The sequence below is a fragment of the Paenibacillus sp. VCA1 genome (assembly GCF_031583795.1).
GTDB classification, from domain to species: Bacteria; Bacillota; Bacilli; order Paenibacillales; family Paenibacillaceae; genus Paenibacillus_AQ; species Paenibacillus_AQ albilobatus.
The window spans coordinates 60172-175514 of record NZ_JAVLSX010000001.1 but is presented as its reverse complement, the minus strand read 5'-3'; the positions used below and the strand labels follow the sequence as shown (position 1 = coordinate 175514).

General features: G+C 50.6%; 88 protein-coding genes, 1 other RNA gene, 3 pseudogenes and 6 riboswitches (2 of these 98 only partly in view). Of the genes and pseudogenes, 29 read left to right on the top strand and 63 right to left on the bottom strand.

Features of this window, described 5'->3' with window-relative positions; translation table 11 throughout:
* Window positions 1–1132, bottom strand: the beginning of a protein-coding gene (locus RJP21_RS00775) for a helix-turn-helix domain-containing protein (protein ID WP_310857673.1). It extends 1214 nt beyond the left edge of the window; the window shows 1132 of its 2346 coding nt (coding positions 1–1132); its start codon is at window positions 1130–1132; the stop codon falls past the left edge of the window.
* Between the two features lie 263 nt (window positions 1133–1395).
* Between RJP21_RS00775 and RJP21_RS00770 the strand changes: the two genes are divergently transcribed.
* The 4 genes from RJP21_RS00770 (at window position 1396) to RJP21_RS00755 (ending at window position 5041) form a co-directional block, all read left to right on the top strand.
* The gene (locus RJP21_RS00770) at window positions 1396–1527 is read left to right on the top strand and encodes a hypothetical protein (protein WP_310857672.1); all 132 of its coding nucleotides are present in this window, start codon (window positions 1396–1398) and stop codon (window positions 1525–1527) included.
* A gap of 70 nt (window positions 1528–1597) precedes the next feature.
* The gene (locus RJP21_RS00765) at window positions 1598–2551 is read left to right on the top strand and encodes an ABC transporter permease (RefSeq protein ID WP_160039542.1); all 954 of its coding nucleotides are present in this window, start codon (window positions 1598–1600) and stop codon (window positions 2549–2551) included.
* A gap of 33 nt (window positions 2552–2584) precedes the next feature.
* A complete protein-coding gene (locus RJP21_RS00760; protein ID WP_373309249.1) occupies window positions 2585–3475 on the top strand; it encodes a carbohydrate ABC transporter permease in 891 nt (296 codons plus the stop codon).
* A 36-nt stretch (window positions 3476–3511) separates the two neighbouring features.
* Window positions 3512–5041, top strand: a complete 1530-nt coding sequence (locus RJP21_RS00755) for an extracellular solute-binding protein (protein ID WP_310857671.1) — start codon at window positions 3512–3514, stop codon at window positions 5039–5041.
* Window positions 5042–5152: 111 nt separating this feature from the next.
* Here the strand turns inward: RJP21_RS00755 and RJP21_RS00750 are convergent, their stop codons facing one another.
* Both RJP21_RS00750 and RJP21_RS00745 read right to left on the bottom strand, forming a co-directional pair.
* Window positions 5153–6337 carry a DUF4272 domain-containing protein gene (locus RJP21_RS00750; protein ID WP_310857670.1) on the bottom strand — a complete coding sequence of 395 codons (1185 nt, stop codon included), beginning with the start codon at window positions 6335–6337 and terminating at the stop codon, window positions 5153–5155.
* 181 nt (window positions 6338–6518) lie between these two features.
* Window positions 6519–7562: an AraC family transcriptional regulator gene (locus tag RJP21_RS00745; RefSeq protein WP_310858104.1), complete on the bottom strand. Its 1044-nt coding sequence runs from the start codon at window positions 7560–7562 to the stop codon at window positions 6519–6521.
* 144 nt (window positions 7563–7706) lie between these two features.
* Here RJP21_RS00745 and RJP21_RS00740 point away from each other — a divergent pair, with 144 nt between their 5' ends.
* Window positions 7707–8288 (top strand): NAD(P)H-dependent oxidoreductase, encoded by a 582-nt coding sequence (locus RJP21_RS00740; protein WP_310857669.1) that lies wholly within the window; start codon window positions 7707–7709, stop codon window positions 8286–8288.
* 110 nt (window positions 8289–8398) lie between these two features.
* The gene (locus RJP21_RS00735) at window positions 8399–8863 is read left to right on the top strand and encodes a KGG domain-containing protein (protein ID WP_310857668.1); all 465 of its coding nucleotides are present in this window, start codon (window positions 8399–8401) and stop codon (window positions 8861–8863) included.
* A 209-nt stretch (window positions 8864–9072) separates the two neighbouring features.
* On the opposite strand, the gene RJP21_RS00730 is transcribed toward RJP21_RS00735, so the two are convergent.
* Window positions 9073–9924: an SPOR domain-containing protein gene (locus RJP21_RS00730; protein WP_310857667.1), complete on the bottom strand. Its 852-nt coding sequence runs from the start codon at window positions 9922–9924 to the stop codon at window positions 9073–9075.
* Complete coding sequence (locus RJP21_RS00725) at window positions 9921–10445, bottom strand: sigma-70 family RNA polymerase sigma factor (RefSeq protein ID WP_310857666.1); 525 nt, start codon at window positions 10443–10445, stop codon at window positions 9921–9923. The genes RJP21_RS00730 and RJP21_RS00725 overlap by 4 nt, the downstream gene beginning before the upstream one ends.
* Window positions 10446–10704: 259 nt before the next feature.
* Between RJP21_RS00725 and RJP21_RS00720 the strand changes: the two genes are divergently transcribed.
* Both RJP21_RS00720 and RJP21_RS00715 read left to right on the top strand, forming a co-directional pair.
* Complete coding sequence (locus RJP21_RS00720) at window positions 10705–11007, top strand: hypothetical protein (RefSeq protein ID WP_310857665.1); 303 nt, start codon at window positions 10705–10707, stop codon at window positions 11005–11007.
* A gap of 64 nt (window positions 11008–11071) precedes the next feature.
* Window positions 11072–11758 (top strand): M14 family metallopeptidase, encoded by a 687-nt coding sequence (locus RJP21_RS00715; RefSeq protein ID WP_310857664.1) that lies wholly within the window; start codon window positions 11072–11074, stop codon window positions 11756–11758.
* A 64-nt stretch (window positions 11759–11822) separates the two neighbouring features.
* On the opposite strand, the gene RJP21_RS00710 is transcribed toward RJP21_RS00715, so the two are convergent.
* Entirely contained in the window at window positions 11823–18659 is a 6837-nt protein-coding gene (locus tag RJP21_RS00710) for an alpha-amylase family glycosyl hydrolase (RefSeq protein WP_310857663.1), read from the bottom strand.
* A 314-nt stretch (window positions 18660–18973) separates the two neighbouring features.
* On the opposite strand from RJP21_RS00710, the gene RJP21_RS00705 reads away from it, so the two are divergent.
* Complete coding sequence (locus RJP21_RS00705) at window positions 18974–19276, top strand: hypothetical protein (RefSeq protein WP_310857662.1); 303 nt, start codon at window positions 18974–18976, stop codon at window positions 19274–19276.
* A gap of 168 nt (window positions 19277–19444) precedes the next feature.
* On the opposite strand, the gene RJP21_RS00700 is transcribed toward RJP21_RS00705, so the two are convergent.
* Both RJP21_RS00700 and RJP21_RS00695 read right to left on the bottom strand, forming a co-directional pair.
* Entirely contained in the window at window positions 19445–20059 is a 615-nt protein-coding gene (locus RJP21_RS00700) for a DUF2812 domain-containing protein (RefSeq protein WP_310857661.1), read from the bottom strand.
* 16 nt (window positions 20060–20075) lie between these two features.
* Window positions 20076–20390, bottom strand: coding sequence for a PadR family transcriptional regulator (locus tag RJP21_RS00695; RefSeq protein WP_160039568.1), 315 nt, complete (start codon window positions 20388–20390; stop codon window positions 20076–20078).
* A gap of 467 nt (window positions 20391–20857) precedes the next feature.
* Between RJP21_RS00695 and RJP21_RS00690 the strand changes: the two genes are divergently transcribed.
* The gene (locus tag RJP21_RS00690; RefSeq protein WP_310857660.1) at window positions 20858–21928 is read left to right on the top strand and encodes an LCP family protein; all 1071 of its coding nucleotides are present in this window, start codon (window positions 20858–20860) and stop codon (window positions 21926–21928) included.
* 155 nt (window positions 21929–22083) lie between these two features.
* Here the strand turns inward: RJP21_RS00690 and RJP21_RS00685 are convergent, their stop codons facing one another.
* From RJP21_RS00685 to RJP21_RS00670, 4 genes are all read right to left on the bottom strand, one after another.
* Window positions 22084–22437, bottom strand: a complete 354-nt coding sequence (locus tag RJP21_RS00685) for a DUF488 domain-containing protein (protein WP_310857659.1) — start codon at window positions 22435–22437, stop codon at window positions 22084–22086.
* A 212-nt stretch (window positions 22438–22649) separates the two neighbouring features.
* On the bottom strand, window positions 22650–23468 hold the full coding sequence (gene phnX, locus RJP21_RS00680) for a phosphonoacetaldehyde hydrolase (protein ID WP_310857658.1): 819 nt from the start codon (window positions 23466–23468) through the stop codon (window positions 22650–22652).
* A complete protein-coding gene (phnW, locus tag RJP21_RS00675; RefSeq protein WP_310857657.1) occupies window positions 23465–24559 on the bottom strand; it encodes a 2-aminoethylphosphonate--pyruvate transaminase in 1095 nt (364 codons plus the stop codon). Before phnW ends, phnX begins: the two co-directional genes overlap by 4 nt.
* 44 nt (window positions 24560–24603) lie before the next feature.
* Window positions 24604–25596, bottom strand: a complete 993-nt coding sequence (locus tag RJP21_RS00670; RefSeq protein WP_310857656.1) for an extracellular solute-binding protein — start codon at window positions 25594–25596, stop codon at window positions 24604–24606.
* Between the two features lie 175 nt (window positions 25597–25771).
* Here RJP21_RS00670 and RJP21_RS00665 point away from each other — a divergent pair, with 175 nt between their 5' ends.
* Entirely contained in the window at window positions 25772–26011 is a 240-nt protein-coding gene (locus RJP21_RS00665; protein WP_310857655.1) for a hypothetical protein, read from the top strand.
* 79 nt (window positions 26012–26090) lie between these two features.
* Here the strand turns inward: RJP21_RS00665 and RJP21_RS00660 are convergent, their stop codons facing one another.
* Both RJP21_RS00660 and RJP21_RS00655 read right to left on the bottom strand, forming a co-directional pair.
* Window positions 26091–27710 (bottom strand): ABC transporter permease subunit, encoded by a 1620-nt coding sequence (locus RJP21_RS00660; RefSeq protein ID WP_310857654.1) that lies wholly within the window; start codon window positions 27708–27710, stop codon window positions 26091–26093.
* Entirely contained in the window at window positions 27703–28455 is a 753-nt protein-coding gene (locus RJP21_RS00655) for an ABC transporter ATP-binding protein (protein ID WP_310857653.1), read from the bottom strand. The genes RJP21_RS00660 and RJP21_RS00655 overlap by 8 nt, the downstream gene beginning before the upstream one ends.
* 241 nt (window positions 28456–28696) lie before the next feature.
* Here RJP21_RS00655 and RJP21_RS00650 point away from each other — a divergent pair, with 241 nt between their 5' ends.
* Window positions 28697–29455: a DeoR/GlpR family DNA-binding transcription regulator gene (locus RJP21_RS00650; RefSeq protein ID WP_310857652.1), complete on the top strand. Its 759-nt coding sequence runs from the start codon at window positions 28697–28699 to the stop codon at window positions 29453–29455.
* 200 nt (window positions 29456–29655) lie between these two features.
* Here the strand turns inward: RJP21_RS00650 and RJP21_RS00645 are convergent, their stop codons facing one another.
* Window positions 29656–30420 (bottom strand): SDR family oxidoreductase, encoded by a 765-nt coding sequence (locus tag RJP21_RS00645; RefSeq protein WP_310857651.1) that lies wholly within the window; start codon window positions 30418–30420, stop codon window positions 29656–29658.
* A gap of 123 nt (window positions 30421–30543) precedes the next feature.
* A complete protein-coding gene (locus RJP21_RS00640) occupies window positions 30544–31356 on the bottom strand; it encodes a MerR family transcriptional regulator (protein ID WP_310858103.1) in 813 nt (270 codons plus the stop codon).
* Window positions 31357–31652: 296 nt separating this feature from the next.
* On the opposite strand from RJP21_RS00640, the gene RJP21_RS00635 reads away from it, so the two are divergent.
* Both RJP21_RS00635 and RJP21_RS00630 read left to right on the top strand, forming a co-directional pair.
* Window positions 31653–32684 (top strand): ROK family protein, encoded by a 1032-nt coding sequence (locus RJP21_RS00635; protein ID WP_310857650.1) that lies wholly within the window; start codon window positions 31653–31655, stop codon window positions 32682–32684.
* 62 nt (window positions 32685–32746) lie between these two features.
* The gene (locus RJP21_RS00630; protein WP_310857649.1) at window positions 32747–33337 is read left to right on the top strand and encodes a sugar O-acetyltransferase; all 591 of its coding nucleotides are present in this window, start codon (window positions 32747–32749) and stop codon (window positions 33335–33337) included.
* Window positions 33338–33449: 112 nt separating this feature from the next.
* Here RJP21_RS00630 and vanT read toward each other — a convergent pair whose 3' ends face one another.
* The 10 genes from vanT to RJP21_RS00580 all read right to left on the bottom strand — a co-directional run bounded on the left by vanT (window position 33450) and on the right by RJP21_RS00580 (window position 46618).
* Window positions 33450–34646, bottom strand: a complete 1197-nt coding sequence (gene vanT / locus RJP21_RS00625) for a serine racemase VanT catalytic subunit (RefSeq protein WP_310857648.1) — start codon at window positions 34644–34646, stop codon at window positions 33450–33452.
* Window positions 34643–35506, bottom strand: coding sequence for a D-alanyl-D-alanine carboxypeptidase family protein (locus RJP21_RS00620; RefSeq protein ID WP_310857647.1), 864 nt, complete (start codon window positions 35504–35506; stop codon window positions 34643–34645). The genes vanT and RJP21_RS00620 overlap by 4 nt, the downstream gene beginning before the upstream one ends.
* Window positions 35503–36573 (bottom strand): D-alanine--D-serine ligase VanG, encoded by a 1071-nt coding sequence (vanG, locus tag RJP21_RS00615; RefSeq protein ID WP_310858102.1) that lies wholly within the window; start codon window positions 36571–36573, stop codon window positions 35503–35505. Before vanG ends, RJP21_RS00620 begins: the two co-directional genes overlap by 4 nt.
* Before the next feature lie 178 nt (window positions 36574–36751).
* Window positions 36752–37891 (bottom strand): glycoside hydrolase family 88 protein, encoded by a 1140-nt coding sequence (locus RJP21_RS00610; protein WP_310857646.1) that lies wholly within the window; start codon window positions 37889–37891, stop codon window positions 36752–36754.
* A gap of 49 nt (window positions 37892–37940) precedes the next feature.
* Window positions 37941–39728: a heparinase II/III family protein gene (locus RJP21_RS00605; protein WP_310857645.1), complete on the bottom strand. Its 1788-nt coding sequence runs from the start codon at window positions 39726–39728 to the stop codon at window positions 37941–37943.
* Between the two features lie 16 nt (window positions 39729–39744).
* A complete protein-coding gene (locus RJP21_RS00600) occupies window positions 39745–41340 on the bottom strand; it encodes an AraC family transcriptional regulator (protein ID WP_160039596.1) in 1596 nt (531 codons plus the stop codon).
* The gene (locus RJP21_RS00595) at window positions 41315–43135 is read right to left on the bottom strand and encodes a cache domain-containing sensor histidine kinase (RefSeq protein ID WP_310857644.1); all 1821 of its coding nucleotides are present in this window, start codon (window positions 43133–43135) and stop codon (window positions 41315–41317) included. The genes RJP21_RS00600 and RJP21_RS00595 overlap by 26 nt, the downstream gene beginning before the upstream one ends.
* 67 nt (window positions 43136–43202) lie before the next feature.
* Window positions 43203–44600 (bottom strand): ABC transporter substrate-binding protein, encoded by a 1398-nt coding sequence (locus RJP21_RS00590; RefSeq protein WP_310857643.1) that lies wholly within the window; start codon window positions 44598–44600, stop codon window positions 43203–43205.
* A gap of 236 nt (window positions 44601–44836) precedes the next feature.
* The gene (locus RJP21_RS00585; protein WP_310857642.1) at window positions 44837–45676 is read right to left on the bottom strand and encodes a carbohydrate ABC transporter permease; all 840 of its coding nucleotides are present in this window, start codon (window positions 45674–45676) and stop codon (window positions 44837–44839) included.
* 15 nt (window positions 45677–45691) lie between these two features.
* Window positions 45692–46618, bottom strand: coding sequence for a carbohydrate ABC transporter permease (locus RJP21_RS00580; RefSeq protein ID WP_397386163.1), 927 nt, complete (start codon window positions 46616–46618; stop codon window positions 45692–45694).
* A 489-nt stretch (window positions 46619–47107) separates the two neighbouring features.
* Window positions 47108–47194: riboswitch (cyclic di-GMP riboswitch) on the top strand.
* A 103-nt stretch (window positions 47195–47297) separates the two neighbouring features.
* A riboswitch (cyclic di-GMP riboswitch) is annotated at window positions 47298–47387 on the top strand.
* A gap of 49 nt (window positions 47388–47436) precedes the next feature.
* On the opposite strand from RJP21_RS00580, the gene RJP21_RS00575 reads away from it, so the two are divergent.
* Window positions 47437–48090: an anthrax toxin lethal factor-related metalloendopeptidase gene (locus tag RJP21_RS00575; RefSeq protein WP_160039604.1), complete on the top strand. Its 654-nt coding sequence runs from the start codon at window positions 47437–47439 to the stop codon at window positions 48088–48090.
* Window positions 48091–48134: 44 nt separating this feature from the next.
* On the opposite strand, the gene RJP21_RS00570 is transcribed toward RJP21_RS00575, so the two are convergent.
* The 3 genes from RJP21_RS00570 to RJP21_RS00560 form a co-directional block, all read right to left on the bottom strand.
* On the bottom strand, window positions 48135–52931 hold the full coding sequence (locus RJP21_RS00570; RefSeq protein WP_310857640.1) for a MucBP domain-containing protein: 4797 nt from the start codon (window positions 52929–52931) through the stop codon (window positions 48135–48137).
* Between the two features lie 71 nt (window positions 52932–53002).
* Window positions 53003–53091, bottom strand: a riboswitch (cyclic di-GMP riboswitch).
* 322 nt (window positions 53092–53413) lie between these two features.
* Window positions 53414–55504, bottom strand: a complete 2091-nt coding sequence (locus tag RJP21_RS00565; RefSeq protein WP_310857639.1) for a hypothetical protein — start codon at window positions 55502–55504, stop codon at window positions 53414–53416.
* 145 nt (window positions 55505–55649) lie between these two features.
* Window positions 55650–56507: a protein phosphatase 2C domain-containing protein gene (locus RJP21_RS00560; RefSeq protein ID WP_310857638.1), complete on the bottom strand. Its 858-nt coding sequence runs from the start codon at window positions 56505–56507 to the stop codon at window positions 55650–55652.
* Between the two features lie 335 nt (window positions 56508–56842).
* Here RJP21_RS00560 and RJP21_RS00555 point away from each other — a divergent pair, with 335 nt between their 5' ends.
* Entirely contained in the window at window positions 56843–61327 is a 4485-nt protein-coding gene (locus RJP21_RS00555; protein ID WP_310857637.1) for an S-layer homology domain-containing protein, read from the top strand.
* A 144-nt stretch (window positions 61328–61471) separates the two neighbouring features.
* Here the strand turns inward: RJP21_RS00555 and RJP21_RS00550 are convergent, their stop codons facing one another.
* Together RJP21_RS00550 and RJP21_RS00545 are read right to left on the bottom strand one after the other, a co-directional pair.
* On the bottom strand, window positions 61472–62788 hold the full coding sequence (locus RJP21_RS00550) for an FtsW/RodA/SpoVE family cell cycle protein (protein WP_310857636.1): 1317 nt from the start codon (window positions 62786–62788) through the stop codon (window positions 61472–61474).
* The gene (locus RJP21_RS00545) at window positions 62789–63118 is read right to left on the bottom strand and encodes a PadR family transcriptional regulator (RefSeq protein ID WP_310857635.1); all 330 of its coding nucleotides are present in this window, start codon (window positions 63116–63118) and stop codon (window positions 62789–62791) included.
* 273 nt (window positions 63119–63391) lie between these two features.
* Window positions 63392–63491: riboswitch (cyclic di-GMP riboswitch) on the top strand.
* Window positions 63492–63599: 108 nt separating this feature from the next.
* On the opposite strand from RJP21_RS00545, the gene RJP21_RS00540 reads away from it, so the two are divergent.
* From RJP21_RS00540 to RJP21_RS00530, 3 genes are all read left to right on the top strand, one after another.
* Window positions 63600–64739 carry a response regulator gene (locus RJP21_RS00540; protein WP_310857634.1) on the top strand — a complete coding sequence of 380 codons (1140 nt, stop codon included), beginning with the start codon at window positions 63600–63602 and terminating at the stop codon, window positions 64737–64739.
* Window positions 64740–64907: 168 nt separating this feature from the next.
* Window positions 64908–65684 (top strand): GNAT family N-acetyltransferase, encoded by a 777-nt coding sequence (locus RJP21_RS00535; protein WP_310857633.1) that lies wholly within the window; start codon window positions 64908–64910, stop codon window positions 65682–65684.
* Window positions 65685–65833: 149 nt separating this feature from the next.
* A complete protein-coding gene (locus tag RJP21_RS00530) occupies window positions 65834–67504 on the top strand; it encodes a hypothetical protein (protein WP_310857632.1) in 1671 nt (556 codons plus the stop codon).
* 287 nt (window positions 67505–67791) lie between these two features.
* Here the strand turns inward: RJP21_RS00530 and RJP21_RS00525 are convergent, their stop codons facing one another.
* Window positions 67792–68667, bottom strand: a complete 876-nt coding sequence (locus tag RJP21_RS00525) for a hypothetical protein (protein WP_160039619.1) — start codon at window positions 68665–68667, stop codon at window positions 67792–67794.
* 328 nt (window positions 68668–68995) lie between these two features.
* On the opposite strand from RJP21_RS00525, the gene RJP21_RS00520 reads away from it, so the two are divergent.
* The 3 genes from RJP21_RS00520 (at window position 68996) to RJP21_RS00510 (ending at window position 71172) form a co-directional block, all read left to right on the top strand.
* Window positions 68996–69355, top strand: a complete 360-nt coding sequence (locus RJP21_RS00520) for a MerR family transcriptional regulator (RefSeq protein WP_310857631.1) — start codon at window positions 68996–68998, stop codon at window positions 69353–69355.
* Window positions 69356–69484: 129 nt separating this feature from the next.
* Window positions 69485–70366, top strand: a complete 882-nt coding sequence (locus tag RJP21_RS00515) for an NAD(P)-dependent oxidoreductase (RefSeq protein ID WP_310857630.1) — start codon at window positions 69485–69487, stop codon at window positions 70364–70366.
* 164 nt (window positions 70367–70530) lie between these two features.
* Entirely contained in the window at window positions 70531–71172 is a 642-nt protein-coding gene (locus tag RJP21_RS00510; protein WP_310857629.1) for a YfbR-like 5'-deoxynucleotidase, read from the top strand.
* A 122-nt stretch (window positions 71173–71294) separates the two neighbouring features.
* Here the strand turns inward: RJP21_RS00510 and RJP21_RS00505 are convergent, their stop codons facing one another.
* Window positions 71295–71504, bottom strand: coding sequence for a hypothetical protein (locus RJP21_RS00505; RefSeq protein WP_310857628.1), 210 nt, complete (start codon window positions 71502–71504; stop codon window positions 71295–71297).
* Window positions 71505–71727: 223 nt separating this feature from the next.
* Here RJP21_RS00505 and RJP21_RS00500 point away from each other — a divergent pair, with 223 nt between their 5' ends.
* Complete coding sequence (locus RJP21_RS00500; protein WP_310857627.1) at window positions 71728–72855, top strand: DUF4261 domain-containing protein; 1128 nt, start codon at window positions 71728–71730, stop codon at window positions 72853–72855.
* Window positions 72856–72989: 134 nt separating this feature from the next.
* Window positions 72990–73160 (top strand): hypothetical protein, encoded by a 171-nt coding sequence (locus tag RJP21_RS00495; RefSeq protein ID WP_310857626.1) that lies wholly within the window; start codon window positions 72990–72992, stop codon window positions 73158–73160.
* Between the two features lie 82 nt (window positions 73161–73242).
* On the opposite strand, the gene RJP21_RS00490 is transcribed toward RJP21_RS00495, so the two are convergent.
* Both RJP21_RS00490 and RJP21_RS00485 read right to left on the bottom strand, forming a co-directional pair.
* Window positions 73243–73668, bottom strand: a complete 426-nt coding sequence (locus RJP21_RS00490; RefSeq protein WP_310857625.1) for a hypothetical protein — start codon at window positions 73666–73668, stop codon at window positions 73243–73245.
* 39 nt (window positions 73669–73707) lie between these two features.
* Window positions 73708–75051 (bottom strand): aminotransferase-like domain-containing protein, encoded by a 1344-nt coding sequence (locus RJP21_RS00485; protein WP_310857624.1) that lies wholly within the window; start codon window positions 75049–75051, stop codon window positions 73708–73710.
* A 198-nt stretch (window positions 75052–75249) separates the two neighbouring features.
* On the opposite strand from RJP21_RS00485, the gene RJP21_RS00480 reads away from it, so the two are divergent.
* Both RJP21_RS00480 and RJP21_RS00475 read left to right on the top strand, forming a co-directional pair.
* Window positions 75250–76029 carry an arylamine N-acetyltransferase family protein gene (locus RJP21_RS00480; RefSeq protein ID WP_310857623.1) on the top strand — a complete coding sequence of 260 codons (780 nt, stop codon included), beginning with the start codon at window positions 75250–75252 and terminating at the stop codon, window positions 76027–76029.
* A 169-nt stretch (window positions 76030–76198) separates the two neighbouring features.
* The gene (locus RJP21_RS00475; protein WP_310857622.1) at window positions 76199–77686 is read left to right on the top strand and encodes an MFS transporter; all 1488 of its coding nucleotides are present in this window, start codon (window positions 76199–76201) and stop codon (window positions 77684–77686) included.
* Between the two features lie 133 nt (window positions 77687–77819).
* On the opposite strand, the gene RJP21_RS00470 is transcribed toward RJP21_RS00475, so the two are convergent.
* The 13 genes and pseudogenes from RJP21_RS00470 to RJP21_RS00415 all read right to left on the bottom strand — a co-directional run bounded on the left by RJP21_RS00470 (window position 77820) and on the right by RJP21_RS00415 (window position 96460).
* Entirely contained in the window at window positions 77820–78233 is a 414-nt protein-coding gene (locus RJP21_RS00470; RefSeq protein WP_310857621.1) for an ester cyclase, read from the bottom strand.
* A 174-nt stretch (window positions 78234–78407) separates the two neighbouring features.
* The gene (locus RJP21_RS00465) at window positions 78408–79034 is read right to left on the bottom strand and encodes a class D sortase (RefSeq protein ID WP_310857620.1); all 627 of its coding nucleotides are present in this window, start codon (window positions 79032–79034) and stop codon (window positions 78408–78410) included.
* Window positions 79035–79147: 113 nt separating this feature from the next.
* Entirely contained in the window at window positions 79148–81241 is a 2094-nt protein-coding gene (locus tag RJP21_RS00460) for an Ig-like domain-containing protein (protein WP_310857619.1), read from the bottom strand.
* 45 nt (window positions 81242–81286) lie between these two features.
* Window positions 81287–81601 (bottom strand): annotated as a pseudogene (locus tag RJP21_RS31185) (isopeptide-forming domain-containing fimbrial protein); the annotation flags it as partial.
* Between the two features lie 808 nt (window positions 81602–82409).
* Window positions 82410–82509: riboswitch (cyclic di-GMP riboswitch) on the bottom strand.
* Between the two features lie 405 nt (window positions 82510–82914).
* Window positions 82915–86175: pseudogene (locus tag RJP21_RS00455) on the bottom strand (Ig-like domain-containing protein); the annotation flags it as partial.
* Window positions 86176–86409: 234 nt separating this feature from the next.
* Window positions 86410–86509: riboswitch (cyclic di-GMP riboswitch) on the bottom strand.
* Window positions 86510–86760: 251 nt separating this feature from the next.
* Window positions 86761–87666 carry a copper amine oxidase N-terminal domain-containing protein gene (locus RJP21_RS00450; protein ID WP_310857617.1) on the bottom strand — a complete coding sequence of 302 codons (906 nt, stop codon included), beginning with the start codon at window positions 87664–87666 and terminating at the stop codon, window positions 86761–86763.
* 182 nt (window positions 87667–87848) lie between these two features.
* Complete coding sequence (locus RJP21_RS00445; RefSeq protein ID WP_310857616.1) at window positions 87849–89375, bottom strand: ABC transporter substrate-binding protein; 1527 nt, start codon at window positions 89373–89375, stop codon at window positions 87849–87851.
* 27 nt (window positions 89376–89402) lie between these two features.
* Entirely contained in the window at window positions 89403–90164 is a 762-nt protein-coding gene (locus RJP21_RS00440; protein ID WP_310857615.1) for a response regulator transcription factor, read from the bottom strand.
* Window positions 90165–90170: 6 nt separating this feature from the next.
* Window positions 90171–91898: a sensor histidine kinase gene (locus tag RJP21_RS00435; RefSeq protein WP_310857614.1), complete on the bottom strand. Its 1728-nt coding sequence runs from the start codon at window positions 91896–91898 to the stop codon at window positions 90171–90173.
* A 286-nt stretch (window positions 91899–92184) separates the two neighbouring features.
* The gene (locus tag RJP21_RS00430) at window positions 92185–93672 is read right to left on the bottom strand and encodes an ABC transporter substrate-binding protein (protein WP_310857613.1); all 1488 of its coding nucleotides are present in this window, start codon (window positions 93670–93672) and stop codon (window positions 92185–92187) included.
* 174 nt (window positions 93673–93846) lie between these two features.
* Complete coding sequence (locus RJP21_RS00425; protein ID WP_160039646.1) at window positions 93847–94776, bottom strand: carbohydrate ABC transporter permease; 930 nt, start codon at window positions 94774–94776, stop codon at window positions 93847–93849.
* A gap of 11 nt (window positions 94777–94787) precedes the next feature.
* Window positions 94788–95732, bottom strand: a complete 945-nt coding sequence (locus RJP21_RS00420) for an ABC transporter permease (RefSeq protein WP_310857612.1) — start codon at window positions 95730–95732, stop codon at window positions 94788–94790.
* A 332-nt stretch (window positions 95733–96064) separates the two neighbouring features.
* A complete protein-coding gene (locus RJP21_RS00415; protein WP_397386155.1) occupies window positions 96065–96460 on the bottom strand; it encodes a type II toxin-antitoxin system death-on-curing family toxin in 396 nt (131 codons plus the stop codon).
* A 431-nt stretch (window positions 96461–96891) separates the two neighbouring features.
* On the opposite strand from RJP21_RS00415, the gene RJP21_RS00410 reads away from it, so the two are divergent.
* On the top strand, window positions 96892–97839 hold the full coding sequence (locus RJP21_RS00410; protein ID WP_310857611.1) for a DMT family transporter: 948 nt from the start codon (window positions 96892–96894) through the stop codon (window positions 97837–97839).
* Between the two features lie 117 nt (window positions 97840–97956).
* Here the strand turns inward: RJP21_RS00410 and RJP21_RS00405 are convergent, their stop codons facing one another.
* The 10 genes from RJP21_RS00405 to RJP21_RS00360 form a co-directional block, all read right to left on the bottom strand.
* Window positions 97957–98322 (bottom strand): GntR family transcriptional regulator, encoded by a 366-nt coding sequence (locus RJP21_RS00405; protein ID WP_310857610.1) that lies wholly within the window; start codon window positions 98320–98322, stop codon window positions 97957–97959.
* Complete coding sequence (locus RJP21_RS00400; protein ID WP_310857609.1) at window positions 98319–98975, bottom strand: ABC-2 transporter permease; 657 nt, start codon at window positions 98973–98975, stop codon at window positions 98319–98321. The genes RJP21_RS00405 and RJP21_RS00400 overlap by 4 nt, the downstream gene beginning before the upstream one ends.
* On the bottom strand, window positions 98968–99822 hold the full coding sequence (locus RJP21_RS00395; RefSeq protein WP_310857608.1) for an ABC transporter ATP-binding protein: 855 nt from the start codon (window positions 99820–99822) through the stop codon (window positions 98968–98970). Before RJP21_RS00395 ends, RJP21_RS00400 begins: the two co-directional genes overlap by 8 nt.
* Before the next feature lie 520 nt (window positions 99823–100342).
* The gene (locus tag RJP21_RS00390) at window positions 100343–103123 is read right to left on the bottom strand and encodes an AAA domain-containing protein (RefSeq protein ID WP_310857607.1); all 2781 of its coding nucleotides are present in this window, start codon (window positions 103121–103123) and stop codon (window positions 100343–100345) included.
* Between the two features lie 163 nt (window positions 103124–103286).
* Window positions 103287–103751 (bottom strand): hypothetical protein, encoded by a 465-nt coding sequence (locus RJP21_RS00385; RefSeq protein WP_310857606.1) that lies wholly within the window; start codon window positions 103749–103751, stop codon window positions 103287–103289.
* 186 nt (window positions 103752–103937) lie between these two features.
* A complete protein-coding gene (locus RJP21_RS00380) occupies window positions 103938–104729 on the bottom strand; it encodes an SDR family NAD(P)-dependent oxidoreductase (RefSeq protein WP_310857605.1) in 792 nt (263 codons plus the stop codon).
* 205 nt (window positions 104730–104934) lie between these two features.
* Complete coding sequence (locus RJP21_RS00375; RefSeq protein ID WP_310857604.1) at window positions 104935–105951, bottom strand: AraC family transcriptional regulator; 1017 nt, start codon at window positions 105949–105951, stop codon at window positions 104935–104937.
* A gap of 473 nt (window positions 105952–106424) precedes the next feature.
* On the bottom strand, window positions 106425–106616 hold the full coding sequence (locus tag RJP21_RS00370) for a cold-inducible protein YdjO-related protein (RefSeq protein WP_483874782.1): 192 nt from the start codon (window positions 106614–106616) through the stop codon (window positions 106425–106427).
* 103 nt (window positions 106617–106719) lie between these two features.
* Window positions 106720–106920, bottom strand: coding sequence for a cold-shock protein (locus RJP21_RS00365; protein ID WP_160039672.1), 201 nt, complete (start codon window positions 106918–106920; stop codon window positions 106720–106722).
* Window positions 106921–107351: 431 nt separating this feature from the next.
* Window positions 107352–108011: a hypothetical protein gene (locus tag RJP21_RS00360; protein ID WP_310857602.1), complete on the bottom strand. Its 660-nt coding sequence runs from the start codon at window positions 108009–108011 to the stop codon at window positions 107352–107354.
* Between the two features lie 278 nt (window positions 108012–108289).
* Between RJP21_RS00360 and RJP21_RS00355 the strand changes: the two genes are divergently transcribed.
* Together RJP21_RS00355 and RJP21_RS00350 are read left to right on the top strand one after the other, a co-directional pair.
* A complete protein-coding gene (locus RJP21_RS00355) occupies window positions 108290–109219 on the top strand; it encodes a hypothetical protein (RefSeq protein WP_310857601.1) in 930 nt (309 codons plus the stop codon).
* Window positions 109220–109533: 314 nt separating this feature from the next.
* Window positions 109534–110885 (top strand): annotated as a pseudogene (locus RJP21_RS00350) (IS1182 family transposase).
* Between the two features lie 242 nt (window positions 110886–111127).
* Here RJP21_RS00350 and RJP21_RS00345 read toward each other — a convergent pair.
* The 5 genes from RJP21_RS00345 to rnr all read right to left on the bottom strand — a co-directional run.
* Window positions 111128–112177: a PIN domain-containing protein gene (locus tag RJP21_RS00345; RefSeq protein WP_310857600.1), complete on the bottom strand. Its 1050-nt coding sequence runs from the start codon at window positions 112175–112177 to the stop codon at window positions 111128–111130.
* A 48-nt stretch (window positions 112178–112225) separates the two neighbouring features.
* A complete protein-coding gene (locus RJP21_RS00340) occupies window positions 112226–112645 on the bottom strand; it encodes a hypothetical protein (RefSeq protein WP_310857599.1) in 420 nt (139 codons plus the stop codon).
* Between the two features lie 377 nt (window positions 112646–113022).
* Window positions 113023–113388: a transfer-messenger RNA gene (ssrA, locus tag RJP21_RS00335) on the bottom strand.
* 238 nt (window positions 113389–113626) lie between these two features.
* The gene (gene smpB / locus RJP21_RS00330) at window positions 113627–114109 is read right to left on the bottom strand and encodes an SsrA-binding protein SmpB (RefSeq protein WP_160039684.1); all 483 of its coding nucleotides are present in this window, start codon (window positions 114107–114109) and stop codon (window positions 113627–113629) included.
* A 265-nt stretch (window positions 114110–114374) separates the two neighbouring features.
* On the bottom strand, window positions 114375–115343 hold the end of the coding sequence (gene rnr / locus RJP21_RS00325; RefSeq protein ID WP_310857598.1) for a ribonuclease R. 1656 nt of this gene lie beyond the right edge of the window; 969 of the gene's 2625 nt are visible here — the last part of the coding sequence; its start codon lies off the right edge, out of view — the gene reads right to left on this strand; it ends in the stop codon at window positions 114375–114377.

Sequence of the window (115343 nt, the reverse complement as noted above, 5' to 3'; positions counted from 1 at the left end):
CCCGCACCTTCGGGATGGACTGGTTCAAGCTGCTTTGCAGCGTCTCGTTGACGGACCGATACTGCTTCCATTTCTCCTCGATATATTTCAGCTCGTTGTTTTCGGGAGCCGGCTCCGGTTTGCCTTCCTTGAACAAATCGACGATTTTGCGGATCGGCCGGTACATCCGGTTGGAGGCGAACCAGCTGAGGGCCAGCGCCACGCACAGGGAACCGATCCAGTAAACGATCACGACATGCCGGTACGGCCCCGTAGGCGCCGTAATGGCCGACGACGGCGTCCCCGAGACGAAGGTCCAAATGCCGCCCATTTTCTCGAAGGATAACGCGCTGACAAGCAGCTTGTCGTTTTTCATCGGCAGCTGGAAATGAAGCTGTGTATCGTAGGAACGTTTGGTTTCCTTCAGCTTCTCCAAAATGGAGGGCACGACCTCCGGATATTGTTTGCTCGCGTCGGATTGGCCGACCAGCGTGTCTTCCCCGTCCAGCACAAAGGCCACCTGCTCGGAATTGGCGCTCAGGTTCACCTTGGCGGGATTGACGTACAGCACTAGCGCCCCGTAAGATTGCTGGCTGTTGAAAGGCAGCTTCATGACGATGGCATGGGTCGACTTCCCCTTATTGAAAGGACGGGGCAGCCCGTTCGTCCAGAAGATGCTTTGGTCCGATGACATGATCTTGCTCCAGGCGTCGGCATCCGCCGGATCATCCAAGGTCCGCAAGCCGAGCATGGGCTGCATGATTTTGTTCTGTTTGGCCACATACAGGTAGGCCTGATCGACCAGCGGATCCCCGTTTTCGATAAAATAAAGCGTATCGCTTAGCTCCTGCGTTTTCTCGAATTGGTCCACAAAATTGGTGTCCGCCAGGGATGGCTTCAGGATCGGGTTGGACATCATGTGCGAGGCATACTGGACAAGCTGGGAAAACTGCTCATCGACTCGCCTTGCCGTATCCTTCAGCAGCTGCTCGTTATTCTGTTGGTACTGCCGGATCAGGTACTGATTGCCGACATGCCAGTTGATAAAACTCACGATCGAAATGGGGACGCATGTGAGCATGATGACCAGCGCGATGGTTTTCCAGTACATGATTCCTTTTGAAGCCAATTTCCTCGTCCATTCCTTACCCAAATCCCTCACTCCTGACGGTATCTGTTCGAATCGATCTTCACCCGTGCGTTGGTGTTGTACCATTCATCATAACGAAACCAACCCCATATGAAAAGGCTTTCAACGCGAAAAATCATCCCATTTTATTGGGAAACGGCCGCAAATCCCTTTGAGTAAAAAAAGTGCAACGCCATGAAATAAGCATCAGGAAAAGCCCCGCCAAAACAAAAACGGATTTTCCCTTTTCGGCCAATTGGCGGCGCCACGTTTGCAGGCTCAAAGCAATGGCTCAAACGTCAAATTTTCAGGGCAAAAAAGATATGCCGTGTACCGCCGAAAATAAAATCAAATTGCCGGAAATGCCGCGAGCCACTACATTGGGTTATGACAAGCGCGATGCCAAGGTCGCGGGCTAAAGGTTTGAGAGTGAAGGTCCATGTTTGTGAAACGAAATTTTCCATAGACAAAAGAAAGCGAGGTAAACAGATGCGGAAACGATCATCCCAATCCGGTGCCGCAAGGCTGCGGGAATCCAAACGGCCGCTGTGGCCCGATCTGAAACGGGACCGGTATTTGTACGTGCTGGCGCTGCCGGGCATTTTGTTTTTCATTATTTTCAAATATATTCCGATCACCAACCTGGTCATCGGTTTTCAGGACTACTCCCCTTATTTGGGGATTGCCGGAAGCCCATGGGTCGGATTCGAGCATTTTGCCCGGTTTTTCTCGAACCCCGACTTCTGGATGCTGCTGCGCAACACGCTTGGGATTAGCTTGATGAATCTGGTTTTCTTTTTCCCGGCGCCGATCATCCTCGCCTTGATGCTGAACGAAGTCCGCCATCAGCTGATGAAACGCACCGTACAATCGCTGATTTATATCCCCCACTTTTTGTCGTGGGTGCTCATTTACGGCTTGACCTACTTGATGTTCTCCCAATCCGAAGGGTTGTTCAACAAGCTGCTGACGGCGCTGGACAAAAATACGGTCGACATTTTATCGAACCCGAAGCTGTTTTGGGGCATGTTGACGGCGCAATCCATCTGGAAAGAAGTCGGCTGGGGCACGATTATCTTCCTCGCCGCCATCGCCGGCGTCGATCCGCAGCAGTACGAAGCGGCCGTTATCGACGGAGCCGGGCGTTTCCGGCGGATGTGGCATATCACGCTGCCCGCGATGCGGAACGTCATCATGATTCTGCTCATTTTGCGGCTCGGAACGATCATGGACACGGGCTTCGAACAGGTCTACCTGATGATGAACGCCGCCGTGACCGAGGTCGCCGAAGTGTTCGATACGTACGTTTACCGCGTCGGCATCCGGCAGGGGGAATTCAGCTACAGCACCGCCATCGGCCTCTTCAAATCGATCGTGGGCGTCATTTTGGTCGTCGGCGCGAACAGGGCCGCCAAACGTTTCGGCCAGGAAAGCCTGTATTAACGCAAAAGACCCCACCGAAAGGAGAGACACCCGATGATTATGGAAGTCAATACGTCCTGGAAAGACCGGCTGTTTACGTACGCCAACGGCGGCCTCCTGGTTTTGTTCAGCCTGGCCATGGTTTTCCCGATCTATTACACGATCGTGCTATCCTTTACCGATTCGACGGAATATTACACCCGGGATTTGATCCTGTGGCCGCATCAATGGTCGCTGGACGCCTACAAATATTTGCTCGGCAACGGCTTGTTCGTCAATTCCTTGATGGTCAGCGTGTTTCTGGCCACGGTCGGCACCGCTTTAAGCCTGATTGTGACGGGAGGACTCGCTTACGCCATCTCCTGCCGACGGCTGCGGTTCCGCAAAACGATGATGTTTATGATCCTGCTGACCTTTTTATTCACGCCGGGGCTTGTCCCGGTCTACTTGATCGTCCGGAATCTGGGCTTGATCGACAGCGTCTGGTCCTTGATTTTGCCTTCGCTTACCAGCGGATGGTACGTGCTGCTCATGAAGGGCTTTTTCGACGGCATCCCGGACAGTCTGGACGAAGCCGCCCGGATCGACGGCTGCACCGAAATCAGCGTCTTTTGGCGGATCATCATCCCGCTGTCGCTGCCCGCGATCGTCGCTTTCGGCCTGTTTTTCGCCGTCGGCTATTGGAACACGTATTTTAACGGCATCATGTTCATCAACCAGCAGGCGAAATGGCCGCTGCAGGTGCTGCTGCAAAACATGCTCGTCGACCCGACCACCATGGGCGGCGGCGAACAAAACGTCTCCCTGCAGATGAACCGGCAGCTGCCGACGGAAACGCTCAAAATGGCTGCGGTCGTCATTGCCACCATCCCCATCATGCTCGTGTATCCGTTCCTTCAGAAGCATTTTGCGACAGGGGCCATGGTCGGCTCCGTGAAGGAATGAGCCATACAGGTTTGCCAAATCGAAGGAGGTTATGTAATGAGTCCATCCGGAACAAAGGTACAGAAAAAGATGCTGATGAAATCCATGCTGGTCGTCCTGGGAGCGAGCGTGCTGCTGACGGCCTGCAGCGGCTCCAAAGGGGCATCGAAAGAAGGGGACGGCCCGACGCCGATCCAAATGCAGACGCTGAATTACGCCACCGAATTTATCGACAATACCAACCCGATCTGGAAGGAGTTCGAGAAGCGCACCAACACCAAGCTCGACATCACCTGGCTGTCCCCGTCGACGTCGGAGGAAAAAATCAACGTCATGCTCGCTTCCGGCGACCTGCCCGAGGTGACGTTCGTGGAGTCGCTGATCAACCCGCAGCTGCAGAAAATGATCAAGCAAGGGGTCTTCTGGGATTTGACGCCGTACATCAAGGATTATCCGAACCTGAGCGCTTCCAACCTAGCCGAGATGTGGACCGCATCCAAGGTGGACGGCAAAAACTACGTGATTCCGCGCTATTACCCAAGTTACGGCGGCGGCGCCTTCCCGATTCTCCGCAAAGACTGGATGGATAAGCTCGGGCTGCAAACGCCGACAAACATGGACCAGTTGTTCGAAGTGCTGAAAGCATTCAAGGAAAAAGACCCGAACGGCAACGGACAGGCGGACGAAGTGCCGTACGCGGCGAACCCGGACACGATGGGCTTCGTGTACGGCGTGTTCAACGGAACGCAAGGGCAATGGAAGCTGAAAGACGACAAACTCGTTCCCGTCATCACCGAGGACGCCTCCCGCGATGCCGTGCTGTGGCTGAAAAAGGCCTTTGATGCGGGCTTATTCCCGAAAGATTTTGCCATCATGAAATATTCCCAGACGGTGGACCTGATCCGCGGCGGCAATGCAGGAGGCACCTCCCAATCGATGAACCACGCGTGGGTCACGGGTTCCAAAATCCGCGAGGTCGTGCCGACGGCAGACTATATGCCGATCACGTACCTGGAAAACGCGAGCGGGGAAAAATACACGCCGTCCGGCACGCCATATTACGGAGTATACTTGATTCCGAAAAAGGTGCCTGAAGCGAAAGTGAAAAAAATTCTCGGGTTTTTCGACTATGCTTACGGCAAAGAAGGCAACGAGCTGGCGACCTACGGCATCGAAGGCGTGCATTACACGGTGCAGAACGGCCGAAAAATTCCGACGCCGCAAAGCGAAAAAGACCATCTGGGCGACGGCAACATGAACAACCTGATCCACCTGATCAGCGACGATATGTCCATCGGCGCGGTCGGCATGCCGGACGATGTGTACAACCGGAACGTCGAGATCGTTAATGAACGCAAAAAGATCAAAACGCCGAACCCGGGCAGCGAGCTGTACTCCGAGGCTTACAACAAATACTATCCGGAAATTTCGAAAAAAGTGAGCGACATGCGCACCAAGGTCATCATCGGCAAAGATACCATCGAAAACTACGACAAATTCATCGAGCAGCTGCGCAACGACCCGACCTTGAAGCAGGTGGCGGATGAAATGACGGAAGCGTATCATAAAAAGATGAGCAGCCAGTAAGCCGGAAAATCGTTGGGCGGCCCATCGGCCTGCCGGAACCGTACACAAAACAAGGGGATGTTTCCAAGGTCGGCCGACCTTGAAGCATCCCCTTACGTTTTGGGCTTTCCACTATGTATCCATGCTAATATCGTCCCATGCTTCGTCCCGGTAACCGATCATCCAGAACAGCGCCCGGCGACGCTCCATCACGACGCTTTCGTTCAGGCCGGCCGCAGGCTCCCTGCCACGAATCCGGTCATTGACGCAGGCCCAGTGCAAGCGGTAGATTTTGTCCGCTTCGTCCAACATGTCTTCCGCGCGCCGAAGTGCCGTCCGCTCCAAAAACTCTTCAAAACCGCTGCAGCTCGATACCGCCTCAATCGCCGCTTTGGACTCGCATGGATGATCCGGAAAATCAAGCGAATCCACCACCCCAAGCGCCCAGAGCAGCGCCCAATAAGCCTCGTATTGCCAGACCAGATTGACCGCATCCTGATATTCGGGCTCCGCCTGCTCCAGCAAATCTTTTTCGGCTTCGGTCAATGCATCCTTGACCCCGAATCGATCGAGCAGACCGGTCACAAAAGCTTTCGATTCCGCCAAATCCCCCTCCTGCGCGACGTCGCACGCGTATTGGATGACGATCAGCAGCGCCGCGGCCCGGCGGGCGATCTCCCCTCTTGATCTGACCTTCAATTCGCTAAGAGGAGGCAGTTCAGGCAGGTGCTCCACGTACGGAACTTGCTTTTCCTTCAGATAAGCCAAACTTCTTTGCTTTCGCTCCGCGCCCTCCGGCGTCGTACGGTCCTCGCCCCGGATTTTTCTCGTGCATGCCCGCGGACTGAAATCGGCAGCATCGGAGCTTCCGTCGGGATACACGATGACCCGCCCATCCCGGTCCAGCAGCGTGCCGTCGGGAATAAACCCGATGCCGTCCACTTTTGCGGCAAGCTTGATAAAGCGTTCCAAGTCGTCTTTGCCGTATTCTTTTTCCGTTTCGATCGCCAGCATCGTATTGATCACGGAAATCTGAATCATGACGCGGCGTTTTAAATCCTCGTCCGTGAACGGAATACGGTCGTAAAACCCCATCATCCCCGGAATATTGTTCGCGAAATAATCCGGATCGGTATCTTCCGAGGCGACGCGAATCGTTATTTTGTTGTTTTTAAACCAGCCTTTCGGATGAACCGTCATCTCCTTTTCTCCCGGAGCCCCGCCCGTTACTTTAAAGCCGTCGGCAAAAACCTCATGAACCAGCCCGCCGATATCCTTGATATCGTTTCGGGATGCAAATATCGTAAAATAAGCCAAAAACGTTCCCCCTCCTGTCAGCGACGGTTCGTCCATCCCTTAACCGTTTATGCCGTGAAAATTAAACTCCCGACTAGTTGGCGGCACCCTTTTTGCGGTTTTGCGCCTAACCATCCTCGAAGCCCAACCTCTCCTATCTTAACAAAACCTTCTATTTCCTGGAAGAATCCGCGCCGGCTGCTTAATCAGATGCCATCCCAAATGCAGCTTGGAGCGATGCGATGTGTCCGTTCTCCGCCCGATATTCTCCCGGCGCTTTTCCCGTCCATTTTTTGAAAGCCGCGTGAAACGAACTCGGTTCGGAAAAATGCAGCAAATAGGCAATTTCCGTTACCGTGTGTTCCGGCCGCGCCAAATAGCGGATCGCCAATTCCCTTCGCACTTCGTTTGCGAGCCGGTTATACGTCGTCCCTTCTTCCTTCAGCCGGGCTTGGAGCGTTCTTGCGCTCATCCGCATTTCCTTGGCTGCGTCCTGGAGACTCGGGAAAAAGAATGACATAGATGACAAAATCCATTCCCGCAAACGCGATGACAGCACCAAACCTTGGACCAGCGTCTTCCGCACGTCCTCCACCACGCCCTCAAAAACCGCAAACAGCCGGGAATCCGCGCCTAATACGGGGTAGTCCAGCACTTCCTTGCGGAATGCAAGCGCGTTATGTTCCTGCCCAAAAAGAGGGATTACACCGCCAAACGCTGCGGCATAAGCCTCGACAGGCGCCTGGCGGGCATGCGAGAAGCTTGCTTCGGTAAGATTAACCGGTTTGCCGCTCAACTGAAGGATGATTTGGACAAGGGAAGCCGTCATGTCTTCGATGCAGTGCCGGCTGAAACCGCGCCCGGACTGCCGAGGGACCATACGGACAACCGCCTCATCCCCCGCAATTTCAACCTCGGCGTTATATTGGCCGCAGACGACGTCATTGTATTTTTGATAAGCCGCCAATGCATCGCCGATCGTCTTGGAATGCAGCATCGCGTATCCAAGCACCCCGAGATCGGAAAGCTGCATCGCTTGTCCTTGGCGAAGTCCAAACGCCGAATCTTTCGTATAATCCGCCGCCGATTGCATGATCCGTTCGAGCTCTTCCGTTTCGATTCTCGCATCAGGGTATGAAAGCAGCCCGTTATCTACATCGGCATAAGCGCAAAACGCTTCCCAGTCGAGCCCTTTCGCGGCCATCGATTTGCGAATCGGCCACAGCAGCGTGACCGGTACATCCATTGTCTTCAATCCGTTTCCTCCCGACCAGCGCAAATGATCAAGTTTTTCGCGCGTTTCCTCATGTCGTTTGCGACACGTTTCCCGTTATGATGACTTTGGTTTTATTTTATCACGGGTATCGTTTCTATGAAGGAGGACTTTAACATGCAAAAAAACATTGCGGTCATCATCGGCCATCCCGATCCCGAAAGCTACTGCCACGCCCTTGCGCATGCATACATCAAAGGGGCGGAGGCTGGCGGCGCTAACGTCCGCCTTTTGGATCTCGCCGCCATGAAGTTCGGTCCTATTTTGCAGTACGGCTACCGCAAGCGGACAGAGCTCGAACCGGATCTTGTTCAGGCGCGGGAAATCATTTCATGCGCCGACCATCTGGTATGGGTGTACCCGACCTGGTGGGGGACGATGCCTGCTCTCATGAAAGGTTTTATCGACCGCGTATTCCTGCCGGGTTTTGCGTTTTCGTCCGCGCCGGACTCACTGGTGGTCAAAAAACTCCTCAAAGGAAAAACGGCCCGGCTGCTCGTCACGATGGACTCCCCATCCTGGTATTACCGCCTTGCGCTCAGGCAGGCCGGACATGTCCTCATGAAGCGCGGCATTTTGCAGTTCAGCGGCATTCGGCCGGTGCGGATTACCGAAATCAGCAAGGTGAAAATGCTGTCCGCAGAAAAGCGCAAACACTGGCTGGAAAAGGCGGAGTCGCTTGGGGCGAAGCAGGCTTAGCATAATCGGGCCACCCTTCTTCTGCGCAAATCGGATGTTTCAGATCCCGATGCACGGGTAAGTAAAGAGTGCACACGCAATACTCAATACCCTAGAAGGAGTGATTCGAAATGGCAAACAATAAGGATGACCGTAAGATGACACTCGAAGAAGCCGGACGCAAGGGTGGCGAGACAACCGCCAAAACGCATGACCGTGATTTTTATCAGGAAATTGGCCGTAAAGGCGGAGAGGCAACGTCGGAATCCCATGGCCGTGAATTTTATCAGGAAATCGGCCGCAAGGGCGGCGAGGCGACAGCGGATTCCCATGATCGTGACTTTTATAAGGAAATCGGCCGCAAAGGCGGCGAAGCGACGTCGGATTCCCACGACCGTGATTTTTATCAGGAAATCGGCCATAAGGGCGGCGAAGCAACGTCGGATTCCCATGACCGCGATTTCTACCAGGAAATCGGCCGCAAGGGCGGCGAAGCGAGAAGTGGTAACGACGGAGGCGGCGATGGCAAAATGAGCCGCGAGGAAGCGGGCCGCAAAGGCGGGGAAGCCCGGGCCCGACAAAGAGACGACTCCTAATGTAGATGAATAAAAGAAATGCCGGCACAGGAAACTCCGCAAAAAGAGAGCCTTCCTGCCGGCAACCTTTGAAACTTGAAAAGGACAGCACGCCGCTGTCCTTTTCACATTTCTGAAGCGGCTATCGCAGCGTGAAGCAAGCGCGGCTCGGTATTGGTCCGGAACCGAAAAACAGTCCGTAACCGCAGGCCGTCTCCCCGCTTCATGCCTCACTCCGGATTTTCATTGCTCATCCAGCCATCGACTTTAAGCGGCTCGAAGTAATCCTCTCTGGCGGATAATTTGCGGAGCAGCTCCTCGGCTTCGCCGCGGGAAGCAAAACCGCCGATGACAACGGCAAATTTGCCGCTTTTTGTTTTGATGACGCTGCTGCCGTCTCCGGCATACTGCTCCTCAAGGATCGCCAGCGTTTCTCCCTGCTCCATTTCCTGGCTGCGGACAAAATAGACCTCATGCGCTTTTTCCTGTTTCGCTGCGCCAAACAGCTTCAGCTGAATATAGCCCGGCTGCCGGTATTCCGATACGGAATAATCGATGTTGTCGCCCAGCTCGACGACAAACCGGACCGCGGAGTCGTCCAAAATCACGTTGCTGTAAACGTCCTTTACATTGGAGAGCCCGCGAATGTCCCGCTCCAGCTTTTCCATATCCAGGTTCCGGACGCCGTTAAAGGTAAATATCAGGCGGTTTGGCGCTTCCTTGCGTTCGACCGTATAAGCCGGCGCGCTCGCCGTCCGTTCGCCATCGATCGTGAAATGGATGTTCAGCGAATTTTCCTCCGCCGTCGTGGTCACGGACACCCCGTCGGTGCGCTCGCCGCCGCTTCCCACCTGCAGCACTTTGACGATCGACCCGATGACCGGTACATCCGACAATGCCATGGCCACGCCGGGCACGTTCACCGTAATGATGAAAGCGGCGCAGGCCGCCACGAGAGCGGACGAACCGCGGAGCCATGTCATGTTTCGTTTATGGGCGCGTCCCCGCTTCATGGCGTCCTGAATGACCCCGGAAAGGCGGGATGGAATCTCGATGTCGTCATAGCGTTCTTTCCCCGTCATTGTACATCCACCTCTTCCTTGATCAAATGTTTTTTGAGTTTGCCCAAAATCCGGTACAGCTTCGTTTTGACGGTGTTTTCGGGCAGGGAAAGCACTTCCGCTATATCCTTGAACCGTTTGTCCTCAAAATATTTCAATATGATAAAAGCCTTGTCTTCCGGCTTCAGCTGATCCAGCGCGTCATACAGATCCCATTTCTCCTCCAAAGAAACCGGGTCTTCCTTCGCCGCAAATTCCGCCGCGCCGTCTTCCGTGTACGTATATTTTTTCTTTCTTTTGATATGGTCGAGCGCGCAGTGGATGACGATCCGGCTGATCCACGTTTCAAAATATTCAGGGTTTTTCAATTTCCCGAATGATAGATATGCTTTGTACGTTGCTTCGGAGACGATTTCCAAAGCTTCCTGTTCATTTTTCACGTAGCAGTACGCAAAGCGGTAGAGCTTTTCCTTGCAGGCTTCGATCCGCTCGCCAAACTGCCGCTCCGTGAATGCTCCCTTCTTGCTGTTCAGTTGATTCACCCCCCTGACGACTTCAAAGGCGCGTTTCGCCCCGCGGTTCTCATCCCGGGCCCGGGTCTTTGAGTGCCGCTTATGCCCGTTTGACTGGGGAAACACCAAAAAAGTTTCAAATACGTCTTTGCAAATAAAAGGAAACCATCGAAAACGGATCGGAATCAGTCGCAGCTCCGTCGATTTCGGTCGTAACTTTGGAGACCTATTTTATGTTATATACAATAAACGAATCCCTGAGCCAAGAGGGGAAAGGACGGGGTGACTCATGACGGAGGAAATTAAGGAAAACAAGCGGCTGGAGGAGCTGCGGAAAAAACATGCGGAGCTATGGCAGGCATTGTCGGCGCTCCGGGAGGATCAAGCGGAACGTTTGCTGGACAGCTTCTCGAAGCAGATTCGAAAAGCGGAAGCCGACGGCAACCGGCAGGTCCGCAACGAAGCGGATGGCGAACCAAGCATCGGGCATGCGCTGCGCTCCCCGTGGTTTTACGTATCGCTGTTCATCGGACTGAGCCTGCCGGTCGCTGCCTATATTGCATTCATTTATATGTCATTGTCGCTGGAGTAACTTATGATTTGGCAAATGCCTGTACCTTCGGCCTTCTGGACGCATACCTTAATCCAGAAGGGAGATGAAGGCCATGACCGTCCAGAACCATACGTTGGCCGCGGGCACTTCCCATGCCACACCTTATTACATCGTTCCGGGAGGGAGAAACGGTCCCGTCATGATGATTGTTGCGGGAATCCACGGCAATGAAACGGCAAGCATCCATTCCGCGCGCCAGCTGGTGGGACAGCTTCAGAATTGGCGGCTCCGCATTGCCCGAGGCAAGCTGATCATCGTGCCCATCGCCAATCCCCAAGCCTACCGCAAACGAAACCGCGGCGTTCCCGACCTGAACCGGACTTTTCCGAAAGGGCCGAAACGTCCGGCTACCCATCCGATGTCCCAAGCGATCGTTCAGCTAATGAAAACCTACAAACCTTCCTGGTATTTGGATCTCCATGAAGCCAACGGGCTGTCGAAGCACGACGCCAAGGTGCTTGGGCAGACGCTCGTCACCAACGCCGCCAATCCGGTCGTCCCGGCCGCCCGGCGTGTCATCCAACGGGTGAACTCTGCCCTGCAATCCCCTTCCCATCAATTCCACCTGCGCCTGCATCCGTTGTCGGGCTCGTCCCGAACGGCGGCGGCCCGCCTGATTCATGCCAAAACCGTTACCGTCGAAACGTGCTGGAGCCTTCCATTTCATGTCCGCAAATCTTACCAGATTCGGATAATCAAACATTTTCTCAGGGAGGCTGAAATGGTTTGATCCCGAATCGAAACCCAAAAAGACCCCTGATAAGTGACAAGTCAGGGGTCTTTTTTATACATTCTTATTTTCCTGTTATCAAACGGTAAATGACCTGGGCGCTTTCCGCGCGGGTCGCCTGGCCTTGCGGAAGGAACCGGCGGTTTTCGTTCCCTTCCAGCAATCCCAGCTTGGCTGCCGTTTGCACGGCATCGCGCGCCCATGGGCTGATCCGGTCGGCGTCCGCAAATACGGCATCTACGCCGGAATTTGCCGGGTGCTTCGCATGGTACGCTTTGACAAGCATCACGGCCATTTCCTCGCGGGTGATCACCGCGTTTGGTTCAAAGACGGCTTCGGAACGTCCTTGCACGATGCCTGCTTCATGCACGGCGGCAACGGACGCCGCATACCAAGCATCTTCAGGCACGTCGGAAAATGCCGCCGCCTGTTTCGCTTCAAGCCCCAAAGCGCGCGCGATCAGGGCGGCGAATTCAGCACGCGTCACGCTGCGCTGCGGCTCGAACCGGTTTGAGCTCGTTCCCGTTGCGATTTGGCGCAAAGCGAGGTAGGAAACGGCGTCAGACGCCCAGTGGCCTGCAGGCAGATCGGCAAATCCCTTCCGCCATTCCAAAGCCGCATACGTGCCAGGCTTCCGAATGTCTGCCGTCAGGGCTCCCCCGGCGTTCGAAGCGTCGCCGACCCATTCAACGGCGCCGTCGTCCGACACCCGATACATCGCCGTCATGTTCCGTTTTGCCTGGTCTTGAGTTTTGAGGCTCAGGCGCAAGGCCGGATGAAACGACGACAGTTCTTTCACCGTTTTTCCGCTTCCATCGATCAGCAGCAGCTTCAGATCATACCACTCCGATTGCTTCGCAAGCTGCGCCCCGGACTTCGCGCCCGCCTTCGACAGAAGCTGCTGCACGGACGAATCGTCCAGTGCCGCGAGCTGGAGACAGATTTGCTGTCCGGACGCTGCCGTTTCGGCAGCCGCCCCAAGCTGTTCCAAAACGGCGGCCGGAACGGTTACCGTATCGGCACCGCGCTTCACTTGGAGCGCCACGCCTTGCAGCAGGCTTCCCGTTTGAACCGGGAGCAGCACGCGATCGGCGCTTCCCGCATCAATTTCGGCAGGGCTGCCATTGCCGTGGTGGCTCGCTGCCGTTTTGATCTGTTCGACGGTGAACGCGGCGGTTTTGGCATCCTTTTCGCTAGGGCTGCCGCCCGCGCTTGACGGGATGCCGGAAGAGCTGCCCGGCGCACTGCCGCCTGCTCCGCCCGAACCTCCGCCTTCTTGGCCGCCGTTGCCGCCATCCCCGCCTTTGTTGGACACGGTGACGGTGCTTTGTGCCTGATAACCGCCGTCGTGGGTCGTGACGGTTATCGTTGCGGTACCTGCTTTCAGCGGCGTTACGGTGCCGTTGGCATCGACTTTGGCGACCGTTTCGTCGCTCGAAGCGAACGACACCGCCTTGTCGGCCGCATCCTCCGGTTGAACGCGGGCGGTCAACGTTCCGACGGAGCCGCCTTCCGTCAAACGCAGCTCGTTCGGAGCAAGCGTCACGCCGGTCACGCGAACGGGATTCGGTTCGCCTTCTTTGTCCTTGCGCGTAATGGCGAGCTCAATCGTTTTGGTTGCCTTTGCGGCCCGCCCTTTATCCTCGTACCACGGCAAGTTCAACGTTTCAGCGCTTGGCTCGGTATGGACGGAGAAGCGGTTCATGCCCGGAAGCAACGGAATGTCCCGGACCTCCACGTTCCCTTTGGCATCCAGCGCATCCGCCGGAATCGGCTGCCCGTTGATGGTCACGGCCGAACCGTATGGAACGTTGGCTTTTAACGTAAAGCGGTCCTCGTTCGTTTCGTAGGCGATCGCCTCTCCGTAGGAAGTCCGCGGAAGCATAACGATCATCGGCATATCCACCCAGCGCAGGACGTAATCGTTGACGGTCATCTTGTTGCCGCCCTCGTTTTTGATCGTCAGCTTCATGTTGGTATTTTCGGAGGAATACGCATAGTTGCTCATGTCGGAAGGATCGTCGGCCATGCGGGAATGGGAGGTCAGCGCTTCGGTATCCCAGGTTCCCCGCGTATATTTGTATTCGATCTGTTTTCCGGCCATCATTTTGAAATCGTATTCCACGATGTCCCGGGTGGTTGCCCCGCTTGGCACGTTCAGCTTCCCTCCGGCCTGGTTCCAGCCGTTGATCGTACCCGCGATGTAAATATCGTCCTCTACCGGCGTGTAGCTCGGCAAATGCAAGCGGAGCTTGACGTCGACCATGACGAGCTTCGGCGTCACCGCCTGCTCATTCGAGAAAGCCCGATTATAAAACGCATCGATCGCTGCGACCCGGTACGTGTACGTCGTGTCGTTGGTTACCGTAAAATCGGTGTAGCCCCGCGCCGAAGCATCGAGAACGGCCAGCTTTTTGAAATTGCCCCCGTCCTGCTTGCGGTAAACCTCGAATTTGAACGCGCCGCCCGCGTGGGTCCATGCCAACTGGGCGCGGCTCGATTCGGTGCCAATCGAAGCCAGGACCGGTGCTTCCGGCGGCGTCGTATTCACCGGATCGGCATAGACGTCGACATATGCGGACGCAGATTCCGTATATGTCTGTCCGTTGTCGGTGGACACCTTGGCGAAATAATGGAAGGTTCCGGCTTCCGTCGGTTCAAACGCAGCCCAGTACACCTTCCGCCCGTCCGGCGTATCTTCCAAATAATGCAGCTTGGTTTCGCCCGCATCCTCCTTGTTTTCGCCTTCTTTGTAAAAAGCCAGCTTGGCGGCAGCCCCCGGCATTTCTTTTCCGGCGTAAGCAGGATGATCCGATAATCCCGGAATGTGGATCGTGACTTGGATTTGCGAAGTCGTATGCCCCGCCCCCAAGGTCACGGGCGTCGAGGTGCCTGTGATTTCCACCGATTGCACCGGATAAAAAGGCGTAGCGGATGCGTAATCGCTCAAACCGCTCTCCCCATCCGGCGTGACCGCCGTCACGGCATAATAATATTTCGTTCCGTTCTGTACGTTCGTATCCGTCCAGTCCGTTCCGTTCACCGTTGCGGCTTGCTCGAGCGCCCCGCCTTCGATCGGCGCGCGGTAAATGCGGTAAGACGCCGCTTCCGGAACGGCATTCCACGACAGCGCGACAAAGCCGTTGCCTCCGATTGCCTGCAGTCCGCTCACTTTAGGCACGGCCTTCAGGCTTGCGTCCGAAGTCATCATCATGCCGCTCATCGCCTTGACCGTCACACTGGCTTTTCCGTCTTTGAATCGAACCGTCGTGCCGCTTCCCAGCCGGTCGATGAGGCTGATATCGGATGGCAGGAAACCAGCGGTGTCGAGGCTGATCGTCGCGTCGCTGCCGCCGCGGTTTACGATGACGAGACCCGCCTGGGCATCGGTTTTGCGCGCATATGCGATGACGTCGCCTTCGTCATAGGCCACTTTCATATCGCCCGTACGGAATACCTCGTTGTCGTTTCGGATTTCAGCCGCCCTTTGGTAGGTTGCCAGCAGATCCGCGTATTTTCCCGTTCCCGCATAACCTCCCCCGGTTTCGCTTACCCGTTCCCACGGGAACGTCCGGCGGGAGTCCGGATCTTTTGTGCCTTCCAAGCCTACCTCATCCCCATAGTAGATCGTGGGCGCTCCCGGGTAACCCATCTGGAAAACGGCCGTCAGCGCCTGCATGCCAAGCGCCCGGTCCGACGGGCTTGGAGCGATCTGCAAATGCTCTTCTTCCCAGGACGGTTTGTCGTATTTGGTGATGGAGCGGATCGTGTCATGCGAATCCACCAAATTCAGCATGACTTCCCACGCCTCTTGCGGATAATCCTCGCGGATCGATTCCAGGGATTCATGGAACTGGGCGGCGTTCCCGTTCAGGACAAACGTTTGCAAAGCGCTGCGGAAACGGTAGTTCATCACCGAATCGAACTGGTCGCCAAGCAAAAACCTCGTCGCCACGCCCCACTCTTCGCCCAAAATGATCGGGTCGTCGATGGGTTCGCCGTTGGCGTCGGTCCGTCCCTCCGTCGATTTAACGGCTTTGCGGAACTGCTGCCACGTGCCCGAGGACACGTCAGGCGCAACATCCAGCCGCCAGCCGCGGGCGCCGAGCCATTCCCAACGCTGGGAGTTGGCCTCCTGCATCCGCTGCGCCGCCTGGTCATCCGATAGGCCCGTCAAGTCATGGCCGACCACCTGATCCCGGTACCCTTGAACGTTCCATTCGTGGTTGCCGGACAGACCGTCCGCATCGCCGGCAGCCGGTTCAGGCGCATCAATGACGGGCAGGGAGTCGAACCCCCACCAGCCTTCGTATTTGTAATGGCCGTCGACCTTTTCGTTCAATACCTTGAACCACGTCGTAAAGTCAAAGTCTTCCGGATAAGCGTAATGCTTGCCCGTCGCCGGATTGATTTGGGACGTAAACGAATCAACCACCTGCCGCTTGGCTTTCTCCAACGTCAGGCTTGAATCCGCATTCATTTTGTCGTAAACCTTCGACCAAAATTCGTAAGCCCCGATCTCCGGATATTTCTCATAACGGTCAAAATAAATGGAGTCGTCGCCGACATGGTTAAACACGCCGTCCACGATCAGCCGGATGCCTTTGGCGCGAGCCTGTTTGGCAAACTCGGCAAAGACGCGGTCGGATGCGGTCCTCGTCGCTTCATAGTTCAAACCGGAGGTCGGGTCGCCCGGCTTGTTATACACCGGCTCGCCGAACATCGGATCCAGATGCTTGTAGTCGGTGGCGTCGTACTTATGGTTGGAAGCCGCCCAAGCGACCGGATTGAAATAAATGACGGTAACGCCAAGCGATTTCAAATAATCCAGCTTTTTCGCCACGCCTTGGATATCCCCGCCGTAAAATTCGTTCGTCCACACGCCGTCGGACTTGGCATCCGGGAAATAAGGCTTGTTTTGCGGGAGCACGCGGTCCGGGTTTTCCGGCACGTCGCTCCACGAGCCTGCAACATCCTCCGGCACGGGGTCGCCCGGGACGCCGCCATCGAAAAATTGGAGTTTATGCCCGTTTTTCGCCGTCATCGTTTCGCCCGGCATGGCGCCGCCGCGGTAACCGTCCACGATTTTCGCCCGGTTGTTGTCCGGGTTGCCGTCGAGGAACCGGTCCGGGAAAATCTGATACACGACCGCGTTTTTCATCCAGTCCGGCGTTTTAAAATCCTTTTTGTACACGGTCAGCTCGTACGGAAGCACCCCGTCGTCAGCCGTCGTGCCTGCTCCGCCGCGGTTGTTGTCGTCCCCGTACTCCACTTTGGCCATCCCGTCGACGAGAATGAATTTATAATTCCATACGCCGATGCCTTGAAAAGCCGTCTTCGGAATCGTGGCCTCCCAATAGTCCAGCCCGCCAAAAGAAGTCGCCACATGCATATCGTAAGCGGAAGACATCCCCTCGGGATTCGTCAGCTCCACGCGCGCGACCTGGACGTCCCCCGCCTCGGCGGCGATCCGCAGCGTAACGTCTTCCGTTTGCTCCTTGACGGCTCCGAAAGGCTTTTTATAAGTAATCTGGCGTGAATCGAAATACAGCTTGCCCTTGTTGATTTTGCCGTCGTAGGCGGCGTCGGAAGGCATGTAGTTGGTCGTCAGCACCGGTTTCGGCTGGCTGAGGTCAATGGAAAATATGACGTCGGACGGATCCAGAACGTTCAAAAGGAAATTGTTTCCGTTTTCGTCCCCATAATTCGGCGTTCCATCCCACCGGTCCCCCAGCACCACCTTCATCTCGTATTTGCCTGCAGGCACCGGGCGCTGCAGCTCATACACCGAACCGTCAAACCGGGTATCGACGAACATCTGCTTCGCTTCGCCCGGAGCCCACTCGTTTTCGCCAAACAGCTTTTGGATATTGCCTACCAGCCTTGGCCATTCGGCTTCGGTCAGCTTGGGCGCATATTGCGGCAGGCCCTGCACGTTCGGCAGATTGATGCGCGCCTGGCCAAGCTGTTCGTTGACGTAAATATTCACCTTTGCGGGCGCATCCAAATCGAACGCAAAATTGTTGCCGTTGTTCGAAAACCCGTCCCAGGTGCCGCTTTTGACGATTTTGAACTCATGGTGGCCCGCATCGAGGACCGTCGAATATTGATAAAAATCTCCCGTCAAATGCTTCATCCGCGTCTCTTCGGAGCTGTTGTTCCAGCCCTGGAAGCTGCCGGCGATCACCCATTTGGACGCGCCTCCCGGTTGATCAACCAGCGGGTCGGGCGTCAGCCCGGAGAGACCCGTCTTCGCCGCAGGTTCTGCGGACGGCTGTGCCGAAGCTGCGGCCTCCACCGTTATTTTGCTGTCAGGGCCGTCCGCCGGAGGGTTGCCCGGGTCGGAAAAGCGGATGTCTCCCGTCCCTTCGGAGGAAGCGACAAACGCATACGTATATTCCCCAACCGGAAGCGTCTCCGTCGCATAACGATACGTGCCGCTTTCGAGCGCAAGCGGGTGTTGGTCCGCTCCCCCGGAAGCGTCAAAGCTTCCCGTCGCCTTCAACACAGGGGTATAAGACAGGCGCAAAATGCCTTGATCATCGGAGGTAGCCGTCAGGGGCGAACCGCTTTGCTGCACGCCGTTGACGGCAATCGCGTAGGCGTATTGCTCTCCGGCTTGCAGCCCCGGGACTTCAGCCGTGTATGTACCGTCGTTGTCCGGATCGGTTAGTTCCGCCGTCTCATTCCATCCTGGGGATGCGCCTGAAGCCGTGACCTGAATCAGCGTTTGCGGCAGCTGGAAATAAATTTTTCCTTCATCCGCGTACGTGCTTTTCGGCTCCGCCTCCGCCGCCTCGGCCAAAACCGGGCGGAAGACGCCGGCAATCAGTTCGATTGTCATCATGAACGCCAATAGCAAAGACAACGCGCGGATTGGTTTTTTTCTGCGATAGCTCATATAAGGCCTCCTTGATAAAAATGATGATCAAAATCTGCTTCATTCATTGAGCAAACGTTTGCACAAACGCAAATAAACCTCCTTTATTCATTTTGTATGTCAAACCCTGATGCTTGAAATCAAAACTGATTTCATCTTATTATGAAAACGCTTACTAGTCAATCGGCGCCAAGTTTTTTTCTTCCTGCATTTTATCGGCATTTCGCCATCCTTTTTTGCATCTTTCGGGCAATTGGTATTTTCGGGGAATTCCCATATAATAGCGTAAGTATTCATTTTTGATCGCAAATTGGATTCGAAAAGGGGGACCCTGTTTGAAGAACCGGACCGCATTTACGATTTTGCTTATTTTAAATATTTTATACGGACTCACCCTGCTGCTTTACCCTTTCATGCTGATCGTCGTCGCCTTTTCGTTCGACGACCCCGCCGCGGCCCACAATGGGTTTGTCTACACTTACGTTGCGATCCTGTTGAGTTATCCGCTGGGTCCTCTGCTTTCGTTTATATGCTGGTTTTTTTACCATCGTTTTGCCTTCAAATGGGCTTATGCGACGGCGAATCTGACCCTGCTGTGGGTCATTGCGTTCTGTCTGTGCTTGCCGTTTTTCGATTAACAAAACCATCACTCCCCAAGGTGGGGCTTTGGCTTCGAAGGCAGATTGAGATACGCTTTCGGGCCCCCGGAAACATTATACATTCTTGCAGATCAAAAAAAGCTTCCGAAAGAACCGGCAGCCGCCGACTTTCTGGAAGCTTTTGATCTATAGGTAACCCCGTTCTTTCTACTCTTGCTGCGATCTCGTATACTCGTTTTTCGCTTTATACGCAAAAGCGGCATACACGAGAATCATGATCGGAATGACCGCCCAGCTAAACCCTCTCATGACGGCGAACGGCGTTTCAAACAGGAAGGACCTCCAAAATTGCGATCCGCTCATCTCCCATAACCCCGGTGTATAGTACAGCAGCTTGGGCTTCACAAAAGCGGTCACTTGAATCGCGCCCGTCGAAATCAAAACCGCAAAAAGCGGAATGAAGCTGCAAGCCAGCGACAGCCACATATCCGAGATGCGTTTGTACCGCGCCGCCTTCGAATTGACGTCGGAAAAAATGTCTTCGTCTCCCCAGTCGCCCGTTTGCTTAAAATATTGGGCTCCGGATTTTTTCGTACCCGCAACGTGGGTCCAGCCGCAGTCCTCGAACAATGCCTTGTAGTCCTCAAAATCCCGACGGGTTTTAAAGGTCCGGTAATCGATGCGGTAATTGGCCTCCTCCGGTTTTGCAGGCTCAAATTCATAAGTCATCGATTTATTAACCAATCGGTACCCCTGACGGGCCATCTCGTTTAACCACTGTTCCTCACGGTCGAAATTCGTAAAAAATTTCATCTTTTTCATGGCGGTTCCTCCTTTCTTACGATCCCATGATCGCGTTTGTCACTTCAATCATATGTTTCATCCGTTCAAAGTCCTGGCGCAAAATGGCAAGCCCCTGGTCGGTAATGGCGTATACCTTGCGTCGGCTGTCCTCGCTTTGGACCGGCTGGATCCATTTCTGCTTCAACAGGTTTTCCACGGCCCCGTAAAGCGTCCCGGCAGCCATCCGCACCTGACCGGCGCTCATCTCCTCCACCTTTTGCATGATCAAATACCCGTGTGCCGGTTCGCGCAAAGCGAGCAATATATAATAAACCGTTTCCGTCAGCGGCAAATGTTTGTCTCTGCTCAACAAAAGTCCCCCTTTTATTCAGTTCCTCTTTATATCGCATAACTGTATAGTTACACTATATATAGTTCGACTGTATATTGCAACTGTTTTTTTATCGGGAAAACAACGTATTCGAAGGAAAGGGGTAAAAGTGTTTCATGCCCGATAAAAAAAGCGTGCAGGGAAGCGTAACACGCGAAGGACCTCGTATAGCCGGAATGCCCAATGGGAACGACCTAAGCGGTAAATGCTCACGGCATGCGCAGGCGACGATATTTTGCAACGGCTCAAGCCTCAGCTTTCTTCCTTCAGGGAAGGGGCTGAGGCTGCTTGACGTGCCGCCGCTTCTTCTAACACAAGCTCGTAGATTTGATCGATTGCATATTTGATAGTATATTTTAAAGTATTGAATCTCGTTTATTTTGGTAGAATTTGCGACTTTATGCCGATTTTAAGGCGAAAATTAATGAACATGAACTGGAGGAATTATGGCCCGTCCCAAGAAACAAAAAAGCGTTTACCGTAAAATCGTGCTTAGCCTGATCGGCGTGATCGGAGTCTGTCTTTTGATCGCAGGATCGTACGCCGGATATTTACATCAAAAAGCCATGTCAGCCCTACATAAAATTTCGGCCGCCGAATACCAGGCCCCGCAGCGGCAGGAAACGGAGCACCAGGTGCCTAAAGAAGAGTTCGAAATCGAAAACATCAGCGAAAATGATTTGAAGCCGGTGACGTTTTTGTTTGCCGGCGTCGACAACCGCGAGGGAAGCGGCGGAACGATGAATACCGACGTCATGATGATAGCGACGCTGAACCCGAAGACCAGATCGGCAAGTCTGCTGTCCATTCCCCGCGATCTTAAAATTACGCCGGCCGGCCAATCGAGCCATAAGGCAAATTATTTCTATGCGCATAACTACATCCAAAACAAGGCGACGGCGATGGCCGAAACCAAGCAATTGTTCGGGGACTTGTTTCACATCCCGATCGATTACATGGTTCTCATCAATTTTGACGGCTTCCGCCAGGCGGTAGACGCCGTAGGCGGACTCGACATCGATGTCGACATGGACATGCGGTACAACGATACGGCGGACGGGACCCATATTAACCTGAACAAAGGGCCGCAGCATCTCGACGGCAAACAAACGCTCGATTTCGTCAGATACCGCAAATCGAACGACGGAACCGGACCGTCTTCCGATTTCGACCGCAACAGACGCCAGCAGCAGGTGCTGAGCCAAATGCTCGACAAGCTCACTTCCCTGAACGGCATCGGCCAATGGGGAGACATGCTGGACATTATCGGAAACAACGTAAAAACGGATATTCCGGAGGACCAGTTAAAACGCTGGCTGCTTAATTTCAAACAAATGAAGCCCGACGCGACCAACATGCTGACCGTGGAGGGCGACTGGAAAAGTCCGTTCGTGTATTGGAACAAGGAAGAGTTGACGCAGGCGATGGACGCCCTGTATTCCAATTTGAATTTAAAGCCCAAACATAAAATCGATCTGGGCAAACATTTAGGACTGTATACGAAACCATCGAACTGACCTATCGGCAGGCATCACGACATCCACAACCGCGCCCGGTTGTGGATTGTTCGTATGGGCCGGATGAAACGGACGCTTCGGCCATCCGCCGGTTTCGCCCGCCGCTGAACCGGTTCGGCCGTCACGCATCTCGAAACCAAACCGGCGCGTTCCGTTTACATGCCCTCAATCACTTCCTTAAGAATAATCGCCTGGTTCATCTTTTCATCCTTTGCGCCGTACACCAGCGTTACGGCATCGGTTTCCGACCATTCCTTGATTTGGTCCAGGAGCTTCCGGGCTTCCTCGTGCTGAAGCTCTTGTAAATAGTTTTGTTTGAATGTTTCATAATTCTCGGGCTTATGGGCGAACCACTTGCGAAGCTCATGGCTGGGCGCAATCTCTTTCATCCATATGAAGATCGATGCCTGTTCCTTTGTCAGTCCCCTCGGCCAAATCCGGTCGACCAGGATTCGTTTGCCGTCGGACTTGCCGGGAGGTTCGTAGACGCGTTTGATTTGAATAGACATGATGACACCCTTTCTCGTTCCGCCTTATGTGTAAAATTATAGACCTTCACAGGGGGGTTTTACACTTCAGGCTGCCGGTTCTCTATTCCGGCCGTCGACGACAAAACGAAAAAATGAGGGTATCCCCAAGCCAAAAGGCCTTAGGGATACCCTCATTTTTTTCAACGCTATTAGATCCTGGATCCGATCCTGCCGAATTACATGCAGCCGGCTTACCGGACACAGCCTGGTCTTTTCCCTTCCGCGAGAAGCCCGTTAATGCGTTCGATCAATGCCGGAAGCTCGGCCATCGTACGGATCGTAAAATCGGCTCCGTGCTCCATAAATACCTGCTTCGTTCGGGCGATCGCCGCTTCTTTTTCCGACGCGGACAAGCCATGGTACTCCTCTTCTCCCAGTCCCATTTCGGAGCTTCCGACTGCGACGCCTACCGACCATACGCCGGCTTGCACGCCCTCCTTTATATCCGAAGTCGTGTCCCCTACCTTGACGACTTTCCAAGCTGCGGACAATTTGAGGTGCTCCATATTGCGGTAGATCATGTAAGGGTAGGGTCTTCCGTACGACCCGGTATCATCAGGTGTCACGACATGATCCGGAGCGTATCCTTTTTCCCTGGCGCCCGCTACGACCACTTCCATCATGGAGCTTGTGTAGCCGGTCGTCGAACCGATCTTCAAGCCTTGGGAACGCAGCGCCTCCACCGTGTCGATGACGCCCGGGATCGGATTCGTGTATTCGGACAAGGAAACCATCAGTGCCGGTTCGAATTCGGCGTACAGACGCTGCACGTCTTCCTCGTTAAAAGCTCTGCCGTAAGCTTCTTCCCACAGGGCCGATACTCTCGGCATGGACAACATGGCGCGGATGTGGTCGATTTTCAGCATCCCCATCGGTCCCCGTGCTTCTTCCATCGTTACTTCAATGCCTGCATGCTTAAAAATGTCCACGAATACATTCACCGGCGCGAAACATCCGAAATCCACCGCCGTTCCGGCCCAGTCCAAAATAACGCCTTCGATGTTGCTCATCGTCCCATTCCTCCCATGTATTCTTTAATGATGCCGCATAAGCGCTCGATGTCTTCCGGATAAATCTCGCCGATATTTCCGATCCGGAACGTGTCGACGTCCGTCAGTTTGCCCGGGTAAATAACGTATCCCCGTTCTTTTACGAAACCATAGAAGTCTCCAAAGTCAAAGCTTTCGTTCGGGAACAAAAAAGTCGTAATGATCGGCGACTGCTTCTCTTCCGAAATATAGGCATGAATGCCGATCTCCGCAAGCTTTTGGCGGAGCAGGCGGTTATTCTCGCGATATCGCGCATGCCGTGCAGGTACCCCTCCCTCCTCGAACAACTCATCCAACGCTTTCGCAAAAGCCGCCACGACGTGGGTCGGAGAAGTGAACCGCCATTTGCCGTCCTTGTCCATCCCCTTCCACTGGTCGTACAAATCCAGGGACAAGCTGCGGGCGACGCCTTGGCGGGTGTTCAGTTTTTCCAGCTTGGCGATCGCGAACCCGAAACCCGGAACGCCCTGAATGCATTTGTTTGCGCTGCTGATCAGATAGTCGATGCCCAGCCCCGCCACATCGATGCCGATGCCGCCGAAGCTGCTCATCGCGTCGATGATGAGGGTTTTCCCGTATTCCTTGGACAGCCTCGCTACCATCTCCAGCGGATTCAAAATGCCTGTCGTCGTCTCGCAGTGAACCATCGCGATATGCGTAATTTCCGGATCGGCCGCCAGCATCGCTCGGAGCTCCGCTTCCTCCGGCTGCGCATCATAACTGACTTGGTACGGCTTGTAGTTGAGGCCGATATATTCCGCCATCTGCACGATTCGCTCGCCGTAAGCCCCGTTCGTTACGATCAATATCTTGTCGTCATCCGAAACGGCCGTGGTCATCACCGATTCCACCGCAAACGTTCCGCTGCCCTGCATCAGCACGGCGGTATATTCATCCGAACCGGCGCCGGCAAGCGCCAGCAGCTGCGATCGGATTTTTTGCGTAATCGATTTATAGTCGTCGTCCCACGTGCACCGGTCAAACAGCATTTCTTCCTTCACCGCGGCGGTCGTGGTAAGAGGTCCCGGGGTTAACAGCTTGTAGTCGTTCATTTTTCTTGGCTCCCTTGTTCTGGTTTATTTCTTCGGCAAAATCGTTATTGGGCTGCTTTGAAAAATTCCTGGTGTTTCTTCAACAATTCGACGGTCAACGGTTCGACGAACTTCATCGGATGCGCAGGCTGATTGGCGTTTTCCACCGTCTCGCCTTTGTACAGCGCCACCGGATAATTGGTGATGAGATCCTTCCGCGCGTCTTTGATGATCGTTTCCGCCATTTTCATGGCCAGGTCGGTCACGGCATTTTTCTTGTCCACTACCGCCACGGATTCGGTGAGCGAAAAGTTGCCTTCAGCAGGGTCCACGTAGTCGATCGGCGCGCCGGATGCTTTCGCTTTGACGGCCTGGTGACGCAAACCAAAGCCTGCTGCGACCTCGCCCGCCTGCACCTTTTTGATCGGGCCGGAGCCGGAGCTTTCCAGATGCGGGCCGACGTTGGCGATCAGATCGTGAAGGACGGTTTTGCCTTCTTCCTGGCCGTATTGGCTAATGATGGCTTGAACGAGCAGCCAGCCGGTCGAGGAATCCATAATGTTCGGGATTGAAACCAGGCCTTTGAATTCGGGTTTGGTCAGGTCCTTGATCGACGTCGGCATCGGCAGGCCTTTTTGCTTCAGCACTTCGGTATTGACGAAAATCGAACCGGTGTTGGCCAAAATCGGCGTATAATAAGACGGGTAGGATTCCAGCGCATCCGTTGTAAACGACAGGTCCTTGTACATGGAATACTGGCTTTGCGAGCTTTCGATAAAATAAGAGCTCATCGTGATCAGATCGGCTTCAATCTTTCCGCCTTCGGCCATCAGCTTGCCGCCAAGCTCCGAGGTGCCGAGCGATTGCAGCACGTATTTGCCGTCATATCCGGCGTTTTTGAGCGCGGCTTCCATGGAGGCGACGGCCTCTTCGTCCGCGTTTGTGTAAATGACCACTTTTTTCGATTCTTCCGCTTTGCCGCTGCCGCAGGCTGTCATGGCAAGCACGAAGCCGATGGCGAATAGCGTAAGCAGCATACTTTTGATCGTTTTGGACATCGTAAATCCCTCGCTTTTAATGATGATAAGTGCGGTAAAGGCCGCTGCGGGAATGATCGGGCTTTCGATTGCTGCCCGCATTTTGGAATTAAAATTAGTTTACTGACTTCGTGCGAAGTGGCCGCTCCGCGTACGGATCGTGCTTCCGATCGCTGTTGCCTTTGGATTTTCTTGATTGAACTATTCATTGTTAAAATCCAAAGACAAAGCGGATGCTTCCGATGCTAGCTTTCTTTCAGAAAAGCTTTTAGGCGACCGCTTCCGCTTCTTCACCACGATTCCGTCCCCTCCGCTACTTTCGCTTTTTGCTGGTACTATTTTGCCGATCGAAATTCAAATCGGACGTTGGTCTTCCATCGGCGAACTCTTATTTTCTTTAGTTCGATCCGTCCCCTCCGCTGGATTTTCCGCATAAGTGGATGGGTAGTCTTTAAACTGAAATTCAACCAATCGAATTAGAGTAGTTTGCTTATCCAGCCCCTGCTCAAGCTAGCTTATCCACGCACCGCCCTCCTCCTCTGCATCCAATCGCACGCGACCTTAACCACCAGATTGGTGAAAAAGATCAGCAGCGACAGCACGAAAATTTCGTTGAACTTGGCGAAATGCTGCAGCTCCTTGATTTTGCTCGCCACAACCGAGGTTTGCGCCGACACCAGGAAAATGATCCCGCTGATCGTCACCATCGAATTGACGAAGTAATAACCGAACATTTCGATGACCGCGGACGCCGAGTTCGGCAGCACCACCCGGTACACCGTCTTGAACCAGCTGTCCCCGAGCAGTTCGCCCGTCGTCTCCCAGGACGGATTCATCTTGGAGAGGGCGTTTTTGGCCATCATGTACGGCGTCGTAAACAGATGCACGATGTTGCACACCACGAGGATGGTAAACGTGCCTTTCAGGCTGCTCCCGTTAAACAAAAGCAGGTACGAAATCCCGAGCACCATTCCCGGCACCGTATTGGTGACCATCGACACGATGTCGGTGGCAGCTTTCGCTTTAAGCCGGGTGCGCACGTTCAGCAGCGCGGCTCCGTATGCGGCCAGTGTCCCCAGCAGCGCAGTCAGCAGCGCGACCCAGAGCGAATTTTTGTACACGCCCGTCAAATCGCCGGATGCGAATACATCGGAAAAATGTTTGAACGTAAAAGCTGTATCGTAAGGGAAGCCGTTCATGAACGGCGCCACGAACATCACCGCAAAAACAGAAAGTATACCGACCACGATGGCGGACGACAGAATGCCCAATCCCGCATCCCGAACCCGATGTTTCGGCAGCTCGATGGCGTCGATTTTGTCGTAGTGAAAATTCAGCTTGTCCAGGTACCGCAGCAGCCAAATCCCAAACGCAGCCGGAATCAGCATCACGACCGCGATGACCGCCCCCTGGTTGAAATCCGGAATGGAACCAAGCATCACCTGGTAAAGCTGGGCCGCAATGACCGGATACGTTCCGCCTACCGAAGCGGGGATGCCGAAATCGGTGAAGCTGAGGATAAAAGCGAGCACGAATGCTCCGCCCAACGCGCCCACGAGCGGCCGCAAAACCGCATTAAAAAAGCTCCTTACCGTCCCGTCGCCCATCAGCTTGGACACGATGATGAATTTTTTGTCGACATAGCCGAAAGCGTTATGGATCAGCAGAAAAGCCGGCGGCAACGTGTAAATGACGTATCCCGTCAGCAAGCCGTTAAAGCCGTATATTTCAAACAGATTGCGCCCGATCAGCTTCGTGATCAGCCCTTGATTGCCAAACGAATACATGATGGCAAACCCGTAAGTGATCGTCGGCAGCAGCATCGGCACGAGGATGGCGGTTTTGAGAACGCCTTTGATCGGGCGAAAGATCCGGGTACAGTGAATGGCATAAGCCAAAATAAATGCAAGCGTCGTTGCGATCACAGCCGAAACCGCCGACACTTTGACGCTGTTCAGGGCCGCTCCGACCATGTCCCGCCCTTTCCACACCGCCGCATAGTTTGCAAGCGAAAAACCCTCGCCCGTTTCAAAGGAACGGATCAGAAGAACGAGCAAAGGCAAGAACAAAAACCCGGCGAAAAAAAGCAGCAGCAGAGCGAATACGACGCGCATTTCGGTTTTGACTTTATGCATACATCTCACCGAACAGGTTAAAAATGTTTTGCCGTTTGATTCTCAGCTGCTTAATGATGAACTGCTCGACGAATTCGTTGGCCGGTCTGCCGATGATGTCCTGCGGTGCGCCGAACTGGGCGATCCGGCCCTGATTGATGATCAGGATTTTGTCGGACATCGTTAAAGCCTCCTCGGGATCATGCGTTACGATCAGCGTCGTCAACTTGAATTCCCTCGCGATCGATTGAATCCGCTGCTTGATCGACTCCTTGATCACCCCGTCCAGCGCGCTGAGCGGCTCGTCGAGCAACAGCAGCTTCGGTTTCGCGACGAGCGTTCTCGCCAAGGCCACCCGCTGCTTTTGTCCGCCGGACAGCTCGCCGATTTTTTTGTTCAAATGCGGAGTCAGCTCCAAAAAATCGATATATTCCTGAACCTCCTTGGGGCTCACCAGACCTTTTTTATTCCGCAGCCCATATACGATGTTCTCGTAGGCGTTCAGGTTCGGAAACAGGGCGAAATCCTGAAACACGATGTTGAAGCCGCGCTTTTTCATGGGGACGCGGGTCAGGTCTTCATCGCCGAAAACGATGCTTCCGCGGTCCGCCCCGGTCAAGCCCAAAATCAGGTGAAGCAGCGTCGTCTTCCCGCTTCCGCTCGGACCGAGGAGCGACATAATTTCCCCCGTGCCGATCTCGAAGCTGATGTCGTCCAGGACGGTTTTACCGTCGAATTGTTTGCCAATATGCTGCAGCTTCAGCAAGCCGCCCACCTCCTTAAACACAACCCCAGTATAAAAACCGTATGTCAACCCGAATACGCGAGTGTGTAAATTTTGCGTAAATTATGCATAACTTCTTCATAACTTTTGACTAACTTAATCCGTGATCCAACGGTAAAACATGACGATCTATGTAAAATCTATTGAATCCCCGGAAGGCTGAAAGTACACTGGAATTGTTTCGGTTCGAAACGCCAACGTCATATATTAGCGGGTGAAAGCGATGCTGCCACTGGAGAGGCAAAAGAAAATTCTCGACCTATTAACCGTCAAAAAAGTGCTTAAAATGACGGAGCTTACCGAGGAACTCGGCATTTCCGTCGATACGCTCCGCCGGGACATTAACCTGCTCGCCAGCGCGGGGAAAATCGAAAAAATTTATGGGGGCATCAAGCTCGCGGACCGGTTCGGGGAATCCTCGATGGACGAGCGGATGGTCAACCATTTGGAGGAAAAAGAGCGGATCGCCCGCAAATGCAGCGAATGGATCCAGGACGGCGACTGCATCTATATCGACAGCGGCTCGACGACTTACCAGATTGCCAAATACATCAAGGATAAAAAGAACCTGACCGTGATCACGTGCTCCGTTCCGGTCATCCAGGAGCTGATGGACACCGATGCCGAGCTGATTATCATCGGGGGCAAAATCCGGAAGGAAGAGCAGTCCGTCGTTGCGTTTGATTATATTTTCAATTTTCACGAGCTGAACGTCCGGAAAGCTTTTGTCTGCTGCAGCGGCATCACGGTCGAAAGAGGGATTTCGGATTATAATCTGGAGGAAGCCGTCACGCGCAAAAAAATGATCGAGCTCTCCAAAGAGGTCATCGTCGCGGCCGACAGCACCAAATTCGGCAAAGACGTCACGGTTGCCATCGCGCCCCTGGAGCGGATCGACACGATCGTGACGGATGCCCATGTGGACCGCGGCTTCCTGACCAAATTCAAAAAAACGGGGACGAATCTTGTCATCGCGGACTGAACATAAAGCCTGCTGTTCGAGGTATGGGACTCATATAGCGGGGCCTTCGCTGCCCGTTCATGCCGACATCAAGCGATGCAAAGCTGCCTTTCAAAGAAGCGGCCAACGAAAAAGCAAAATCCGATTCCGCGTTTAGTCAACGAAGGAATCGGATTTTTGTTTTACTTATAGGGATTATGGGCTCCGAAAAAAACGCTGGATCATAAATGGGATCCACCCGTAGCATCGATCATCTGCCCCGTAACCCATCTCCCGTCGAAAGATGCGAGGAACGCAACAACGTCGGCAATATCCGACGGTTCCCCAATTCGCCCCAGTGCGGATATTTCCGTAGCATACCGTTGTCCTTCGGGAGTATACAGCCAGGATGCGTTAACATCCGTATCGACGATACCGGGAAGAACCGCATTTACTGTTATGCCTCGCGGACCAAGCTGCTTTGCAAGTTGAAAGGTGAACGTATTGATCGCTCCCTTGGTAAGGTTATAAGCCATCAATTCCGGCATGGCAATTTTAGTCACTCCAGAGGATATATTAATGATCCGTCCTTCATCACGCAGACGGGACAACGATTTCTGCACGAGAAAAAACGGGGCTTTGACATTTACGGCAAATAGTTCGTCAAAAGATTCTTCCGTTGTTTCTTCAAGATTTTTTGAGGTACCGATTCCGGCATTGTTGACCAAAATATCAAAATGATGACTGCCTGTTCGCTCTACAAGCTGCTCGTCTAACGATTGAATCAATTCTTCAACACCTAGAGCGGAGTTCAGGTTTGCGCCCAGAGCAAATGCTTGCCCCCCGTTTGCTTCAATGGTGCTAACCACTTCCTCCGCTGCAGCAAAACGATTGCCGTAATGGACCGCAACCAAAGCCCCTTCTTCTGCCAGCCGCAGCGCGATTCCCCTGCCAATGCCCCGACTTCCTCCGGTTACCAATGCCACTTTTCCTTCCAAACGTTTCATTTGTACCCCCCTTATAGTTTGATTAATGACACTCTATACCCTCCACCATAGGGGAGAGTCAACACGTCCAAAAAAAAATCTTCCATCATTCCTTTCGCACGGAACGATGAAAGACTCGGCTTTTTATATTTTTTCAATCGGAATGAGCAATTCAGCCCTCCGGAGCTTCCCATACAGATCTTGATCTGCCGTCAAATAAATTTCCCGGATCGGTTCGGCTTCGTTTGGCCGATATCCGTTTGACGATATCCATGCTGCAAGTTCAGTTAAACCCGAGCAGGAAGAATGATACGGGTCACACCAGTGAACCAGCGAGGCAGCTTGTTTTAATTCCGGCCAAAAGTGGACGTTCACTCTGTCACTGCCCGGAATATGCTTTGCAACGGGTAAAGCGACCTCTACATCGATCAAATCCTCTTCGAAATCGTTGCTGTGCCATTGAACGGTTAAAGAGCGGTTGTCATCCTCCCGATGCTCACGCGCATATTGTTTAATTTCATCCAATAGGAGACATAAGTGCGAGCGCGGGATCGTATCACGAATGGATGCGACAAGCTGGGATTTTACGTTTCGAATGACGATCGGGACTGTTGATGGTTGTTCGTCTAAGTCTTTAATACGCTCTAGCCCCGAATTGATCTCCTTCAACCGGCTTTGTGCTTCCTCGATGAATTGCTGCAGTTCCAGCTGCTTGGCAATCAAAGATTTTTTTACTTCGGCCGGCGATACATCCTCAACCAATAACGACTTAATCTCTTCCAGAGTAAAACCCCGGTTCTTTAAATCGATGATTCGTTGTATGACTAACAGTTGTTCCGCTGAATAATATCGATAGCCGGAATCTTCATCGATCGTGTCCGGTGTTAACAAGCCCCGCTGATCGTAATATCGTAATGTTTTGACAGAAACCCGGCTTAATTTAGAAAATGTACCGATCTTAAAAATCTTAAACTCTCCCCTTTCTTAGGTCGTTTACTTCACTAAAATTTTTATTTCCTGAAAGTGGAATGAGGTGACCGCTTGTATTCAAGTTATGTTCATTACTTCGATCTTTGGTTCAGTAAACCCTCTAACCAATCATTCGTCCCCTTTCGCAGAGCAACGTTTCTAACCTGATCGAATCCGATGCTCCTGTCATTGGAAATAAAGGTAGACAAAAAGGTTGAAAACAATTAAGTTAATACTTATTAAAAGTATTATAAAAAGGCGGATCGGGGTGATTTCTCTAACTCATGAGTCCTATTCCCAACAATACGACGCGAGTCAAAAAAATGAACCGGGAGCTGGTGCGCCAGGCTCTTAAAACGATGAAACAGGGCACGAAAGCCATGGTGGCACAGGCTACGGGTTTAAGCGTCGCCACCTGCGGCAGCATTCTGAATGAGCTTTTGGACGCCGGGGAACTGCTGGAGCTGGATATGGAGGAATCAAGCGGCGGCCGTCCGGCCAGGGTATACCGGTATAATATGAACTTCTCTTATATTGCCTGCATCATCATCAAAGCCGGAGTGAACACGCACTCGCTCACGTTTACGGTAGCCAACCTGGCCGGGGAACCCGTGGAAGAAGGATACCTGGAATCCAGACGGGTGGACGCTGCAGTGATTGAACAGCTGATTGATCAGCTCATCACTAAATATCCGCACATCCGGGCGGTTGGCATCGGCGTTCCGGGTGCCGTACATAAGGGAGTCATCAATCTCGGCGACATTCCGGAGCTCGTTCAGGTCCCGCTGGAGGCCCTCATTCGCGAGAAACATGGGGTCGAGGTCATCGTCGAGAACGACATGAATTCAACCGTGTACGGATTTTATCAAAAGCAGGAATACGATGAAGAAAAGTCCGTTGCCGTTGCCACTTTTATCGAAGGTTATTTTCCGGGGGCCGGCTTGATGGTGGACGGGCATATTCACCGGGGGAACACCCGGTTCGCGGGGGAGATCTCCTTTTTGCCGTTTGGCATCACCCGCGAGGAGCAGCTGCGGCGGCTGCACGACCGCAAGACATTTCATCCGCTGGCAGCACATACGGTTTCGAGTCTGATCGCAGTGATGAACCCGGCGACGGTAGCTTTAACGGGAAGTTTGGTACAGCCCGCTGATTTGGAGCCGATCCGGCAGGAATGTTTGAAATATATCCCGGAAATGCACATGCCTCAGCTGACGCTGCTGGAGCATCCGGACGAAGACTACATGTATGGGTTAATCACCATGACGTTGGAAAGCCTCTCCTATTCGTTAAAGCTGGTGGAGAAACGGAGGTAGGGCGGAGTCGGAGACGTGGGCAAATATTTCGCATCATGACAAGAGAGGAATGGATGGATAACATGAAGACGGAAAAACAAAAGATGCTGGACGGCGAACTGTACATCGCTGCAGACCCCGAATTGACGCGCGACCGGGAATATGCCAGAAAAATGGCACGATTGTATAACCAGTCGACGGAAACGGAAACGGAACGGCGGGTACAAATCCTTAAGGAGCTGCTCGGATCGACGGGGGAAAACCTGAGCATGGAACCGAACATCCGATTTGACTACGGGTACAATATTCACGTCGGAGAAAACTTCTATGCAAACTTTGACTGTACCATCCTGGATGTATGCGAGGTGCGCATCGGGGACAATTGCATGTTCGGACCCGGCGTTCACGTCTATACCGCTACGCATCCGGTGGATCCTTATGAAAGAATCAAAGGGCCCGAGTACGGCAAACCGGTCACGATTGGAAACAATGTATGGATCGGCGGAAGAGCCGTCATTAATCCGGGCGTAACGATCGGCAATAACGTCGTCGTGGCTTCCGGAGCCGTGGTCACGAAAGATGTTCCGGACAACACGATCGTCGGCGGCAACCCGGCAAAAGCGATTAAAAAGATCCATGCCACAGGCGTGAATTCTTTAGCCCTTAATCCATAGCCGGAAAATATACAGACATGCAAACAAAACGGACCTTTCCCCAAGCCGCATGCGGCAAGGAAAGATCCGTTTTGTTCATAGCGAACCCTAAAATGAATTAGATTTAGTGCATTCAATCGTATCTATATACCCTTTCGATTCTGCTGCCCAGGCGGCTTAAAATCTCGTTCGCCACCGTGCCGCACCGTGCGGCGATTTGGCCGGCCGTGATCTTCTCCGCCCCGTCTTGTCCGATCAGCGTGACCGCATCCCCCTGCCGGACCCCCTCGATGGAGGTGACGTTCACCGTCAGCTGGTCCATGCAAATGCTGCCGACGATGCGCGCCCGCTGCCCTCGTATAAGCACATAACCGCCATGTTCGGAGAGCGACCTCGGAATCCCGTCGGCGTAGCCGATGGACACGGTGGCGATCCGGATGTCCTGGGAAGGAATGAAGTTCCGCCCGTATCCGACAGGATCGCCGGCTTTCACCTCTTTCACCTGCGTTACGACGGCTTTCAAGGAAAGGACGGGCCGCAAATCGGCCTTCGTCCGCACCTCGTCCCCCTCGCGGCTTAGCAGTCCGTACAACGCGATGCCGGGACGAACCAGATCGCAGCACACCTCCGGGTAATTCAAGATGCCGTAGCTGCTCTGGATATGCACAAGACCCGGATCGATTCCCGCCTCCCTCAGCTGTCCGATCACCAGTTCAAAGCGGCTCAGCTGCTGCTGCGTAAAACGGGTCTCGGCCTGCCCCAAGCTGTCCGACATGGATAAATGGCTGAACGTGCCCGTTACGTGCAGGTGCGAAAACCGGTAACATGCCATCATCGAATCCAGCTCCGGAAAAGGCACGCCCAAACGGTTCATGCCGGTATCGATTTTGACGTGCACGTTCAGCTTTGCTCCATACGCATTCAGCGCCTCGCCGTATTCCCTGCTGACCACGGTTTGGGTCAGGCGGTAGCGGGCAAGTTCGGGGGCGCGCTCCGGAGACGTATAACCCAAAATGAGAATGTCGCCGCGTATCCCGTGCTTGCGCAAGGCGATCCCCTCCCCGATCTCGGCGACGGCAAAATGGGCAACGCCTGCCCGGCTCAGCTCCCGCGCGGATTCAATGCTTCCGTGGCCGTAAGCATTTGCCTTGACGACGGCCATGATCCGGGATTTGGAGGGAAGCACCCGCTGCAATTCAGCCGCGTTATGACTTAGATTGGACAGATTAACCTCCGCCCATGCCCGATCCCCTAGCCTTGCAGCTTCCTTTTTTCTCGCCATCGGCAAGAGCAGCATGAGCAGCCGGTCCATGTAAGCCGAGGTCTTCATCGGATGGCCTGCTCCATCCCGGAAACGAGGCTTGTTCCATGTCCCGCTTCGGATGCGCCGCTTGAACCCTGGCATCCATGATAGATCGTGACGACGCATCCGTTGACGTTGTTGCCTGAGATCTCCACCCGGACGCCCGGCTCCGTGCGGATGGCGATCTCTTTGTCTTCCTCCCCGATCTCCACAACATACATTTCGATCAGATGATTTTTGTATTTCTTGAACAAATGCGGCCCTTCGGGCGTAAACTGCCGCATGTATTCGGTATACTCCTCAAGGCACATGCCGTATTGCTCCATGATGACCGCATGCGGTATGCCGACATAACGGAAATGCCAAGGCTCGCAGGCGATGTGGGTCAAATGTTCTTTTCCTTCCTGGTAGCGCTGGATGAAGCCATGCTCCGCCGCCCTCCGGCGGAACTCCTTATACACGCCGTGGTCCGGAAACGACGGACAGATGTAGTCCACTCCCGCGTTCAGCTCTCCGACATCGACAGCCAGACCTGTCTGATGTTCGCTTTCCCCCGGCCGCGCAACATAACTGGCCGTGAAAATCGGCCCGTTTTCGACGTAAGACCGGTCATAAATGCGCTGCTGCTCCATGCGCGTCCGATAACCGCTGACAATGCCGATCCGCTCTTTGCCTCCGCATGCCGCGAGCAAGGCATCCAGCTGCCGCAGGCATGTCCGTTCGAGCCGCATCTGCTTTTCTTCCGTGCTGGCCAGCGGTATATCCTGAACCGGCTCCAAATAACCGGAATGGATCGGCTGCCGCAGCGGGTGCTCCCTGTTTATCAGCGCCAAAGGCCCGCGGCGGACCATTTTCGGTTGCAGACGAATCAATTGCTTCACCATCATGCTCTTGCCTCCTTGGATAACGCAAGCTGAATCAGCCGGTCCATCAGCTCCGGATATGCGATATGGCTTGCGCGCATCATATTCGGGTATCGGCTGGCCGACGTAAATCCCGGCATGGTGTTGACCTCGTTAAACACGATGCGGCCGTCGGGGCAGACAAACATGTCCACCCGGGCCAGTCCTGTGCAGCCCAATGTGCGGTAAATGAGCTTAGCCGCCTCCCTGATTCTTGCCGCCGTATCCCCTGAAATTCTCGCAGGGAGATGGATCGTGGAGGTGGCGAGGGAATATTTTTCGTCATAATCGAAAAACTCGCCCTGAAGCTCGATTTCGTCGATTTCGGCAATCATCGGATCCGTGTTCCCGAGAACGGCGCAGCCGACCTCGAAACCGGAAACGTTTTGTTCGACGACGACCTTGTTGTCATGCAAAAAGGCTGACCGGATGCCTCCCATCAGCTCCAGCTTGTCGTAAGCTTTGACGATGCCGAAGGACGAGCCGGAACGTGCAGGCTTTACGTATAGCGGAAATCCGAGCTCCTCGGCTTCCTTAACCGCGCTGTATAGATCATCTTCGGCGTAGACGACGATCGATGGGGCCGTATTCACCCCTGCCATCCTCACGAGCTTGCTTGTGATCGACTTGTCCATACATACCGCGGAGGACAACGTATCGCAGCCGACAAAAGGAATGCCGGACAACTCAAGCAGCCCCTGCACCGTGCCGTCTTCGCCGTTTTTGCCATGCAGCACCGGAAACACGACATCCACCGGCGTCACACGGTATTCCGTGCCAACCAGCTCTACTAGGCCAGAAATGTCCCGGCTCGGCGGCAAAAACGCCGGAATGCAGCTGGGATGCTCCTGCCAGCGATCCTCGCGGATATTATCCGTGCCGCCGCCATAGCGGAACCAAGCCCCTTCTCTCGTTATTCCTACCAAAACCAAATCGTATTGATCCTTGTCCAAATGATCGATCACCGAAGCCGCAGACTGCAGCGATACGCCGTATTCCGTGGAACAGCCGCCAAACAGCACCGCGACCGTCGTTTTCTGCGTCAATTGCATCATGTTCTCCCCCGTTCATTCATTCTGGACATCAAGCCGTACGCCCTTCGCCCGTTTATGATGTTTTTATTGTAGGGGGACGAAATTAAGCGTTTCGAAACGAAAAATAAACGTTGGTAAAGGAAAGCTTAAGAAATATAAAGAAAGGGAGCCGGCTCGAATCACCGCTCCCGTAAGCTTATTTCTCCCAATAAAAAGGCCCTTTGTTTCTAAGGCGCGCCAGCCCCTCCACGTAAAAATAATCGCCGTAGATCAGCGGCACGCCGACGTTCTGTCCCTGCGGCAGGTTGCCCGTGCCGTGTAAAATCATTCCTTCTTCCTCCGGGTCATCCCACGTTCCGTAGTTCCGGAAGAGTGACTCCAACATCCGGACGGCCGGCTTTCGGTACACAGGCGCCTCCATCCCGCCCGACAGATCAGCCAGCAGCAGCATTCCGCTGGCCGCGCAGGCACCGGCGGAAGAATCCCTCGGCACATCCTCGCCCGTAGGAGCGCGGAAATCCCAATGCGGCACGCCGTCCTCCGGCAGCCTGGCAAGAAAAAACTGCGCCGCCTTCTGTGCCGCGTGCAGGTAAGCCGCTTTGCCGGTATGATGGTAAGCAAGCGCCAAACCGTAAATCGCCCAGGCGTTGCCGCGGGACCAGGCTGAATTGGCATCGTATCCCTGCCCGCCGATCCCCTCTATAAACGCGCCCGTATCCGGATCGAACCGCACGATATGGTAAATGGAACCGTCCGGGCGGATAAAATGCTCCAGCACCGTGTCCATATGCGCTTCAGCGATATGGCGGTAACGCGGGTCTCCCGTCGCGTTGGAAGCCCAGAACAGCAGCGGCACGTTCATCGCGCAGTCGATGATCGCATATCCGCGGTTATCCTCGCCTTCAAACCACGGATTCCATGCCCGAATGAAGCGGCCTTTCAGGTTGAAGCGCGCCGCCAGGTAGTTCGCCGCTTTCAGCGCACGGATTTTGGAGATGTCCTTGCCCGTCAGCTTATGCGAAGCGACGCTGGTCAGCGTCCACATAAAGCCGAGGTCGTGGTCGAGCCGCGTGAATCCGTCCAGCACTTCGTCAAGCCGATCCTCGCACGCCTCGGCAATCTCCTTGAATTGATCGTCTCCGCCGCCGTTGTACAGGAGCCAAAGCAGCCCCGGCCAGAAGCCGGCCGTCCACCAATAGGGCTGCTCCCGGGTATATTTGCCGCGATGGCTTGCATGCGGAAATGCCGCCCCGATCCGGCCTGCGTTCAACCGGGTTTTGTCCAGCGCCTTCGCCCACGCTTCCTCCAGCCAATCCGGCGTTTTCTCCACTCCCATGTTCATCCCCCAATCCGTTTTGGTTTCACAGAATGACGCCCTCAAAAACTCATCTAAACTGAAAAACAAACGCAAGCCGCTGGTTCCGTTCCGGCTGCAGCACATGAAAATCGATGCTGTACCACGTCTCATATCCCCCAAAATGGTTTGCGAAGCTGCGCTCGGCGACCTCCACCCGGTATAAACCGTGATCAAAGCTGATCCTTAACGAGCGCCTGCCCGCTCCCTTCAGCGTCACGCTGCCGTCCTCGTGAACCTGCGGCTTGATCTGCGTCACGAAGCGTTCCGTAATCGATTCCGGCGGAACCGTAAAACGGAATTCGTCCACCAGCTTCAAGCAGGGCAGATCTCCTTTATCCCACGCCAAATGGCGTTCGAGCGACGCAAGGCCCTGATCCGGGTAAGCCCGGGAAATGTCCATACACAGCCGGTCCTGATCCGGGTTCGCCGCTGCTTCCAGAACAACCGCAACTCTTTCCGCGCCCGGCGCCTGGCAGCTTCCGTTAACAATGGGAACCGAGTGCCCCTGCGAACCGTTGCAATCATACGTATATCGCTCATCCCCGAAATAACCCTTGCGGTATTCCCCTGCGCCAAGATCGCATAAAAAGGCCGTCTCCTCCGCGACCAGCATAAAATGCCCGAGATCGTTATGATTATGCGGCTCGTCGTTGCTCCCGCCTTTGGCGGCAAAGCCGAAGGCGCAGCTGCCGCTCCGATGCCTTGCCACAAGCCACTTCGCATCAGGCAAAAAGAAGCTGCCGCCCTCCCAATCGCCTGCGCCGATCCCGCCCCGTGTCCACAGCAGATTGCGCAGCGCCGGAGCCAAGCGGCTGCAGTGGTCTTCCGTATACGGCGCACGGAGCTTCGCCGGCGGCGGCGTCACGCCGGGAAACCGCTCCGCCAGTTTGTGCGACAGCCCCATATGTACGTAGCTTTGCGCATGGGAATCGGAAAAGTTCGCGACCCGGTCTCCGCACAGGAAGCATTTTTGCTGGAACTCGGCGATTCGCTCCACCTTCTCGAGGGAGAACCAGTTCATCCTTCCCCGGCTTCTTGTCAGCAGCAAATCCGCATAATACACGAAATAACCAAATCCGTATTTCCAATACCCGATCCCTTCCAGGCATGCCCCGTCTTCGCCAAAGCCGGACAAATAATGCTCCATGCTTTGCTCCGTCCGGGCCAAAATATCCGCGAGCCTTCGGGCATCCTCCTCCAGCAGTAGCGCAGCCGCCCCTACCGAACCGGCGCAGACCGCCGACCAGTTATGGATGGCCGTTTCCCAAGCGTACGGACCGTGCTCGAGAAAAGGCGTCAGCACCCGCCCCTCCACCTCGCGCCGGATTCGATCCTGCACGAGCTGCGGGAGCTGCTGTCGCAATAGAACGAAAATTTCGGATAGCGCAAACCCGGTTTCCGCCGCAAACAGGTCGATCTCGTTGTCTGCCAGACGGTCGGGCAGGTGAGCCGGAATACACCAGGTGTACTCATCGCATATGGCCCACAGAATATCCAAGAGGGGGGCTACATATGTCTCCGGGGACCGGAGTGACAGAAGCGCGAACGTGTTCAGCCTCCGGCGCCGTTCGAAATAAGCCCGCTCATACTCCAGCCGCGAGCCCGTCTTCGCGTACAAATCGAACAGCGCATAGGTCAGCTCCGGCGTTCGGGCCTGCAGCAGACGCACCCCTTCCGCCTCGATCTCATCCCATTGTTCCCGCAGCCAATTCGCTCCGGAAAGATAACTCCGCACATCGGCGGCGTTCGGAATTTGGACGTACAGCCGCTCATCGACAGGCGCCATGTTTTCTACGATTCCCCGTAAATCCGTCACTTTCGTGCCCCCTTATTCATCCGCGGTATCCGATCGGCGTCTGCCCCGTATGCAATTTGAACGTTTTGATAAAATAGCTTTGATTGTCATACCCCAGCTGCTCGCAGATATCGCCGACGGTGAAACGGGTTCCGTCCAGCAGCTCTTTCGCCCGTTCCATCTTTTGTTTCGTTACGTATTCGATAAACGTAAGCCCGGTTTCCTTCTTGAACAACCGGCTGAAATAGCTCGGATTCAGGTGCAGATGCTCCGCCACTTCATCCAAGGTGATCCTGCTGCCGAGCCTCAGCGCCACGTATTTGCAGGCCTCGGTCACTTCCGGCCGTACGGATCCGGCCTGGGCACCGGCAAGGGATTCCAAATGCCCGATCAACCAGCCGCGAAGATCATGAAGGGAATCAAGGTCGGCTGCTTCTTTATGCAGCATGTCCGCGGTGTTGGACGGCGTCAGATGGGGAATCGCATGCAGCTTCAGCTTCACGTCGAGCAGGAGCTTCAGCGTCCAGTCTTTGACGGTCTCGGCAGGATATTTCTCCCGGCGGATCCGTTCCATCCACCCGTCGACCAGCTTGCGGAACTGCTCCGAATTTTTTCGCAAAAGCGCGTCCCGAAACCCGGAACAGGCCTCATCATAATAAGCGAACAAATGGTTGTCATGGGGTTTCTCCGCTGTCCGGGCTTTCTTCGCGATCTCGCCCCGTTCCAGGTAAAAACGCTGTTCCCGGCCTTCCAGCAGTTCGTTCAGCTCCTGCTTCAGTTCTGCGGGACCGGGGCTGCAGCCGCCGCAAATAAAAGACATCGAAATCTTCAAGACGCGCATGACAGTCTCCCGAATCATCCGCAGGCAAGCCGCAGCTTCATCATGAATATTCACCTTCAAACCAGGCCGGTACGAAAACAGCAGCAGCGAAGTGCGAACGTCATAGCTTACATGCAGGCCGGAAAGCGGACCGTCCCGCAGCATTTCGTTCATGACGTTGCCGATCGCAAATTGCAGCGTCTGGTCCGAGGCAAACCGGTATTTCACCTGCCGGTAATCCTCCACGAAGCCGATGACGGGCAAACACGACTCCCCTTGCTTGAACAAGCCGTATTCCTCCGTTTCCCGCCGCCATTTTTCCGGAGCAAGCAGCGGCTGATGAATGAGATTTTTGAAACATCGCTCCTTGCGCAGTTCCCGGGTTTCGTCCATGAGATGCTTCAGCCGCGAATGCTCCCAGCCCGCCCGGCGTTCGCCGTCCATCATCTGCTTGAAGCGGTTCATCAGCCGGTTTAGCTCCTGCGGATCCAATACGTCTTTGATCAAATAATCCTGCACGTTCAGGCGCACCGCTTGCTGCGCATATTGGAACTCGCTGTGGCAGGACAAAATGACGACCTTCAGTTCCGGTTTGATTTCCTTGATTCTGGCGATGAGCTCCAGTCCGTTCATGCGGGGCATGCCGATGTCGGTAATCAGCACGTCCGGAGGCTGCTTCCGCGCTACCTCCCATGCCTCTTCCCCGTTCTCATAGGCTCCCGACAGCGTAAAACCGTGTCCATCCCAATCAATCGTCTCGGACAGCAGCTCGATGACGGGGTAATCGTCATCCACCAGCATGGCTTGATACATCCCGGAATCCCTCCCTAAACGGTATATGCATTTCTATGACCGTGCCTCTGCCAAGGCTGCTGAACACGTCGGCCCGAAAAGCTTCCCCGAAAAGCAGCCGCATCCGTTCCGCCACGTTTTCGAGGCCGATCCCGGAAAAATTGCCGCTGGTTTCCCGATCCGACGCCGTCTCCCGGTTCCGCAGCTTGCCCTGGAGGCGGATGCGCTCGGCTTCCGTCATGCCTTGGCCGTTATCCTCGATCGACAGCTTGACGAATCCCGCTTCGGCCTTGGCCCGGACGGCAATTTCTCCGTTTTTCTGCATCAGCCCGTGAATGATCGCGTTTTCCACGATCGGCTGCAACACGAAACGCGGGACTTTGATTAGAAAAGCTTCGGGGTCCATGTCCGTCACAAGCTTGACTTCCGCCTTTTGCCTCATGTTCATTAGCGCCACATAATGAGAGACGAGATCGATTTCTTCATGCAGGGAGATTTCGTCCTCATGGCGGCTGATCGTCATCCGCAGCAGGATGGACAACGATCCGATCATTTTGGCGCTTTCCGGGTCGCCGCGCCGCATGACGTTCATCCGGATCGAATTGAGCACGTTAAACAGAAAATGCGGATTGATTTGGGCTTGGAGCATTTTCAGCTCGGCCCTTCTTTTTCGCGCCTGCGTCTCCGATATTTCGTTGATCATGTCCTTGACGCGGTCCAGCATTTGGTCGAACAGAAGCCCAAGGCGCCCGATTTCGTCATTGCCGCGCACGCCGGAACGCACGAGCAGATTGCCCCGCTGTACCGCCGAGGTCACCTTCCCGAGCCGGACGAGCGGTTTCGTAAACGCCCGGATCAGCGCAACGAACAGCAATGTGAATGCCACAAATGAAATCAACTGAAAGAGAAATACTCTGTTAAAAATCGAACTAATGTCGACGATGGCGTCCTGATAAGGCTGAACAAGCACCAGCCTCCAGCCCGTAAACAGCACGTTCCGCTGGGAGACAAGATGCTTTTGCCCGCCGATCGTCCGGATCGACGTCGATTTCCGGCTGCCGTCCCCATCGGCGTACGGGAACACGGTCCCCACCTGTTTGGGATCGGTGCTGGAGATAATGACGTCATTCCCATCCAGAAGCAGCACTCTCTGATCGGCGGACAAGTCGCCATAGATTTGATGCAGCTGGTCTTCCATCATCGTCACCACGACGTATCCGTAAATCTCCGTGCCGTCAAGGCGCAGCGTCCGGGCCACGGAAATTTGATACGGATGGTCGAATTTGTCGTAGTTGTACGCGGTTGGCTCCGGGCCGATCCAATAGGATTCCACGCCGTTCAGTTCCTTCAAGCGCTCAAACCAGGGCGCTTTTAATATGTTTAAGGGATTGTAATCGCTTACGGAATAATTCATGAAATAGGACCCGTTCGACAGAAGGACCGTCACATAGCTTTTTTCCCCGGCAGCCGTCAAGCTGTCGAGCTGTTCCAGCACCCGGTTCCATTCCGTAAACTTCTCGTATTCGGTGCCTTCGTCGTTTCCGGAAGCGACCAGCTTGAAATACGATTTGAGCCCGGAATTGATTTGAATGTAGTTGGCGATGTTCAGCATGCTCTTCAGGCGGTTGCTCACGGAGCCGTGTACCAGCATCAGCGAATCCTCCACGTTGGCGATGGCCTGCTTTTTGACGGCTTGCTGCGTCAGCGAGTTGTAGATCAAAAGCGTCAGCGATGCCGGAACGAGGACGCAAACGACCATCGCCAATATCAGCTTGCGGCGGATCGACACCGGCGCCAGTCCCCGGATGAGTTTCATCAAGGCGCTCCCCCCAAATATGCAAAAGCGGGGGCGGGAAAGCGCCCCCTTTTCGGGTTATTATATCTTATTTTTTGTTGGAGTCGATGATTTTTTGGACCCGTTCCTGCGCGCTTTTCACGGTCGCGTCGATGTCCTGCTTGCCGAGGATCAGCTTTTCGTATTCTTCGTTGATCGCCTTGTACACTTCGCTTTGATAGGTTGCCGGAGGAATGATGGCCGAAGCCTTGGACGCGATCAGCGTATCTACCAACGCTTTTTTGTCGACCTTTTCCGGATTTTTCGTGCCGGACAGAATCGTGTCGATGATGCCCGCCACCTGGTCATTGGTCACCTTGCTCCATGCCGGAATGTTTTTCCCCTGCACGACTTGTCCTTCCGTCGTATACCAGCGGACGAATTTGTAGGCTTCCTCTTTATGCTTCGATTTGGCCGCCACCGCGACATAGTCCGTCGTCACGGGTGTCAGACCCTTTTCGTCCCCGGGGTTGTTTTTCGGAAAAGGCGCCACGGTGACGTTGAAGTTGAGCGGTACCTTTTCGGTGCCGCCAAGCTCCGTGTTCATCCAGCTGCCGATCAGCAGCATGCTTGCCGATTGATTAAAAAACTGCGTCCGGTAAGCCAGCTTCTGCGAAATCATGTCGGTATAAGGCACCGAGGACTGGTCTTCTTTTTCCATTTTTACGCGCAGCTCCAGCGTTGCCTTGAAGTTGGGATCGTCCAGGTTGGAGGTGCCGTCGGCCTTCAAAAACTCGGAGTTTTGCGGCTGGTTCTCCATTTTCAGCTTCAAAAATTCCATCCAGCCTCCGCCCTGAGGTCCGTGGAAGTAAGTGCCGTAACGTTTTTGGGCCCCTTCGCCTTTGGTCAGCTTTTTGGCGTAGTCCGCAAAATCGTCCCAAGTCCAATCGGTCGGAACGGCAAGTCCGGCTTCATCCAAATGGTCTTTGTTCAGGATGACGTACCATGGATTGAATTTACCGGGCAGAGCGTATACTTTGTCGCCCAAGTGAGTGTCGACCTTATAGTCCTCTTCCACCTTGAATCCGTCTTTGGCAATGTAGTCGTCGAGCGGTTCCGCCATGCCGAGGGCCACACGCTGGGCGTAACCGGCCGCGTCGCTGAACATGAGGATGTCCATCTGGGCCGAAGAGGCGGCTTCCAGATCCAGCTTTTTCATCGCTTCCTGCGTGTCGCCTTTTTCGCTCAGCTGCACCAGCTCGATCTTCACGCCCGGGTTCTTTTCTTCGTAAGCCTGCAGCGTTTTGTTCCAGTTATACGCTTCTTCCGTGCCGTACGTATAGAGACGGAGATTCACCTTGTCGGTCCCTTCCGTCTTCTCTCCCGCCGCCTTTTGATCCGGTTCGGTCCCGGTTTCCGCCGTATTCGAACCGCCTCCTCCGCAGCCTGCAAGCAGTCCAAGCAGCAGCATGCCGGAAACGGCTCCGGCCCACACTTTTTTTCTCATGCCAGATAACCCTCCTTTATGGTCAGGATTTTGCAAAACTCCACCTGGTCGTCCCGGGGTGCAATCATACTCGGTCTCAACCGACTCGGATCCGCTGTGATCTTGCCCCAAGCCGCTTCGTGAATTTTTGCAAATCCTTTGGTGCAGCGCTTTCATATACCTTTATTATAAATTCGGCTTTTTTCCGGTAATGGAATTATATTGACCGGTTTTTCAACTATTTTGACTTTTTGGCCCTATCCTTTGACCCCGCCCAGAGCGATACCCGCAATGACGTTTTTCTGGCCGATGATAAACACGATCAGCAACGGCAAAATCGCCGAAACGGCCGCCGCCATGATCAAGGAGTAAAATTCTCCGCTCAAGGACGTAAATTTTTGCATCGCCAGCGGCAAAGTGAACAGCTTGTCGGTCCGGAGGAAAATAAGCGGATTCTGATAGTCGTTCCACGTCCAGATGAACCGCAAGATCGCGTAGGTCGCCACTGCCGGCTTCACGAGCGGAAGGGCGATCGACCGGAAAATGCGCGCATGCCCGGCGCCGTCCATTTTGGCCGACTCGATGTAGTCCTGATGCAGACCCATAAAAAACTGCCGCAGCATAAAAGTGCCGAGCACGCTGAAACTGCCGAGGATGATCATCCCGATATGGCTGTCGAACAGCCCGATATTGCGGTACAAAATAAACTGCGGAATGAGAATCGCCTGACCCGGGATCATGTAGGTCACAAGCACGATCATAAACAGCCAGGAGCTTGCCGCAAATTGGATTTTGGAAAAACCGTAAGCGGCCAATGCTGAGATCGTACATGAGGTGAGCGTGGTGAGCACGCTGATTTTGATGGAATTCCAGTAATACAGGTAAAACGGATAATCGCCGAACCAGACCTCCTTATAATTGGCGACGGCATTCCATTGCCTCGGAATCCACTGGATCGGATAAGTGAAAACGTCCGTCTCCATTTTGAAGGAAGTGACAAGCATCCAGACGAAAGGCAGAAGAAACAGGATGCTTCCCGCAAACATAAGCACGGTGACGACGGCTCGGCTCCACGGAAACTCGCGAGATATTGGCATAACCTTTCTCCTTCCCTAGTAATTGACCCATTTTTTCTGGACGGCCCATTGGCCGAGCGTAATCAGCAGCACGAAAGCGAACAACACGCCGGCGATGGAAGAGGCATAGCCGACCTTCAAATTAATAAAAGCCGTGTCGTACAAATACCACACCATCATCGTCGTCGACCCGATCGGACCGCCTTGCGTCATCACCGCGATAATGTCGAACACTTTGAACGTCGAGATGATGCCCGTCACCAGCAAAAAAAACGAGGTCGAAGAAAGGAGCGGAAACGTGATCCTACGGAACTTCGTCCAGCCGTTCGCGCCGTCGATATCCGCGGCTTCGTACAAATCCTTCGGGATCGACTGCAGCCCGGCGATGTAAATGATCATGTTAAATCCGATCGAAATCCAAACCGAAATCATCATGATCGAAATGAGGGCGTAGTTCGGGTCGGCGATCCACTGGGGCGGATTCGCGATGCCGATCGATTTCAGCAGCTCATTGATCGGCCCGTAGGAAGGCTGGAACAGCACCTGCCATACGACTGCGACCGCAACGGTCATCGAAATGTAGGGAACAAAATAAGCAACCTTAAAATATCCCTTAAAATACACATAGCGGTCGATGAGTATGGCCAAAACCATGGAAATCAGCATATAAACGGGCACCGTCAGCAGAAAAACGAAGTTGTTCAGCACCGACTTTTTGAACATATCGTCCTGCAGCAGGCTTTTGAAATTATCCAGACCAACCCACCGAATCCCGTCCCAGCCCTGCACGAAATTCCAATCGGCAAATCCGAGGACCAACGTCGCGATGATCGGGATCAGCACCATAACGGTGACGCCGATCAGCATCGGGCTGACGAATAAAAAGCCGGAAATCGTTTCACTGCGCCGCAGCGTGCGTAATTTGCGTCCCCGGACGGAAAGAGGCCTTGGGTCCGCAAGTATTTCCCTCGTTTGATCCAATGCTTTACACCTCGCATTCCTGATAGATTCAACTTTTTCCTTGTACATCAAGTATAAAAAAACACCGCCCTTCACTTTGACGGTATTTTGATCAGATTCGCTCCGATTTTGACTTTTCTTAAATGAGGATTTTGCAAAAATCCAAGGACGACTATCAATCAGCAATAAATAGAGCGAAACGGTTTGGTTCGTTTATAAATTGTACCCGAGAGCGGCCGGAATCGAATTGTGCAAAATCCTGAAATGAAAAAGGGATGACCCCGGCAACCGAAGCGAAGAAGAATGTTTTCACACAACCTCCCGATGCTCCATAATAAGCGCTAAGCCGCCATATTTCGCCACGCAAGCCTGGGAAAAAGAGGCTAATCGCTCTTATGATCCATAGTTCTAGCGAATTAGACTTTTTTCTTGACTATTAAATCAGGCGGATTTAATATATTGGTAGATTATAGATTTATGAACCATCCAAAAAAATGATAAAGGCAAACCCATTGAAAAATGGGGACGCAAAGCTACAGGGGCTAACGCGATTCTTCGCCATGCCAGCCAGTTACCGACATAAGACAGCGTCATTTACGGTGCACTCAGCCCTTCTTATTTCGGTAAGAAGGGCTTTTTGGCGCTTGATGACGCCCAGGCAGATACATATGTTCAACTCCGTATTGAAAAAAGGCAAACCCATTGAAAAATGGGGGCGCAAAGCTTTAGGAGCTAACGCGATTTACCGTCGCCATGCTAGCCAGCTACCAATATCTAGCCTCGTATCCTCGCGGATCGCAGGCTATGGAGGAATGTTCGGGATGAAATGGACAAAGCAAATACTCGCTCTGCTTATTATTTTCACATTGGCGGGCGCGTTCCTAAAAACCGAGGCCGCCTATGCGCAAGAATCGGTCGTAAACCAGCTGGTCGTTCTTCCAACGGGCAATTATAATTCGAAAGAAGCCAAGGCCATGATGGGCCGTCTGGAAAGAATTCCTGCATCCGTTCTCAAAGCATTAAACGATAAAGGGGTCAAAATCATTCTGACGAACGACGCCATCACGAACGTACCCGAGCTCAGCTATTTGAAAGGGAAAACCCCCAGAGGTTGGGAAGGAACGGGGTTAACCTGGGATGACGTGCCTGGCGTCAGCGAGAAAAACGTTGTCGTCCGGATCGGTTACAGCAAAAAAGGCGAAGGACATAACTCGTTTAATCTCGAAATCCATGAAACGATGCATGCCGTGGACCGTTTCGTTTTTGGCAACGCCAGCCAAAGCCAGGAATTTAAAAATATATTTAATCAAGAAGCCGCTGCCGAATACGGCAACGACGGCTACTTTTCGGCTTATTCCGAAGAATACTTTGCGGAAGCGGCCAGCATGTATGTATATAACGAAACCATGCGCAGCGAGCTGAAAGCAAACGCGCCGTTAACCTATCAATATTTGGACAAGCTGTTTAATCAATAAAGCAAAAGACCCCTCAGGCGAGGGGTCTTTCTGATGAATATAGCTTAAGGATAAACGCGATCCGGCTTGACTTGTTCCCAAGTTTCAGCACCATCGGCATTTCTGCTGTAATCATGATTGTTGGTCGCTTCGATCACGTCCGCGTAATACCACTTGTTCGGCGTATTATCCGGCCATGCTTTTGCAGCCTTATGAATGCCTTCGGCTTTGACCTTGCGGTTCAATACACTGTTGATGAAAGCCATCGCTTCCGCACGAGTGATGTATTGATCCGGTTTAAACGTGCCGTCCGGGTAACCTTTGATCCAGCCTTTGTTGGCGGCAGATACGATGTACTTTTCAGCCCAATGGCCTTTAATATCCGAGAACGTCGTATTTTCCTGCTGATCCAAATCGTCAAATCTGGATGCAATCGCCGCAAACTCCGCTCTAGTGATCGAACGGCCCGGTTTAAAGGTTCCGTCCGGATAGCCGGTGATGATGCCCGCATTTTCCATCGTTGCGATGTTTTTGCTGGACCAACGCGTAGCAGCCACATCTTTGTAAGAGCTGGTGCTCTTCATGTAATCGCTGCGCGTTGCGTCATCCATCAATCGGTAGAAGATGGCCGCAACCTCTTCGCGGCTAATGTTGTTTTCCGGTTTGACCATGCCGTCGGGATACCCGTTGATGTAGTTGAAATGGTTGGCCGTATCCAGCTTCGGAGGCGCCGGCGGCAATGGCGGCACAACAGGCGGTGCCGGTGGCAGCGGCGTTACGCTGCCGGAATTGCCCGAAGACGATCCCGGATTGCTCGGGCTCGGATTACTTGGACCCGGATCGACTGGCGGCGTTACCGGACTGTTTTTCGTATAGTAGAAAATAAATTCCTGTCCGTCTTTATCTTCAAACTGATATACGACGGAAGACTGCACTGGCGTATAGCCGGATACAGGGACAGCCGTCAAAGTTACGGTACTGCCGGCTTTTCCTGTCAGAACGGTCGAAGCTGCCAGTTCGGCGCCTGTTCCTTGTTCCAGATACTTCACGGTAACCGCTTGGTCTTTTTCAACCGGAGCTGTATCCGGGATGAAATAAACGATCAATTCCTGGAGCGCTTCTCCGGTGAATCGGTACGGATACTCGGCTTGCTCCGGTTTGTAAACCGCTCCGCTGACAGTGATCGGATCCGGTTTGATCGTGATGGCTTCGTCAGGTTTTCCCGAATACGTCTTTTGCCCCAATTCCTCATTCGTTAACTTGTTCAGGAATCTGACCAGAAGCTGCACAATCGTCTCGTCTTGGCCCTTTTTGTAATATACGGTATATTCCTGCTCCGGAGCGTCGGTAATGAGATACTCATGGTTGATTTCCAAAGGCGAATATACGGCGTCGACAACAGTGATCGGTTCTTCGCTCCACCGCAGCGTTTCTCCAACTTTGCCGGTCAGCGTCGTTGTTTCTGCGATCCGATCGTTCGTCTCTTGATCGACATGGTGGATAGATACGGTGCGTTCCTCAGGTTCAGAAACTTGTTTCTTGTAATAGAACACATATTCCTGGTTGTTCTGGGACGACACCGGATATGAAACCTCAGGTTTTTCCGTTACGTAACCCTCGATGTTCGGAGCTTTGAGCAGCACTTCCTTGCCTACCTCGCCTTGCAAGCTGGCAGGTTCCAGCAGCTGCCGATTCGTTCCTTCTTCAAGGTATTTCACGGTAATCGTGCGCATTTCAGGTGCCGGTTGGTCTGCTGTGTAGTAGATGACCACTTCTTGTTTTTCGTCGGCAGTGAATTTGTACGCAACTTCCGGTTTCACTGGCGTATAGCCTGTGATCGAAGGCGATGTCAGCGTAATTTCCTGATCCGTCACGCCTTCTTGCGTTGTTGCATCTTTAATATCCTTGTTCGTATCCTGGTCTACGTAACGGATGGTTACCGTCTGCTTATCGGCCGTGTAGTACACGGTGTGCGACTGGTCTTTATCCGCCGTGAAGGTATACGTTTCGGTTCCTTCTACTGGCGTGTAGCCTTCAATCTCTTTAGCCACGTTGACTTTTTCGCCTTTATGGCCTTTGTGAGTTGTCGGGTCTGCGAGTTCTTTCTCCGTGCCTTGTACCAGATGTTTCACCGTTACCTGCTGCTCAATTGCTTTATAGTAGATGGTGACTACTTGTTTTTCGTCAGCAGTGAATTTGTACTCGACTTCCGGATCTACTGGCGTATAGCCCGTGATAGCAGGCGCTTCGATCGTGATAGACTGATCCGTCACGCCTTCCTGCGTTGTTGGCTCTGAAATTTCCTGATTCGTATCCTGGTCCACATAGCGGATCGTTACCGTTTGCTTATCGGCTGTATAGTACACGGTATGGGATTGGTCCTTATCCGTCGTGAAGGTATACGTTTCGGTTCCTTCTACTGGCGTGTAGCCTTCAATCTCCTTAGCCACGTTGACTTTTTCGCCTTTATGGCCTTTGTGAGTTGTCGGGTCTGCGAGTTCTTTCTCCGTGCCTTTCACCACATGTTTAACCGTTACCTGCTGCTCAATTGCTTTATAGTAGAGGGTGACTACTTGTTTTTCGTCAGCAGTGAATTTGTACGAAACTTCCGATGCTACTGGCGTGTAGCCATCAATCGCAGGTGCAGTCAGCTTGATCTCCTGATCCGTCACGCCGTCCTGCGTTGTTGGAAGCTGAATTTCTTTCTTCGTATCCTGGTCCACATAGCGGATCGTTACCGTTTGCTTATCGGCTGTATAATACACGGTATGGGATTGCTTTTCATCCCCGTTGAACGTATACGTCTCGGTTCCTTTGACCGGCGTGTAGCCTGGAATCTCCAGAGCAACGTTGACTTCCTCGCCAGTATGGCCGCCTTTGATCGTTGGCTGAACCAATTCTTTGTTCGTGCCTTCTACCAAATGCTGCACCGTGACCTGTTGTTCGGTGGCATTATAGTAAAGGACGACTTCCTGGTTTTTCTCAGCCGTAAATTTGTACGTCAGGCTTGGCTGTTCCGGGGCATAACCCGGAATGGCAGGAGCAACGATCGTGATGGCTTTGTCCGTCGCGCCTTCCTCGGTTGCGGGAGCTTTAAGTTCCTTGTCCGTGCCTCTTTCCAGATACTTTACGGTTACCGTCTGCTTATCTGCCGTGTAATAGAATGTGTACTCTTGGCCTTCTTTGCCCGTAAAGGTATACTTGTCGCTTGCCTTTTCAGGGGTATACCCAAGCACTTTCTTCGCTTCAAGCTCAATCTGCTTGCCTTTGAGTCCCGTTACGTCGGTTGGCTCAGCCAGCGCTTTATTCGTCTCTTTGTCCAAATACTTGACCGTTACGTGCTGCGCTACCGCCTCCATGAATCCGAACCATACCGTCGGGGTCGGCTCTTTCATGGTCAGTTTCACGCTGGTAGGGTCGTCACCTGCTTCGAGCTGGTAACCTTCAATAGTCGGTGCATCCACAGAATACGTATTGCCGATGTCCAGCGCTTCTTTGCCATCCTGCGCGAAAGCACCGCTATAAAGCTGCTGTGCAAGCTCCGGTCTTTCGACCACCACACCCTCGGCATTAACCGGCTGACCGTCCGCATTTACCCGATAACCTTTGACGGTGATCGAGCCCTTGCCGTAACTTACTTGGGGAACCACGAAGTTCTTCTTCACGTTGTTCCCATGGATGTCGGTATAGTCAATCGTTGTTGTTCCATTCGTTGGATACAGCGTATTTGGATCTGGATGTTTCGATTGATCCATTTTGACCCTGTAGGTCAGCGTAGCCGGAGAGCCTTCAATGATGTTTCCGGCGTCCCATTTAAAGGTTTCGGTCTTGTCGTCCCATGTAATGGTTCCTTGCGAAACCGTCGGTTTGCCGACCAAGTCGAACATGTCGCCCATAGGGTCGGTAACGATTGCTTTCTGGGCAGCGTAAGCGATCTGTCCGGACAGCTCGGAGAACACCTTGCCCAAATCCGCGCTGTTGGATGAATAATAGCCTTTATTTTGAACATTATTCAGCACGTATTTGGCATCTGGATCATTCCCGACTTCAAGGCCGATCGAATAAATGCCGATGCCGCCGTCCCAAGCGAGTTTTGCTTCGGATAAAGCGGCGATGCCGTTGTCTTCCACTTTCTTGCCGTCGACGGTATATACCTCGCCGCCCCAGCCCAAAAAGCCTTTATCCAGCGCATATTTCGAGCCGTTTCCGAGAACATCACCGTTATAGCCGAAATCATACAAAGTAAAGTTGTACTTCTTTTCCGGCCAATTGTATGCTGCGGCATGCGATGCCTTGTAGCTGTAAGTTGGTGCGCCGTCGCTCAACAACACGATGACTTTGTTTTGCGCCTGACTTCCGGCCAACATCCCGCGCGCTTTATTTAAACCCGCCTGGATGTTGGTGCCTTCATTGCTGACTGTGATTGCATCGATCACTTTCTTTAAGCTGTCTTTCTGACCATATCCTGCGAAAGAGGATTTCTCGCTTGCCGTCTTATCGAAAGTCACAACCGCGATTCTCGTCGTCGAATCTTTAATCAGCAGATTGTCGACGAACTTGTTCGCCGCAGTCTTTGCATTGGTCATCCGCTTTGATTGATCCATACTTCCGGAGCGGTCGATGACCAGCACGACATCCGAAGTCGTTTTAATGTTCTTCCCTTCGACGGTCAGCGTAATGTCCCACTGACCTTGCCCTGCTGGATCAGCCTTCTTAGTCAAATTGACTGCTCCGGGGTTGGGCCATATGAGATCGTTCGCTGCTGCGTATGTGGAGTTCAGGAATAGATTGCCCGGCAGGAATCCCAGGAACATCGACAATATGCACAGCCACGATACTACGAGTTTTAAGCCCCGCTTCATTTTCTCCTCCTTGGCTCTATTTGGATTGGTTCCCCGGAACACGAAAAAGCCCGGCTGCATCAACGAATGTGAAATGCAACCGGACGATCATAAGTCACGTGGACTGTTAGACTCCAAGGCTTTGCGACCTAATCTTTCGATTAGTGTGCCAAAGATATAAAATTGTCGTCATTGCAGATATACATAACGAACGGCGCCCATGTCCTTGGATTTGCCAAAAGTTAGTATATTAGAACTATTGACCAATATATACCTAACGAAATTACGTTGTCAATTACTTGGATGTGCACTTTCAAAAAATATTTTTTCAGGCCCCCTTCGCGTTCATTGATTTGGCACTCAAAGCGAGTCTAACTTCCGGGTATCGAAATTCGGGCATAAAAACCAGCATCGACTCGTTCATTGTAGCATGGACTTCTTTCATCCCCGTCTCAAATCCGTCTCATTTTTTTCAAACGACAAGTTTTGCCTTTTTGCGCATCTTACCCCGGCTCCGGACCTCCGTTCCGAAGCTGTGCCGCCAGCACGCGCGCAAAATTGGCAACGGCTTTTTTCAAATGGCGGTAAAAGGTGGCCCGGCTCATGCTGCATTCGAACGCCGCGGCTTCCGGATTGCCGGCATGCTGCCAATAAGCGGCGTACAAAAGGAAGACGTACTCCTTGGTCGACCCGTATTCGTCGGGCGTTTTCAAGAACCGGAGCATCCATCGCTGGAGCTCGACTCCGCTATCCACGCCGGGAAACATGCCGATATAATTCTCCAGTTCGACCGGATCATGAAGCGACAGAAGGATTTTTCGCAATTGCCTTTCTTGATCCTCCGGGTTTAATGCGTGAAATACTTCCGCAAAAAGGGGCCCTCTTTCCGCGCTCCCTTTAAAAAACGAAAGCACCCAATCCCCGAAATTATCCGCGCGGAAGTCAAGCTCCAATATATGCGCCTCCGCCCAGGATACGTCGCAATTCCGGGTTGCCGTCGGCCGCATGCGGAATCCGATGCCGCGCAGCTGCTGTTTCAGAACATCGTTCGTGGCTATAAGAACGGCGCGGCTGCCGTCGCCAAGCAGGGACAAATGGCCGAGCATAAGAAGCCCGATAATCTCTTCCCGTGAATACCCCGGTATGGCATTCGTGGCAGCGGCCAGCACAGGGTAATACGTATCCGCTTTGTCAGGCTCGCAGTTCCATTCCTCTTCCGGAAAGCATTCCGACAATTCGTGGGGAAAATAACGTTGGAGAAGCGTCCCCGTTTCATCATAAACGAGCATGATGATAAACATGCCCGCAGGCTTTCCCCGGTCGTCGCGCACGATCGCGATGCTCTCGGGAAAACGGACGGCCAGCTCGTCCAAAAACTCGTGATAGGTTCTGTGCATCGGCGGATCGATGCTGTAGGCGCACCATTCTTCAAGCATCTTGTGGAGATCAGGCAGGTCGGCGGCCGCAGGCTGCTCAAGAGGGGGGATCGAATCGCCCGAAAAATCGGCGTACCCCCTATCCGGCGACAACAAATCTTTGCTCAGCAGAAGCATTTGCGACGCGATGCCGCGGCGCTGCTTGCGGTCCGCCTGCTGAAGCCTCCGATGCAGCAGCTGCGCCGCGGAGCATTGCAACTCCCGCAGCCGCTCCGGTTCACGTTGGCGAAAATCCCTTAGCAGATGCATTCTCGCCACGTCGTGCAGCCCGAGTCCCCCTGTCCCGGAACGGATGAAGGATAACCCCGCGAGCTCGCGGAACTGCTGCAAAGTAACTTCCCTGCCCGTCAAACGGGACAGCATTTCCTGGTTGGCTTCGGGCAGAACCGTTAGGACGTCCACCATCGGCTGCAGCTTCTCCGAAGCCAGCTCGCGAAGCACGCGGGCGCTGATGGACTGCGATATGATTTGCTTCTCGGGACCGAAGGCATGATCTTTGATGGCCGCTTCCACGGACAAAGCCAAAGCCAGCGGATGGCCATCGCTAATCCTCGCCAGCCTCCCGATCGCTTCATCCGGAAAAGTCCCGAAAGATTGGATATAGTCGATCATTTCCTCGTTCGTAAAATGCGAAAGCTGGAACTCCGTCAGTCTCGGCCCCCATACGGGATGGGTAATCCATGACAAAGGCAAGCGCGGCCGCGACGCGAGCAGAACCGCCACGCCCGCCGAAGGCAGTTTGGGCAAAAAAGCCTCCAGCAGCCAGCCTTCCAGCAGTGAAAGTTCCTCGAAGTTGTCTATAAACAACATAACCCGGCTGAGGACTCCGGATTTCGACAATATTTGCAGAGGGTTGGAACCGGCCGGCTCCAGCTGTTCCAGCGAGACGGCGGCCGACAAATTTTCCAAAAAGGACGCCGGCGTAGGCGTAAACGAGCGGCCATCCAACCACAGGCATGCACAACCTGCATCCTTGCCGAGCCCGGATAACCGGGACATTAAGGAGGATTTCCCGATCCCTCCCATGCCCGTTATGGAAAACATCCGGGTCGCCGCCGCTTCATCCTGAAGCCATAACGACAACCGCGACAGCTCCTCCGCCCTTCCTACAAAGCGTCCACCATCATCCGTCACCATTTGACGCGTTTTTCGCTCCATGATTTCCTCCGCAGGTTCCGATCTTATTTTGTTTTATTATATCGATGGGAGAAAATCCGGAATAGCCCCATTTCATCAAAAAAAGGAAAATAATTCATTGGGGAATTGGTATTTAGATTTTTGGGGCAGCCGAAGAGTAGAACCTTTAAAACCTGATCCAAATCCCCGTTTTATCGTCCGATCGCTTAAAACGAGGGTAACGGATGCACTCCGGATCGTCTTGTTCCAAATCCAGCAGCCACTTTGCATAACCCTCCAAGCCTTCCGCAACGACACGCCGCAGCAACCTTTCTTCCGGGCTTCCGGTCTCGTCCTCCTGTACCGGCCACGGCTGCGGATAAAACAATCCGTCCGTCGCAAGCAGCAGACCCGCAAGTCCAATCCGGTTGATTTTGCCGTATTCCAAATAGTTATCCGCATCCGGTAAACCGTTAATCACGGAATATCCCTCGGGGGTGTTCATTTTCTCCTTGTTTTGAAGCAGCCTGGATTTGACCGTGTCCCAAAGCTCCTCTTTCGTATGTATGCCCTGCTCGATTCCTTGCTTCCAAATCGCCAGCGATTCCTCTCCGATATGGGCAACCTGATCCCGCGTAAGGACCCGTACGGAGCCGTCCCTGTACGTGGCGATCACCATGCAGTCTCCCGCCTGAACGTATTCGATATGATGCTCATGAATACGGATCGCCGCCAGCGCGGCGGTCCACAGCTCGCTTTTGCGGTCCGTCCGGATGCCGCATGCCCGCATTTCCTCGCCCAGCTTGGCGTTCGCCTTTTTCGCATGAGTCTCGAGGTCATGGCCATCTTCTACCCCCAGTTGATCAAAATACTTCTTGATCAGCTGCGAGGCAAGCCTGCCGCCGGTTTCGCCGTTTGCACTCCGGTAAGGAATGAGCGACGTCGCCCCATCGACAACCCCGTATATTTGCAAGTCTTGACGAAAAATGACGGCGTCTTCGTTCCACTCCCCCACGCCTTGAATCGAAATATGCCGAAAGTCCATGAGAATTTCACCCTCCATCCTCGTTGTTTATTGACCGGGTTGCTGCAGCGATTCGAACAACCTTTTCGTCTGCTCCGGATCCTTTTCGTTATAGTAAATCGTAACATCTTCAAGCTGGATTCGGATACAATTGCTTAAGCGGAATTACGAAAATATTCAGAAAACATTCAGAAGCATCATTTACATTTAGGGTTATGCAATAAATCTTCGAGAAAAAGGATCATTGCGTTCATAGAATGATAATTCCAATAACCTGCCAGAGATCGAAAAAATGCTGTGCCGCAATGACCGGACCCGAAGGCACAAAAAAAATCATAAGGAGGAAAGAGAACACCATGTTTCAGGCAGTCAAAATAAGGCCGCTTTTTCTCGTCATCTGCATGCTGGTTGCGACGCTGCAGCCGATGACGGCGGCGGTTCACGCCAGCCCCGTCGACAAATGGGTCACCTATAAGTTCGACGATTTCGGCAATGCAAAACAGGTCGGTTTATTTGAATTGAACGGGAAAGCGCAAATTACAAAAGACTCGAAAAACCGGCAAATACTTCGCCTAACTGAGGCTAAAAGCAACCAATTCGGCACCGCCTTCAACAAAAACCTCATTGCGGCCGGCAATCATTATTCCTTCAGCACGTTCTTCAAGTTCCGCTTAAACGGAGACGATCACAAAACTTCACCGGCAGACGGCATTACGTTTACGGTTCAAGCCCAATCGAACAAAGCCGGCGCAGTCGGCCAAGGCATCGGTTACGGAGGAATTGAGCCAAGCTTCGCCATCAAATACGACACCTACCAAAATGGCGGCAAACCAACTTACGATCCTTCCGACAACTACATCGGCCTTGCCGTAAACGGCAGCGTGAACAACACCAACCCTAAATGGTATACAACCCAGCTGAACAACATCAGACTCTCGGGCGGTCAGGATTTGTATTCCTGGATCGACTACGACGGCGTGAACAAGGTCGTCAAGGTCTACCTCAGCCAAGGAGAAACCCGGCCTTCGACTCCTGTCCTCGAGACGCATGATATTGACCTCGATGACATTTTCAAGGGATACCCCGGCGTATATGCCGGATTCACGTCGGCGACGGGCGGATCCATGGAAACCCATGATATCATTTCCTGGTATTTCACCAACTCGCTCGATCCGGTCGACGTAGGAAATACCGATTATGTGTACAAGCAGGCGCCTACGGACGTCAAAATTCAGTTGATCCCAACAGGCGATCCCGGAAAATATGAGGTCATCGGAACAGCGCTCGACGTCAACGGCGATCCGGTCGAAGGAGCTCCGATGCAATTCTATTCCGAAGAGGGCGTTCTGGCCTCGCCTTCCCAGTCGACCGACGCGTCCGGAAAAGGCAGGACGATTTTGGACTTCGGCACCGCTGTTCCAGGCGGGGAAATCAAGGTCACCACGGTCGGAGGAGCTTATGCCTCCATTCCGAAACCTCCTGTCCTGGAAGCAGGAAAATCACCGGATACGGCTACGACCTTAACATGGAGCACCGTCACGGGCGCCACCTATTACAACGTGTATAAAGACGGCAGCCTGCTCAGTTCAAACATCCATGTTCCGACCTACACCCTAACCGGTACGGATTTGGACGACAAATCCACCTATACGGTTTCCGCCGTTTTCCAGAACAGCAACGGACAATATACCGAAACCCTTCCGTCCAATCCGGTCGTCATCGGCCTGTATTTGAATCAAAAAAATTATGAGCTGAACACCAATCCCGCCAAACCGAATTACCAGCAGCAGACGGTAGTCACTTCGGTATATACGGGCGGTACGCTCGACGTAACTTTGGACGGTACGACTTTTAAAATCAAGGATTCTTCCATAGCGTCCGTTGATAACGAAGGCAAGATCACGGCCGTCGGTGCAGGAACAACGGTCATCGAAGCCACGTATAAGGACAAAACCGTACAAGCCGTCATCAACGTCACGATCGACGCCCCGGTCATGAAAGCCGAAAACGTCACTTCCACGGGCGCCGAGCTCATCTGGAATGAGGTTCCGGGCGCACAATCCTACAATATCTATGACGACAGCGGCAAACTTGTAGCCAAAGGCATTAAAGACAACCAATACGCATTGACGGGATTGCAGCCTGGATCGACGCAGTCTTACACCGTTAAGGCGGTCAGCAACGGAATCGAATCCGGGCCTTCCGCCCCCGTACAAGTCCAAACACTGGCTTCGGGCCTGCGCGATCTGCTGATCGATCCGGCAAGCGTCACCCTGCAACCCGGAGATAAACATACGCCCAAAGTAACCGCGATTGCATCGAGTGACGAAAGCATTCGAGATGTCACCGGAAAAGCGATCTACGTTTCTTCCGATGAGAAGGTTGCAATCGTCGACGCAAACGGCGTCGTTACGGCGGTCGCGCCTGGAACGGCTGTCATCACGGCAACCTATGACGGTAAAAGCGTCACCGAAACCGTCTATGTGCAAAACGAAAAACCGGCTTATACGCTGGATCTCGGCGTGTCTCCGGACCATGTGCTGGCAGACGGAAAAACATCCGTGACCGTGTCGGCCAAAGTGACGGATTCCGAAGGCAAGCCTGCCGCCAATGTGCCGGTTGAAATTACCCTTGAATCCGGAAAAACCGATACAGTGATAACGAACGACGAAGGCATTGCCGTTTGGAAGTATACTCCGGATCCATTAACCGGTAATACGCCTAAACACGACACGATCACTGCGAAAATTTCGGATAACGGCAAAGATATTCAAAAAAGCGCAGCCATCGATTATTTCCCTGCCGCAATTGACGGATTCATTACCGATCAGGTAACCGGCAAACCGATAGCAGGGGCGACGATCGTCGTCAAAGCCGATTTCAACCAAGACGGTGTGATCGATTTTGCGACGGAAGTGACAACAGGCAGCAACGGTTCATACCAAATTGCTGTACCGCGCGGAAATTATGCGTATACGCTGGAGATCAAAACGCCGGTTCAGGTTGGTAACCAGCAAGTCACGTTGACTCAGACAAAAACGGTCAATGTGGGCCCGATTCAGCCGGGGCAAATCGTTAAACCGGACAACGCGCTGAACGGACAGCTGTTTGTCGCTCAGGCAGCCAACGCCTCTTCGGCTACGACCCTTGGCGCTCTTCTCGGAGACGGCGAAGGCTACGCGATCATGAAAAGCTTGGACGGCAGCGGCAACGAGCAAAAGGTTCGCATCAACGAAGACGGAGCGTTCTCTCTGAACCATGTGGCGCCGGGCAAATACGAAGTGTCCTATCAGCTGAAGCTTGCGGACGGCACCATACTCGCCGGTCCTTCCGCCATTGTGAACGTGGATATGACCAAAGAAGGACAAACAGGCATCGTGTACTCCCTGATCGACCCGTACGGCGTCGTTACCGATGCCTCGACAGGCAAAGTGCTGGGCGGCGCGGAGGTACAGTTGTACTGGGCGGATACGCCTGCCAATCAACGTAAGGGGCGGGTGCCGAATACGCCTGTATCCTTTCCGGCATTGGCGGGATTAACCCCGAACCAAAACGCCAACCCGCAGTCTACCGACAGCGCAGGCCAATATGCCTGGATGGTATATCCGGAAGGCGATTATTACATCATTGCAAAAAAACCGGGCTACTACACGTACGATTCCAGACAGGCCAAACCTAACGTGCCTGCGAACGGATCGGACAGCTACATTCAAGACGGCATTATTTACGTAGGCCAAAGCATCGTCGCTTTCGATTTTGCCATGCAGCCGCTGCCTTCAACCGGAACAAGCTCCGGATCGGGTTCAGGTTCAGGTTCGGGTTCTGGTACAAGCACGCGAAACCCAAGCCCTTCGCAGGGCGAAGTATCCCTGAACTTGTCCGTTGACCAAAAACAGGTTAAAGAAGGCGGCCAATCGACCATTACCGTTGACTATAACAACTCGACGGCATCTGCCGTTAACGGGGCGGTCATTCAGGTGACTATTCCCGAGGGAGCCGAGCTTGTCGACGCGGGCGGCGGAAAGGTTGACGGCAAAACCGTAACCTGGAACCTTGCCAGCTTACCGGCCGGCGGCAAGGGAAGCTTCAAAATTGCAGTTAAATGGGGAACGATCAACTCCGAGCAGGCGCAATATGAAATTGCCGGCCAGCTCTTGTTCGGCGGCAACAGCAAAAAAGCTTCAGCTCAAGTCCAAGTGTTTTCGGACCGGTTCGGGCAGCTGAAGCATCAACGCTACATTCTCGGTTATCCGGACGGCAAATTCCATCCTGCCGGCTCCCTGAGCAGAGCGGAGCTTGCAGCGATCGTCGCCCGGCTGTCGGATCAAACGACAGGCAGCCCGGCAACGTTCAAGGATATCCGAAAAGGACACTGGGCGACAAACTACATTCAGATCGCCGTATCCCAAGGCTACTTCAAAGGGTACGCGGACAACACGTTCCGGCCGGATGCTCCTGTGACGCGCGGCGAACTTGCTTCCGTGCTGGCGCGTTTCCTGAAGCTTGACCAAGCGACGGCCGTCAACCGCCACTTCTCGGATCTTGACGGCAGCTGGGCCGCTTCGTCCATCGAAGCGCTGTACCGGAACAATTTGCTCTCCGGTTACCCGGACGGCACGTTCCGGCCGAACCAAAAGATTACGCGGGCAGAAGCCGTAACCTTGATCAACAAAGCATTGTATCGCGGACCGCTCACAGGCCTTGATCCGCTATTCCCTGACGTAAGCCAAAGCTTCTGGGGCTTTGGGGATGTGCAGGAAGCGACCGTATCCCATGCATCCGTCCGTGACGAGCATGGCGCGGAGGTTTGGAAAAAAAACCTTACGGATAACGTGAAATAAAGGATTTGCGAGCAGTCCGATCTCACGGCTCAAGGAGGCGGCATTGCGCCAGCTCTGCGTAGCCGTCAAATTACACACTACAAGCCCTCCCGCTTCCGGTAACGGAGGTCGGGAGGGCTTGTCTATGTTCAAAAGCACCCCGTGTCAGTGCCTTGGCAACGCTCCTTCGGCCGCCCTCGGGATCATATTTTTCCGCCGGAAGACCGACAGCAGCAGCCCAACGGCTGCAAAATCAAAGACTTGCATCATATTGCTGTATCCCATAAAGGGCAGCACTTCACCGACAATAGGGACGATGCCAAGGGACATGAGGATCGGCCACAACATCCGGATGGCGAAAAGGCTCGTGAACCCGATCAGGATTCTCTTCGCATATTCATCTTGGATGAGGGCGTTCATTTTCCAGAACCGGGCGATAAACCAAACGACCAGTCCCGCGATGAGTATGCCGAATCCCCAGCCGAAGCAATAAATCAGATACGGGAACAAGGAGTCGCCGTACGCATAAGGGAGCGTGTCAAGCCGCGCGGCAAAACCATGTCCGAACCAGCCTGCGGAATGAATCGCCGCTTTGGTTTGTATCAATTGATAGCTGTCTTCCCACACCGGATATAGGTAGGCGTGAAGACGATGATATAATTGCCCGACTTGGGTAAGGGCAAATATGTATAAGGACAACAGCGGAAGGGCCAGCAATAGAAACTGGATACCGTTCCTTTTGGTCATCCAAGTCAGCACGAAAAAGGACGCCAGATAGATGCACCCATAAAACCAGGAAAACCCTTGGCAGAACAATAAGACGGGAATCACTCCCCTGCCGATCAGCTGAAAAAGATGTTCCACTCCGCGCCACTCTTTGGCCTGCTTCATCCCCGCCAGCGCCAAGATAAGAATCGGAAGCGAGATCGCCATCATATTGACGCCAAAATTACCGAACGCAAGAAATACTTTCCTTCCATTAAGATCGATTCCTTCATATAAAGTAAACAACATCAGAAGTAACATCCCGTAAAACAGCGTTGCGGAGTGTTTTTGTATTTTTCGGTAATCGACAAAATAAAAGGCCATCAGGCAAACCATGCCCATAAGGGTAAACAGTACTTTTCTCTCGAAAAGCGCACCGCCGAATTGAGGGTACATTCCCGATTGCTGGACGGTAAATACTCCGAAGATGCCTATGAGCGCCATAACCGCTATAATAACAAGGATCTTCCATTCTACTGCCGGCTTGTGCGCCCGGTGCAAGTTGCGTCCAATCTCATTCGGGTCCCCCATCTGGCGGACCGCCTCCGCGGCAGCTTCTTCTTCCGGCATTCCTTTCCCAAGCAGAATCTCCATTCGGTCAGCTACATGGGACGAAAGCTCCTCGCGGATATCCGCATGCAGTTCCTTGGCGCGAACGTGTTTGCATACTTGGTTCAAAAAGGCGGCAATAACCGCATGTTCTTCAAGCTGACGCACTTATGTTCCCTCCCCTATGACCCGGTCCACCGCGGTCCGGAATTGTACCCACTCTTGCGTTTTTTCTTTTAATTGACCCCGGCCCTGATCCGTAATCCGGTAATACTTGCGCTTGCGCCCCTCATGCGTGCTCCAATAGGCATCCAACCAGCCTTCGGCCTCCAACGTATGCAGGATAGGGTATAACGTTCCTTCCTTCATGGAAAATACCCCTTCCGAACTTCGTTCGATCTCTTTGATCAGCTCATAGCCGTACATCTCTTTCTTGTTCAACACCGTGAGCACTAAAATAGCCGTGCTGCCTTTCAGCAGCTCTTTATTGATTGTCATGGCAGTCTCCTCAATACATAGATTTACGATGTATCGTAATGCTATGTATATGAGTATATGAAAATCACATTCGGAAATCAAGAGCTTTTGAAGTTTTTTAAGTACTGCTGGCGGCAAGGATGTACTTATGCCAACTCGTATTACCTGATCTTTATTGCAAGAGGCGGCGGAGATTTTCGTCGTAGTCCGAACGATCGGATCAAGTTCAGAAAATATTCAGATGCTTCCTATATACTGTCTCTTGTTGCTCACTTCTTCCTCAAATATATGCTCGCACGATCATGGCAAACCCGCTTGAAAAACGGGGACGCAAAGCTATAGGGGCTAAAGGATTTGCCATTGAAGCAAATGTCCATGCCAGCCAGCTGCCGAATGCGACGGAAATCTCCGTCTTATTCAGCATGCCATGCTGCTTGACGGAGTTTTTTTTCTTTTTCCTTCAATCCGGAAGGAAGGCAATACGAATAAAGGTGGAATCAGGATGAGGGCTTTACTAGTCGACGACGAGCCGTTAGCTCTGGAATATCTTAAAAAGAAGCTCGAATACGATATTGGCGGCGTGAACATCGTAGGTTTATGTTCCAACCCGTATGATGTGGTCGAAACAGCGGTAAAAGAGCGGCCGGACGTCGTGTTTCTCGACATCCATATGCCGGAGATGAACGGCCTCGAGCTCGGCGAACAATTGCAGGCGGCCGTTCCCGGCGCTGAAATCGTTTTTGTGACGGGTTACGACCAGTATGCCGTACGCGCTTTTGAGCTTTATGCGCTGGACTACATTATGAAACCGGTGCGAATGGACCGTTTGCGCCAAACGGTTCAGCGCCTGCGGGAAAGGCTGCAGCAAGACCCTGAAATTTCCGAAAAAAACAAACCGCCGCTTTTCCTGTGCTTCAACCAGCTTCGGTTCAAAATGCCCGGCAGGGAGCCGCAGGCATTGAGATGGCGCACAAGCAAAGCTCAGGAGTTGTTCGCTTATTTGCTTCACCACCGCGAGCGAACGGTCGATCGCGGCACGCTGACCGAGCTCCTGTGGCCCGATTTTGATGTGCCCCGGGCGACGCAGCAGCTGTACACGACCATCTATCACATCCGCCAAACCCTGTCCAAGGCAGGTCTGACGATGATCCGCATCATCAAAGGAGAACTCGAATCCGGATATCGCCTGACCATCGGGGGAGCCCGAGTGGATACCGAGGAATGGGAGCAGCGGCTCAAGCAATTGGATGCCGTAGACGTCACGAACGTGGATGAACACGAGCAGGTCATGGAGCTGTTCGAAGGGAACTACTTTGGAGAGTATGAATACCTGTGGGCCGAATACGAACGGGAAAGGATCCGGCTCTTATGGCTGCAGCACGCCCAACATCTGGCCGAGTTTTATATCGATCACGACAATGCGAAAGCGGCGATTCATGTCAATCTTCGCATCCAAAGAAAGCTGCCCGACCGCGAGGAAACCTATCTGACCCTGATGAAACTATACGATGCCTCCGGCGACCAGGCCGGCGTGGAAGAACAATATTGGCTCCTTGCGAAAAGGGTGCAGGAGCTGGAGCTCGCCATTCCCCCAAAAATCCTGGAATGGCATGCACGATGGAAGCAGCGGCATGTTCATTAATTGCAGCAAACCCCCGAACGCTTCGTTCAGGGGTTCATGCCGAGCCTGTTTTCATCGCTCCAGCCAGGAGGGAACAAAAGAGGTGTTTGGCGGACATGCGGAGAACTTTTCATGTAAGATCCACCTTCTAGCGTTGGCGATCAAATAAAACATTTGAGGTGCATATCCATGAGTTGTGTTTCTAAAGCATGCAATCGACGCGACATCGCCCATTCCATCCAAAAATACGTCGGGGCGCTAAGCTCTCCGATCGATTCCTTTTTGGAACAACGAATCCTGGATTCCGATTTTTATGAAATCAGCCATCTTGCCGCGCCCGCAGGATATTACGCCGTGAATAGCGACCACTGCCTGACGCAGTTTTATTTGGACCCTCCGTACATTGCCGAATCCCAAGAGATTTTCAACAACGTTATACGCCATCATCACGTGCAATCCATGCTGGTTCCCACATGCGACGAGCTGTTTTTAAGTTTGGCCCTGGACCTTGAGGTCAAGATCGAAAAACAGGCTTATTTTTTCCAGGACGCCAAAACGAACATCCCGGCCGACAAATTATATCCCCACGGGGAATTTAAAGCTGCCGTTGGCCGGGATGCTGCTAACATCGCAACAATGTGCCAGGACTTCATTGGTAAAGTGGAGGAGCGCATTGAAAACGGGGAGCTGTTCACGTTTACCCAAGGGGGGGTTTTGCTTGGAATCGGCATTGTGGAACGCAACAAACTGCTTGACGGGTATGGGAGTCTAGGAATGTTTACGAACCCGTCGCACCGAAACCAAGGAATCGGCAGAACGATCATCCATCACTTGAAGGCATGGTGTTATGACCACAACCTGGTCCCGGTCTGCGGGTGCTCGTATGATAATGCGCCTTCCAAACAAACCTTGGAAAGCGCCGGGATGGCGTCCAAAACCCGATTATTGAACATCAACATCCTTTAAAGCCGCGGATCGATTTCCCGTTCCTGAAGGGGTTACGTTAAAAGGCGGATGGCGGAAGCTTCGACGAAGGCGCTGGAGCGGTACGGGAAAGCGAGTAAGAGAGAAGAAGTTTAAGTAGCAAAATTTTGAAAGACAGGGGGAACTCGTGCGTGTCCAAAGCAGAGAAACGTTTACGCGAGATTGAAAGCCAACTTGATGAGGCGATGTACAATTTGCCGATTTATAAAATCAACAGAGATAAAGCGCTGCAGTTAGTTGCTTCCCTATATGAATCTTTGGAAATGGCACTCCAATTGCAAGTGGTACGAAGTCAAGATCACCCGGAGGCGTTATCCGAAGCAGAAAAAAAATCAGAAAGTTTAAAGGGTGCCTTGGCCACAGCTATTCAGCATATCAATAACATCTGCCCTGAAACGGAAGGTGAGAATGGAGTAGGGCAGCCGGCAATAGATCAATGTATTGAACTGCTGGGTACTTCTAGCCTATACCAATATGTGGAGGTGAATTATAAAGGGATTCGCCCCGGAATATTATCCCCCTCTATCGAAGAAGACTCGCCAGATCAGATTACGATTGCTTTTCGCCCCGTTGACGATAAAGTCCAACGTTATGAAATTATGAATGAGATACTGATCGAAGAAAACTCGAGGTTGTATCAAGATAGAATGTCAGCCATTAAACAAGCACTACATAAAAAGTATCCTAAACTAACGAACTGGCGCTTGAAAGATGCCTACTATTCAGCTATTGCGGATAGCCAAACAGACTTGTTATTTCATCTGCCGGATGAAATGGATTTGGCCGGATATAAAGTGAAGGATATCAAGCACGTATGGAGCAAGCTTTTGTATAAAGCCTATATGGCATCACATGCCGCTCGTAAGGATTGTCTGCCGATCTTGGACAAGATCGGTGTTTTGCCGGAGCATATGCTGCCAAATCTTCTATACTTTATTGATGTTGACGAGTTCGATGGCGTAGACCGGCACGTTGTGGAGTCAATACTTGATGATCTTACTTTCGGCACCATGAAAGGCAAACAGAAGTATGGAAGTTTAATGACGGAACCCCTTATTCAATTGACTGATGGAGCACGATTCGTAAGTCCGACATTCATTAGCCATAATCTAGCTGGAAGAAATATAAATGCGACACTCAACCGAATATACGCCGGGACGGTAGATAAAGATACCGTGTCAAAAGAGGCCTATTTCGTGCATGAATTAGAATCAATATTAAAGCTGTTTCCTGCACTGAAAGGAGGCGGCCCAACTCAACTTCCCGGAGATCTGCCGGATGTTGATTATGCAATTTACGATCCGATCTCAAAAACAATGGTTGCTCTAGAAATGAAGTGGATAACAGAACCTGTTACAGCTCAGGAAATTGTATCTCGTGACGAAGACCTATACAAAGGGCTTCACGTCCAAATACCTAATTATAAAGCGGGAATTACAGCAAATCTTGAATCTTTCATGAAGAAGACCTTTGAAGAAATCGATCCCGTCGATCATATCGATTATTTTGTTTTAACAAAGATTTCGATTGGAAGCGGAAAAATCAACGACGATTCCAACCGAATCATTAACATTCGCATGCTAAAAAAAGCGCTGTTCGATCATGGAGGCAATCTTTATGAAGCGACCCAAGCCCTTAGGACGGGAGCTTATCTTCCTCAAGAAAATGTTCATTATAAAATAGTTGAAAACCGCTACCCATTTGCCGGGGTGAATTTTATAACCTGCGGAAAGGAAGTTCTCGAGCCATTTTCCCTCCAAACACCGGATGATCTTAAGTTTTTCCCAGGAAAGATAGAGTAAAGCCCAGGATACTCGGCGCTGGTTACATACGAGCCATCCCCCGTTCCGAAAATCCTGCGTTTCTTCCGAAGCGTAATGCAGCGTTCAAGGAAAGATCCCGAGTCGGCGGAGGTACTTCGTCATCTGATCCCCGGGCTGCATGCGGCCGTTCGGAGTCACTTTTCAGAAATCATACCGCCCGCCTGCATTTCAATACAATACGCTTTCGAGCGCTCTTTATTTTTGACGACGGTCCCTTCCGCCCCGTTTAGGATAAAGAAAGAGGCGAGCAAGCCCATCCCTCCGACTTACCACGACGAAAGCTCCGTCCTTTTCCAGCTGTCTTTGGCAACGCAAACATAAACGTATTGATCGTCCCAAGCCATTTGCCCCTGACTGCAAGGTTCTTTGGAAGAAGCAGGCGTATGCTTTTCGCGGATGCGGAGCTTGTCCCCGTTCACGTCAAGTTTGGTGTCGGGCTCGTCCGTGCCGATCCCGATATTTCCGTCGCTGCGCTGCATGGTGAGTGCGGGATCAACCGCGTTGCCTTTGTCGTCATAACGGACGAACTGCAAATTGGCTCCCGTATTATCTCCCGCTTCTTTCGAGCTGTCCGCGCGGACGGCCCATCGTGGCGTCGTTTCATTATCTTGGCCGGCTACGCTGAACTGAAGGTCACGGTTCGACCCGGTTTCCCCTGCCACCCTCAAAATGCCGTTCATCACATTGAAGTTGGACGAATGGGTGCGGATTTCGCTGACGTCGGTGTCGTAGGGGATTTCCAACCGGGTGAACAGCTGATTCGCATATTGTCCCGTAGGCGACATTGTCGTCTCGAACGACATATGCTTATGATCATGCTGCTCCGGATTGTTCGCTTTGTCGTGGGAGATGATCGCAGTCTTGTCCATGCCTTTCTCATCGGCCCATACGATCGCGGGCTTGGCTCGATCCGCCGTCCATTGCAACCGGATCAGGTCGGACAGATGCCCCTCCTTCTTGATCCATTTCTGGTCGGTCGACAGAAGCAGATGCTCATTGTGCGGTATACGGATTTCGCTGCCGTTCTGCTCGGATTGCCCCAGCGTCACAGCTTTGTCCGATTCCTGGTTCGAAAAACCGGTGCCCAACAAACAAATGCCTCCCAACATCACCGCTGCCATCATGGCCTTTGACAATTTCATGTTTTCCCTCCGTTTTCCGTATGTTCTTATGCTCAGTCGTTTTAACGAAAAAAGACTTGGCCTGATCGTATATAAACATCACCCGGCGCACAACCCATTTCGCGGAATGTCCCGGAAAAACGATTCTTTTCGCCTAGCGTTTTGCCGCACAGGCTGCCGCAGCGGTTCCTACCAAAGTTGTGCCGTACTTTTGGCCCCCTGCTATTTGAAAAGACGCCGAAATATATTTTCGGACTCCGATGCGCAATGCTTTCATTTTTGGCGATTTTCAGATAACCTCTTATTATCGAGAAATGATATCGTCTTCCCCATAAGGAGGTCGCCCGCCTTGAAAATCAGCGAACTTGCCAGCTTGAGCCAAGTCAGCATCCGGTCGATTCGGCATTATGAAAATAAAGGCCTGCTAAAGGCCGACAGGTTGGAAAACGACTACAGGGATTTCAGCGAATCGGCCGTAGAACGGGTCAAAGCCATTCGGCTATATTTGCGTTTAGGACTCACGACCGAAGAAATCGGGACATTGTTTAAGACGGAGGTAGCCGACCCCGACGAATATGAATATTGCGAGGAAATGTTGGCGACCTATCACGTGAAGCTCAGCAACGTAAACGGTCAAATCGAAGCTCTGCAGCAATTGAAGGGGCTTTTGGAAAAACAGATCGCAAATACGGTGCGCCGAAAAAAATAACCTATTCAGGACGTCCAAGGATCAGTGAACACGCTCCGAAGACGTCCTTTTGCTATTTTGGGCGTTGACTTTACCACTAGCGTCATCCTTTACGATGGATGTGAATTCATTTCGAAAGGGGTTTTGACGTTGGAAGCTAGACATCACAAAGGGGTAACCGTCATCGGTCTGGGGCCGATGGGTCAAGCGATGGCGGGCGCGTTCCTTAAGCAAGGCTACGAGGTGACCGTATGGAACCGAACCTTAAGCAAAGCCGACGAATTGGCGGCACAAGGCGCGTTCAAGGCAACTACGCCCGAGGAGGCGTTGGCCGCGAACCCGCTGGTCATCCTCAGCCTGACCGATTATGACGCCATGTATGCCATCCTGGAGTCGGCGCAAGGGAGCTTAAACGGCAAAGTCATCGTAAACTTAAGCTCGGACACCCCGGCAAAAGCGAGACAAGCGGCAGCATGGCTGGCGGGTTATGGGGCCGTGCTTCTCGCCGGTGGCGTGCAGGTTCCGCCTTCCGGAATCGGCAACCCGGGGTCATCTACCTTCTACAGCGGCCCAATAAGCGTTTTCGAGGCTCATAGAGAAACGTTAAACGTGCTGACAAGCACCGATTACCGCGGCGAAGACCCCGGACTTGCCATGCTGTATTACCAAATGCAGATGGTCATCTTTTGGACGTCGATGCTCAGCTACCTGCAGGCGCTTGCCCTTGCCAGCGCAAACGGAATTACGGCGGAGCAGTACCTGAATTACGCCCAAGAAAATATATCGTCTTTGCCCGGCTTCATTGAATTTTACACGCCGCGGCTGAACGCCGGAGAACATCCCGGGGACGTGGACCGGCTGGCCATGGGGGCCGCAAGCGTCGAACACGTCGTGCAAACATTCGAAGACGCGGGGCTCGATCCTTCCTTGCCGGCCGCCGTCCTGAATCTCTTCCGTCGCGGCATGGAAAAAGGGCATGCTGCCGACAGCTTCACAAGTTTGATCGAAATCATTAAACAGCCGATTGCATAACACTTGGGGCTCCTGATCTTCGATCGGGAGCTTCTTTTGTCGCTCAAGCGCACACCCTATTTCCAATAAGTTCTGGCATGAGTTAACGATCCTTTTACAAACGGAATGTATACTGTACGTACAGCAACATATAAACCATATTCAAAGAAAGGAATGCAAAAAACATGGGTATTCATGCGTATTTCCAATCGCTGACCGATCTGGAGCGGATCATTCGGTGTCCGGGCAGATTCAAATTTCAGGAACACAGCGTCTCCGCGCATTCCTGGAAGGTCGTCCAATACGCCAAAACATTGGCGGACATTGAAGAAAGCAACGGGGTAACGGTGGACTGGAAGAAGTTATACGAAATTACAAGCAGCCATGATTACGGTGAAATTTTTATCGGGGATATCAAAACGCCCGTGAAGCACCACTCGCTCGAATTGCGCGCCATGCTGCAGCAGGTCGAAGAAGGAATGGTCGCCCATTTCATTGACGAGCATATTCCCGCCGAGTTTCAGCCCATCTTTCGCAGACAGCTGCGCGAAGGCAAAGACGATTCCGTGGAAGGGCTCATTCTTGAGGTTGCGGATAAAATGGACCAGATCTATGAAGCCTTTGCCGAGCTTCAGCGGGGAAATACCGAAAAGGAATTTATTACGATGTACCGCAGCGCCCTCATCAAAATCAAACAAATCAAGCTGCATTGCGTCGATTATTTTCTCCGTGAAATTTTGCCTGATTTGGTTCGCGAGGGATCCCAATCTCCAATCGATATCGAATTGATTACGAATGAAGCATTAGCCTCTGAAACCCGCCCCTGATCCCTCACGTTCCATGATTTGATGATGGCCGCAATGGGGTTCAAGCCCTGATGGGGCTTTTTGATTTGCAGATGAGCACCCTAGGCTGCCTAAAGATCACAGGACTTACCCAGTCGTTAAGTTCAAGATTCCGGAGGAAGGCTTTCAACGGCAGTAAAAAACACGTCGAGCAGTTCTTTACCGAACTCGGTTTTGACGTAAGCGGATATGCGGTCCAGCTCCTCTCTGCTGCCGTACTCCAAACATGGGCGCCCTTCGCACCACAACACCCTGCACGCAAAAGCCTCCCTTACGCGCTCGATCATATAATCCTGCTCACAGCCGACTGACATTGACTCCCCTCCTCTGCACTACTTCAATTTGCTTCTTTTGCTAAGCAGCTCTCCTTATTATTCAAAATCTAATTTCCCGCTTCCTATGACATACATCACAATATGTTAGAGAAAACAAGCGCTTGATCAAGCTTTCACGCCGCAATCTATGAATTTGAATTAAGCTCCTGCGGTTGGTAGAATGTACCTTTAAAGACTATATTTCGATAAAGGAGCGGAAATAATGACGACCCAACGGCAAGCAGCCATGCAGTCCATGATCGACTGGCTGGCGGATGAACGCGAACTTGGACGGGAGCCTAGCAAAATCGAACTTGCGGGAGAATTTGATTTGCACGGTATGCACTACTACATATTTAAGTATAAAAAGACCCTGCTCGGAAAATGGCTCCTCGGCGTGTGCGGTGGCTACGAACATGACTTGGATACCGAACATTGCGGCCATGTTTTCAGCGAAATGCAGCCTTATGATCCTGCCACGGCTCAGCAGGAGGCCATAGCCATGGTAGAAATGATCCGCGAGTTCTGGATGAAGCAGGCAGCGGCGCTCGAGGCGGAGCAAAACGAAGAATCCCAGGAAGCACCTCAAAATGACAATGGGGGTCTGTTCAACGGATTCGTGCTGCTGGATTCGCCGGAATGCGACATGGAACAAATCAAAAAGAATCTATTGGAGGATTGGAATATCTCCTGCTCGCAAGAAGGCGAAGAAAATTCCAAGGAAGAAAAAGAGGGCACTCTCGTGTTCGAAACGGAAGGCTTCACCGTGGCGTTAAGCTTCGTCGATGCTCCCGTCCCGGATGAAGAAGCCGAACGGAACGCTCAATGGAACTACCTTTGGAAAGACGCGGTGGAAAAAACGAAAACCCATGTGGCTCAAATCATCTTGGCCGTATTTACCCGGTCCGGCTCCCCGCTGGACAGCGGCAAATTATACGCAAAGCTCGCAGCCAGCTGCTTGAAGCTCCCGAACGCAGTCGGTTTATATTCCTCCGGCACCGTCTTCCAGCCTGAAATTTTCGTGGAATTCGCGGAACTGATGAAAACGGATGAAGACTTTTTCCCGCTGCTGAACCTGGTTCATTTCGGCCTTGTCCGTTCGGAGAATGGCATCAACGGCTATACCTTGGGATTGAAGTCCTTCGGCAAGGACGAAATCGAAGTGTTGGACAGTCAGGTCTCCCCATCCGAGCTGCGCGATTTCCTGATCGACATCTCCAGTTATATCGTGGAACAAAACGTCACGTTAAGAGACGGGGAAACGATCGGCTTCAGCGCCGAACAGAAGCTGCCGATCAATCGTTCGGAAGGCGTGTACGTCGAAGGCGACAGCCTTAAAATCAAATTTTAAGCCAGGCTCCGGCATCCAACCATGTTGGCTCCACACGCTCCACATTTCATTTGGTTCTCCCAATGCATAGAGGTACGTTGGAAATTGCATCCTAAGGCGGAAGGGATCTTTAACACAGGAGGTAACTTAGCCGAATGAATAAGGAACAAAACAGAGCAGAACAAGCCGAAGGGCTGGATCGGACCACGAAAATAAACCGCAGCAAGGGCCCTGAAGCCGAAGATACGGAATTTGCCGAAGAACCCGGCAGCGAATTCCGTTCCGCATTTAAAAATCCGGTTACCGGCGAAGAACGTCTATACTAATCGCACTTGATCCGGACAGCATAGGAAACTTCATATCGGCCGTTCACAAAGGTTAATTTTAGGTCGCTTTAACGACTTGAGATTAACCTTTTGTGTTGAATGCAGCCGCAAAATCCCTCGAAAAAAATTGAATCGCCGCGACATAAAGCGGAAAAACCACCATTTCGCCAAGCGCGATCAATCCGACGGCGGGCAGAGGTACCTCCTGAGGGTTCGTGATCGGGTACAGCGCCGCAAAGCTGCGGATGAGTGCATATAAATAAGGAAACCAGAGGATTGTCGTGACATACCGCCATTTTTGCTTCCCTATCCACCGTCTGTTAATGATGAATAGAAGAACCGTGAAACAGATGAAAATCAGCACTTGCGCCGCATCGATCAGCTTGCCGGCATCCGTCCATCCGGTGAGCCGTTCGATTCGGTATACATTCATCATGAGTTCAATATGAACGAAAAGAACAAACGCATATAGCAGGCTCATCCCGTTCAACTTCAGCAAGTATCCCATGCGAACCTCCTATTAAGGATAACCGGGTAATATAGAACGCTACCAACTGTCATTTCGCTTTATCTCCTCGGCAATTCCTCGTATACCCTCATCGATTTGCTCCAGCCGGGTCCGGGAAATGCTGATCCGAATAAATTTTTCCCGCGTCCGGAAATGCGATAGATAATGTTTTTTTCCGGATATGACTTTAATGCCCCGATCTTCAAGCCGTGCCACTAGGCGCTCCAAGTTTACCGTATGCGGCACCTTCAGCTGGATGTAGATGCCCGAGGCGACGTGCGCAGCCTCAATCACCCCATCCTTATTATGCCTTTGAATGGCTTCGTTTGCTGCCCGGATGCGGGCCGCGTATTGATTGCAAATGGCATGCTTATGGCGCTCATACATGCCGTTTTTGATATAGATCTCAAGCGCGGCCTGGGAGAGGAGCGAAGTGTCCGGGTACCTTTTGTAATGGCGAAACGTCTCTACAAGATGCCCGGGCATAACTGCAGCCCCCAAACGCAGGCCGGGGAAAATGATTTTCGAAAAGCTTTTTACGTAAATGACATGTTCTTTCCTGCTATATGCAAAAATCGGATCAAAACCGCGCTCATTCCCCAGATCCGCCATATAGTCGTCCTCAACGACGTACACGCCATATTTGTCCGCCAGCCTGGCAATCGCTTTACGCTCCTGAACCGTATACGAGGTACCCAGCGGATTATGGTAACGCGTCATCGTATAAAAAAATTTGATCCCGCCGCTTCGAAACGTTTCCTCCAGCTCCGCAAGGTCAATGCCGTCCGAGGTGCGAACAATTCCTTTGACCGGCAGGTTTTCCGTTTCTAAAAAACGCAAATAGATGTCATAGCTGGGCTGTTCGACCAGAATAACCTCATTTCCGTTCGGAAACGGCATTTTTGCCAGCATTTCAAGCACCTGCTGCGCGCCCGATGTGATGAAAATCTGTTCGCTTTTGGCAAACACCTGGTCACCGGCCAAATGGGAGACGAGCGTATGGCGCAAACTCTCCATTCCCTGATTGCTGCCGTAGGTAAAGAGGTGATGTTTGTAGGTGTCGATCGCCTTGTTCAGGCAGTGCTGAAAATCGAGATACGGAAACAGATTGATATCCGGCAATGCCGATGCAAAATCAATGACCCCATTCTCCTGTCCGTCCCCTTCTTCCATCGGTTTGTCTACGACATAATAACCGCTTTGGGGAATCGCATAAATGGCATGCCGTCTTTCGAGTTCAGCATAAGCGCGGGTGACCGTACTGACGCTGCACCGGTAATGCGCGGCTGCATCGCGAACGGAAGGAAGCTTTTGGCCTGGAGCAAACTTTCCCTGCTGGATTTTCTGTTCCATGTCCGACAAAATGGCAGCATATTTTTTCATGTACGGTTCTCCCTTCCATTTTCAAATGGCGGTATTCTTTTTCATATTATACCTGACCTTCAAACTGTATCGATACAGTTGCTTCAAAACGGCATTGTTGGTCGCTTCGTTTTAACATACCTTGGAGATATAAGATTTCACCGAGTCCTGTTGATTCATCATGACGGGCAGGCCAGAGAAAGAAGGAGGCAGTGATCCATGAATGTTAATGGATATTTGAAACGATTAGACGTAAAGGAACAGAGACAGGCGTCGCTGGATTTTCTCCGGCTTCTCCAGAACGGTCATGTCACCCGCATCCCGTTTGAAAATTTGGATATCGTAGGCGGCATCCCCCTTTCCCTAAACGCCGAAGATCAGTACGACAAAATCGTCGCGCGCGAAAGAGGCGGCGTCTGTTACGAATTAAACGGCTTGTTTCACGAGCTGCTGCGCGAGCTTGGTTTTTCCGTATCGCTGACAGCGGCTACCGTCAAAACAGAGGATGGATGGTTTGTGACAGGCTCCCATGCCATCAACATGGTACGGGTCGACGGCTCCGATTATTTGGTCGACGTCGGTTTCGGCGGGAGAACTCCAAGGCAGCCGGTTCCGATAACCGGCGAAGAGGTGCATGATGCGGACGGCGGCTCCTACCGGATTCGTCCTTGGGGTGGCCAGGAGGGTAAGCTTGTCCTTGAGAGACGTGAAGGATCGGTCTGGGATACCTTATATAAATTCGATCCGGCCGAAACGAAGCGGTTGAAAGATTTTTACGATGTATTTATGATGACCCAATGCGGCGAACAGTCCAAATTCAACAAGATGCCGGTCGCGATGATCCTGACCGAAGAAGGGCGCATCACGCTTAATGATCACTCTTTGACGATGGTGATGGAAAACCGGAAAGCGAAAGAAGTGATAAAGCCTGGAGATTTCGAAAAAGTTTTAGCCGATATTTTCAACATTAAGTCTTCGCCCATACAGATTGAGCGCTGAACAGGTACCATGTACCAGGATGAATAATCCACGAAAAGGGCCGATTGAGGAGTTATTTCCTTCCGGCCCTGTTCCTGCATGCAAATCCGGCCATGACGCATCATCCTCCCGTTTCCAGCGAATACTAACGGCGAAATGATCAATTTTGTCGTTAGGAGATCAGAAAACGATGAACAGTCATGAAAAGCATAAATGGCCGCTGATCGGCAAACGTTCGAAGCCCAAGCTGCATAAAGACGACATCACGATCGTCGATGCAAAAATGGCGAAAAAAGCCGTCATCGCAACGGCTCTCGGGAACGCGATGGAATGGTTCGATTTCGGGATTTATTCTTATCTTGCGGTCGTGATCGGGAAAGTGTTTTTTCCGGAAATGACCGGTTCGGTGCAGCTGATTTATACCTTCGCCACATTTTCCATCGCGTTTATCGTGAGGCCTTTTGGCGGATTGTTTTTCGGACGTCTCGGAGACCGCTGGGGCCGAAAAAAAGTGCTGACCATCACGCTGTTGATGATGGCGATTTCTACACTGTGCATCGGACTGATCCCGAGTTACGCCTCCATCGGAACGACGGCTTCGGTTCTGCTCTTGCTTGCCCGATTGGTCCAGGGTTTTTCCACGGGCGGGGAGTATTCGGGAGCGATGACCTTTATCGCCGAATCGACGCCCGATAAAAAAAGGGGCTTTTTATCCAGCGGACTTGAAGTAGGAACCTTGGTCGGTTATATTGCCGGGTCCGGTTTGGTCACGCTGCTGACCTATCTTCTCGGTTCCGAGCAGATGCTTGCTTGGGGCTGGAGAGTTCCTTTTTTTATCGCGGCTCCCATCGGTTTGGTCGGGCTGTATCTTCGCGGCCATTTGGAGGAAACGCCTGCTTTTGAAGCGATGGAGCAAGCCAAGGACGAGGATAAGCCGAAAACGCCGCTCCGGGAACTGTTCTCGAGGCATTTGAAAGTCATTCTGATCTGTACCGTGCTCGTCTTTTTCTTTAACGTCGTCGATTACATGGTCCTGTCCTATATGCCGTCACACCTGACCGCCGTACTCGGCTACGGGGAGGCCGAAGGGTTGCTTCTGATTCTGATCGTCATGTTCATCATGATTCCGATCGTGCTGGCCATGGGTTATTTCAGCGACCGGATCGGCAACAAACGCATTATGCAGATAGGCCTGGCCGGGCTGCTTATCCTGTCTCTCCCGGCTTTTCTGTGGATCAGCAGCGGGAAACTCGGGCTCGTATTTCTGGGACTGCTCATTCTGGCGGTATTCCTGACCTGCTTTGAAGGGACGATGCCTTCCGTGCTGCCCGCCCTGTTTTTTACCGATGTCAGGTATGGCTTACTGGCGGTCACGTACAATATCTCGGCCTCCTTGTTCGGCGGCACGACGCCTCTCGTTATGGCTTGGCTCATTAATTTGACCAAAAACAATCTCGTCCCGGCCTATTTTTTGATGGCGACGTCCATCATCGGTTTGGTTGTCGTCACGTTTTGGTTTACCGACACCTCGGGCAAAGCGCTGCGCGGCTCCCCGCCGGCCGTCGAGGAGAAACATGAAATCAAGGAGCTGCTGAAGGAACCGGAAGAAGCGCTGTGGTGGCATGAAGAGCACGCGATGATCCATGAATCGGGGACGGATTCGGAGCAGAGGAGATAGACGGCGGGAGAGTATTTTCTGTAGGCTCATTGTTCAATTGACATGGAAATAGGTTAGGAAGCACCCTCAAGCAGACGGATGAAGCGGTATTCCCTGTCTGCGTGAGGGCTTTTTCATTGATCCGTGGGTGGCATTATCCTTGGGCTGCGGTGCCGCGGATCTGGCTCCACGTCGTAACCATATCGATCCAGCCGCGATGTTCGGCAATTCGCCCATCCGACACGCGATACTGACGGTACAACGTCACATCGATCTGACGGCCTGTCGGCGCTGTGCCAAAAAACATGCCCTCATGCGTGCCTTTCACGGTCATTCGAACGAGAACTTTGTCGCCTTGGGCGACCATTTCCTCCACCGTGTAGCGTTTATCCGGGAAAGCACCAAGGATTTTCATCGCAAACTGCTTCAATCCCTCCCTGGATTGGTAGCTGAGTTCACGATAATCGTCCGACAAAAACCGGTCCACGCTTTCCATATCGCTCCGATTCCAAAAGGATTCAATGAATTCGCTGACGAGAGCCGCATTTTTCTGCTCCAGGGTTTGCATGTAAACATCTCCTCTATCCTGTTTTCACGAATGCCTGAGCAAACCGGGGGGCAGACACAGGCTCGGCAAAATGGAGCAAGCACAAAAAAACCACAACCTTCGTGAACTGCACCTCCAATGTTAGATGGTGTCTAACAATTGGGGGGCAGTTCATCGCGGCTGTGGCTTTTGGCATTACGCCGACCCGTTCGTTTTGCTCAGGGTACCCTTATCATTTGAAACCGGGTAGGCGTAAACGACATACCGGTCGGGAGCGGCCCCTACGTAACGGAAAGGATAGCAAGTCGAAACGACGAGTACCTCTTCTCCCATCGGGCGAATGACGGAAGTATCGTTTTTATCGACGATTTTCGTACTCGCAATTTCGTATTCGAATGAACCGTAAGGCATTTTGACGATGAAGCGGTCTCCGATCCCGAGCTCGCCGAATTTGCGGAACACCGTATCGCGGTGCCCGGATAACAAGATTTGTTCCCCATCCGACGGGAACACGGTTCCGCTGTAATGCCCAACGCCTTTTTCCAGCATCTCTTCATCCGTACCTTCAATGATCGGCAATTCCGCCTTGATCTTTGGTATTTCCAGCAATCCAATGACGTCATTGTCGGCGGGATGAAATTGCTGCCGGGTTACCGAAGGATCGGGATCGGATGCGGGCGTGGTCAATGGCTTCGTTTGGGGAAGGTCAGTGGATTTTTCGCCAACCAAAACTTCGGCCTGAGCCAAGGCCTTTTTTAACTGGATCTGATGTTCGGCATATTGGAAAATGGCAATGGATATCAAGACGACTCCAAGGACCATAATCAAGGCTCCTGCTTTCCTCCGCAAACCATCCACTCCCCTGCATGTTGAATATAAGGCGAAGAAAACACCTTTCACGCAGAAAAGTGTTTTCTTCTTAAAAGATACAACGATTATACCTTACGTTTTCTCCAGATAAACAATCCTGCAAGCAGAATGATCATTCCGAGGAGTCCTAAGTTATAAACATTCGTTGCCGTGTTAGGCAGCTTGTTGCCGGATTGTCCGCCCGTTTGGTCCGCTGGCGAAGGAGCTTTTCCAGACTCCCCTGCGACCGATCCGTTATCTTCCAACGAAGAGCCCGAGCCATTGCCCGCATCCGGAGCTGTTCCGTTTCCAGGTTTGGTTGGAGTCGTACCGCCTCCAGGGTTTGTAGACGTTGTTCCGTTCCCTGGATTGGTCGGTGTCGTTCCATTTCCGGGATTCGTCGGCTCAGGGGTGGTTCCTGGAACCGTCGTTCCCGGTCCAGTACCGGTTCCCTTCACGTTGACCGTCACCACGGACGTCGTGGTGCCGCCGCGGCCGTCGCTCACTATCACCGTAAAGCTGTCCGTTCCGGTATAATCCCGGTCCGGTACATATGTCCACGTTCCGTCCGGATTCACCGTCACCGTTCCATGCTTCGGATCGCTTCCTTTCGCATACGTCAGCGGGTCGCCATCGGCGTCCGTTCCGGTTACTTTTCCGGTGGCCGGCGTATTTATTGGCGTTTCTGTCACGTAGGAAGGCACGTTTGGCACCTGATTCGGTTTTACCGGGTCCGTGCCCGTTCCTGGATTCGGCGTGGTTCCTGGACTTGTTCCAGGATCCGTACCTGGGTTCGTCGCAGGTTCCTTCACGTCAACCGTGATCGTAACCGTGGTTTTTCCACCCTTGCCATCATCCACAATTACCGTAAAGCTATCCCCGCCTACATAGCCCGGATCCGGCGTATAGGTCCACGTTCCATCCGGATTCACCGTAACCGTACCGTGTTCCGGATCTTTGCCTGGGGTATACGTCAAAGGATCGCCATCCGGGTCGGTGCCATAGACGGTGCCCGTTACGGAAGTTCCTTTTTCCGTCGTTACAGAATCATTCGGCGCGGTTGGTGGTTGATTAGTTGGCGGTGTCGGCGTATTTGGCTCCGTCACACCGACGGTAATTTTCGACTCCGTTTTGCCTCCTCTACCGTCATCCACGATTACCGTGAAGCTGTCTTCGCCAACATAACCCGGCTCCGGTACATAGATCCACGATCCATCCGGATTTACCGTAACCGAACCGTGTTTCGGCTCGCTTCCTTTGGTGAAATTCAGCGGGTCCCCGTCCGGGTCTTCAGCATCTACTCTGCCGGTGACCGGCGAATCATTCGTTGTCGTTACGTTGTCATCCTGCGCGACCGGCGGACGGTTTGGCTTGTCCGTTACATCCACCGTAATGGTCGATGTCGTGAATCCGCCGTTACCGTCGCTTACGATGACCGTAAAGATATCCGGGCCGCTATATCCCGGATCCGGGTTATACTCCCATGTTCCATCCGGATTTACGGTCACCGTGCCGTGTTTCGGATTGGTTTCGATATCAAACGTCAGCTTATCCCCATCCGGGTCTGTACCATACACGCTACCGGTTACCGATTTGTCCTTCTCTGTCGTCACATTGTAATTATCGGTTACCGGCGGGTGGTTTGGCGGATCTTTTACGTGCACCGTCACCGTCGAGGTGGAGGTTCCGCCTTTGCCGTCGTCTACGATGACCGTGAAGCTATCTTCTCCGACAAAAGTTGGATCAGGTATATACTCCCACGTTCCGTCCGGATGAACGGTCACCGTACCGTTTGTCGGACCGCTTCCTTCTTTGAACGTCAGTGAATCGCCGTTTGCGTCAACGCCATATACGCTTCCGGTTACGGTTGTGCCCTTCCATGTCGTTTCTTCGAAATCCGGCGAAATCGGCGGACGGTTCACATCAACCGTAACGCCGTTGGAATTCCGGGTTTCATGATCTCCCGACAGCAAATTGTCGTATTCTACGGTCGCCTGATTGGCTACCGTTGTCGTTTTGTACTTCGAGAGCACTTTAACTTTGAATTGGACTGTCGTTCCTCCAGGCAGAACGTCGACGTTCGGGATTCTGCCTGCCTGGCTTCCGTTCGCTCCGTTTCCTAAACGAACGACTACCCGCTTTTCGCTTGCAAGAAACTCCCCTTGGTCATCGCCGCTCACATCTGTCAGCTTCCCGGCATTCGGGCCCGATACAATCTCCAAGGATCCAGGCACGTATTCGGTTCCGTCAGGAATATTGTCCGTAAATACAGTGTTGGCTGATTCGTCTCCACCATCATTTTTAAAGTTGACCGAATACGTTAAAGTATCTCCTTCTTGTACATTGTCAACTGGGGAAACGGACTTTGTGACGACTCCGTAAGGTTCCGTTCCAAGGAAGATATCGTCCAGAAAATTACCGGCTGCTGTATCACCGTCGGCACTAGAAATCGCTTCAAAACCAAATCTTGTTTTGTATTGTCCTGCAGGAACAACATATTTGCCTGAATAGTAATACCATCTATCGTTATCACTTGTCATGGTTTGAATAGTTTTAAGGTTTTTAGGATCAACATTAGCTGAATCGATCTTTAATGCCATTGTATCTTTTCCACTTCGACCTCTATGAGCCAATCTCCAATAAATGGTTTGCCCTGGGGTCGTATCTACGTCTTGATATAGCTGAGCAGCTTCCCTGCTGTTCAGCTCGGCAAATTGCTGACCTTCTGCTGGAGGAACCTTTAGAGATTTATAATAATGATCGGGTGGAATCTCATCCCCCAATCTCTTATTCATTATTTCAAATAGGCCTGATGGATCTGTTGTTTTCCAGCCAGGAACGACACTTTGAGGAGCATCAAACCACCCTATTTGTTTGTAAATATTGGGGTTGGTATCCGAATAAGGAGGTTCCTCAAATCCACCGTTGATTAGCGCCACCCTTTTCACGGGAGAGCCAGCTTGTGCAGCATATGCTTTTTGTCCATCGATAAAAGAAGTAGCTGATAATAAGTTACTTGCGACTAAGGCAGTCGCAACTGTGATGGCGGCCCGTTTCATATACCGCATTTTCATTTCTCGTCCTCCCTTGAGATCAAGTACAAAGCCTTTTATTTATTTCAACGAATATTCCTCTTCAATTCAGCTTGAGTCCTATCAAATTTCTGAACTGAACTATAGGTGGATTGAAGCGTTTCTAGAACGTTTAAATGCAAGCCGTCCCAACTGACATTCGAACCTTAGTTTTTTTAGCATCGCCTCCCATAATGCATATTTTTTCGCCGAATGTACCTTAAAAATAAAAACGCCGTCCTATAGCAAACGCTAATAGACGGAGTTCTCCGTCGTATTCGGCAGCTGGCTGGCAGTAGCATTTGTAGTTCCCTACAAATCCGTTAGCCCCTATAGCTTTGCGTCCCCATTTTTCAATGGGTTTGCCATGATCGTACGAGCTTGTATGTAGTTAAAATTTTTAATATTTACTTAAAAATATAATATATGCGAATCTTAAGTTAGGGACTAAAGCCCCATTTTTACAGTATTTTCTTCCCTTTTGTCGTTTTTAGGAAAATGTTTTTCTTTCTTGAAGATATAACGAGTTCGAATTTGCCGTATTATGAGCAGTCAATAGTGAAAGCAACAAATCATGTCTATGGCTTCATTGCCTATGAAAGATGATAAGAATCAGCCATATAAGGCATATAGCCGGTTCTTCTACATCGTTCCTGACAACGTAAAATGTCGTGTTGTATCATATGGACATAGAAAAGGCTGTCGAGAATGTCTCGACAGCCTGAACCCTTTTCGTGCAGTTTGTTTCTTTAAAAATCCAACGATTATACCTTACGTTTTCTCCAGATAAACAATCCTGCAAGCAGAATAATCATTCCGAGGAGCCCTAAGTTATAAACATTCGTTGCCGTGTTAGGCAGCTTGTTGCCGGACTGTCCGCCCGTTTGGTCCGCTGGTGAAGGAGCTTTTCCAGACTCCCCTGCGACCGATCCGTTATCTTCCAAAGAAGAGCCTGAGCCATCCCCCGAATCCGGAGCCGTTCCTTTCCCAGGTTTGGTTGGAGTCGTACCGCCTTCAGGGTTTGTAGGCGTTGTTCCGTTCCCTGGATTGGTCGGTGTCGTTCCATTTCCGGGATTCGTCGGCTCAGGGGTGGTTCCTGGAACCGTCGTTCCCGGTCCAGTACCGGTTCCCTTCACGTTGACCGTCACCACGGACGTCGTGGTGCCGCCGCGGCCGTCGCTCACTATCACCGTAAAGCTGTCCGTTCCGGTATAATCCCGGTCCGGTACATATGTCCACGTTCCGTCCGGATTCACCGTCACCGTTCCATGCTTCGGATCGCTTCCTTTCGCATACGTCAGCGGGTCGCCATCGGCGTCCGTTCCGGTTACTTTTCCGGTGGCCGGCGTATTTATTGGCGTTTCTGTCACGTAGGAAGGCACGTTTGGCACCTGATTCGGTTTTACCGGGTCCGTGCCCGTTCCTGGATTCGGCGTGGTTCCTGGACTTGTTCCAGGATCCGTACCTGGGCCTGGATTCGTGCTTGTTCCAGAATCAGTCACGTTGACCGTCACTGTCGAAGTGGTCTTTCCACCCTTCCCATCATCCACGATCACCGTAAAGCTGTCTTCGCCAACATAACCAGGCTCTGGCGTATAGGTCCAGGTGCCATCCGGATTCACCGTGACTGAGCCGTGCTTCGGATCGCTACCTTTGGTAAATGTAAGCTGGTCACCGTCCGGATCTATTCCATAAACGCTTCCGGTTACCGACGTATTATTTGGTGTCGTTACGTTTTCATCTCGCGTGACCGGTGGTTGGTTCGGTTTGTCTGTTACGTTAACTGTTATCGTGGATGTCGTTTTTCCACCCTTCCCATCATCCACGATTACAGTGAAGATATCTGGGCCTACATAGCCCGGATCCGGTTCATACTTCCACGTTCCGTCCGGACTTACCGTCACGGTCCCATGCTTTGGATCGCTTCCTTTGGTGAATGTAAGCTGATCACCGTCCGGATCGGTTGCATACACGCTGCCGGTTACTGTCGTATCCCGCTGCGTCGTTACGTTTTCATTGCGGCTCACTGGCGGCAGATTTGGCGGCTCCGTTACGTTGACCGTCACCGTGGAGGTGGAGGTTCCGCCCTTGCCGTCGCTCACCGTAACCTCAAAGCTATCGGTTCCGGTAAAATCGGGATCTGGAACGTACTTCCATGTTCCATCCGGGTTCACCGTCACTGTGCCATGCGTCGGATCGCTACCTTTGGTAAATGTAAGCTGGTCACCGTCCGGATCTATTCCATAAACGCTTCCGGTTACCGACGTATTTTTCCATGTAGTTTCTTCGGTATTCGATGTCATTGGCGGTCGGTTAGCCGGTGGGTAAACATTCACTTCCACGTCCGGCTTGCCCGGAGTGTCGATATTGTCGCCAGTCACTTCGGCCACGTTGCGAATGCTTTGGCCAGCTTGGCCTGGTTGGATGATTGCTTTGAATTGGACCGTGTGCCAATTGGTGTCCGAAATGACTCCGAACTGACCGACAACCTGACCTGCAGTATAATGTCCTTGGTCATCACCTTCGGCATCCGTCACCGCTGTGCCGTCTACGCGAAGCGTGCCCGGAACATATTCCAGCCCTGCCGGAATCGCGTCGGAGATCACCAGATTCGTGACCTGACTATCTGCTGCCGCGTTTCGGGTTTGAATCGTATATAAAAGCGTATCTCCTACTTCCGGATGGGCCGAATCCATGTTTCCAGCCGCTTTTTCCTGAAGCGCAGCCTTTTTATTCGATTCAAGCACGGGAACCCGCGGATAAATGTTGATCGTCGTCGTCGGCTTGTCCGGAACGTCGATATTGTCCCCGACTACCGCTGCCGTATTTGCAATATCCTTGCCTGCCTGGCCCGGCAGCACTGTCACTTGAAACGTGACGGTGTGCAATGCGGTATCTTTAATGACACCAAACTGACCGACTACCTTGCCTGAGGCATAATGCCCTTTGTCGTCCCCTTCAGCATCAGTGACAGACACGCCGTCCACCTTTAAACTGCCCGGGACATACTGTAGCCCTGATGGAATTGTATCCGAGATAACAAGATTACTAATGAAGCTGTTAACCACTTTGTTCCGGCTCTGAATCGTGTATAGAAGCGTATCTCCTACTTCCGGGTGGGCCGTATCCGTGTTACCTGTCGCTTTTTGTTGAATGGTTGCCTTTTTCTGAGATTCAAGTTCAGGAGGATTAGGATCGAACTTCGGCGTAACTTCCGATGCCAGATCATAAATCAATCCCCCTGTCATTTCTCCGATGTAAGTGGTGCTCAAAGTATCACGGTTAAGTATATAGAATTTCGGATTACTCAGCCCACCGACGATTAATATATTTCCGTTAGGTAAAAAGCTCATTCCTCTGAACCCATTCTCTACAGGGACACCATCTGCAGAAGATATGGCGATACTGCGAACCATGGTAGACGTTCTTGGGTCCAACTGAACTAATGAACTGTCTTCGTAAAACCATAGATAACCATTACTATCAAAAACCAAATCGCCACCCATATCCTGGTATGACGGGAGACTATAATTCGTTATTTCATTTGATTCCTTTTGTCCCGTAGATAAATCATAGGTTCCTATATAAACCTTACCGTTATGTCCATATACATAATAATATTTCCCATCAAAAATGACAGAACTCCCGGCTATACCCTCCACTTGTGATACAAACTGGGCTGTTCCGTTTTCATTAATTCTGTAAAGTTTAGAAACAGGATTACTGCTGTAAGAATAAGTAGCCGCATAAAAAGCTTTCTCATTCATTGCTACTGCCAATCCGTTTAAACCGGTATTTTCGGTAACACCTGTTATAGTAACACTAGCCTTTGGAGTAGCAGTTGGATTATTGCCATCAAATTGATGGAGTGTCATCCCCTGGATACCATACGAATCAATTTTATTAATCGTTAATGTCCCTGCTGCATGAATTGCACCTGGCGATAAAGGGAGTCCCACGCTAAGGATAAGCAAAAGTACAGAAAACTGAATAAAGAGACGCTTTAATAAATTGGTTCGCTTCATAGAGCGGTCATTGTGCAATTGTCTCCCCCCAAATCATACTTAATTCGAAAGCTCTGATCGTTGATAGAGCGATCATTCCTTCGCCGTCAATCTTTCCAATTTCAGAAAATTACCTTATAGAACTCCTTCCCTCCTCTTTCTTTCGTCTTTTTTATAGACAGGGCTCGAAACCCCAGCTATCAAAATAGTTAAAATTTTAAATATTCAGAAAAAGAAAACCCCCGTCCATAACAGACGGAGGCTTCCGTCGTATTCGGCAGCTGGCTGGCAGTAGCATTTGCGTTTTACAGCAAATCCGTTAGCCCCTATAGCTTTGCGTCCCCATTTTTCAATGGGTTTGCCATGATCGTACGAGCTTATATGTAGTTGAAAAATTTAACATTTACTTAAAAATATAATATATGCGAATCGTAAGTTAGGGACTAGAGTCTCATTTTGCAATATTTCCTTCGTTTTTGTCGTTTCTACTCACCGCTCTATTAGAAAAAACGGTCTGCTTTTGGAAAAATAAAGAGAACCGGCCAATTGGCCGGCTCTCCGGTTATTTTCTCAAGTACATCGATAACGTCCTTTACGTACAGTGCCTCGCCGTCTTCGGCGGCATCAACCCGGAAAAGACAACGCATTCTCGGCGTACGGATCAAAGCGGTTTATCGACATCGTAAGCCCGTTATAAAAGGTATACACATCTCCCGTATACTTATCGACCCAAAAATCATACATCATAGGGATGACGTAATACCTGTCGTTCTCCGATTCGATTTTCAAATGTGTAATGACATTCCTCAAAATGGCCTTGTCATCTTCCCTACCCGGTTTCTCGTTCGCGGCAAGCGGAACAAATGGGCCGAATTTTGATTCATAAGCGATAACGAATTCCTTTTTGGCTTTGTCGATGGCAGCCTCTTTGGAAAGGATCTTGGCATCGCTTGGATACCGGCTGATCATTACATGCGGCAGTCTGGGAACCATATGCGGCTGCGAGAGATCTTTTCCATTAAAATAATCCACTTTGGCGCGCAAAGCTTCGGCCACAAATCTCGCAGGCACGTAGGTGCTACGGTGTATGATTTTTGGCGCGACAGTCATATCGACTTTTTTGCCGTTTACCTTGGCATGCGTGGAGTGCATGAATAATTCGACCGTTTGGCCGCCATCGGCAATCGTGACTTTTTGGGCTTTGGAATCCCACTTGATTTGAGCCCCCAAATGTTCGGCCACGATTCGGACCGGCAGCAGCGTCCTGTTATTTTCCGTCACCACATTCGCATTTTTGATGATGGAGCCGTTGATAAATAATCCTACAAAATCTTTGCCGATGGACTCTTGGCCCGAATCACCATAGCGGATATAAAATTCGGCATCGACTCCTTTTTCATACGGATAAATGGAGATTCCGGCGACATTCGTCGGGGGCACGGCCCCCTCAGCCGATGCATACGCAGAACAAGCCGACCATAACACCGATGATAACAGCATGGATAGAACCAAACGTTTGAGCACCACCATCGCACCTCTTTTTCCTATTTTTAGATGAAATGACTCCCCGCATCGTCATGACTAAAAATGAACTGCCCTGATTGATAAGCTCCTAATGGAAAGTCTTCATCTAAGAGACGGTTTAGCACCCGTTTGGGTTACGAATGGAAGTGCGCAGGACTGTACCAATTTCATGGATCCGGTCGGAAGCATCAGAGCCGCTGCTTGTGCGCCATACGCCAAGCGTCGAGCTGTTTTTGCACTTCGGCACGAACCTCGTCCAGACCGGCCTGCTTCAGTTCCTGATTGAACTTCGGCAGTTCGGTATCGATATCCACGCTGCCTGTCATCAGGCTCGGGTAATATTTTTGCCATACCATCTCGATGTTCTGCATCTGGATCGGCATCATGGATAGATCGGGCGTAAAACCCAGCATGCTGGATTTAACGACTCTTGCGTTGGAAGAACGGAACTGATCCCATTTATTCAAAGGGTCCGGAAACGCGCCGCCCATCGTCTTCAAAATGAACCAGTTGCCCTGAGTATACGTGACCCCCGTGTAACCGGGCGTTTCATCCGGGATGGGATTCCCGCTGGCGTCCTTCGGAGGAATAGGCACGACTTGGCCATTCTCGTCCAAGCTGTAATGCACGCCCTCTATCCCATAATTGAACAAATTGCGGACTTCGGGGTCCGTATTGAGCAAATTCAAAAATTTAATGGACTCTACGGGGTGCTTGGTTTCCGCGCTGACCGCCATAATGCCGCCCCGCAAAGATTCCGTCGTGACGAGCTCGGGCGTTACGGCGTTCGCCACCACCTTGTAGCCGCGGTCCTTGCTCCAGCTGTTTACCGCAAGTGGGCCGCCGTCGGAGGCTTTCCAGAACAACTTCGAACCTATCTTCAGCTTTTGATTCTCCCGTAAAGCAGCATCTTCGTTGATGTAGCCCGCCTTATAATAGCGCCGCAGCGTATTCAGCACTTTCCGTGCTTCTTTCGTTTCGAATATATTCACCACGGGAGCGTTTGGATCTAAGGACTTCACCATCAAAGGCAGCTTCTTGTCTATGACGTATTCGTAGCCGTCCAAGGCGAAGAAGTTCTGCGAGTCCTTGTCCAGCTCCATGGGCAAATAATCCGGTTCCTTTTGTTTGATCATCCGCAGCAAAGGTTCAAGCGATTCCAGCGTGTTGTATTTTGTAATATCGATCTCGTACTTCTTCACCAGTTCATCCGGATACGTCCACTGTTGGCGCACCGCGAGTTCTTTATTGGTAGGGATGCCGTAAATGCCGCCGTCGTCCATACGCACCCCCTGCCAAAAAACGGGATCGATGGCCTCGTACATTTCCTTGCCTACGGTAGAGAGATAGTCATCCAGCCGCAACCATGCGCCACGTTTGGCATAACCCGTGAAGTCCTGGGCAAAAGCGACATCAAAAGGGGTTCCCGCCGATATCATCGTGTTCAACCGGTCTTCATACTCTTGCCATCCTACCTTGACGTAGGTGATGGTAACGCCGATCTTTTTGGCCAGGATCTCATTGATTTTGTCGTTCACCAGCTTCAGATCCTTGTCCGGCTCGCCGATCGTGTAGTAGATGAGATTCACCGTGGCGCCGCCGGGCTTCCCCTCATCTTCGCCGGAAGACGAGGAGCACCCCGTCCCCGACAGCGCTAACATGACGGTTAATGCAACATATAGAATGATACGACCCCAAAAAGAGGGTTGCTGCATACAAAGGCCTCCTTTGTCACGTTAAACCTAGCTCTGTTTTCTCATTTCCGATGGCGACTTGCCGAAATAACTTTGAAAATGGGTGTAAAAATAATTCAGATTGGGGTATCCCACGGAAAGCGCAATGCTGGAAATTTTTTCGCTGGTCGTTAAAATGAGTTCCCGCGCGTGAAGCATTCGATAGGCCATCAAATATTCCGAAAACTTCATATGCGCTTCCTTCAGAAACAGCTGTCCAAGGTACGTACTGTTCATCCGAAAACGCTCCGCCACTGATTTCAGAGTGATGTTCTGGGCATATTCCGCCTTCACCATCATCAAGATGCGGTTGGTCAACTTGGATAATTGATCGTACGGAATTCCCAAAATCGGATCGGCGTTCAGGTCCTCGCCGCTTGCGCCGTCCAGGGTGCCGTGCAAATCTTCCACGATGATTTTTTCGATCACCTGCTGCAGCTTGGAACGTTCGACGGGCTTAAGCAAATAATCCTTCACCCCGCATCGGATCGCCTCCCGGGCGTATTCGAATTCGCTATAGCCGCTCATGATAATATATTGGGTGGGAAGGCGCATCTCTTTAAGCTTGCCGATGATTTCATAGCCGCGCTCCGTCCCTATGCACACATCGAAAATGGCGATATCCGGCAGCAGCTCTACCGCCTTGGACAAAGCGCCCTCTCCGGTTTCGCTCGTCTCGATCCGGTGAAAACCGTATCTTGCCCAATCCAAACTCCGCTTCATGCCCTCCAGAATCTGCGGTTCATCATCCACGATAAGAAGTTTGTACATGCCTGATCACTCCTTTGCGATCGTAACGGTAATCTTGACGCCTGCCTCCTCGTTGTTATCGACCTCCATGGAAAAGCCCTCTCCATAGAAAAAATGCAGCCGGGTATACACGTTGCGCAGGCCAATGCTCTTGACAGGAGCATCGTCACGGCTTGAAAGATTCCGCTTCACTTCGTCCAAACGCTCCCTGGAGATTCCTTTTCCGTTGTCGACAAATTCGAGCACGAAGCGCTGATCCGTTTCCCAGCCGTTGACGACCAGCAAATTAAATTCGTTGCCCGGATCGAAGCCATGAACGAAAAAATTCTCCGCCAGCGGCTGCATCCAAAATTTTACGGTAGATACGTTCCAAAGCGCCTCATCCACATTCAGCTGATAATAAAACCGCCCCGGGTATTTCAGCTCCATGATTTTCAAATATTTTTGCAAAAGTTCCAGCTCGCTGATGATGGATATGATGTTTTCTTTCTTCACGATATCCCGATATAAAGCGCCTAAGGTTGCAATGGCATCGGCGGTGTCGACGTCGCGGTTCACCAAAGCGGTAGAGCGAATGGCCTCTAACGTGTTGTACAGGAAGTGGGGATTAATCTGATGTTGAAGCGCCTTCATTTCCGTTTCCTGCTGCTTCAGCTTCAGCAAATATTCGGTGCGAATGTGTTTGTCGAGCTGGAGGACCATGTCATCCAACTCCCGGGCAATCATGCCGTATTCGTTCCGCCTGTAACGTGCCGGAGAATTCGACGTAAAGTCCGCGGTTTTCACGCGTTTGATGGAATAGATAATGCGCTGAAGGAATCGCGCGTCGTCACGCAGATTGTACACAATGATGAGCAATACGCTGATCATCGCCATCAATACAATGAATAACACCGCCGCAATAATGCCGGTATTTTGACGCATAAGCATCGGCAGATCGACAAGAACGACGAAGCGGAAATCGAACTTGGTGGAAGAAAAGGTCATAAAATACGTGCTTTTCAACCCGCCTAATGAAAGATAGCCGCTGGTTCGTCCGTCATCCGCCGCTTGAAGTACCAGCTTCCCGGCATGGCGGTTCCCGCCTAAGATCATGTATACCTCGCCGGAAGCGCTTACGGCTGCAGCCGTGTCCAATTTGTAGCTGTTTATTTTTTTGAACAGCTGCTCGCTGCTGATCAAGAAACGGAACTCCCCGATCTGGCGGGAAATCTGGTTCGGGTCGGATAACTTTTTGCGGTATACGAATCCCTTTTGGATCGTCTCGCGAAAGGTTTCATCCGTGTTCGGCAGGCGGAACGCGAAGCTGTCATTGCCGCTGCTGTCAAAGCGAACCGCATTGCCCCGCGACGCGGTATGAAGGCTGATTTGCGTAATGTCTCCCTGCCCTGAGCTGTACAAAAAAGCTTTCATATCGTCGGGAAAGGAGACGAGCGGTTCGTTAAATTGGCTGTTTTTCAGCCTGTTCGTCAGATACCCCTCCGCGCTATTGCCCAAAAAGTACCTGGCATCGGTCATCAGCCGATTGTTGGAGTATATTCGCTGCATGTATGCCTCGATGCGATCCGCATCATACTGAAGCTCGTTTTCGATGCGGGCAAAGGCGCTGACAGCCTCGGTTCGGGCGTTTTCGATCCATTGATACAGCAGTATCGCACAAGTCAGAATGCCAAGCGCCAACCCTAAAGTCACCACAAATACCGTATACGCAATGAATTTGCCGCGGTATATCTTAATCTGCAGAAAAGAACCCATGCGACGCCTCCTTTGCATCAGGTTGTTAACGGAGGATTTTGCAAAATCCAGAACGATGAGCATTCCATTTCATGAAAGCAATTTCATTATATCTTGTTTTCCTATATCAGGAGGATGCAAAATTCGATCCGGATCGACATTGGGATTTTGGCAAAGCCCTCATACAGGAAAAACGTCTATCGACGTACTTCTTCAGTAGACAGACCGCGTTTATATTATAAGGAAGCCCGAACGGGCAAGTGATCCTTCCGTTCGGGCTTCCAAGTCGGGCGTTGGCTTTTATGACTCACTTAAAGAAAGCATCAATCTGCTCTTGGGCGGCTTTCATGAGGGTATCCATGCCTGCCGCTTTGAGTTCGGACACGATCTTCGGAACCATTTTCTCCGGATCGGATGCGCCCGTGAGCAATTCATAACGGTATTTGTCCCACACCGCCTTGGTATTCGCCACCTCTGTAGAGAGATTGGAAATATCCATGGAGAAGCCCAGCAGCGAAGACGCAAACGCTTGTTCATTCAGCTTTTTAACCTGTTCCCACTGATCTGCAGGGGCATCCTTCTGTGTTGCCATGTCAAAGAATGTGCCTTGCGTGTAGGCAGCGAGCGGCCATGTATCTGTCGTGCGCTCAACAACCTTCTCGCCATCCACTTTCTTGTAATCCACACCCTCTTCACCAAAAGCGAGCATGTTGCGCAGCTTCGGATCGGTATTGACCAGTTCCAGGTATTTCAGAGCTTCTTTTTTATATTTCGAGTTGGCGGAAATTGCATTCAAAGAACCTTGGATCGTCGTCGTCGTGTAGATCGGTCCGTAATTTTGCACCATATCGTACTTTTCAACGCCATTGTTGACTTGCCAGCCCACTTCTGCACCAGGGAAACCTTGAGCGCTCATGAATGGTTTGCCTTTATCCGGTTCAGGCTTGGTTGGCGCGTCCGGATTGATAATGCCGTCTTGATACCATTTATGCAGCATTTTCAAATTCTCCATCACGTCCGGCTGCTCCAGAACAGATACGACCTTACGCGAAGCATCGTCCGCCTTTACGCCGATAGGAGCGAGTCCAAGGGCCATATCGTCGTATTCGTTAAAGAATCCGTTCAAGCCTTCGCTTTGCGTCATCGGAAGCGGATAGAAGCTTTTTCCTTCTCCTGCTTTCATGTCATGGAAAGGTTTATCGAGATCCTTCAGCGTTTTCATGTTTGGCACGTCAATGCCGTATTTCTCAACATACTTATGATCGAATACCCAATACTGGGTCAGGGACGAGTCCTTGTACGTAGGTACGGAGTAAATTTTGCCGCCGACTTTTGAGCCATCCCATACCTTCTCGGGAATAAGCTTATACAGATCCGGCGTTTCGCTTTGCACGAGATCCGTGAGATCGGCAAAGGCGCCCATGGCAACTTGCTGATTGTACTTGGAACCGTTCGTGAACATGATATCGAAAGGTTCGCCCGTATTTACGATCGTGTTGATCTTCGTATCCCATTCGCCCCAGCTGGCCACTTTGATATCCACTTTGACGCCGATTTTCTCGGCTGTGTATTCATTCATCGCTGCGACAGCCTTGTCAAAGTTGTTCGGAACCTGGCCGCCGATCGTCCACCATACCAAAGTAGGCACATCAGTGGAAGATGAAGAAGTTTTGGAAGCATCGGAAGCCTTCGGATCGGAAGCGGATGTATCCGACTTCGAGCCGCAAGCTGCAAGCGCTGACATCAGAAGCGTCAGAACGCAAGCAGTAGAAAGGAGCTTCAAAGGCTTTTTCATAAGTATTTCCCCCTTATAAATGTTGTTCTTGCGCCGTTTTGAAATTTTTGTATAAAAGTTGATGATGATCAGAACGGCGATGTATAAAAGAAAACGTCTTTCGACGGATTCTCTAAGTAGACAGACCGCTTTTAGCGGAACCTTTTCCCCATTGCTCGGCCTTCGGGGACCGCCTTATCCCTTGACGGCGCCGATCGTCAGGCCGGAAATGAAATACCGCTGGAAGAACGGGTAAGCAAAGGCTACAGGGAGCACGATAATGATCGCCACCGCCATCCGCGCGGATTCTTTCGGCATCGTTGCCGCAAGCATCGCGTAGCTGACGCCCATGCTGGCGGCATTTTTCGCAAGAGCATCCACGTTGCTCATCAAGTTGTTCAGCAGCGCCTGCAAGGAATACAGATCCTGGTTGTTGATGTACAGCATCGATTGGAACCAGTCATTCCAGTAAGCAAAGCACAGGAACAGTCCGATGGTTGCGATAACCGGCAAGGAAATCGGCAAAACGATTGAGAAGAAAATACGCAGCTGGCCCGCGCCGTCGATTTCCGCGGATTCGATCAGGCCGTCCGGAATCGTGCTCTTAAAGAATGTTTTGCAAATAATGACGTTGAAGGACGAAACGGCCAGCGGTAAAATCAGCGCCCAAACCGTATCCTTAAGTCCAAGCAAATTTGCGTTGATGTAATAGCTGGAAACCAAACCTCCATTGAAAATCATCGGAATAAATACGATCCAGGTCAGCAGCCCTTTGAGCTTGTAATTCGGCCGGGAGATGACGTAACCCATAGAGGCGGTCAGCAGCACGCCCAGTACCGTGCCCACAATCGTGACCAATGCCGATATGCCGAGCGCACGCAGAATCATCGTCCCTTGCTGTGCTATATAACTGTAAGCATCGCCGGATAGTGCGGTTGGAATGATGTGATATCCCGTCTGACGGATGGAGTCCTCGCTGGATAAGGATATGGAAAGCACAACCAGCATCGGCACCACGCATACTAACGCGAGCAAAATAAATATGAGATTGAAGACGATGTTGACGCCTTTGCTCGGGCGATTGAATTTATCCAAACCGCTTTCATAAACCGTTCTTGCTGCCATAAACGCACCCCCTACATCATCGCGCTATCCGGATCTATTCTGCGAACGATCCAGTTTGCCGTTAGAATCGTGATACAACCCAGCACGGATTGCACGAATGCGGCCGCGGAAGCCATGCCGACGGTTGCCGTTTTGAGTTGCTTATAAACCAATACATCAATGGTGGTGGTCACGTTAAACAAGGAGTTCGAATCCCGCGGTACCTGGAAGAACAATCCGAAATCCGTGTAGAAGATGCGGCCCACGGCCAAGATAAACATCATGACGATAACCAGTTTCATCAACGGCAGGGTAATGAATCGTGTCTGCTGCCAGATGGAAGCGCCATCAATGACGGCCGCCTCATAGTAGGTTTTATCAATGCCGGTGATTGTCGCCAAGTAAACGACCATACCGTAACCTACGCTTTTCCAAACATGCATGAAAATCAAAAGGTAAGGCCAGTATTTCGACTCCATATACCAGTTGATCGGCTCGCCGCCCATATTCACCAGCATTTGATTGACAATCCCTTTGTCAAAGCTCAAAAATGCCCAGCCTACCGCCGAAACGACGACCCAGGACAGAAAGTAGGGCAAAAACATCATGGTTTGATACACTTTGCCAGCTCTCCGATTGTGCAGCATGCCGACCATCAGGGCTAAAGCAACGGGAATGACAATGCCGAGGACGATAAAAATGATATTGTATCCCAGCGTATTTCGAATAATGATCCATGCATCGTTCGATTTGAACAAAAATTCGAAGTTCTTGAACCCCGCCCATGGACTGTTAATGACGTTACTTAGAAATCCGCCGCTTATTCTAAAGTTTTTAAAGGCGATAATGATGCCGAACATGGGTAAGAAGCAGAAAAGAATGTACCATATGGTCGTCGGCAGCGCCAAAAGCGTCAGCTCGGCATCTTGCTTGCGCCATCGCGTTCGTAAGCGCTTACCTTTTGTCTTAGTGCTCATGCCTGTCACCTCTTCCGTCATCCTATATTGCTTGTGTAAGTCAATTTTAAAGGAAATAGAGCGCTTTCATCCAGATAACAAACATGATAAAGTAGTCAACAAACGTTAGGTTTTGCAAGGAAATCGTCAAGGAAATCGCAAGATGACGATGGCCGGTTCATTTTGAACAAGAAAAAAGGTCACCCCGTGGATGACCGCTTTGTCTTTACAAATCCGTCAATTGGATATGAATCAAATACCTCATCATGCCGGATACTTCGTATCGGCCACTTATAGGTTCAAAAAGGTGACGCGGCTTGTTTAAAATCACTTTGATTTCTTCCATTGCCACATTACCTAGCATTTGAATGTTTTTCAAGTATTTGAGCAATCGATTCGAGTTCGTACTTCCCTTGTGCAATGTCAACCATAAACTCCACCGCTTCATTACGCTCCATTTTCAAATGAAAGCCGTTTAACAATAAAAATGATTTTGTCACAAGATAAGCTGTCCGTTTATTTCCATTGTGAAAACAATAATTTTTGACCAAAGACTCCACTAATGCAGCTGCTTTGTCATATAAAGTTGGGTATGCATCTTCCCCAAACAGGCTTTGTTGCGGTCTATGTACCGCAGATTCAAGCAGACCATGGTCTTTGACGCCTGCTTGACCTGCATCGTTCATTCTTGTCATTATAACTAAGGAGCGAACCGTGGCTATACAAAACCACCATTGCCACCGCTTCACGTTACCTAGACTTCACGGTAGACTCACTGTGACTTACCTTCAACTAAGGCTTGGTCCATAGGTTCCTTCAGACGTGAATCTGCCCATGCCCTGTAATGTAGAATCAGAGAACTGAAGTATAAGCTGACTCTCCTGTTCAATACAATTATATGGGTCAATATCCGGTTTGCCGCATGCTTGGATTTGCCGCCAAGCTGCTTCCACACATCACCCGGATAACCGATCTTATTCAGTATTGAATACGTCTCTTTTCACGCTGCCCCTTCTCTTCCCCATTCTCTTTATACGCGATATGCATAACTGTACTGATACAGTTCTGAAAATTCGTTATTGTTGGCATCTGCATTTCGTTTTACCATTTCATGTATCAGTTCCAAGTTCGCGATCATGAATCTATGATGAACACTCAAAGTTAAGGGGGCGCTTAATCGATGAATCCATCTCCATCCGGATTGAAATTTGCTTATTTATGCGCGGTTATCAATGCTATCATTATAGGATTTTCATTTTTATTCACTAAAATTGCGCTCGAATTCGGCACACCCCTGGATCTCCTCACATTCCGGTTCGCCGCATCCTTCGCCGTCATGTCCATTCCCGTCCTGCTGGGCCGGGTCCGTTTGAACTACCGCGGGAAGAAGTTTTACAAGCTGCTGCTCTTGGCCACCTTGTATCCGCTGTCGTTTTTTACGCTCCAATCCTACGGCCTGCAGCATGCCACATCCAGCGAAGGGGGTATTCTGTTTGCTTTCACGCCGATTTTAACGGTGCTGCTGGCGTTCCTGTTTTTGAAAGAAACGACCACGCTCTTGCAAAAGCTATCCATCTGTCTGTCGGTCGGCGGAGTCCTGTTCATCTTTATGATGAAGGGCAGCCGCATCGATTGGTCCAACATGACGGGGATTGTTCTCTTGTTCCTGTCTTGCCTGGTCATGGCAGGGTACAGCGTACTCGCGAAGCGGCTGCTTAAATCGTTCAGTCCTGCAGAGATAACGTATGTGATGCTGGGTATCGCCTTTCTTTTCTTTTCAGCCGTGTCGCTCACCGGGCATACAGCCGCGGGAACGCTCGATCAATTGTTCTCTCCGCTTGCCAGCGGTACGTTTACCATGGCCGTCCTCTATCTTGGCATTTTGTCCACACTGGTTACGGCGCTTAGTTCAAACTACGCCCTATCCAAAATCGAAGCATCCAAAGTGAGCGTATTCTCCAATCTATCGACGATTGTGTCGATCGCTGCCGGAGCGTTTTTGCTTGGAGAGGATGTCAGCTTGTACCATATTGTCGGTTCTGCGCTTATTATTGCCGGCGTCATAGGAACCAATCTGCTCGGAAAGAAAGGCGTGAAACAAGTTCCCAATCAGGCGAAAGCCGGATAAGGCTGGAACAAAAAAAGGACCGGACAGCCTATACCCCCATAAAAAACGGCCCGGCAGACGATACTGCCGGACCTAGAACGGTTACGCCGTTTCTATTAATTTTGGCGCACTTGGTTGTTAATAAATCTTCTTCAACAGCTCAACCACTTCATCGATGGTGAGGCCAAAAGATTTGTAATACGAAGTGTCGTTAACCATTTGCTTCAGGATCATTTCGTTGCGTAATCGCAGCTTCTCATCGGGTGAAAAGTCGGCGACAAAACACCCTTTTCCCGTAACTGTATTGATCAAACCGCATCGTTCCAGTTCTTCCCAAGCTTTCTTGACGGTGATGATGCTCACGCGCAGCTCCTGGGCTGCTTGCCGGATCGGCGGTAAAATATAGCCGCTTTCCAGTTCCCCTTTCAAAATTTGGGCGCTGATTTGTTCGAAAAGCTGCTGATAAATCGGTTTTTCGGATGTATTCGAAATCGCTACGTTCATTGGAGCTCCACTTTCAGAAATCTCTTTACCGCCATTCGATAAGCAATCATCGTGAGTGCAACAAAGATAACGATTCCTGCGATCAGGATGGATGTTTGAAGCGCCATATCGTGGGCGCCGCTGCCATTAAAAACGTCGGATACAAAAGAACTCTGGATTCCGATCCATTGCGCGATTCCGGCAAAAAGCATTGCTCCCGCAACACCGGCAAACGTCGCTCCGCCATATTTATACGCCGTCTTGTAATACATCGGGATAAAAATCACGTTGAAGATCGCCAGCATGACAAAACATAGCCCCCAAAAACCCAAATACGGTCCGAAGAAATAATAAGTCGGGTCCGGATATAAGCGGAGATTGATCGCACCAAAGATCATGGCCGCTACCATATGCAATAATTCCAGGATGACAATGACGAGCACCCTTGCTTTCACCATGTCATTTTTGGTCACGGGCATCATCGTGGTAAACATCAAATCGTTCTGTGCTCTGAATTGGCCGAACATATTAGGTACCGTGATCCAGCAAAAATATAAAATGACAATAAAATATAACCAACCGGGAACGAGCATTAAGGCCCCTAAAACAACCGGCATGATAAAAAATAAAGGGTTTATTCCCAGTTTTAAATCCTTCATCACCAAATTATACATACATATCCTCCTTTTTCGCGAAATAAACCATGATTTCCTCAAGATTCGGTCTGGTCGCTTTCACCTCTACAGAGGGGTCGAAGTCTTCGGAGTGGATCAATCCCGTAAAGCCGAAGGAATTGGTTTTGTATGATATCATCCGATCTTTCACCTGATTTAGCTGGATTGCCGATCCATTGAGCAAACGATAGGATTCAATAAATTCTTCTTTCTCCGCACTGTTGATGATTTGTCCGTTATGGATATAGGTGATGTAATCCGCGCACTTTTCCAAGTCGGACGTAATATGAGTCGAGAAAAGAATGCTGATTTCGCCATCCGCGACGAGCGATTGAAAAATATCGAGCAAATCTTCTCTGGCAACCGGATCAAGCCCGCTTGTCGGTTCATCGAGAATGAGAAGCTTCGCGCCATGGGATAAGGCAAGCGCCAAGCTGTACTTTACTCTCATACCCGTCGACAATTCAACAACTTTTTTGTTTTCCTCCAATTTGAATCTTCTCAAATAGTTGTAATAAGTTTCGTCATCCCAATTCGTATAAAACTTCTTAACCACATCGGTCAACGTTTTTATTTTGCTTCGCGTATAAAAATCAATCCCGCCAAAAGTATATCCGATTTCCTGTTTCAATTCGGTTTCGTGCTCGGCAACGTTTTTGCCCAAAATGTGTACCTCGCCGCGATCCAAATGAATCATATTCAAAATCGATTTGATTGTGGTTGTTTTCCCCGCGCCATTGGCACCGATAAATCCCATAATATACCCCTGTTCCAGCTGAAACGATACATCCTTTAACTGAAAATTTGGATAGGTTTTATTTAAATGCCTAACGTCTAATGCCAGCATAAAGTTCCTCCTCATTAAATTGTGTATATCGTGTATGCACAATATAACATCAGGGGGATGATGAAGTCAATGGATGGATAAGTGAAATTGGAAAAGTTTTTTCTTAAGGACTACAATCAATGAGTTCTGTTAATGAAAGTTCCCTATATAAAAAGGACCTAGCACTCGGCTAGATCCTAGGATGTGTTATTTTTGAAATCAATGATAATCCTATCTTAATTGCCAAATTTAGATCCTGATAGCCTGAATGGTTGTTTGGCTTGATTGTTTACTATGCTTTTACCAAGGTCAATGAACATTTCCAACCAAGGTTAGTCTATTTCCTTGTACTTCACGTCAAATCCTACCATTTCAGGCAACCCTAACTTAATGTCAAAAAAAGTACCTAAACAGACAAATTACCATAATCATCTTTCTCCCTATATACTTTATTATTTATGTTAAACTGAGAACAATCTAGTTCAGAGTCTTGATTAATATCAATCATCATCTGTGAGAAAAAGTATGACTAGATGAACAATTAATTTCTCAATTTAGAACTCAGCACTTCCCTAAGCCTTTGTTCTTCCCCGCTCCCGGTTGTTGGAAATCTTATTAATTCCTTTTCAAACTTTTTAAATATCCGTTCTTTTATTTCATCTCGTTTTAATTGCTCGGGCTTATTTTCATGAAACTCAAAACCATCCACCTCAATAGCCAGCGCGAGCGATCTGTCAAGTTTGTGATAAATAACGAAATCGACGGAGGATCGATTTTTCACGAGTCGACGCTCCTCTTCATCTAATCGTTCAAGATCTGTAAACAGATTCAACAACAAGATTTGATTACCCAGTTCGAAGTCCTTAAACAAAGACTCCTGCAACACCTGATCGATCAAAGCATGCATAATATTCTCACTTTTGTGCCTTGATTTATTAAAGAAACGCACGCGTTCCCGAAAATCCCTTAGTTTTTCCGAGTATTCTTGGTATAACAAGTCGAACACAGAATGAACCTTACTTTCAACTACATTGTTATCCAGTGTACTATATTCCATATAGCGCATGAGGTCTCCCACTTCATTCCCATATTTGCGGAACGCAGAATGATCGGTCACCAGAATAAATTGGTTTTGTGCACGGGATACAGCCACATTGATCATGCATGGATCATTCACAAATTTCATCCCCATGCTTCCGGATTTCGTACGGTCCAGTACGGTAGACATAATCATAACCGATTTTTCCCGCCCCTGATATTTATGAATGGTGTCGCTCTCAATATCCGAAGTAAATTGCTGAGCCGCTTTCTCCACCTGCTTGCGGTAAGGCGTCACAAAACCGATGTCAACATGACCGGCTGCCACTTCGTGATACCCCAAAAGAACCTCCTGTTCAATGACATCAAGTTCCCTTGCATTAAACTTCCCTTTCTTGCCATGCGTCACTTCTCTCATGTGATTTCCTAATGATGTTCTGTAGATTAATAAAGGGGATTCTGACATCCCCGAATCGGTAAAAGCGATTAATTCGCCGTCGTAATATTTTCTGTTACAGAACTCAATAATTCGGGGGTGGCAACGGTAATGCTCTCGCAACATCACTTTTGGAATGGAATCCCCGTACAAAGCCAACATAGACGATAAAAGATTATGCCTAAAATAGTCGAAAGCCTCATCCAAGCCAGGAGCAGCTTGGTCCTGAATCTTCTGCTCAATACTTTTATTAACGATCTGCGGCAGTTGTTTGGTATCACCTACGATAATGGCCTGCCTGCAGCAGGACAAGGCAAGAGCCCCTGTTAGCAAATCAACCTGTGATGACTCGTCAATGATACAATAGTCAAACAAATAATTTGCCGGGATACAATTCCGCAAAGAATGGGTCGTGCTAAGCACTATAGGATAATGCTCGATAAAACCTTTAAAATTATTGCCGCGAGTATATGTTTTCTCATTGCATTCCACAACTGAAATGCCGTGATATTTCTTATGTAATCTGTGCCGGAAAAGCGTTTCGGACTGCTGTTGATGCTGATCCATTAAGGCTTCATAGTCATGAGATTCCAGTTCTTTCTCAATTTCCTGAATTCGATCTGATATCTCATTGACCCTCAAAACGTAAAATTTTCGCTGAAAATTCAGGATGACATCAAGCTCCTGTTCTTTCAATAATTTGAAGTCCGTGAAGCCATATTTAAAGAACAATTTGAAACGGTATCGAAGCTTGTGTTCCTTTTTCATTTCTACGGCCAGAAAACTGTCTTTCATAAACTCTAGAATCTTCTCCGGTGTCTGCCGGTAAAATGACAGTTTCTCTATAGGCAGAATATCCTGTCTGGCATAATAATGCTCAAAGTGCTCCTGCTCGAGCAAGTAGGCTGATAGCTTTTGTTTAAGACGCGCTTTTTCCCGATCCAGTTCCATCAAGCGGTGAATACGTTGATCCAGATCTTTTATATTTGCGATCAATTCGTCTTCTGGCACATCGCTTGACCAACCCGATACGTCCCACTTCGGCAAATTAGCAAAAAATTTCTTCTTGTTCTCTTGGTTTCCCAAACTGGCAACAAAAAAGTGATAGCCTTGCCGTTCCATCTTTTCCTGCACATTCATAACTGCAGCATTGTTACCGGAAACAACGGCCACCTTTTTGCCTTGCATAATCGCCAGATTCGCCAGAATGTTTAAGATCGTCTGGGTTTTGCCTGTGCCAGGAGGACCTTCGACAATACTGATGGTGCTTTTTAAAGCTTGGTCAAGCGCGGTCTTTTGACTCAAATTATATCTGAAAGGAAAAATCGGTTCGCTTGTCACAGGCATATCGCTCTTTATAGGACGCCTCAAAAGATAGTGGCTTAAAGCACTGTCCGGATCTATATAATCCAATTTCGTAAATTCCTTGGCTAAAAAAGCTCCCTTGTTTTCCTGTACATCATCATTCTCCACATGTTTTGAAATGGCTCGCCAATAGTTCAAAATTCGGGTTGCTTCGGAGTTTCGTGCACTGCTGTGTTTAATTTGAATACGCTCCCGATCATATGTACGAATACCCCCATTTTCAAAGCACACCCGAATCTTAGGTCCGAAATCTAAAATCCGTTGTACATTATAAAAAGGGTATCCATCGTGAAAAACAGCCATATCCCGCGTAATATCCAGAATGTTCGGCTCCAAAATACAAACGTCATTGAGCTGATAAGTATAATCCTTGCCAGAACCTTTATACACAATCCTTACAATAGGAGGATCGATTTCGTACGAGGATACATCTTTTGTCTTGTCTTCACCTTTAATGATGATCATAAATTTCTCTTCATTCATACAAGCCTCTCATTAATTTTTAGTCGATGTTATATACAGAGATTTCTATGAATTGGGTAAATATTCCTGCCTTTTAAGAACTATCATTCGATAATCTAATCCAAATGATTGTACGGTACTTTTTTTGTATATAACCGCTGCCTTAAAAGTTTCCCATCGCTAGTTATTCTCGAAACTTTATAATTTCTTTCATCCGTTCCCCTTCTAGGGACACCCAGTCTATTACCCCGTATATACTATCTTTATTTAAAAAGGTAATTTTTTCGCGTTCGTTATTCATAGGCACTTTTAATTCCGCTTTACCTGTATCTTGCTTATTGAAATTTTTTCCCGGACTTACGATTTTCATTTCTTGTAAAACAATTTCTTTATCATCAATTGCTGCAATCATCCTAAATGAAATATGATCAGTTATTTTTTCATCCAATTTATAGTGTAATTCACCATCTCCGGCAAAAAGTGTGTCCCCTTCAATTTTCAATTTATATCCTTGCAGCTGCCAATGCTCGCTTTCACCATTTAATGTTGAACGTCGGGTTACTTTGTCGGAAGATGTTTTTTCAGAAAAACATCCTGTAGTTAATAGCAATATCAACGACATGATAACTAATAATTTTGAGCCTTTCAAACAAAACGCTCCCTTTCAAATTTTCCTTTTTGATTATGTGATATATTTTTAAAGATGATTTTTTATAACTATTAATCCAATCCTTTCCTGTTTATTATACAGCTCATAACATTTCCTTGAATATAGAAAAAAGGCTGCCATCCGATGGATTCGGAAAGCAGCCTTTCTTAAAGACTACATATTATGTTAAAAAATTGTAGGCACCATGCCCCCGTCCATACGGATCGGAGAACCTTTAAATGCGGATGCATAGGGGCTGCAGACGAATGCAACCAGTCTTCCTATTTCAAAAGGCTTGATAAATCGCTGTATTTCGGATTGGGGCAGGTTTGCAGCCATAAATTTTTTCTCTTTTTCCGAAAATGCCATATCATCGGGAAACATACTTTCAATGATTTGATATACGTTTTCGGAAAGCGTTGGTCCCGGCATGATCGTATTGGATGTGACTTCCGTTCCTGCGGTTAGCTTAGATAAGCTTTTTGACAGCGATAATAACATGGATTTGGTCATGCAATACTGGGGCATTTGCCCTGATGGCATAATGGCTTCTTCACTTGCAATAAAGATGATTCGCCCGTCATTGTTATCCAACATTTTAGGCAAATAAAATTTAGATAATCCATTCGCGGCTAGGACATTCGTGCGGAAGTATTTTTCCCATATTTCATCGTCAACGTCCTCATAAGACATGATTTCATAAATACCCATATTGTTAACTAGAATATCGACGTGGGGATATTTCTCGAGCAACGCTTCTCTTTGCTGCAAATCCACAATATCGGCCGCAGCATTCTGGGGAGAAGTATCCGGGAACTCCGACTTCAATTCATTTACGGTTCGTTCTACCTCTTCATGCTTCCGTCCGTTTACGAGGACATTGACGCCTTCTCTGGCAAGTTCAATGGCAATGGCTTTCCCTATACCTTTCGTCGATCCGGTTACCAAAGCCGTTTTGTTCTTTAATCCCATATCCATAACTTAGATGTCTCCTTTGTTGTCATTCACAGCAAGCTGATTAGAAATTATTCTTGGAACATCCTTGTGCTCCGGATAGGGATTATGTTACTTTGTCTGTACCGTTCGGTAACTAGCGTGCAACGCCAAATTTCTTGTTTGACCCGCCAAATATAATGAAACCCGGAAAATGCTAGCCCTGTAAGAAACGAATTAGGCCGGGATTCTATGACGTTGGGTTTGTCCTTAAATATTCGGAACGCCAATTTGAAGGAGTATCGCCCTCCCAAAGGCGAAAGGCGCGGTAAAACGAGTTCTGGTCTTCAAATCCAGTTAAAAAAGCAACTTCTTTTATATTGAACTTGGGGTCTGCCAAGTATTTTCGTGCCTGTTCATGCCGGGCCTGTGTCAACAACTGCTTGAAAGTTGTACCTTCGCCAGTAAGACGGCGCTGCAAGGTACGATCGCTCATGCAGAGCTCGTTCGCCACAGCCCGAATGTCAACGCCCCCTTCGATTAAGCTGCGCTTCAAGATCCGTTTGACGATCTCAGAAATTGAACGGTTGCGCTCTTCCTCCAATGATCGGTCCAATACAGGAGTCAAGATCTCCAGCAACTCTTTATTATGCGATATAAAAGGGCGATCCAGGTCTCTTCGATACAGCGTCAAACGGTTAGCCGTTGTACCAGTCCGGATAGAACACCCGAAGTAATCTTCGAGGGCCTTTACATCCCCCATCGAGCGAGAAAATTCTACAGACCGTGCAGTTAAAGGCAAGCCTGTGCCCCGTCGCCCAAGCTCCAGAAGAAAGGCCAGTGTAGCTCCAACCAGCACGGGCGGTACGGGTTGCTGTTGCTCTCTGTGCGTCCATTCCAATTCGATCGTACTGGCCTCGCCCTCTTCGGTTATACGCAAGCTTTCCGGAGGGCACAGTTGTTTGTACCGGGCCATTCGGTTCAGGGCGTCGCGATAATCATGTGCATGATAGGTCGCCAAGACAGGCGGCGGGTACTGTGCCGTTTCAAAGACGGTTGCTAGTTTGATGATTCCAATGGCAATGTCACCAACGAGATCAGCGTAAGCTTGCCAGATCCTGAAATATTGGGCGGAGGTAACTGCAGCCGATTCTGTAATATTCGTTAGTGGCAGCCGCGCTTTGCTCGCTATGTCGTGCGGCGCAATTCCTAGTTGTTGTAATCCCGCCCAAAATCCCGGCGGCAATTTTATACGGTCAGATTTCATAACCTACAACTCCTTTAGATGCTAACCTAAAAAAATAAAAGGTCAGCCAAGATAAATCCTGACTGCCCTTTTATTCTGTTTTATACTTTTTAAATGGAGGGGAGTCGAACCCCTGCCTGAAGATAACGCCACATAGGCTACTTACCTTCTGCATCTTCACGAACTCGTTTGTTATTCTTTATATAGTAAATAGATGCACCTGACTCTTTCGCTTTAGTCACATGCATATTGATTTGCTTTTTTCAAAATTTCTTGGAGTTGTTCTCGATTTACAAACATCCTGAGTCCCCCTCCAGTTTTTAAAATTATCCCCATTATAACATAAAATGAAATACCACCAACCCAGGCAACTGGTTGATGGTCCTTACGTGCTTTAAGGGAGGCGAAGGGAGTCCAACCCTATCCAAAGACAACGCCACATAGTTTTCCAACGGGTGTCAGATGGTGACTATTGTAATGTCCTGGTCCTCGCTTTATTTAGTCTTGGTCTGATTAGGACTTGTATTTTCTAAAATAGGCAGCATTTTCTCGCTCTTTTCCATGAAGGAATGGCATTGGACACAGGTCGGTTGAATCAAAAAAACAAAGTTATCCCTCATCCATCCGTTGCACTTTTCATTGGTGCATGACCATATCGTTGTCATTTCCTCTGGAAGATCCATCATCGGTCTTTTCCGTGAATGGTACAAGCAGCATCCCTCTTCTCCTCTGGAATCATGAGCGAAAAAAAGGCCCCAACACTATGTGCGGGACCTTCTAACTACAGCTTTACAGTTTAACAACATTCTCAGCCTGTGGGCCTCGATTGCCTTGTACGACATTAAATTCGACTCTTTGACCTTCGTCCAAAGATTTGAAGCCGTCGCCAACGATTGCACTGAAGTGCACAAATACGTCGTCTCCGCCTTCAACCTCGATAAAACCAAAGCCTTTGTCTGCATTAAACCACTTTACTGTTCCTTTTGTCATGGCCAATTACCTCCATATTTTCATTTTTACATGATCTTCGAATTTAAAAAAAATCACATATTGTACAAGGCTACATAATCAAAATCTAACCCTCTACAATATGTGATCTCAGGTTCAAATTCTAATAAACTAACTATAACACAACTGGAGTTGATTTACAAGTTTGTTTTGCTTTTGTTTCCATTTATTTGTAACTAATGATCTTGAACTTATTACCTTCTACGAACGCGCATGTTATTCTTTATACAGTAAATAGATACACCTGACTCTTCGCTTTCTCGTGCATAATTAAAATGAAATGCTACCAACCAGAACACTGGTTGATGGTTCGGGTTATGATGTTAATACACTACGAAACTCTCCAATCACCAGACTAAATTCCTGTCAAAAAAACTGCATCTTTGGCCAACTCCAATCTATAAATAATTTAATCATCCTTTGAAAACTTCATCCAGTGTATAGATCTTTACCTTCTCAAATTGAATGAAAGCTAGTTGTATTTCCTCACCTTTTTTCCATTGTTTTATTAACCCTTTTGAGTAGACCCAGTAATTCTTCACTTCCTCCGCCTCAAAAATCTGATAGCCATTAATCCATAATTCAGGACGCACCTCTTTATTATCATATATATAAAGAAGTGCTTTCTTAGGTGCAAAACTAAGTCGATAACTTATCGTGAACCCACTAGACCTTTTCCTTAAATTTTCTACTTCTCTCCAAGCCTTGAAATTAAAATATGTTACATGACTTCTCTTCTCCGAATGAGTAAAACAATCACCACACCCCTTACAAGTTAGTTCAATTGCATTATTTTTTATATAACTTAGCCCAGTGCAAATCCTAAAATTATATGGTTCTTGGCATTTCGCGCATGTTAAGCAATCATCGGTCACCTCTTTTAATATGCTCAAAAAGTCAACAATTCTTTTTTGTGTGAAGTCTGGTTCATCATCAACAGTTAACTCTCGTATCATCTTAGTTTGAAATTTGAATAATGCAAATAAAGATCCCCGTTTAATTAGTTTTCTGATTAAATTTTTGTATTCTATAATCCGAAGATGGTTTTTATCCCCAATGGCTATCAAGCTCATTTATCCTCACTCCAAATCTAGTATTGTAGTATCAGTTTTACCAGGCCAATAGATTTGTATACAAAAAACACACTATGATAGTGTCATTTTTTTAGATATTTTGAGGAGAGTCGTACCCCTGCTCGAAGACAAAACGTATTCGAATTATTTGAAAGACCAATATACGTTGCATTTCGTAAGTGTCCACAATTATGCAAGGCTAAGAGGTTTGTCGTATTAGCTCATCCATTGTAATATATTGGTATGTAGCTAGATTTATGAAGGAGGGGATTGAAAAATTGAATGACATTTTGGTAGTTATATCCATTATAGTCTTGGTTATACTTGCTTCTCTTCTTGTTATTGATAAATACAAACAATACAAGAAGTTAAAGAGTTACTTTAAAAGAGAGTTGCAGAAATTGGAACTTATATCTCCTGAATTATACAGACATAAAAATTCCATGATTGCAATTGATATTGAAAATGCCATGATAGCTTTAATTTGCTTTAATAGGTCGACTGAATTGCATACTTTTAAAACAGATTACATTCTTCCTAGCTCAACAAACAAAGTAATTCTTATATTTAACGAAACTGACTATGAATTCATGATAATTATCTCTCAAGAGAACGGTGGTATAGTACGAAGATATCATTTTTTAGCTATCCGAGATATCGAAATTATCGAAGAAAATGAACTAATTGAGCAAAAAGAATTTATAACACATATTTATATGAAGATATATGTAGATGACATGGAAAATCCTTATTTTCTGATAGATTTTTTGAGATTCAGAGTTAGAGCCAATAGCAAGAATCATTTTAATATCCGTGATATTGCGGAAGAAAGTATGGAAAAAATTAAGATATTAATTTTAAGAGCAACAAAAAATAATTCAGCCAAAAATAGAAGGGATGAAGTTATGATGTCGAATGTTTCCTTTAATATAAGTGGCAATGTCTATGGAGCGATGATGGCAACTCAAGGAACAGCAACAATGAATAACAACATATATATTAATGAAATAGAAAAAATGATTGAAGACAACGGTGGTAATGACAAAGAAGAGCTCCGAATAATGGTAAATGAAATTAGAGAATTACTTGAAGACAAGGAAGAAATAAAAAAGGGAATCTTACTAAAATACTCCGAGCAACTTGAAAAACATAGTTGGATAACAGGTGCTATTGCTCAGTTGACATTAGGATGGCTGATAGGGAAATAACATTGTCACGGATGTATTTTACAATTATTATGTTTCCTAGGTCAGTCTTGATGACTGTTATAAAATAAACTGACTAGCACCGGGAACAAAACTGCCACAAGGTATATCCCAATACAACGACCAAAATACTTCTAGAGCCAAAGCAGTTTACCCCACCCCCTCGAGTCCAAACAAGCAAAAACAGACACCGAATGGTGTCCGTCCAGGCTGTCGAGAAAGTCTCGACAGCCTTCTCTATGTTCATTTAATTTATAACGACACCGCGTTAATGTTTTGTAATATAAATAACTACTTATGAACGGACGGTGTTTTGAATGCTAAGATCTAACCGGGAAAAACAACAAAGCTACGAATTCGTTTCGATTGAAGAGTTGGTTCCGCAGGATCATTTGCTGCGGAAAGTGGACAAGTATATCGACTTCTCCTTTATTGATGATAAGGTTCGTCCTCTTTACTGCGCAGATAACGGGCGGGCAGCCATTGATCCGGTCGTTCTGTTTAAGATGATTTTTCTCGGTTATTTTTATGGCATTCGCTCCGAACGTCAGTTGGAACGCGAGATTCAAACGAATTTGGCTTACCGCTGGTTTTTGGGTCTTGGTCTTACTGACAAAGTTCCAGATCACTCCACCATTAGCTGGAACCGGCGAACTCGGTTTAAAGATACTGACATTTTTCAGGAGATCTTTGACGAAATCGTCCTCCAAGCGATCTCGCACAAAATGGTGGGCGGGCGTGTGCTCATTACGGATTCGACTCACGTAAAAGCCAATGCCAACAAGCACCGCTATACCAAGCAGGAAGTTCTACAAAACACCAAGGACTATATTGACGAACTCAATGAGGCTGTGACGGAGGACCGCAAAGCGCACGGAAAAAAGCTCTGAAAGTACGAGAGGAAGTGAATGGAACCAAAGAAATTAAAGTGAGCACCACCGATCCGGAAAGCGGCTATATGATTCGCGACGGTAAGCCGGAGGGTTCTTTTATCTCGACCACCGGACGGTGAATCTTAAATACAATCTCATTACCGACGTCCACGTCACGCCGGGAAATGTTCATGATTCATTTGTCGCGATTAGACCGTCAGCGAAAACGGTTTGGATTTAAGGTTGAGGCTGTAGCGCTGGATTCCGGTTATTTAACAACACCGATTTGCCGAGGTTTACAGAAGCGAAAGATTTTTGCCGTCATTGCCCACCGGAGATTTCACCCCAAGCAAGGTTTGTTTGCCAAGTGGAAGTTTATTTACGACGCCGAGAGTAACACCTATATCTGTCCGGAGAAGCACCGTCTGACGTACCGGACAACCGACCGGAAGGGGTACCGGCAGTATGCGTCCGACTCGGAGCATTGCCAGGTTTGCCCAATGCTTGCGCAATGCACTCATTCCAAGAACCACCGGAAGGTACTGACCCGACATGTCTGGGAAGACAGCAAAGATTGGGTGCGAAACAACCGGCTAAGCCGGGATGGCAAGCAGTTGTACCGCAAACGAAAAGAAACGATTGAGCGAAGCTTCGCGGATGCCAAAGAGCTCCATGGGTTTCGCTATTGCCGTTTGCGCGGACTCTCGAACTTCACGGAACAAGCGTTGATGACGGCCGCCGTGCAGAACATGAAGAAGATGGCGATCCACCTGGATCGCCTGAAAAAGAGGGGATAACCCCATCTTTTTTAGGCTTTTTAGCAACTGCAAATGAAAAAAGAGAAACCCAACGTCTCAAAGACGTGGGTTTCTCGACAATCTGAACGGACACCGAATGGTGTCCGTCACTGGTACTACGTATGGAGGCGAGGGGAGTCGAACCCTGTCCGAAGACAACGCCGCATAAGCTTCTACGGGGTATTCACAGTTTTGATGTCACCTTAGCAAACGCCCACATTCCCCATCCTTTTCTAACGCCATCAATAATCTTCTTCATACAACATGAATGAAACATCTTGATCTTCATTTACTTTACAGCTTACCACTTCTAGGTATGTTTCATCAGATATTTTATATCCTATTTGAACTGATACCGGTATTAAAACATCATTTTCTACTTCTAACTCGATCTCTTCTTCAAGAAGATACTTTCCTTCCTCCTTATCATAAACAGAGTTTGCATAGTCAGTATATGTTACCTCAGCTTCAAAATTAACTCTAACTTCAAATTGGAGAGTTGCCGTGTCTTCTTGCAGTTCAATAACATTAATATCATCTTCTAACTCAACGCTCAGCACTTTCACATTTTCAACATAGCCATCCTCATTTTCTAAGGAAAAACCCAGCCATTTAAAATTCTCACTAATTATCTCTTCGACCTCTTCAAAACGTGCTTCAGTAAGCTTTGTAACAAAAGTATGCCTGTATTCATCACTACTGGTAACTAAATTTAGAAAGGCATCCACACTATCTAAGTAATGTAGATTTGAGCTAATTGCACAATAATTAGCTAAGTCATTATCTGAAGAAATCACATACATCTGCTCACAATTATCTTTACACCAATTATCAAGTGCCATCAAATTAATAGCATCAGGAAATTCAGACTTTTTTGTGCTGCTAAAAGGAGCGGTACCTTGAAAATAGCTATGCAGCAGTTTGCTCATCAAGACTGTATCAACTGAAACTATAGTTACTCTCGAATATTGCAAAAACTCTTCAAAATTATTTAATAAGACTGGGTTGATCGAGTTACTAAATTCAATGTTAAAAACCGAATTATAGTGGGAAACATGACGAAGAACCATACCTTTCTTACGAAGGGTATCTAACGCTGACTTTGCTTCTTTCGATTTTTCATCAATTTTATTTCTAACTTCATTGATTACAATTTCAGAAATAAAAAGTTTGATATGACTACTATTAGCTAACTTTGCTACCTGTCCTAGTAAGTGATCTCTAAAAGCAAAGTTACGACCAATGTAAATAGATGAATCTATAAAAACATTACTGGTTAATAAGCGACTCACTTCAATCCCCCCGCTTAAAACAAATACTCGATCAATTTGGGCTAATTTTTATAATTTAATCCTTGGGATCGTTGCATTAAGCACTGACGCCAGCCACAACAATTCATCAGCACCGAACATAATCTGAGCTAACGGAAGCTTTCCGCCGTAGGTTCTCTGGTGTACTGCCACTACATCCAAATATGCCTTTGCAACACTTTCGGGTACATCCTTGGATTGCATCATCGTTACTACAACAATCTGATCTAAAATTCTATTATTCTCAGCTATAATCTGTTCAGCATTGAGTTCAATCTCTTCCCAGTCAATATCGAGCCCAGATATGCGAAGAGTCCTTCCCTCCAACTTCGCTACCCATTGCTCCCCATGTTCGTTTTGATAATATGAAAAGTATGTACCGCTTTGATCTCCAGTTGCCCATGATGGCGGATTTTTGCCTTGAATACTGATACGAAGTTCAGCCGACAACTTCAACAACTCCTTCAAGATACTGGAATATGATAAATCTATATTCCCATAACGTGAATTCACTGTCAAAAAAATTGTCGGCCGTTTAGTATTTGGTTTAACTACAATTCAGTTACAGTATATTTCTCATACAAAACCTCATCTGTATTTGTAAATTGCACAGCCAGATGAACCTGCTTCGGCCTAAGGGGAAGCCAGTTACGGGGAGTTCTTGGGTGACATCAAAACTGCTACAGAGAGAGGTACCGCCATACATCATCAGAAATATGTCGTATTCGACGACAGAGAAGCCCGTAGCCCTAGAGCTGAAGCGGTTCCCCCCTTCGAGTACGAGCAAGCAAAAACGGACACCAAATGGTGTCCGTCACTGGTACTGCATATGGAGGCGAGGGGAGTCGAACCCCTGTCCGAAGACAACGCCACATAAGCTTCTACGGGTGTAGTGACAGTTTTGATGTCACCCTAGAGACTCCCCGTCACCGGATTCCCTTCGGGTCAGCCTGTTTGTCTTCTTCAGCTAGCCGCAGGCGGAGACTAGACAGCGTATCCCACTAAGAGTGAGCCCTCATCCCGGCACATGGGCGATGCAGAGCGAGAGCACGTCTGCAGGTTATTAAGCTGCGAGAGCGTAGTTGTTTTGTTGTTTGCCAGTTATTATTGGCGTTAGCGTTGATGAAGCGGACGCGTCCCCACTACCCGCTACTCATGCTCGAACTGTCCCCGTCGAATCCAAGAACGCCCCCTTGTTATAAAGGGCTTCTTCGGATTAGATGAGCTGCTCTGCAGCACAAGAAGCAATCTAATTCCGCATCCTTTCCCTCCATAAAGAAAGGACGATCAGAAGCAATTCGTTGATTCTGTAAAAGATCGCGGCCTGCGCGTCTCTTACATCATTTATTATATCACACCATCCGGCCAAAATGACACAGATGATGCAAGGAAACGCAGGTGAAACTTGCTAAGATTTCGCGTAACAGGCCATTAACGCGCAATTTTCTGCTTTTCGCGCAAAGCACGCTGGATATCGCGCTGCGCATCGCGTTTGGCTGCGGATTCGCGTTTGTCGTACTGCTTCTTACCGCGGCCGAGGCCTAACAGCAGCTTGGCGTAGCCATTGCGAATGTAAATTTTGAGCGGAACGATCGTGTAGCCTTCCTGTTTCGTCTGACCCAGCAGCTTGTGGATCTGTTCCTTATGCAGCAGCAGCTTGCGCGCCCGCGTCGGATCGGTTGGATTGTACCGGTTGCCCTGCTCGAACGGGCTGATGTGCATGTTGTGAATATGAATTTCCCCATTGCGGATCGTCGCAAATGCATCGCCGATGTTCGCTTTTCCGTTCCGGATCGACTTGATCTCGGTCCCGGTCAGCACGATGCCGGCTTCGTACGTATCCTCGATGAAATAATCATGGGAAGCTTTCTTGTTCTGGGCCAGTACCTTCCCGTCACTCTTCTTACCACCCATGTCTTTCACTCCTCACCCATTACAAAATAGCGGACTTCCGGCGACAAACGCCACTCATCATGACGAACGTACCAGAAGTCCATTGTATCAACTGATTTCGGCAAAATCAAGGTAAAGACTGAGCTTGTCTAGACCCAATCGAAACCGCCTCGATAAATCCCTAGTGCCCCAAACATGCACCCGCCGAACGATCTTACACAAATTCCAGAAAAGAGCTCAACACCAGTTGAAGCTCATTCAAACGGTCCTCACCGGCGTACCGAACTTACTTTTTCTTCTTCCGCACAAAAGCCGCCGTGCCGTTTTTGCCGGCTCCCTTTTTCTTCTTGCCTTTGCGGAATTGCCAAAAAGCTTCGCCGTTGCCCTGCTCGGAGCCGCCGCCTTTGCGTTTGCCTTCCCCTGAACCGGCGCCTTCGCCGATAAAAATGCCGCTGCCCGACGTTTTCTTCCGGCGTCCGTCGCTGGCTTGCTCGCCCTGTGTCGGCGTTGAGCTGTAGCCGCCTTTGCCGGAGCCGAAGCTGAACGTCTTCGGCCGGTTGGCCTCGACGCTCTCGCCCGCCGCCGGCCCGCTTCCGCCGGCGGCGCCTGCGCCGCGCTTGCGCTTCCCTGCCCCCGCAGCCTCACCGGCTGCGGCTGCCCCGCGCTCGCGCTTGCCCGGCCGGGCGGCTTTGCCGCCCCCGGCCTTTTTCCCGCGCCCGCCGCGCTCGCCGCCGCGGGCGCCAAAACCGCCGCCGAAGCTGCGCTCGCGGCGCGGCTTCATGTCCACCATCTCAAAATCGATGGTGTGATCGTCCATGTTCACCCGTGCCACACGGATTTTCACTTCATCGCCGATGCGGAACACTTTGGAGGTCCGCTCGCCGATCAGCGACATTGAAGCCTCGTCGAAGTGGTAATAATCGTCCGTCAGCCCGGCCAGACGGATGAGCCCTTCCACCGTATTCGGCAGCTCGACGAACATACCGAAGCCGGTCACGCTGCTGATCAGGCCGTCGAACTCTTCGCCGACCTTATCCAGCATGTATTCCGCTTTCTTCAGCTGGTCGGTATCGCGCTCCGCCTCAACGGCAACGCGCTCCCGCTCGGACGAATGCTGGGCGATGTCCGGCATCCGCGATGCCAGATACTCCTGCCGCTTCTCCGGCAGAATGTTGTTGTTTTCGAGCACTTCGCGAATGACCCGGTGGATGACAAGGTCCGGATAACGGCGGATCGGCGACGTGAAATGCGTATA

Bases quoted from the DNA above. Each gene is read 5' to 3' on its own strand.
- RJP21_RS00770 (WP_310857672.1), top strand. From the start codon at position 1,396: ATGGCTCAAACGTCAAATTTTCAGGGCAAAAAAGATATGCCGTGTACC.
- RJP21_RS00765 (WP_160039542.1), top strand. From the start codon at position 1,598: ATGCGGAAACGATCATCCCAATCCGGTGCCGCAAGGCTGCGGGAATCC.
- RJP21_RS00760 (WP_373309249.1), top strand. From the start codon at position 2,585: ATGATTATGGAAGTCAATACGTCCTGGAAAGACCGGCTGTTTACGTAC.
- RJP21_RS00755 (WP_310857671.1), top strand. From the start codon at position 3,512: ATGAGTCCATCCGGAACAAAGGTACAGAAAAAGATGCTGATGAAATCC.
- RJP21_RS00745 (WP_310858104.1), bottom strand. From the start codon at position 7,562: ATGGATGTACCGGTCACGCTGCTGTGGCCGATTCGCAAATCGATGGCC.
- RJP21_RS00740 (WP_310857669.1), top strand. From the start codon at position 7,707: ATGCAAAAAAACATTGCGGTCATCATCGGCCATCCCGATCCCGAAAGC.
- RJP21_RS00735 (WP_310857668.1), top strand. From the start codon at position 8,399: ATGGCAAACAATAAGGATGACCGTAAGATGACACTCGAAGAAGCCGGA.
- RJP21_RS00730 (WP_310857667.1), bottom strand. From the start codon at position 9,924: ATGACGGGGAAAGAACGCTATGACGACATCGAGATTCCATCCCGCCTT.
- RJP21_RS00720 (WP_310857665.1), top strand. From the start codon at position 10,705: ATGACGGAGGAAATTAAGGAAAACAAGCGGCTGGAGGAGCTGCGGAAA.
- RJP21_RS00715 (WP_310857664.1), top strand. From the start codon at position 11,072: ATGAAGGCCATGACCGTCCAGAACCATACGTTGGCCGCGGGCACTTCC.
- RJP21_RS00710 (WP_310857663.1), bottom strand. From the start codon at position 18,659: ATGAGCTATCGCAGAAAAAAACCAATCCGCGCGTTGTCTTTGCTATTG.
- RJP21_RS00700 (WP_310857661.1), bottom strand. From the start codon at position 20,059: ATGAAAAAGATGAAATTTTTTACGAATTTCGACCGTGAGGAACAGTGG.
- RJP21_RS00690 (WP_310857660.1), top strand. From the start codon at position 20,858: ATGGCCCGTCCCAAGAAACAAAAAAGCGTTTACCGTAAAATCGTGCTT.
- RJP21_RS00685 (WP_310857659.1), bottom strand. From the start codon at position 22,437: ATGTCTATTCAAATCAAACGCGTCTACGAACCTCCCGGCAAGTCCGAC.
- phnX (WP_310857658.1), bottom strand. From the start codon at position 23,468: ATGAGCAACATCGAAGGCGTTATTTTGGACTGGGCCGGAACGGCGGTG.
- phnW (WP_310857657.1), bottom strand. From the start codon at position 24,559: ATGAACGACTACAAGCTGTTAACCCCGGGACCTCTTACCACGACCGCC.
- RJP21_RS00670 (WP_310857656.1), bottom strand. From the start codon at position 25,596: ATGTCCAAAACGATCAAAAGTATGCTGCTTACGCTATTCGCCATCGGC.
- RJP21_RS00660 (WP_310857654.1), bottom strand. From the start codon at position 27,710: ATGCATAAAGTCAAAACCGAAATGCGCGTCGTATTCGCTCTGCTGCTG.
- RJP21_RS00650 (WP_310857652.1), top strand. From the start codon at position 28,697: ATGCTGCCACTGGAGAGGCAAAAGAAAATTCTCGACCTATTAACCGTC.
- RJP21_RS00645 (WP_310857651.1), bottom strand. From the start codon at position 30,420: ATGAAACGTTTGGAAGGAAAAGTGGCATTGGTAACCGGAGGAAGTCGG.
- RJP21_RS00635 (WP_310857650.1), top strand. From the start codon at position 31,653: ATGAGTCCTATTCCCAACAATACGACGCGAGTCAAAAAAATGAACCGG.
- RJP21_RS00630 (WP_310857649.1), top strand. From the start codon at position 32,747: ATGAAGACGGAAAAACAAAAGATGCTGGACGGCGAACTGTACATCGCT.
- vanT (WP_310857648.1), bottom strand. From the start codon at position 34,646: ATGAAGACCTCGGCTTACATGGACCGGCTGCTCATGCTGCTCTTGCCG.
- RJP21_RS00620 (WP_310857647.1), bottom strand. From the start codon at position 35,506: ATGATGGTGAAGCAATTGATTCGTCTGCAACCGAAAATGGTCCGCCGC.
- vanG (WP_310858102.1), bottom strand. From the start codon at position 36,573: ATGCAATTGACGCAGAAAACGACGGTCGCGGTGCTGTTTGGCGGCTGT.
- RJP21_RS00610 (WP_310857646.1), bottom strand. From the start codon at position 37,891: ATGGGAGTGGAGAAAACGCCGGATTGGCTGGAGGAAGCGTGGGCGAAG.
- RJP21_RS00600 (WP_160039596.1), bottom strand. From the start codon at position 41,340: ATGTATCAAGCCATGCTGGTGGATGACGATTACCCCGTCATCGAGCTG.
- RJP21_RS00595 (WP_310857644.1), bottom strand. From the start codon at position 43,135: ATGAAACTCATCCGGGGACTGGCGCCGGTGTCGATCCGCCGCAAGCTG.
- RJP21_RS00590 (WP_310857643.1), bottom strand. From the start codon at position 44,600: ATGAGAAAAAAAGTGTGGGCCGGAGCCGTTTCCGGCATGCTGCTGCTT.
- RJP21_RS00585 (WP_310857642.1), bottom strand. From the start codon at position 45,676: ATGCCAATATCTCGCGAGTTTCCGTGGAGCCGAGCCGTCGTCACCGTG.
- RJP21_RS00575 (WP_160039604.1), top strand. From the start codon at position 47,437: ATGAAATGGACAAAGCAAATACTCGCTCTGCTTATTATTTTCACATTG.
- RJP21_RS00570 (WP_310857640.1), bottom strand. From the start codon at position 52,931: ATGAAGCGGGGCTTAAAACTCGTAGTATCGTGGCTGTGCATATTGTCG.
- RJP21_RS00565 (WP_310857639.1), bottom strand. From the start codon at position 55,504: ATGGAGCGAAAAACGCGTCAAATGGTGACGGATGATGGTGGACGCTTT.
- RJP21_RS00560 (WP_310857638.1), bottom strand. From the start codon at position 56,507: ATGGACTTTCGGCATATTTCGATTCAAGGCGTGGGGGAGTGGAACGAA.
- RJP21_RS00555 (WP_310857637.1), top strand. From the start codon at position 56,843: ATGTTTCAGGCAGTCAAAATAAGGCCGCTTTTTCTCGTCATCTGCATG.
- RJP21_RS00545 (WP_310857635.1), bottom strand. From the start codon at position 63,118: ATGACAATCAATAAAGAGCTGCTGAAAGGCAGCACGGCTATTTTAGTG.
- RJP21_RS00540 (WP_310857634.1), top strand. From the start codon at position 63,600: ATGAGGGCTTTACTAGTCGACGACGAGCCGTTAGCTCTGGAATATCTT.
- RJP21_RS00535 (WP_310857633.1), top strand. From the start codon at position 64,908: ATGAGTTGTGTTTCTAAAGCATGCAATCGACGCGACATCGCCCATTCC.
- RJP21_RS00525 (WP_160039619.1), bottom strand. From the start codon at position 68,667: ATGAAATTGTCAAAGGCCATGATGGCAGCGGTGATGTTGGGAGGCATT.
- RJP21_RS00510 (WP_310857629.1), top strand. From the start codon at position 70,531: ATGGGTATTCATGCGTATTTCCAATCGCTGACCGATCTGGAGCGGATC.
- RJP21_RS00505 (WP_310857628.1), bottom strand. From the start codon at position 71,504: ATGTCAGTCGGCTGTGAGCAGGATTATATGATCGAGCGCGTAAGGGAG.
- RJP21_RS00500 (WP_310857627.1), top strand. From the start codon at position 71,728: ATGACGACCCAACGGCAAGCAGCCATGCAGTCCATGATCGACTGGCTG.
- RJP21_RS00495 (WP_310857626.1), top strand. From the start codon at position 72,990: ATGAATAAGGAACAAAACAGAGCAGAACAAGCCGAAGGGCTGGATCGG.
- RJP21_RS00490 (WP_310857625.1), bottom strand. From the start codon at position 73,668: ATGGGATACTTGCTGAAGTTGAACGGGATGAGCCTGCTATATGCGTTT.
- RJP21_RS00485 (WP_310857624.1), bottom strand. From the start codon at position 75,051: ATGAAAAAATATGCTGCCATTTTGTCGGACATGGAACAGAAAATCCAG.
- RJP21_RS00480 (WP_310857623.1), top strand. From the start codon at position 75,250: ATGAATGTTAATGGATATTTGAAACGATTAGACGTAAAGGAACAGAGA.
- RJP21_RS00475 (WP_310857622.1), top strand. From the start codon at position 76,199: ATGAACAGTCATGAAAAGCATAAATGGCCGCTGATCGGCAAACGTTCG.
- RJP21_RS00470 (WP_310857621.1), bottom strand. From the start codon at position 78,233: ATGCAAACCCTGGAGCAGAAAAATGCGGCTCTCGTCAGCGAATTCATT.
- RJP21_RS00465 (WP_310857620.1), bottom strand. From the start codon at position 79,034: ATGGTCCTTGGAGTCGTCTTGATATCCATTGCCATTTTCCAATATGCC.
- RJP21_RS00450 (WP_310857617.1), bottom strand. From the start codon at position 87,666: ATGGTGGTGCTCAAACGTTTGGTTCTATCCATGCTGTTATCATCGGTG.
- RJP21_RS00445 (WP_310857616.1), bottom strand. From the start codon at position 89,375: ATGCAGCAACCCTCTTTTTGGGGTCGTATCATTCTATATGTTGCATTA.
- RJP21_RS00440 (WP_310857615.1), bottom strand. From the start codon at position 90,164: ATGTACAAACTTCTTATCGTGGATGATGAACCGCAGATTCTGGAGGGC.
- RJP21_RS00435 (WP_310857614.1), bottom strand. From the start codon at position 91,898: ATGGGTTCTTTTCTGCAGATTAAGATATACCGCGGCAAATTCATTGCG.
- RJP21_RS00430 (WP_310857613.1), bottom strand. From the start codon at position 93,672: ATGAAAAAGCCTTTGAAGCTCCTTTCTACTGCTTGCGTTCTGACGCTT.
- RJP21_RS00425 (WP_160039646.1), bottom strand. From the start codon at position 94,776: ATGGCAGCAAGAACGGTTTATGAAAGCGGTTTGGATAAATTCAATCGC.
- RJP21_RS00420 (WP_310857612.1), bottom strand. From the start codon at position 95,732: ATGAGCACTAAGACAAAAGGTAAGCGCTTACGAACGCGATGGCGCAAG.
- RJP21_RS00410 (WP_310857611.1), top strand. From the start codon at position 96,892: ATGAATCCATCTCCATCCGGATTGAAATTTGCTTATTTATGCGCGGTT.
- RJP21_RS00405 (WP_310857610.1), bottom strand. From the start codon at position 98,322: ATGAACGTAGCGATTTCGAATACATCCGAAAAACCGATTTATCAGCAG.
- RJP21_RS00400 (WP_310857609.1), bottom strand. From the start codon at position 98,975: ATGTATAATTTGGTGATGAAGGATTTAAAACTGGGAATAAACCCTTTA.
- RJP21_RS00395 (WP_310857608.1), bottom strand. From the start codon at position 99,822: ATGCTGGCATTAGACGTTAGGCATTTAAATAAAACCTATCCAAATTTT.
- RJP21_RS00390 (WP_310857607.1), bottom strand. From the start codon at position 103,123: ATGAATGAAGAGAAATTTATGATCATCATTAAAGGTGAAGACAAGACA.
- RJP21_RS00380 (WP_310857605.1), bottom strand. From the start codon at position 104,729: ATGGATATGGGATTAAAGAACAAAACGGCTTTGGTAACCGGATCGACG.
- RJP21_RS00375 (WP_310857604.1), bottom strand. From the start codon at position 105,951: ATGAAATCTGACCGTATAAAATTGCCGCCGGGATTTTGGGCGGGATTA.
- RJP21_RS00370 (WP_483874782.1), bottom strand. From the start codon at position 106,616: ATGATGGATCTTCCAGAGGAAATGACAACGATATGGTCATGCACCAAT.
- RJP21_RS00365 (WP_160039672.1), bottom strand. From the start codon at position 106,920: ATGACAAAAGGAACAGTAAAGTGGTTTAATGCAGACAAAGGCTTTGGT.
- RJP21_RS00360 (WP_310857602.1), bottom strand. From the start codon at position 108,011: ATGAGCTTGATAGCCATTGGGGATAAAAACCATCTTCGGATTATAGAA.
- smpB (WP_160039684.1), bottom strand. From the start codon at position 114,109: ATGGGTGGTAAGAAGAGTGACGGGAAGGTACTGGCCCAGAACAAGAAA.